At 40.4% G+C, this 115343-nt stretch carries 81 protein-coding genes (1 of these 81 running past the window's edge); 36 read left to right on the top strand and 45 right to left on the bottom strand.

The features are described from left to right. Positions 1–287 precede the first annotated feature (287 nt). A complete protein-coding gene (locus BMY50_RS00005; protein WP_093316231.1) occupies positions 288–1490 on the bottom strand; it encodes a pyridoxal phosphate-dependent aminotransferase in 1203 nt (400 codons plus the stop codon). Positions 1491–1598: 108 nt separating this feature from the next. Further along, entirely contained in the window at positions 1599–1979 is a 381-nt protein-coding gene (locus BMY50_RS00010) for a DUF1573 domain-containing protein (protein ID WP_093316238.1), read from the bottom strand. 571 nt (positions 1980–2550) lie between these two features. Here BMY50_RS00010 and BMY50_RS00015 point away from each other — a divergent pair. Continuing rightward, positions 2551–4968 (top strand): alpha-ketoacid dehydrogenase subunit alpha/beta, encoded by a 2418-nt coding sequence (locus BMY50_RS00015; RefSeq protein WP_093316245.1) that lies wholly within the window; start codon positions 2551–2553, stop codon positions 4966–4968. Positions 4969–5062: 94 nt separating this feature from the next. Here the strand turns inward: BMY50_RS00015 and aroC are convergent, their stop codons facing one another. The 4 genes from aroC to BMY50_RS00035 all read right to left on the bottom strand — a co-directional run bounded on the left by aroC (position 5063) and on the right by BMY50_RS00035 (position 9460). Beyond that, entirely contained in the window at positions 5063–6163 is a 1101-nt protein-coding gene (gene aroC / locus BMY50_RS00020) for a chorismate synthase (RefSeq protein ID WP_093316247.1), read from the bottom strand. A 65-nt stretch (positions 6164–6228) separates the two neighbouring features. Next, positions 6229–7485 (bottom strand): 3-phosphoshikimate 1-carboxyvinyltransferase, encoded by a 1257-nt coding sequence (gene aroA / locus BMY50_RS00025; protein ID WP_093316249.1) that lies wholly within the window; start codon positions 7483–7485, stop codon positions 6229–6231. Next, positions 7485–8591, bottom strand: a complete 1107-nt coding sequence (locus BMY50_RS00030) for a chorismate mutase (protein WP_093316251.1) — start codon at positions 8589–8591, stop codon at positions 7485–7487. The genes aroA and BMY50_RS00030 overlap by 1 nt, the downstream gene beginning before the upstream one ends. A 41-nt stretch (positions 8592–8632) precedes the next feature. Further along, a complete protein-coding gene (locus BMY50_RS00035; protein ID WP_093316254.1) occupies positions 8633–9460 on the bottom strand; it encodes a prephenate dehydratase in 828 nt (275 codons plus the stop codon). 599 nt (positions 9461–10059) lie between these two features. Between BMY50_RS00035 and BMY50_RS00040 the strand changes: the two genes are divergently transcribed. Next, complete coding sequence (locus tag BMY50_RS00040) at positions 10060–11376, top strand: ammonium transporter (protein ID WP_093316256.1); 1317 nt, start codon at positions 10060–10062, stop codon at positions 11374–11376. Positions 11377–11558: 182 nt separating this feature from the next. Beyond that, the gene (locus tag BMY50_RS00045; RefSeq protein WP_093316258.1) at positions 11559–12605 is read left to right on the top strand and encodes a porin; all 1047 of its coding nucleotides are present in this window, start codon (positions 11559–11561) and stop codon (positions 12603–12605) included. A gap of 795 nt (positions 12606–13400) precedes the next feature. On the opposite strand, the gene BMY50_RS00050 is transcribed toward BMY50_RS00045, so the two are convergent. From BMY50_RS00050 to BMY50_RS00060, 3 genes are all read right to left on the bottom strand, one after another. Next, a complete protein-coding gene (locus tag BMY50_RS00050; protein WP_093316261.1) occupies positions 13401–14765 on the bottom strand; it encodes an ammonium transporter in 1365 nt (454 codons plus the stop codon). Between the two features lie 595 nt (positions 14766–15360). Then, positions 15361–16545, bottom strand: coding sequence for a Na+/H+ antiporter NhaA (gene nhaA / locus BMY50_RS00055; RefSeq protein ID WP_093316263.1), 1185 nt, complete (start codon positions 16543–16545; stop codon positions 15361–15363). A gap of 49 nt (positions 16546–16594) precedes the next feature. After that, complete coding sequence (locus BMY50_RS00060; protein ID WP_093323372.1) at positions 16595–18025, bottom strand: alanine/glycine:cation symporter family protein; 1431 nt, start codon at positions 18023–18025, stop codon at positions 16595–16597. 393 nt (positions 18026–18418) lie between these two features. Between BMY50_RS00060 and BMY50_RS00065 the strand changes: the two genes are divergently transcribed. After that, positions 18419–20023, top strand: coding sequence for a BCCT family transporter (locus tag BMY50_RS00065; RefSeq protein WP_093316266.1), 1605 nt, complete (start codon positions 18419–18421; stop codon positions 20021–20023). Next, the gene (locus BMY50_RS00070; RefSeq protein WP_093316269.1) at positions 20020–20901 is read left to right on the top strand and encodes a universal stress protein; all 882 of its coding nucleotides are present in this window, start codon (positions 20020–20022) and stop codon (positions 20899–20901) included. Before BMY50_RS00065 ends, BMY50_RS00070 begins: the two co-directional genes overlap by 4 nt. Before the next feature lie 99 nt (positions 20902–21000). On the opposite strand, the gene BMY50_RS00075 is transcribed toward BMY50_RS00070, so the two are convergent. The 7 genes from BMY50_RS00075 to BMY50_RS00105 form a co-directional block, all read right to left on the bottom strand. Beyond that, positions 21001–21387, bottom strand: coding sequence for a VOC family protein (locus tag BMY50_RS00075; RefSeq protein ID WP_093316271.1), 387 nt, complete (start codon positions 21385–21387; stop codon positions 21001–21003). Between the two features lie 159 nt (positions 21388–21546). Further along, positions 21547–22539 carry an L-histidine N(alpha)-methyltransferase gene (locus BMY50_RS00080; protein ID WP_093316273.1) on the bottom strand — a complete coding sequence of 331 codons (993 nt, stop codon included), beginning with the start codon at positions 22537–22539 and terminating at the stop codon, positions 21547–21549. A 16-nt stretch (positions 22540–22555) separates the two neighbouring features. Continuing rightward, positions 22556–23707, bottom strand: coding sequence for an ergothioneine biosynthesis protein EgtB (egtB, locus tag BMY50_RS00085; RefSeq protein ID WP_093316275.1), 1152 nt, complete (start codon positions 23705–23707; stop codon positions 22556–22558). 6 nt (positions 23708–23713) lie between these two features. Further along, complete coding sequence (locus BMY50_RS00090; protein ID WP_093316277.1) at positions 23714–25285, bottom strand: ABC transporter permease/substrate-binding protein; 1572 nt, start codon at positions 25283–25285, stop codon at positions 23714–23716. After that, positions 25278–26243, bottom strand: a complete 966-nt coding sequence (locus tag BMY50_RS00095; RefSeq protein WP_093316279.1) for an ABC transporter ATP-binding protein — start codon at positions 26241–26243, stop codon at positions 25278–25280. The genes BMY50_RS00090 and BMY50_RS00095 overlap by 8 nt, the downstream gene beginning before the upstream one ends. An 8-nt stretch (positions 26244–26251) precedes the next feature. Further along, the gene (locus tag BMY50_RS00100; protein ID WP_093323374.1) at positions 26252–27643 is read right to left on the bottom strand and encodes a mercuric reductase; all 1392 of its coding nucleotides are present in this window, start codon (positions 27641–27643) and stop codon (positions 26252–26254) included. Positions 27644–27787: 144 nt separating this feature from the next. Further along, positions 27788–28291, bottom strand: a complete 504-nt coding sequence (locus BMY50_RS00105) for a DinB family protein (RefSeq protein WP_093316281.1) — start codon at positions 28289–28291, stop codon at positions 27788–27790. A 619-nt stretch (positions 28292–28910) separates the two neighbouring features. On the opposite strand from BMY50_RS00105, the gene BMY50_RS00115 reads away from it, so the two are divergent. Then, positions 28911–30374: a sialate O-acetylesterase gene (locus tag BMY50_RS00115; protein WP_093323376.1), complete on the top strand. Its 1464-nt coding sequence runs from the start codon at positions 28911–28913 to the stop codon at positions 30372–30374. A gap of 41 nt (positions 30375–30415) precedes the next feature. Here the strand turns inward: BMY50_RS00115 and BMY50_RS00120 are convergent, their stop codons facing one another. Then, positions 30416–31087, bottom strand: coding sequence for a YceI family protein (locus BMY50_RS00120; RefSeq protein ID WP_093316285.1), 672 nt, complete (start codon positions 31085–31087; stop codon positions 30416–30418). A gap of 402 nt (positions 31088–31489) precedes the next feature. Here BMY50_RS00120 and BMY50_RS28375 point away from each other — a divergent pair, with 402 nt between their 5' ends. Then, complete coding sequence (locus BMY50_RS28375; protein WP_238383623.1) at positions 31490–31774, top strand: hypothetical protein; 285 nt, start codon at positions 31490–31492, stop codon at positions 31772–31774. A gap of 23 nt (positions 31775–31797) precedes the next feature. Next, positions 31798–32061, top strand: coding sequence for a hypothetical protein (locus tag BMY50_RS00130; protein WP_202907707.1), 264 nt, complete (start codon positions 31798–31800; stop codon positions 32059–32061). 13 nt (positions 32062–32074) lie between these two features. Here the strand turns inward: BMY50_RS00130 and BMY50_RS00135 are convergent, their stop codons facing one another. The 4 genes from BMY50_RS00135 to BMY50_RS00150 form a co-directional block, all read right to left on the bottom strand. Then, positions 32075–32839: an SDR family NAD(P)-dependent oxidoreductase gene (locus tag BMY50_RS00135; RefSeq protein WP_093316289.1), complete on the bottom strand. Its 765-nt coding sequence runs from the start codon at positions 32837–32839 to the stop codon at positions 32075–32077. 91 nt (positions 32840–32930) lie between these two features. Then, complete coding sequence (locus tag BMY50_RS00140; RefSeq protein ID WP_093316291.1) at positions 32931–33839, bottom strand: helix-turn-helix domain-containing protein; 909 nt, start codon at positions 33837–33839, stop codon at positions 32931–32933. 73 nt (positions 33840–33912) lie between these two features. Further along, on the bottom strand, positions 33913–34392 hold the full coding sequence (locus BMY50_RS00145; RefSeq protein WP_093316293.1) for a nucleoside deaminase: 480 nt from the start codon (positions 34390–34392) through the stop codon (positions 33913–33915). A 46-nt stretch (positions 34393–34438) separates the two neighbouring features. Further along, positions 34439–35068: a hypothetical protein gene (locus BMY50_RS00150; protein ID WP_093316295.1), complete on the bottom strand. Its 630-nt coding sequence runs from the start codon at positions 35066–35068 to the stop codon at positions 34439–34441. Positions 35069–35954: 886 nt separating this feature from the next. Between BMY50_RS00150 and BMY50_RS00155 the strand changes: the two genes are divergently transcribed. From BMY50_RS00155 to BMY50_RS00170, 4 genes are all read left to right on the top strand, one after another. Further along, the gene (locus BMY50_RS00155) at positions 35955–36566 is read left to right on the top strand and encodes a phage tail protein (RefSeq protein ID WP_093316298.1); all 612 of its coding nucleotides are present in this window, start codon (positions 35955–35957) and stop codon (positions 36564–36566) included. 163 nt (positions 36567–36729) lie between these two features. After that, a complete protein-coding gene (locus BMY50_RS00160) occupies positions 36730–37887 on the top strand; it encodes an ABC transporter substrate-binding protein (protein WP_093316301.1) in 1158 nt (385 codons plus the stop codon). Between the two features lie 24 nt (positions 37888–37911). Then, complete coding sequence (locus tag BMY50_RS00165; RefSeq protein WP_093316304.1) at positions 37912–45603, top strand: Ig-like domain-containing protein; 7692 nt, start codon at positions 37912–37914, stop codon at positions 45601–45603. A gap of 36 nt (positions 45604–45639) precedes the next feature. Further along, on the top strand, positions 45640–46548 hold the full coding sequence (locus tag BMY50_RS00170) for a PorP/SprF family type IX secretion system membrane protein (protein WP_093316306.1): 909 nt from the start codon (positions 45640–45642) through the stop codon (positions 46546–46548). A 44-nt stretch (positions 46549–46592) separates the two neighbouring features. Here BMY50_RS00170 and BMY50_RS00175 read toward each other — a convergent pair whose 3' ends face one another. From BMY50_RS00175 to BMY50_RS00190, 4 genes are all read right to left on the bottom strand, one after another. Then, on the bottom strand, positions 46593–47018 hold the full coding sequence (locus BMY50_RS00175) for a DUF6463 family protein (protein ID WP_093316308.1): 426 nt from the start codon (positions 47016–47018) through the stop codon (positions 46593–46595). Between the two features lie 25 nt (positions 47019–47043). After that, positions 47044–47970 (bottom strand): TIGR01777 family oxidoreductase, encoded by a 927-nt coding sequence (locus tag BMY50_RS00180; RefSeq protein WP_093316310.1) that lies wholly within the window; start codon positions 47968–47970, stop codon positions 47044–47046. A 60-nt stretch (positions 47971–48030) separates the two neighbouring features. Then, complete coding sequence (locus tag BMY50_RS00185) at positions 48031–48396, bottom strand: hypothetical protein (RefSeq protein WP_093316313.1); 366 nt, start codon at positions 48394–48396, stop codon at positions 48031–48033. Positions 48397–48468: 72 nt separating this feature from the next. After that, complete coding sequence (locus BMY50_RS00190; protein ID WP_093316316.1) at positions 48469–48975, bottom strand: GbsR/MarR family transcriptional regulator; 507 nt, start codon at positions 48973–48975, stop codon at positions 48469–48471. A gap of 222 nt (positions 48976–49197) precedes the next feature. Between BMY50_RS00190 and BMY50_RS00195 the strand changes: the two genes are divergently transcribed. The 3 genes from BMY50_RS00195 (at position 49198) to BMY50_RS00205 (ending at position 54800) form a co-directional block, all read left to right on the top strand. Next, positions 49198–50070: an AraC family transcriptional regulator gene (locus BMY50_RS00195; protein WP_093316320.1), complete on the top strand. Its 873-nt coding sequence runs from the start codon at positions 49198–49200 to the stop codon at positions 50068–50070. Positions 50071–50199: 129 nt separating this feature from the next. Then, positions 50200–53271 carry a SusC/RagA family TonB-linked outer membrane protein gene (locus BMY50_RS00200; RefSeq protein ID WP_093316323.1) on the top strand — a complete coding sequence of 1024 codons (3072 nt, stop codon included), beginning with the start codon at positions 50200–50202 and terminating at the stop codon, positions 53269–53271. A gap of 26 nt (positions 53272–53297) precedes the next feature. Beyond that, on the top strand, positions 53298–54800 hold the full coding sequence (locus tag BMY50_RS00205; RefSeq protein WP_093316326.1) for a RagB/SusD family nutrient uptake outer membrane protein: 1503 nt from the start codon (positions 53298–53300) through the stop codon (positions 54798–54800). A 65-nt stretch (positions 54801–54865) separates the two neighbouring features. Here BMY50_RS00205 and BMY50_RS00210 read toward each other — a convergent pair whose 3' ends face one another. Beyond that, the gene (locus BMY50_RS00210; protein WP_093316329.1) at positions 54866–55435 is read right to left on the bottom strand and encodes an NUDIX hydrolase; all 570 of its coding nucleotides are present in this window, start codon (positions 55433–55435) and stop codon (positions 54866–54868) included. A gap of 96 nt (positions 55436–55531) precedes the next feature. Beyond that, entirely contained in the window at positions 55532–56200 is a 669-nt protein-coding gene (locus tag BMY50_RS00215; protein ID WP_093316331.1) for a Rossmann-fold NAD(P)-binding domain-containing protein, read from the bottom strand. A gap of 308 nt (positions 56201–56508) precedes the next feature. Here BMY50_RS00215 and tssD point away from each other — a divergent pair, with 308 nt between their 5' ends. Continuing rightward, positions 56509–57033, top strand: a complete 525-nt coding sequence (tssD, locus tag BMY50_RS00220) for a type VI secretion system tube protein TssD (protein WP_093316334.1) — start codon at positions 56509–56511, stop codon at positions 57031–57033. Between the two features lie 119 nt (positions 57034–57152). Here the strand turns inward: tssD and BMY50_RS00225 are convergent, their stop codons facing one another. Beyond that, on the bottom strand, positions 57153–58088 hold the full coding sequence (locus BMY50_RS00225; RefSeq protein ID WP_093316337.1) for an SRPBCC family protein: 936 nt from the start codon (positions 58086–58088) through the stop codon (positions 57153–57155). A 207-nt stretch (positions 58089–58295) separates the two neighbouring features. On the opposite strand from BMY50_RS00225, the gene BMY50_RS00230 reads away from it, so the two are divergent. Beyond that, entirely contained in the window at positions 58296–59297 is a 1002-nt protein-coding gene (locus tag BMY50_RS00230) for a GlxA family transcriptional regulator (protein ID WP_093316340.1), read from the top strand. A gap of 129 nt (positions 59298–59426) precedes the next feature. Here the strand turns inward: BMY50_RS00230 and BMY50_RS00235 are convergent, their stop codons facing one another. After that, the gene (locus tag BMY50_RS00235) at positions 59427–60473 is read right to left on the bottom strand and encodes a bifunctional transcriptional activator/DNA repair enzyme AdaA (protein WP_093316343.1); all 1047 of its coding nucleotides are present in this window, start codon (positions 60471–60473) and stop codon (positions 59427–59429) included. Positions 60474–60652: 179 nt separating this feature from the next. Next, positions 60653–61312, bottom strand: coding sequence for a hypothetical protein (locus tag BMY50_RS00240; protein ID WP_093316346.1), 660 nt, complete (start codon positions 61310–61312; stop codon positions 60653–60655). A gap of 128 nt (positions 61313–61440) precedes the next feature. On the opposite strand from BMY50_RS00240, the gene BMY50_RS00245 reads away from it, so the two are divergent. Beyond that, a complete protein-coding gene (locus BMY50_RS00245) occupies positions 61441–62223 on the top strand; it encodes a hypothetical protein (protein ID WP_093316349.1) in 783 nt (260 codons plus the stop codon). A 39-nt stretch (positions 62224–62262) separates the two neighbouring features. Here BMY50_RS00245 and BMY50_RS00250 read toward each other — a convergent pair whose 3' ends face one another. From BMY50_RS00250 to BMY50_RS00270, 5 genes are all read right to left on the bottom strand, one after another. Next, the gene (locus tag BMY50_RS00250) at positions 62263–63627 is read right to left on the bottom strand and encodes a sulfatase-like hydrolase/transferase (protein ID WP_238383624.1); all 1365 of its coding nucleotides are present in this window, start codon (positions 63625–63627) and stop codon (positions 62263–62265) included. 91 nt (positions 63628–63718) lie between these two features. Continuing rightward, on the bottom strand, positions 63719–65203 hold the full coding sequence (locus tag BMY50_RS00255; protein WP_162276491.1) for a RagB/SusD family nutrient uptake outer membrane protein: 1485 nt from the start codon (positions 65201–65203) through the stop codon (positions 63719–63721). Positions 65204–65222: 19 nt separating this feature from the next. Continuing rightward, complete coding sequence (locus BMY50_RS00260) at positions 65223–68636, bottom strand: TonB-dependent receptor (RefSeq protein WP_093316358.1); 3414 nt, start codon at positions 68634–68636, stop codon at positions 65223–65225. A gap of 184 nt (positions 68637–68820) precedes the next feature. Continuing rightward, positions 68821–70026 carry a FecR family protein gene (locus BMY50_RS00265; protein WP_238383625.1) on the bottom strand — a complete coding sequence of 402 codons (1206 nt, stop codon included), beginning with the start codon at positions 70024–70026 and terminating at the stop codon, positions 68821–68823. 77 nt (positions 70027–70103) lie between these two features. Next, positions 70104–70691, bottom strand: coding sequence for an RNA polymerase sigma factor (locus tag BMY50_RS00270; RefSeq protein ID WP_093316364.1), 588 nt, complete (start codon positions 70689–70691; stop codon positions 70104–70106). Positions 70692–71125: 434 nt separating this feature from the next. Between BMY50_RS00270 and BMY50_RS00275 the strand changes: the two genes are divergently transcribed. Together BMY50_RS00275 and BMY50_RS00280 are read left to right on the top strand one after the other, a co-directional pair. Then, positions 71126–72844 carry a DUF4979 domain-containing protein gene (locus BMY50_RS00275; protein WP_093316368.1) on the top strand — a complete coding sequence of 573 codons (1719 nt, stop codon included), beginning with the start codon at positions 71126–71128 and terminating at the stop codon, positions 72842–72844. Between the two features lie 157 nt (positions 72845–73001). Further along, on the top strand, positions 73002–74240 hold the full coding sequence (locus tag BMY50_RS00280; RefSeq protein ID WP_093316373.1) for an alginate lyase family protein: 1239 nt from the start codon (positions 73002–73004) through the stop codon (positions 74238–74240). A 150-nt stretch (positions 74241–74390) separates the two neighbouring features. Here the strand turns inward: BMY50_RS00280 and BMY50_RS00285 are convergent, their stop codons facing one another. Continuing rightward, positions 74391–78530, bottom strand: coding sequence for a two-component regulator propeller domain-containing protein (locus BMY50_RS00285; RefSeq protein WP_093316378.1), 4140 nt, complete (start codon positions 78528–78530; stop codon positions 74391–74393). Positions 78531–78967: 437 nt separating this feature from the next. Between BMY50_RS00285 and BMY50_RS00290 the strand changes: the two genes are divergently transcribed. The 9 genes from BMY50_RS00290 to BMY50_RS00330 all read left to right on the top strand — a co-directional run bounded on the left by BMY50_RS00290 (position 78968) and on the right by BMY50_RS00330 (position 96273). Then, the gene (locus BMY50_RS00290) at positions 78968–79840 is read left to right on the top strand and encodes an AraC family transcriptional regulator (protein WP_093316382.1); all 873 of its coding nucleotides are present in this window, start codon (positions 78968–78970) and stop codon (positions 79838–79840) included. A 234-nt stretch (positions 79841–80074) separates the two neighbouring features. Then, the gene (locus BMY50_RS00295; protein ID WP_093316387.1) at positions 80075–83332 is read left to right on the top strand and encodes a SusC/RagA family TonB-linked outer membrane protein; all 3258 of its coding nucleotides are present in this window, start codon (positions 80075–80077) and stop codon (positions 83330–83332) included. Between the two features lie 20 nt (positions 83333–83352). After that, positions 83353–85086, top strand: coding sequence for a RagB/SusD family nutrient uptake outer membrane protein (locus tag BMY50_RS00300; RefSeq protein ID WP_093316390.1), 1734 nt, complete (start codon positions 83353–83355; stop codon positions 85084–85086). A 167-nt stretch (positions 85087–85253) separates the two neighbouring features. After that, positions 85254–86399 carry a glycoside hydrolase family 88 protein gene (locus BMY50_RS00305; protein ID WP_238383626.1) on the top strand — a complete coding sequence of 382 codons (1146 nt, stop codon included), beginning with the start codon at positions 85254–85256 and terminating at the stop codon, positions 86397–86399. A gap of 72 nt (positions 86400–86471) precedes the next feature. Next, entirely contained in the window at positions 86472–88475 is a 2004-nt protein-coding gene (locus BMY50_RS00310; protein WP_093316395.1) for a glycoside hydrolase family 97 protein, read from the top strand. Then, complete coding sequence (locus BMY50_RS00315) at positions 88472–89920, top strand: glycosyl hydrolase family 28 protein (RefSeq protein WP_139202154.1); 1449 nt, start codon at positions 88472–88474, stop codon at positions 89918–89920. The genes BMY50_RS00310 and BMY50_RS00315 overlap by 4 nt, the downstream gene beginning before the upstream one ends. Before the next feature lie 39 nt (positions 89921–89959). Beyond that, a complete protein-coding gene (locus tag BMY50_RS00320; RefSeq protein ID WP_093316399.1) occupies positions 89960–91894 on the top strand; it encodes a glycoside hydrolase family 127 protein in 1935 nt (644 codons plus the stop codon). A 48-nt stretch (positions 91895–91942) separates the two neighbouring features. Then, complete coding sequence (locus tag BMY50_RS00325; RefSeq protein WP_093316402.1) at positions 91943–94684, top strand: hypothetical protein; 2742 nt, start codon at positions 91943–91945, stop codon at positions 94682–94684. Continuing rightward, complete coding sequence (locus BMY50_RS00330) at positions 94684–96273, top strand: hypothetical protein (RefSeq protein WP_093316407.1); 1590 nt, start codon at positions 94684–94686, stop codon at positions 96271–96273. The genes BMY50_RS00325 and BMY50_RS00330 overlap by 1 nt, the downstream gene beginning before the upstream one ends. Positions 96274–96373: 100 nt before the next feature. Here the strand turns inward: BMY50_RS00330 and BMY50_RS00335 are convergent, their stop codons facing one another. The 3 genes from BMY50_RS00335 to BMY50_RS00345 are packed head-to-tail and all read right to left on the bottom strand — an operon-like array spanning position 96374 to position 99506. Further along, positions 96374–97507 (bottom strand): glycoside hydrolase family 43 protein, encoded by a 1134-nt coding sequence (locus BMY50_RS00335; RefSeq protein ID WP_093316412.1) that lies wholly within the window; start codon positions 97505–97507, stop codon positions 96374–96376. Positions 97508–97561: 54 nt separating this feature from the next. Beyond that, the gene (locus BMY50_RS00340; RefSeq protein ID WP_093316417.1) at positions 97562–98722 is read right to left on the bottom strand and encodes an FAD-dependent oxidoreductase; all 1161 of its coding nucleotides are present in this window, start codon (positions 98720–98722) and stop codon (positions 97562–97564) included. 28 nt (positions 98723–98750) lie between these two features. Next, positions 98751–99506 carry a helix-turn-helix domain-containing protein gene (locus BMY50_RS00345; RefSeq protein ID WP_093316422.1) on the bottom strand — a complete coding sequence of 252 codons (756 nt, stop codon included), beginning with the start codon at positions 99504–99506 and terminating at the stop codon, positions 98751–98753. A gap of 218 nt (positions 99507–99724) precedes the next feature. Here BMY50_RS00345 and BMY50_RS00350 point away from each other — a divergent pair, with 218 nt between their 5' ends. Next, positions 99725–102514, top strand: coding sequence for a glycoside hydrolase family 2 protein (locus BMY50_RS00350; RefSeq protein WP_238383627.1), 2790 nt, complete (start codon positions 99725–99727; stop codon positions 102512–102514). 110 nt (positions 102515–102624) lie between these two features. On the opposite strand, the gene gap is transcribed toward BMY50_RS00350, so the two are convergent. Together gap and BMY50_RS00360 are read right to left on the bottom strand one after the other, a co-directional pair. After that, positions 102625–103602, bottom strand: a complete 978-nt coding sequence (gap, locus tag BMY50_RS00355; protein WP_093316431.1) for a type I glyceraldehyde-3-phosphate dehydrogenase — start codon at positions 103600–103602, stop codon at positions 102625–102627. Positions 103603–103619: 17 nt separating this feature from the next. Beyond that, positions 103620–104645 carry a GlxA family transcriptional regulator gene (locus BMY50_RS00360; protein WP_093316435.1) on the bottom strand — a complete coding sequence of 342 codons (1026 nt, stop codon included), beginning with the start codon at positions 104643–104645 and terminating at the stop codon, positions 103620–103622. 144 nt (positions 104646–104789) lie between these two features. Here BMY50_RS00360 and BMY50_RS00365 point away from each other — a divergent pair, with 144 nt between their 5' ends. Then, a complete protein-coding gene (locus tag BMY50_RS00365; RefSeq protein WP_093316440.1) occupies positions 104790–105092 on the top strand; it encodes a c-type cytochrome in 303 nt (100 codons plus the stop codon). 578 nt (positions 105093–105670) lie between these two features. On the opposite strand, the gene BMY50_RS00370 is transcribed toward BMY50_RS00365, so the two are convergent. Beyond that, entirely contained in the window at positions 105671–107203 is a 1533-nt protein-coding gene (locus BMY50_RS00370; RefSeq protein ID WP_093316444.1) for a M61 family metallopeptidase, read from the bottom strand. A gap of 166 nt (positions 107204–107369) precedes the next feature. On the opposite strand from BMY50_RS00370, the gene BMY50_RS00375 reads away from it, so the two are divergent. Next, a complete protein-coding gene (locus tag BMY50_RS00375) occupies positions 107370–109031 on the top strand; it encodes a S41 family peptidase (protein ID WP_162276492.1) in 1662 nt (553 codons plus the stop codon). Positions 109032–109445: 414 nt separating this feature from the next. Here BMY50_RS00375 and BMY50_RS00380 read toward each other — a convergent pair whose 3' ends face one another. From BMY50_RS00380 to BMY50_RS00390, 3 genes are all read right to left on the bottom strand, one after another. After that, positions 109446–110228 (bottom strand): NIPSNAP family protein, encoded by a 783-nt coding sequence (locus BMY50_RS00380; protein ID WP_093316455.1) that lies wholly within the window; start codon positions 110226–110228, stop codon positions 109446–109448. Between the two features lie 131 nt (positions 110229–110359). After that, positions 110360–111142: a DUF1223 domain-containing protein gene (locus BMY50_RS00385; RefSeq protein WP_093316458.1), complete on the bottom strand. Its 783-nt coding sequence runs from the start codon at positions 111140–111142 to the stop codon at positions 110360–110362. Between the two features lie 91 nt (positions 111143–111233). Continuing rightward, positions 111234–111698, bottom strand: coding sequence for a hypothetical protein (locus BMY50_RS00390; protein WP_093316462.1), 465 nt, complete (start codon positions 111696–111698; stop codon positions 111234–111236). Between the two features lie 406 nt (positions 111699–112104). Between BMY50_RS00390 and BMY50_RS00395 the strand changes: the two genes are divergently transcribed. The 4 genes from BMY50_RS00395 to BMY50_RS00410 all read left to right on the top strand — a co-directional run. Beyond that, positions 112105–113127, top strand: a complete 1023-nt coding sequence (locus tag BMY50_RS00395; protein WP_093316465.1) for a sensor histidine kinase — start codon at positions 112105–112107, stop codon at positions 113125–113127. Next, positions 113108–113869 carry a LytR/AlgR family response regulator transcription factor gene (locus BMY50_RS00400; RefSeq protein ID WP_093316470.1) on the top strand — a complete coding sequence of 254 codons (762 nt, stop codon included), beginning with the start codon at positions 113108–113110 and terminating at the stop codon, positions 113867–113869. Before BMY50_RS00395 ends, BMY50_RS00400 begins: the two co-directional genes overlap by 20 nt. 120 nt (positions 113870–113989) lie before the next feature. Beyond that, a complete protein-coding gene (locus BMY50_RS00405; RefSeq protein ID WP_093316475.1) occupies positions 113990–114964 on the top strand; it encodes a heme-binding domain-containing protein in 975 nt (324 codons plus the stop codon). 2 nt (positions 114965–114966) lie between these two features. After that, on the top strand, positions 114967–115343 hold the 5' portion of the coding sequence (locus tag BMY50_RS00410; protein ID WP_093316480.1) for a hypothetical protein. 61 nt of this gene lie beyond the right edge of the window; the window shows 377 of its 438 coding nt (coding positions 1–377); it begins with the start codon at positions 114967–114969; the stop codon falls past the right edge of the window.

Consider the following 115343-nt stretch of genomic DNA (forward strand, 5'->3'; position numbering starts at 1 on the left):
AAAAGTTTACGTTCGGCGTCTTGCAAGGTATATATTCTTTAATAACGCTAAACTAAGAATTATTTAAATTTCCCCCCAAGAATTCCACTTGATCCGGAAACAACAAAATAAATGAGCGTCGCGAATGGCTTCTTTTGATTTGACTCCCCACAATAGGGATCACCGAGCGAAGCGAAGGTAATCCCTCCGGCTCCACAAAAAAGACTCTTTCAGGAGTCTTTTTTTTATTTAAGTGGGATGAGAACCCGACAGGAGGGTTTGAGTATGTCAAAATACAGAGATGAAGTCTAAGCTTCCGTTCTTCCCGGATATATTTCCAGCCCCTTTTCGATACATTCCAAGGCTTGTTCTAAATCCTCTTGATGTAGCACATATGCCATGCGCACCTCTTGTTCTCCCTGCCCTACTGTACCGTAAAAGCCTGTCGCAGGAGCCATCATCACCGTATTGTTTTTATATGAAAATTCTTCCAGCATCCATTGGCAGAACTTATCTGCATTATCTATTGGAAGTTTGGCAACTACATAAAAGGCGCCGCCAGGCGTAGGACAATAGACCCCTGGGATCTTATTTAATCCTTCAACCAGGATGTTGCGTCGTTTTGTATATTCAGCTATCACATTGTCAAAATAGCTTTTTGGCGTGTCAACAGCTGCTTCAGCTGCAATTTGTGCTACGGCAGGCGGGCTGAGTCGTGCTTGAGCAAATTTTAATCCTGCTTCTAAAATTTCCTTATTCTTAGTTATTAAACATCCTAAACGAGCACCACAAGCACTATATCTCTTAGAAACAGTATCAAAAACTATTGCATGCTCTTCCAATCCATCTAAATGCATTGGAGAAATGAATTCATTGCCATCATAACAAAAGTCCCTATACGCCTCATCCGAAAATAAGAAAAGGTCATGCTGGAGACAAAGCTCCTTTAAATCTTCTATCTCCTTGCGAGAATATAGGTATCCAGTAGGGTTATTTGGACTGCAAATAGCTATAGCTTTTGTTCTAGGGCCTATCACCTTTTCAAATTCACTTATCGCAGGCAAGGCGAATCCATTTTCAATGGAAGATAATATAGGTTTTACCTGAATATCTGCCATACATGCAAATCCATTATAATTTGCGTAAAAAGGCTCTGGAATGATGATTTCATCACCTGGATTAAGGCAGGTTTGCATTGCAATGGTAATGGCCTCAGATCCACCAGTTGTTATCAGTATATTATCTGGACTAAGGTTGTAATTTAAATTATTATAATATGAGGTCAGTTTCTCACGATAGCTAGCATTACCCTGCGATGGCGTATATGCCCACACCTTAAAGTCAATATTCTTTATAGCGTTTAGCATTACCTCAGGGGTTTCGATATCCGGTTGTCCTATATTAAGATGAAGAACCTTTTTGCCATTTTTTTTAGCTGAGTCGGCAAATGGAGCTAGTTTTCTAATAGGTGAGGCAGGCATCTGCCTACCCTTTGTTGATATTGTTGGCATAATGTAATTGTTGGCAATTTGAATACAAACTTACTAAAAGTAACGGCATAAAAAAGGCTGCTTACCAAATAAATAAGCAGCCATAATGCATTTAAGAAGTATTTAATTTTATTTTACAACTTCTCCCTTAATATATAGCGACTTTAATGGAGTTTTCGCATTTGAACGAATAGTGATAGACTTGCTAAAAGGAGCGGCTTGTGCAGCGTTGAAAGTCACGCTGATTGATCCTGCTTCTCCTGGTTTAACAGGTGCATTCGTATATTTAGGAACAGTACAGCCGCAAGAAGACTCCACCTTAGTGATGATTAAAGGCTCCGTACCAACATTGGTGAAATTGAATTCATAAGTTACTGGTTTACCTTGTGGTATTTTACCAAAATCATACGTTTCTTTTTCAAATTTAAATTCGGCGTTACCATCTGCTTTAAGCGCAGTAAAAGTTGCAAAAGCAACCACAACAGCTAAAATAGTTAATAGTTTTTTCATTTGATTAATTATGCTTTAACGTTTGTATTAACAGCGTTTCTAATGTTACGCTCTCTGTTATTTGTCAATGAAGTTTTGTAAATTGAAGGTTGGCTCACTTCGGCACATGATTTCGCAATGATTTCCCTTCTACAAACGCTATCGTTTTATCCAATTTGATTATGCACGATACTTCATCTGATATAAATTTACAACAAAGTTATTATAAATGTCAATTTTAATGCCAATAACCGAGTAATTAATTTGTTGCTATCATAAAGGGAGAAAGACATAATAATTTTTAACTATTAAGAATGAAGGTATTATGTTAATAGAAATATATAAAACTAATTTAATTCTCTTGCAATTATTCCAGTAAATTTTTACACTTTCAGATAAAGGTGATTCTTTTTTTGACGAAAAATCATTGATAGAAGCTTATTTTATAGAAAACTAAGACTGTATAAGCCGTTAAAGGAGAAATTTTGTTTGTCATTTAAGTGCTATTTTGAAATAGCCTTGCGGTGGGATATATGAATGCAGAATTTTATATAATTTTTATTACTTTTGAGTTTTTAGCACAATTCGTCGTATGTCTGATACCAACTTAAAATATACCAATCCAATAGATACTTCAAAGTTAAGTTTTGATGATTTCAAAAAGATGGTCTTAAACGACTATCGTATTGTTCGTGAAAGCCGAGAAGCAAGTCTGCTGGGGCGAAGGGAAGTGTTAACAGGAAAAGCGAAATTCGGAATTTTTGGCGATGGAAAAGAGGTGGCTCAGGTCGCTATGGCAAAGGTTTTCAGGGAAGGCGATTGGCGATCAGGGTACTATAGAGATCAAACTTTTGCATTTGCAACGGGCATATCCAATATTTATGAGTTTTTTTCGCAGATGTATGCAAATCCAAATATTGAAGCAGAGCCAGCTTCTGGTGGAAGGATGATGAATGGGCACTTTGCTACTAGGGAGTTGAACCAGGATGGGACTTGGGTTGATCAAACAACATTAAAGAACTCTTCGGCCGATATTTCTACCACTGGAGGTCAGATCCCTAGATTGTTGGGGCTCGCACAAGCCTCTAAAATATACCGACGCAATAAAGAACTAGGTTACCTAACACATTTTTCTAATGGTGGTAACGAGGTTGCCTTTGGTACCATAGGTAATGCATCAACTTCAGAAGGTGTTTTTTTTGAAGCCTTTAACGCAGCTGGAGTATTGCAGATACCATTGGCAATTTCAGTATGGGATGATGGCTATGGAATATCCGTACCAGCTAAATACCAAACAACTAAAGAAGATATTTCAGAAGTACTCAAAGGTTTTCAGCGAGATGAGAAAGGTGAAGGGTATGAAATCTTTAAAGTAAAAGGGTGGGACTATCCGGGCTTATGTGAAACTTATGAAAGGGCGATAAGAATTTGCAGGGAAGAGCATACACCCGTATTCATTCATGTAACCGAGATGACGCAACCACAAGGTCATTCAACTTCCGGCTCCCATGAGCGATATAAATCTAAAGAAAGATTAGATTGGGAGGCAGAATATGATTGCGTTGTTCAGATGCGCAAATGGATGCTGGAGTCGGCTGTTGCCAATGAAGAGGAATTGGAGAAAATAGAAGAATATGCTAAAAAAGTAGTTAAAGAAGAACAACAAAGAGCTTGGAAAGATTATACAGCTGCTTTTAAGAATGAAAAAACAGAAGCTATTGATTTACTTAATGCGATTAATGACCAAATCGTCAAACATTTAGCTGTCGAGCTCAAAGCCGTTCACGAAGCAAGTCTTAAACAGATCTACGGCATTGTCAGAAAAGCAATAAGGAGCCTTCGCCACCACCAAAGCGAGCAAAAAGATCAATTACTGAAGTGGTATAGGGCACAACAAGATATTAATTATGAACGCTATAATTCTAAGTTATTCACCAACACTGCTGAATCGCCACAAAATATAGCAGTGGTTCCCGCACAATATGAAAAGAATACAAAACTTGTTGATGGGAGAGAGGTTTTAAATGAATGTTTTGCAGCTAATTTCCATAGAGAACCACGCTTACTTGCTTTCGGAGAAGATGTAGGCGCAATAGGGGATGTTAATCAAGGCTTTGCAGGACTACAGGCAAGGTTTGGAGAACATCGTATTTTTGATACAGGTATACGAGAATCAGCTATTATTGGACAAGGGTTAGGGATGGCCCTCCGGGGATTAAAACCAATAGCTGAAATACAATACCTCGACTACCTGCTTTATGGTCTCACGGTATTAAGTGACGATTTAGCTTGCTTAAGTTACCGTACAATGGGAGGACAGAAAGCGCCGTTAATTGTACGGACTAGGGGGCATCGTTTAGAAGGCATTTGGCATTCCGGTTCACCCATGGCGATGATTTTAGGATCGCTGCGTGGTATGCATATTTGTGTTCCGCGTAATATGACGCAGGCTGCCGGCATGTATAACACGTTATTACGTTCCGATGAACCTGCCTTAATCATAGAATGTCTAAACGGTTACCGTCTAAAAGAACGAATGCCTTCTAATGTAGGCGAATTTACGATACCATTAGGCGTAGCTGAGATTATTAGAGAAGGATCCGATATTACCGTTGTGTCTTATGGCTCTACCTTACGGTTGGTGCAAGAAGCTGCTGTTCAGCTTCAAGAATTAGGCATTTCAATTGAAATTATCGACCCGCAAACATTACAACCCTTTGATAAAGAACATTTGTGTGCAAAATCATTAGTTAAGACAAATAAGTTGCTAGTGGTTGACGAAGATGTACCTGGGGGGGCATCGGCCTTTATACTTCAGCAAGTTTTAGAAGAGCAGAAAGGATATTTCAGTCTTGATAGCCAGCCACGTACCTTGTCGGCTAAGGCACATAGACCTCCTTATGGATCTGATGGTGACTATTTTACAAAACCATCCATTGATGATATTATTGAGATGGCTTATCAGATAATGCACGAATCGAATCCAGAGAAGTTTCCCATATTATTTTAAAGGAATAGATCCCGACTATCCGACTGATTGAAAAACCCCTAATAACGCTATAATCAGCATTAATTAGGGGTGAATAAATATTCAAAAGCCTCGATCAACTGCCGCTAACGCTTAAATTTCGAAGAAAATGGTCAACAATAACAAGTGCAGCCATTGCTTCCACTATTGCTACAGCTCTCGGTACGACACAGGGGTCATGCCTTCCTTTTCCTACTATTTGAGTTTCTTCGCCTGAAGTGTCTACGGTGTTTTGCGCTTTCATAATAGTAGCAACAGGCTTAAATGCAACACGGAAATTTATGTCCATCCCGTTCGATATACCACCTTGAATGCCGCCCGAAAAATTAGTCAGCGTTTTTATTGCTTTTATGTTCCGATCAGGATTTACAAAAATATCGTTGTGTTCAGATCCTCTCATACTTGCTCCCGAAAAACCAGAACCATACTCAAAACCATGAACTGCATTTATACTCAACATCGCCTTTCCCAAATCAGCATGTAGTCTGTCAAACACGGGCTCCCCTAAGCCGGCGGGTACGCCTTTCACTACCGTGCTGATGATACCTCCTACTGTATCGCCATCTTTTCTAACAGCGTCAATAAAAGTAATCATCTGGTTAGCCGTTGCAGGGTCTGCACATCTCACAATATTCTGTTCCCTTATGGTGACTAATTCTTTTATAGAGAGATCTCCTAAATTTGGTGCTTCTATTGTACCGACGGATGAAACATGCGCGAAAATTTCAATACCGTGTTTGCTTAAGTAAGCTTTTGCTATTGCGCCAGCAGCAACTCGCGTTGCTGTTTCACGAGCGGAAGATCGACCACCACCTCTATAATCTCTGATGCCATACTTTGTCTGATACGTATAGTCGGCGTGCGACGGGCGGTATTTATCTTGAATATGTGAATAATCTTTGGAGCGTTGGTCTTCATTAGGAATCAACATAGCGAGGGGTGTACCCGTAGTTTTTCCTTCAAAAACTCCAGAAAGTATTTTAACCGTATCGCTTTCCTTTCGTTGAGTGGTTATTTTAGACTGACCAGGCTTACGTTTATCCAACTCAGATTGTATATATTCAAGATCAATTTCGATATTGGGCGGACAACCGTCGATTATTACGCCAATGGCTTCGCCATGCGATTCACCGAAGGTAGTTATACGAAATACTTGTCCAAAAGAATTACCTGCCATGTTAATTTGTTGTTTTATTAAAGATGTTCATTGTTTAGTTCGCTCTAAACACAAATCCCTTTCTCTTATTGATTAGATATAGTAAAACCTATTTGCTCCAAATGTGTCCAAAACGCCGGATACGACTTGCCTACAACCTCAGGATCTTCTATAACAAGTTCATTGAAATGAATAGCTAAGGGCGCAAAAGCCATCGCCATTCGATGATCTTCGTACGTTTTTATTCGTATACTATCAGGAGTCGTTTTGTTATCAGTGTTTAAATGATAACTTTCATTCTCTTCCATTAAAGTAACGTTAAATTTAGCTAATTCATTCTGTAAGGCCCTAATACGGTCTGTTTCTTTAATCTTTAATGTCTCTAATCCAGTAAAAGTAGCATTGTATCCTAAAACAGCGCAACATGCTATGACGGTTTGTGCTAAATCTGGACATTCTTTAAAGTTAAAAAGCGTTTGTTGTTTACCTTGGTTATTAGATTTCTCAATCTTTACGCCATTGTTTTCAAACGTGGAAACCACGCCGAAATTGGCCAAAATGTCTACGATTGCACTATCTCCTTGCAAGCTATTCGTTTTTAAGCCAGGTAAAAATAAAGAACTTCCAATAGGAGATAAGGCAATAATAGCGTACCAATAAGAAGCAGCGCTCCAGTCGGGCTCAACATGCAATTCCGTTTTTTTAACCTCTTGGTGCGAAATACTGATGCTATTTCCATCCCATGTATGCTGAATACCTGCCTCTGCAAGCATTTGAAGCGTCATGGTGACATAAGGCTTCGATGTTAAGTCGCCCGTAATATTTAAGGTTAAACCAAGTGGTAAAAAAGGTGCTATAAGAAGAAGTGCAGATAGGTATTGGCTACTAACATCTCCTCTGATATCTAATTGATCATGTGTTTGTTGAGCGCCCCCGTCTATGTTAAGTGGAGGGTAACCATCGTTTTCTGTGTATTTTATCGAAGCACCAATGCTTCTTAAAGCATTTACCAAAATTCCTATCGGGCGTTGTTTCATACGTTCAGAGCCCGTAAGTAGAAAATTTCCTGGAACAAATGATAAATAAGCTGTTAAAAACCTCATGGCGGTGCCGGCAGGACCGATATCAACTGTTAAATTAGCCTTGCTTTCTTGAATCGATTTCAGGACATCACACAAAGTAACAGTATCATCCGCATTCGATAAATTTTTTATTTGGATAATGCCTTTGCTAAGTGCGCTTAAAATAAGCGCACGATTACTTTCGCTCTTAGAACCAGTCAATTCAACGGTGTCGTTTATTTTGCCACCTTGGTATGATAATTTTAAAGTCCTTGTATTCATTAGGCCTCCATAGCAGGTTTGGCGTTCATGATCTGATTTTGTTTACGAATTGATTCACCGTGAATTAATTCAAGTAATTTTACAGTAAAATCTTCTTCAAGGTTTAGCGCCTTGGCAAACTTGCTTCGTTTCTCAATTATTTCTTCCCATCTACTAACTTGCAAAATAGTTACTTTGTTATCTCGCTTGTATTCTCCAATTTTTTCGACAATTTTCATGCGGTCGGCCACTTTTTTGATAATTTGATCATCAAGCGCATCAATTTCTTTACGTAATACTGCTAATTTATCTTCAAAGACAGGGTCGTTAGATTCTGCTTTTCTTAACGAAAGATTATTGATAATATCGGTTAACGCCGCAGGTGTAACCTGTTGTTTTGCATCAGTCCAAGCTACCGACGGATCAATGTGTGACTCAATTATGAAACCCTGCATGTCTAAATCTACCGCTTTTTGAGCTACGTAAGGAATTAACTCGCGCGTACCGCAGATATGACTGGGATCGTTGATAATTGGAAGCTCAGGGGCTACTGTTTTTAGCTGAATAGCTAAATCCCACATCGGTTCATTACGGAATGCCGTTTTTTCATAAGATGAGAAGCCTCGATGTATAGCGCCTAATTTTTTAATACCCGCACGATTTATACGCTCTAGGGCACCTATCCATAATGACAGATCTGGGTTTACCGGATTTTTAACAAACACAGGCACATCCACTCCTTTAAGAGCATCAGCAATTTCTTGTACCGTAAATGGATTAGCTGTGGAACGGGCGCCTACCCAAAGAACATCAACACCTGCAGCCAAGGCTTCTTCTACGTGTTTCGCTGTCGCCACTTCTGTGGCTGTAGGTAAGCCTGTTTCCTCTTTGGCACGTTTTAACCATTCTAAACCAATGCTTCCGATGCCTTCAAATTCGCCGGGACGCGTACGGGGCTTCCATATACCTGCTCTCAAGATAGAAACCTTTCCTGTAGCAGCCAATAAATGGGCTGTTGCCACTAACTGTTCCTCGGTTTCGGCGCTGCATGGGCCGGCAATTACAAATGGTTCTTTGCCGGTAGCTAACCATGAGCTTAATGGCACGATGTCTAAATTTAGTTTCATTGTATTATTATTAATTTTTCTATTTAGTTGCTATTTTGAGTTTATATCTTGTCGTTTTTAATGTATTCTCCAAGAATATTGAAATTTATAGTATGTTTTAGTGTTTTTCTGATAGCCGCGTCGTAATTATTTTGCTTTTTCCATTCAATGTCGACATAAAAATCGTACTCGTTTCTTTTTCCCACCACAGGCATAGATTGAATTTTACTCATGTTGATCTGTTCCTCGGAAAAAAATGTAAGTACGCGGGCTAATGAGCCAATACTATTGTCGGTTTGAAACAAGAGAGTTGCTTTATTAGCTTTAGGATTCTCCGTTTTCTCTTTAGATAAGATCAAAAAACGAGTATAATTTTTTTTATTTGTTTCTATCCTTCTTTCTATAATATCTAAACCGTAAAGCTTTGCTGCTAGTTGATTGGCAACGGCAGCTGTATCAGTTAGTTTGTTGTCAGCTATTTTCTTTGCACATGATGCGGTGTCCATTCCTTCTGTGACTTTAAAAAGCGGATGCTCTTCTAGGTAATCTGCACACTGTCTAAGGGCTATGGGATGCGATTCTACACTTCTGATCTGGTCGAGTTTTATACCCGGTAGGGCAAGGAGATGCAGTTGGATACTTAAATATACTTCTCCAACAATCGGGAAATGATAGTCATGTAATAATGTGTAATTCGGTAATAAACTCCCCGCTATTGAATTTTCTATTGCCATAACCACATAATCTGCCTCATTTTTTTTCAAAGCCTCACATGTGTGTTTAAAAGTCTCACATTCTACTGTTTCGATTTCTTGACCGAAATATTTGAAGGCAGCCTCTTCATGAAAAGAGGCACGTGTTCCTTGGATCGCTACTTTTATTTTGCTCATTTTATTGTTCAAAAAAAAAGTCCCGGTTGCTCACCGGGACTTTTCTATACATTCTTATATATGCATGTTAATCCCGGCCCTTACTGCTAAAGTAAAAGTAACCAAAGAACCAATATGCTGCTGTGTATTTCATTATTTCTTTTTGATATGGCAAATATATGCAAGAATTATTATGAAACAAGAAAAAAAATAAAAAAAATGTAAAGAAAATTCTTGGCACTATTTAGTATAGAGGGTAATTATTCTTGGGTAATGAAAGTGTGTTTTTACAATATGTTTATCGTTAAACAGATGTGATTGACTTTTTTTTGTTGTCGTATTGCTGATTTTTTCGGTTAATTATCTTAAAAAATAAGTTATTGAGTGAATATTGTGTGTTTTAAAAGATTTTGTTTTTGTTATTTCTATATTTTTCACGTTTTTATTTTATTATTTTCTTTAATGATGTATTTATTTTGTATGTTTTTTAAATAAATAGCGTAAATTTTATTATTTTTTTTATTTAAAAGTTGTTAATATGAAATATATGTACTTTATTTGTATTATTATTATTAAAAAATCAATTTAAAACACTTTTTTAACGCCTAAATTCAAATTAAATGGAAAAAATTTGCGACATTCTTACTTTTTTGCCAACTGCTTTGCCTTCTATTGTGGTGTTGCAAGATGCTAGTGAAGCAGTTACTTCAGGAGCAGAAGCTCTTCTGACTGCTAATAACATTTGGATGATGCTTTCGGCGGCATTAGTCTTTATTATGCATCTGGGATTTGCCAGTGTTGAAGCGGGATTTACACAAGCTAAAAATACCGTTAATATCCTGTTTAAAAACACGCTTACACCGGTAATAGGCCTTGTTACTTACGGTCTAATAGGGTTTTCCCTTATGTATCCGGGAGATTTTGGGGGAGTCTTAGGCTTTAGTAAAGAGTCTTGGGATGTTATTTGGTTAGCTCCTGCAAGTGCGGATGTGAGTGCTGGTTATGCGGATGGTGGTTATACTTTTTGGACAGATTTTTTATTTCAAGGAATGTTTGCTGCTACCTGCGCAACGATCGTGTCGGGTGCTGTGGCTGAAAGAACAAAGTTAGGAGCTTACCTGACTTTCACGCTGATCTTTGTAAGCGTTGTTTATCCAATCATAGGAAGTTGGAAGTGGGGTGGCGGATTCTTGGATAAATTAGGTTTCTACGATTTTGCTGGTTCTACGTTGGTGCATTCAGTTGGAGGATGGGGAGCACTGATTGGAATTTGGTTAGTGGGCCCAAGAATAGGTAAATATGAAAATGGTAAAGTGAAAGATTTTCCGGGATCTTCCGTGCCTTTAGCTACAATAGGTGTCTTCTTGCTTTGGCTCGGTTGGTTTGGCTTTAACGGAGGGTCTGTTCTTTCAGCAAATCCAGGGGCGGTATCATTGGTGTTGGTTACTACTACCCTAGGAGCATGCGGTGGCGCTATTGGTGGACATTTAGGTGGGAAAATATTTATGAAGAGAATGGACTTTGGTATGGTGCTCAATGGAATTTTAGCGGGCTTGGTTGGGATTACTGCTGGGGCCGATGTTATTACACCATTGGAAGCGCTCATAATTGGTCTTGTTGCGGGTGTTCTCGTAGTGGTGTCTGTATTGACCTTAGATAAACTAAAATTGGATGATCCAGTCGGTGCGGTATCCGTTCATTTGGTTTGCGGTATATGGGGAACACTGGCAACGGGTATTTTTGGTGAAGGAAAATCATTTATGTCACAGCTTTACGGTGTGTTGGCATGTGGGGCCGCTGCTGCGATAGGTGCCTTTATTATTTTTTATGTACTAAAATTGACAATGGGGTTAAGGGTGTCTAAAGAGCATGAGGTGGAGGGTTTAGATAGTCATGAGCACGGTATACGTGGTTACACGATCCTGGTAGAAGATTAATTCTTGAGCACCCGGTCCTAGTATTTTTTGGACAGGGTGCTATCTAATCAAGCCTAATAATAATTTGTATAGCCATTCCTGTTTTTTTAATGATAAAAAATTTCTTAAAGGCAGATGTCTGGAGTATAATGACAAAAAAAATACCTAATTATCACAAACATTAATAAAAAAGTAATTAAATTATGAAAAAATGCATGACCATGTTAGCTCTTTCTTTAGCTACTTCCTATGCTGTTGCGCAAGAGAGTGAGCCGTTAAGTATTTCGGGATCAGTAGATACTTATTTTAAGTATGATTTTTCAAAATACAGAGATGAGGACGGTATGTCTAACATCCCAACCTATTTTGGTAGTGAGCAAAATTCAGTTTCTTTAGGAATGATCAATTTGGTGCTCGGTAAAAAGGTTGGGAAGGCGTCCTTTGTAGGGGATCTTTCCTTTGGTCCGCGTGGTCAGAATGCGGCTTCTATAAGCGGTTCAATACCCAATGGCCCGGATAATAACACTTTTAATATTCAAAATTTATATGTTTCTTATGAATTTACCGATAAGTTTTCGATGACAGCAGGTTATATGGGAACATTTGTGGGTTACGAGATTATTTCCCCGACCGGCAATTTTAATTATTCAACATCATATCTTTTTTCTAACGGCCCTTTCCAAAATGCAGGGATAAAAGCGAATTATAAATTTTCAGATAAAGTAGGGTTAATGGTCGGATTGTTTAACGACTGGAATGTTTATCAGGATTTTAATGGTGTTTCAGATTTTGGTGCTCAATTGTCGCTGTCGCCGGTTGAAGGATGGGATGCTTATATTAATTTTTTAACAGGTTATCCTTCAGGAACTATAATAGATTTAACCACTTCTTATCAAATATCCGAAGCGTTTAAGCTAGGTTTGAACGCTGCCGATCGCACTAATTCGGGAGATGATACCGGTGGCTATTTCGGTGCAGCTTTATATCCTCAATACGCTTTTTCTGATGCATTTTCCTTGGGGTTGAGAGGAGAATATTACAAAACAAAAGATTTTATGGAGGAAGAGGTGAATGTAGAGGGGGCTTCTGTATTGGGTTTAACGCTGTCTGCAAATGTGAAAGCAGGTCCACTGACAGTAATACCGGAATTTCGATTAGATAATAACTCTGAAAAAGTGTTTATGAACTCTTCGGGAGGGCCCACTAAAAATGCTGCTCAATTTTTAATAGCGGCAGTTTATGCCTTCTAAGTCAGGATATGACCTAGATAGATTTAGATTTTATGAAGAAGGAGAGGGGATTGTATCATAATTCAGTCTAACCCCAAAGTCGCCAAATAATATTTTATGGCGGTATTCATCCTAATCATCCTAACAAAAAACGGCAATTCTCAATTTGAGAATTGCCGTTTTTTGTTGCTGTTTTACTATTTCAAGAGGCTGTTCGAAATTAAATTTTGTTTACGAATTATGATTTTGATTATTGATACAGCTCCTTTTTGTTGAGTAATCCGTTATTTATGGTTGTTTAAATTTCTTCATTTTCCTAATTGATTTATTGATTTAACGGCTGATGGTCTGTATGCGATGTGCATGTAAGCTGTTAAATATAAATGTTTATCTGCAAGACGAAAATGGATAATCATAAGTCAATGCATGTGGCTCAATTGCTGCCGCTTTGTTGAATTAAGTGTGTCGTTGAGATTAACCAATTGTTTATAAGGAATGCTGTGGTGCTGTTTACGTAAAGGAAACGTGTGGGTTTGTGTCTTAAACTTAAGCTGCTAATAAAGCTTTATATATGTTCAATTCGTTTTTATTTAGGTGGTATCAGTCATCAGGGAATATAATTGAAAACAAATCTTCTATCATGCTTTTAAGGAAGATGTTCTGGTCATCCAGGTAGTAATACGAGTGATGAACCAACTGATTTTAGTCGGTAGGTCGTTGGTTTAACAAGGTCTTATTCTATGGGAGCGGCGAAGAAAGAAAAAAAGCGCGCATTCTACAATGCACGCCTTTTTTATCGATTAAATAATTTAAATGTTAGAAGGTCTGTTGGTGGGTCGTAAGCGGACTTGGTGTATTGTAGTTTTCGTTGTGCTGACTCATGTCTAAGCCTAACTCTTCCTCTTCAGAGCTCACTCTTAATGGCTGTATGAGGTTAACTAATTTGAAAATGATAAATGAGACAGCAAAACTAAAAAGAACTACGATTACCATTGCCTTCAGCTGCGTAAAAAAGAATTCAGGGTTTCCATAGAACAGTCCATCGTTTCCTATAGGATTTACTTTTTTGCTGGCAAAAACGCCAGTTAACACCATGCCTACCATGCCACCAACTCCATGGCAAGGGAATACATCTAATGTGTCGTCTAATACTGTTTTAGATTTCCATTGAACAACTAAATTAGATATAATGGCTGCAATTACGCCGATGAAGATACTTTGTGGGATACCTACGAATCCGGCTGCCGGTGTGATGGCTACGAGGCCCACAACAGCTCCAATACAGAACCCAAGAACAGAGGGTTTTTTACCTTTAATCACATCAAAAAACATCCATGAAAGGCCTGCGGCTCCAGCGGCTGTATTGGTGGTGCCAAAAGCAGAAACTGCTAAGTCGCTTGCCGACAATGCGGAACCGGCGTTAAATCCGAACCATCCGAACCACAATAGTCCTGTGCCGATTAATACGTAAGGAATGTTTGCTGGAGGGATTTCCTCATGATCTAAGTGCGATCTTCTTCTCTTTAAAACAAGTGCTCCAGCAAGTGCTGCGCAACCAGCAGAGATGTGTACAACTGTACCACCGGCAAAATCAAGTACGCCCATTTTGGCTAAGAATCCTTCTGGATGCCAGCTCCAATGAGCGAGTGGTGCATACACAAATAAACAGAATAATACAATAAATAAAATATAGGAAGTAAAACGAATTCTTTCCGCCACGGCTCCAACTACTAGTCCTGGGGTAATAATGGCAAACATAAGCTGGAACAATGCGAATAAAGATAAAGGGATTGTCGGCCCCCCCGGCCATGGTTCTCCGGCTATAACATTATTGAAAAATAAGAAGGTCTTTGGGTTGCCAATTAAGCCACCAATTGAATCGCCAAAGCAAAGGCTGAAACCAACGATTACCCATAAGACGCTCACAATGCCAGCAGCAACTACACTCTTCATCATCGTTGAAAGTACGTTTTTACGGTGTACCATCCCGCCATAGAAAAAAGCTAAACCTGGCGTCATTAAAAATACCAGTGCGGCGGAGGTGAGTACCCATGCAATGTCTGCGCCATTGTAAATGCCTTCACCGTTAAATGGGGTAGCAGGTTGAATAAAGATTGCGGCAATCGCTGCAAATAGCAATACCATAAATGGTGTTGTTTTTTTGATAGTGTTTGTTTCCATAATTTTTTTAAAATAATTCAGCTTTTAGGTTTGTTACATTTTGGTTATATATAGTGAAATCTCATTTCTGCAAGGAATCTGTCAATCTAATTTGCTTAAAATGCATGTATATAGGTTATGACTATAAGTTCTGCTTTAAAATGCAGGTTTGGTTATAGTATTTTTTTTATTTTTATAATATATTTAGAGTATTTTTGTTTTTATTTGATATAAATCGAACAATTTTTATCAAATGTAGAATAGAAATTCGTTTTTTCAAAATATTTATGATTTTTTTAAATAAAAAAATCAAAATTTACACATGATGCAGGTTTGTCAACAGAATTATTGTTGATGTTTGTTTTTTATTTTATATATTATTTTAGTTTAGTGTGTGTTATTTTGTGATTTTTATTGTTTTTTTATTATATTAATAAGATGATGTTGTTGTTTTGATAGTCTTTAGGTGATGTTTTAAGGGGTTTTTAAGGATTTTTTTACGATATTGGTGTTGAAGATGTTCTAGGTCATTCTTTTAAATTAATTTCCTTTACAAAATTCAAAGAAGAAAGGCAGATCAGTTACAGGTGTAGATAGATGCCTGGGGTTGTTTTTTCTATTGAGCTACTTTCTTTTTTGCGCTGACAAAGCTTAAATAAGCTGTACCACAAATACCGGCTAGCAAAGAAGCGCACAATATGGCAAATTTGGCCTCAGCAAGAAGACTGTGATTTTCCACAAAAGATAAAATAGCAACGAAAATTGACATAGTAAAACCTATCCCACCTAGTATACCAGCACCAAAAATATGATTCCACTTAGTGCCGGCAGGTAATTTTGCAATGCCAGCTTTTGTTGAGAGCCATGAGAAAATTGTTATACCGAGGGGTTTCCCTATAAAAAGTCCGAAAATGATACCGAAGCCAAGCGGAGTTGCCAATCCGCTCATCATACCTTTCTCAAAACGAATGTTCGTATTTGAAAGTGCAAATAAAGGCATGATAAGAAAGTTTACCGGTCTAAATAGATAATGTTCTAGTTTTTCTAAAGGTGATTCTTTAGCGTCGGGTGTTGTAGGTAAAGTAAATGCTGTAAGTACGCCGGCTATTGTCGCGTGAATGCCTGAGTGATGTATAAAATACCAAATGAATACGCCGGGTATTAAGTAGAATACAAGTTTTTTTACACCCAATTTATTAAATAGAATAAGAACAAGCCAGATAGCTCCTGCGTAGGCAAGGTTTGCAAAATGTATTTCAGAAGTATAAAATACAGCAATTACTAAAATAGCCATTAAGTCATCTACTATGGCAAGGGCCGCCAAAAAAATGCGTAATGACAGAGGAACACGTTTACCCAAAAGACTAATGATTCCAATGGCAAAGGCGATATCCGTTGCCATTGGAATTCCCCAGCCAGTTGCTGTAATACGTCCGTTATTGAATATAAAATAAATAAATGCAGGTGTGAGTACTCCACCTAATGCGGCAAGTATGGGAAGCGCCGCTTTTTTTGGGGAGGAAAGTTCCCCTTCAACCAATTCGCGCTTTATTTCTAATCCGACCATCAAAAAAAATATGGCCATTAATCCATCGTTTATCCATGCAGACACCGTATAATCGAGGTGCAGATAAGGCGTATCAAATCCAATAGTTGTTGTAAGTAAATCTTCAAAAGATGCTGATAAAGGAGAATTAGCGATTAACAGCGAGAACACCACGCAACATAGTAAAATAATACCTCCTGATGTTTCCGATTGTAAAAATTCCTTAAAGGGCTTTAAGTTGATAATCTTTCTCATTGATCAAATTATTTAGTTCAAAAGCAAGCTTTTGCTCAGGAAAATTCGATTATTCGCCATTCCAAAGATCAGCGTTCTTGATACCTACTTTCTTTGCATTGAAAACCGGATTTTTACCCGCTTTCTTTTGTTCCTGGTAATCTTTTAATAAGAGAAGGGCTGGTTTTCGCAGTAGGAGGATAGCAATGACATTTAGCCAAGCCATTACACCAACACCAATATCTCCGAGTGTCCAAGCAGTTTGAGCCGTTTTGATGGTTCCGTAAAAAGTAACGAAGAGTATCAGCACTCGCAATACCCACACCATCCAAGGGTGTCGAGCCTTTTTATCCAGATAACTTAAGTTTGTTTCCGCAATATAGTAGTAAGCCATGATGGTAGTGAAGGCAAAGAATAACAAAGATATCGCCACAAAGCCACCGCCCCATAGCTCAGAAAAATGATGTGCGACTGCCTTTTGCGTAAACACAGGTCCATCTTCAATGCCCGGAATATTTTCCACAATGAATCCACCTTTGGGCGCTTTTACGTTATATTGACCGGTAAAGAGAATCATAAAAGCGGTGGCGGTACATACAAACAAAGTATCTACATATACTGAGAAGGCTTGCACAAGCCCTTGTTTTGCCGGATGGTCTACTTCAGCGGCAGCAGCAGCGTGGGGTGCAGTTCCTTGTCCTGCTTCGTTGGAGTAGATACCCCGTTTAACTCCCCAAGAAATAGCCATACCGAGAATACCTCCAAAAGCAGGTTCCATACCAAAAGCGGAACGAATAATTAGACTGAAAATAGCCGGAACCTCCTTTATATTAAGTGCAATAATAATAATAGCCATCAGGATATAAGAAACAGCCATAAATGGAACTACTATCTCTGCAACCTTACCAATGCGTTTAACACCGCCGCAAATAATTAATCCTAATATAATCACGAGACCAATTCCCGTATATTCAACAGGAACATTAAAGGTGTTATTGACGCTTACAGCGATGCTATTGCTTTGTACGCCGGGTAAGAAAATTGCGGTACTTAAAACGGTGGCTATCGCAAACACAACGGCATACCATTTAATTCCCAAACCCTTCTCAATATAAAAGGCAGGCCCACCTCGATATTGCCCATCCTTTATTTCTTTATATAATTGCCCCAGGGTGGCCTCTACATAAGCAGATGCACTACCTAAAAAGGCAATAATCCACATCCAGAAAATAGATCCGGGACCACCCATGGCAATCGCTGTTGCTACACCGGCAATATTACCGGTTCCGATTCTTCCAGATAACGCAATCACAAAAGCTTGAAAGGAAGACACTCCTTTAGATGATGAGCCCCCACCAATTAATAGTTTGACCATGTCTTTAAAAAATCTAACCTGTACAAAACGAGTCGCTATGGTAAAATAAATGCCTGCGCCCATACAAAGTATAACAAGGGCATCGCTCCAAACGATATTATTGATTGCGTTGATGGTTTTTTCCATGTTTTTTTTTCTGAATTCTTGCCTTTTCGTTGTTTTGATGTATTTATGGCGTAATAATAGGGTAAAGAAAACGATTTTCAATATAATATGAGGTATAAATAATTCTTTTTTTAAGTTTCAGAGCTATTTTGATGGTTTTTTTAAAATTTTTAGTGTTTTTTTTGAAATGCCTATTTACTTATTGAAACATCACTATATTAATTTTTTGCTCGTTCATTCTTGATATATAAAAAAGAGACTCTTAAAAACTTTTTCCGTTTAGAACCGTAATATTACTATAAATGATGAGAGGTGCTGCCTTACAACGATTTATAAGTCTTAGAAGATAATTGGTATTTAGCTTTAATTTTCGAAACCTCTTATGTATGCTATCTGGCCCAAAGAATTACCAATATGTTAAACAGCATAACATCAAAATTGAAATTTAAGATAAATCCACCGGTCTTCTATACTACCATTGGATTTGTTTTCTTAAGCATCTTACTTTGTCTTTTATTTAAAGGGTCTATAGATGAATGGTTTAATAAAGCGCAATACTTAATAACAAATAATCTCGGATGGTTTTTCATTATTGCCGTCAATAGTATTTTAGGGTTTTGCCTATACCTGGCCTTCAGTAAATTTGGTAATATTCGACTGGGAGGGGATGCGGCTGAACCTGAGTTTAGTATGATTTCCTGGTTTGCCATGCTTTTTAGTGCCGGTATGGGTATCGGCATTATGTTCTTTAGTGTAGCAGAGCCCGTGTCTCATTTCGCAAATCCTCCTAGAGAAGTATTGGATAACTCACAAAAGGCCATTCAAGCGATGGAATTTACCGGTTTACATTGGGGGCTTCACGCTTGGGCTATTTATTCTATTGTGGGTTTGGCATTGGCATTTTTTTCTTTCAATAAAGGGTTGCCATTAACATTTCGCTCATTATTTTATCCTTTTCTCGGAGAAAAGATACACGGGTGGTGGGGGCATACAATAGATATATTTTCAGCAATCGCAACCCTTTTTGGCCTTTCAACCTCATTAGGATTAGGGGTTCAGCAAATGAACGCCGGGTTACATTATCTGTTAGGATGGGAGATAGCGGTTTCGACCCAAGGAATACTGATATTAGTTGTAACTTCCATAGCTACTTTATCTGTTGTTTCCGGTCTGGATAAAGGAGTGAAGCTCCTAAGTAATGGCAACATGATTTTGGCATTTTTATTAATGTTGTTAATATTCTGCTTGGGTCCTAGCTTGTCCATCCTCAAAAGTTTTGTTCAAAATATAGGGGCCTATTTGGCTAATTTAATCGAAATAAGTACATGGAATGATGCTTATCAAGAAAGTGGCTGGCAAAATAAGTGGACTGTGTTTTACTGGGCCTGGTGGATTGCTTGGTCGCCATTTGTAGGAAGTTTTATTGCTCGTATTTCTAAAGGACGTACCATTAAGGAGTTCATTTTAGGTGTGCTATTAATTCCTGCCTTGTTGACATTGTTATGGATGACTATCTTTGGGGGTACTGCCATTCATATGATTTTGCATGGCGATCTAAGTATGATCGCTGCAGTACAGGAAGATATTTCCACTGCTTTGTTTGTTTTTCTGCAAAAAATACCTTTCACCGGTATTTTATCGACCATTGCCATTTGCTTAGTTGCCTTTTTCTTTATCACCTCGTCTGATTCCGGCTCCCTGGTGATTGATAATATTACCTCTGGAGGAGAGCAGCAAACACCCGCATTACAAAGAGTATTTTGGGCCTTTTTACAAGGTGGTATTGCTATTGTACTTTTATGGGGCGGTGGATTGAATGCTTTACAAACGGCAGTTATCATTGCAGGTTTACCTTTTGCCGTTGTCATTTTATTAATGTGCTATAGTTTAGTTAAAGGATTGGATGAAGAACACCGGAAAAAAATGAAAAAATATAGAATACATCAAGAAAAGAGCTACAGAGATATTGTTCAAGAGTTATTAGAAGAAGATCAACAAAATTCAGAGGAGCAGCCATGATATCGAAAACAAAAAACACTATTCTAGTGGCATTAGATATGTCTGAGATGGACCATATGTTAATAAGTTATCTTAAAGTAATCACAGAACTATTCAATGTAGAAAAGATTATATTTCTCCATAATGTTAGGTTGCGTGAATTACCCAGCGAAATGAGAGGGATAGAGATGCTCGGTAGAATAAAGGAACGCGTTAGGAAAAAAATAGAAAATCAGTTTAAGACATCTCAACTACTATTTAATAACTATGAAATCAGTGTGGAAACGGAAGAGTTTAGCGAAAATGCATTCGATCGACTAACAAAACAGCGTAAAGTAGATTTGGTTGTTTTAGGAAACAAGCAACACTTGGAGGGGGATGGCGGTTTGGCACAAAAACTTATAAGGTTACTTCCATGTGATATGTTGTTAGTTCCAGAAACGATACGTTCAACGTCAAAAAAATATTTGTGCACCCTTGACTTTTCTAAATATAGTAAAAGCGTATATAATGTAGGGAGATTTCTAGCAGAGAAAAGCCCGGACAATTATTTACTGTCTATACATGTAGCAAAAACACCTGTTCATTTCTTCTTAGGATTGAGCGAAATAGAAATTAGAAAACTGTTAAAAGAAGAAACGGAGAGTAAAAAAATGAAATGGATAAAGCAGTATCAAATTTCGTCAGAAATAGAAATTATTCAAGCAGATGGAAAGCATATCGCCTCAACCATCTTACAATATGCAGAGCTCAATAAAGTAACTATTGTGATTATGGGGGTAAAGGGTATTTCAACAATCACAAACTTGTTTATCGGCGGTGTTACAAATGAAATATTTCACCATGAAACCAATTCTGCTATTCTGATCCTTAAAAATTATCAAGAAGAACCAAAATAGCGTTATAGTTTGCTTCAATGACTGCCAATTGTCTTTTTTACTTTTTCGAAACAGAACCGTAGAAGGAGTTTTTGTTGGTTTTATCCGACCTTCTATCTTCTATTCTTCAAGCACTGACAAGATATTTCCTGCAGGATCTTCAAACCAGGCAATTTTTGGTCCTGGTTGTTTTCCATCAGCGTTGCATATTCCTTTTTCATCCGTTTGCAATTCACCCGAATAAGAAAGAAATGTAACCCCCTTCGTTGTAAGCGCATCAACGGTTTCCACAATATTTTCCACTGGAAAATTTAAAACAGTGTAGGTGGCAGGCACATGGTTGGGTTTTGGATATATAATTAGTGGATTGTTTCCTTCTAAATGCAATTCCAGTATTCCCATTGAACCATCTCGAACATCTAGTCCAAGTGTACTGCCATAAAATTCTTTAGCTTTTTCTAAATTATCAGCAGAAAACCCACTGAATGCTTTGCTATTCCTTAACATGACCATATGATTTTAATGTTTCCATAAAAGATTATTTCTCACATAGAGAACTTGATTTCTTATATACTTATTAACAACATAAAGTTAAGCTTGTTCGATATAATTTAGGTATGTTAAATCTGACAATAAAGAGGCCATATGCGACTGTAGATGGACGTCTCAACTGGCTTGCCAGATGGTGTCAACAAACCATTCCTTGCTGTCAAAAAAATGACGAAGAGGTTTAAAGCCGGTATCTCGGGCTATTTGCTCAATTTGACTTAAGGTGAATTTTTGCGATATCTCCATATAAATATGTTCGTCTTTTAAAAAGTTTATATACGCTCTCTCATTTATATGCACCACCTGATCTACAAGACTTATCAGATAGCTTTTGCAGGAACCGGTTTCCGGGTCATACATTGCATAATGATCAAATTGGTTAATATCAAAATCAGCATGAAGCTCACGATTTATCCGTTCCAACAAATTGAGATTAAATTTCTTTGTTATGCCACCCTTATCATTATAGGCCGCTAAAATAGTCTTAGGATTTTTTTTTAAGTCCATTCCCATTAACACCTTATCGCCAGCGGAAAGATGCTTACGCAATTCTTTACAAAATTCAAGCACAGCACTAATGGGCATATTGCCTATGTTTGAACCTAGAAAGAGTACTGCTTTTCTTCTAGAGGATGAGGCTGTTGCTTTATTGAGCATTTCAAAATATTCACCATTTAATCCCATTATCTGGAGGTTAGGCAATGTTTCTGGAAGATTACTCGTAAGGTTGGAGATTACATTGCTGGATATATCGATTGGCAGATAATTAAAATCTACTTTCTGTTCCAGCAGGTAGTTAAGCAGATAAGTAGATTTCAGTGCATCACCGGCTCCTAATTCGATTAGGTCAAAACTGTTATCATCATCCGTAACTGCAGCAGACAATTCAGCTGTTTTTTTCGAAAATATTTCAAGCTCGCAATCGGTCAGGTAATATTCGGTACAATTCATCAATTCTTTAAACAGCTGATCGCCGGTGGTATCATAGAAATATTTTGATTCCAAATACTTCGGATTTGATTGTAACCCAGTTAACACATCTTTGTGAAATGCACCCGTTTGGTGTCTTGATATATCTGTTAATGTTGTTTTTGAACTAGAAGAATTCATATTTTTCGTTAAGATTTTATTTAGCTAGTCTTATTCCTGTAAATTGCCATCGTAGATTGGTTTGGAAAAAATTCCGATACGTTATACGGCTATGACCAGGCGAAGTAACTTCAGACGCCCCTCTTAATACGGTTTGATTCACCATAAATTTGCCATTGTATTCACCAATTGCCCCCGAGGCTTTCGTAAATCCCGGGTAGGGTAAATAAGCACTTTCCGTCCATTCCCAGTTCTCACCCCAGGTAAAGTATGGAGCTGCTGCTTCCCACTCAAATTCCGTCGGTAAACGCAAACCCCTCCAAGTAGCATAAGCATAAGCTTCAAAATAACTTATATGACAAACAGAATTATTTAAATGAAGTGGTTCGAGTCCGCTAAAAGTATATTGATGCCATTTCCCATCAATGAGATGCCAGTAAAGTGGAGCTGCTATTTTATTGCTTTTTACCCAGTCCCATCCCTCTGCATGCCAATGACGAAAATCGCGATACCCCCCGTCCTGTATAAACGCTAAGTATTCGGCGTTGTTTACCAAATTAGCGCTTATTTCGAAGCTGTTTAGATAAACCTTATGCCTGTTAAGCTCATTGTCAAAACAAAAACCATCCCCTTTAAATCCTATTTCATAAATTCCTTCTTTTATGCGAATAAATGCATCATCATTTTTTATTTCGAATGAAGGGGATGTATAATTAACGTCGTAAGGTGGAAATAAAGGGTTATGTCCGAGTATGTATTTAATATCCGTATATAACAATTCTTGATGTTGCTCTTCATGATTGAAGCCTAACAGTACTAATTTTTTCACTTCTTCTTTAAGCTCATTACTTAGAAATTTAACCATGGCATCATCTACATAGGCACGGTAAAGATAGATGTCTTGAACAGTGGGGCGACTTAGATTACCCCTATCAGTACGAATAACTCGGTTACCGACCGTTTCATAATAACTGTTAAATACGTAATTGTATTCACTGTTATATGCTTGGTAATTTAAAGCATAAGGTGTTAAAATAAAAGTCTCGAAAAACCAAGTTGTATGTCCAAGATGCCACTTTGGCGGGCTTACATCTACAATAGGTTGCACTACATAATCCTCCGTTTGTAAAGGGTTACAGATCATTTCCGTACGTTGGCGAACATTTTTATAACAATCGACAATATTCATATTTTATTAATTGCTTTCTAAATAATGTTTAAGATTTGAAATCGTTTCAATGCCTAAATCTTGTGCTTGTTTTTGTCGCATCATTAAAGCATAGGTATTATTAAATCCTATGGGTTTTAACCATTTAACAGCATATCTTCTCTGAAATTCTTTCTTGACATACTGATAAGTTTTGTCTTTATCGCCGGCTAATGAGTCAATCGTTCTTTGAGTCGGTTGTAAAATAGTTAGCAAACCCGTACCGGTATATTCAGGATAAAGGTCTATCTGATCGTTCGTTAACGCATCAAAACATATTTTGGTACCACCTAATCCTGTTTTTGTTGCTACACCGTAATTGGTATAACCTTTTATTAACATGCTATATATATTGGCTAAGATATATTGTTCCCCAAATATTTTTGAGCCAAGTCGTATAATACCTGTATTACTATTGGCTTCTTGTCTCCATAAATTATTTGCCATTAAAAAATCTTTTGCTACTTTTTCTGGAGATTGATGAAGATAGTCAACACGGTAATTTAAATCTGTCATAATGCTATCATTTATTTTATCCGATAGTAAATTGAGCGTTTTTTCGAGTTGCGGAAATTTCCTCAGCGCCTTATTGCTAACAATCGGGGCTGCGTAGTAAGGTGGGAATATTCCTTTATCATCTTGCAGTGTGAACAGATCATAAGCTTTTAGACGACCGTCAGTTGAATAGCCACTTATAATATCCAATTGATTTTCATAGGCAGCCTTATACATAACTGCATCGCTTATGACAATAGTATGTATCGTTAGACCATACTTGCTTTGAAGACCAAGATTACCATCCTGTCTGCCCATAAATTCGGGCGTGAAGCCAGCAGTAAGCTTACCTCCATAGGCAGATGGTATAAAATACAAAGAAGCCAATAATATAAGCAATGCAGGTGCTATTTTCATGGCAGTGCCTACTGTCTTAAAACTTAATCGCTGTGCCCGTGATAGCAAAAAATCAAATAAGAGCGCTAACAGTGCAGCAGGAATAGCCCCTGTCAAAATCATATTGGTATTATTTAAGGAAATACCGCCAAATATAAATTCACCCAAGCCACCGGCAGCAATATAAGACGCCAAAGTCGCTACGCCCACATTAATAACGGTAGCGGTACGAATTCCTGCTAATATAACGGAGGTGGCTAACGGTAGCTCTACACTAAATAATGTTTGCCATTCGCTCATACCCATCGCTACAGCAGCTTCCTTTACAGCAGGGTTTACTCCCGTAATACCTGTATAAGTATTGCGAATAATTGGTAGTAGAGCATATAAGAATAGAGCTACAATAGCTGGTTTAGCGCCAATTCCGAGGACTGGGATCATAAATCCCAATAAAGCAATACTTGGTATTGTTTGTAAAATACCTGCAACACTTAAAACGGTTCCAGATAATTCTTTTTTACGTGCAATGAGGATTCCTAGTGGCACACCAATCAATACAGCCGCAAATAGCGAGATAAAAGTAAGCCCAATATGTTGGAGCATTTGGATCAATAGTTTATCAGACTGCTCCCACATAAAATTCAAAAGAGTTTGTTGTTGTTCATCCATTGGATAGGGTTCTTTTATATTGATAAAAAGCAGCCATCAGTTGTTCGAATTCAACAGTTCTAAATTCATTTTTTTGGTGATGTAAGATGCATATAACTTCTACTTCATTGAATTTGAAACTTTCTAAACCTGTCCACAGATCCGTTTCGGCAGATAATGTATTCATTTGCTGCTGATTATTACCTGCTGGTAGCCAATTCCATAGATCGAGCAGTTGAATTGTTTTAAACTCCAACGATAAACGTTGCTCTTTTAAAAAGTCGCTTACAAAAGTGTTGATAGGTTTAAACAGTAATTCGGTAGGTGTGCCGGCTTGAACAATAGCCCCTTTATCCATAAGACAAATACGGTCGCCAAGTTCAAATGCCTCTTGAACATCATGCGTCACCATGATAATAGTCTTTCTCTTCAATTCGTCTAATGCCTTAAATTCATCATGAATTTTTGAACGAGTGACATTATCGAGTGCACCGAAGGGCTCATCCATTAATAAGAGGGGTGGATCCGCTACTAAAGCCCTCGCTAGTCCTACACGCTGCTGTTGCCCTCCGCTTAACTCATGTGGATAGGCTTGTAAGTAGTTAGGTGAGAGGTGAAGTTTCTCCAATAGCTCTCTTATTCTTTTCTCTGTTCGTCTTTTCTCCCACTTTAATAATTGTGGTACGACGGCGATATTTTGCGCTACCGTAAAATGTGGAAATAAGCCGTTATTTTGCAAGACATAACCGATACTTCTTCTTAAAATGGTCGGCGACTGATGCATGACGTCTCTACCGTCAATATAGATTGTACCGGCGCTTGGTTTTATGAGCGTATTAATCATCTTAAGCGTCGTAGTTTTTCCACATCCGCTGGGGCCAAGTAATATAAGGTTTTCTTCGGCCTTTACTTCGAAAGAAATATCCTTCACAGCATCGGTGTTACCGAACGATTTGCTGACATTTTGTACTTTTATCATATAATGGTTTAGTCTTCTAGCATCATAAAAAGATTATTCAAAGACTCCGAATAAAGCGGATGGGCAAATACGCAATAACGTATACGGTCGTACGTTATATTGCCTTCCATAGCCATTTGTAACACCGACATGATCTCGCCGCCCTCGGCACCAAGTATGGCTACTCCTAATATCTTTTTTGTTTTAGTATCCACTATAGCTTTCATAAATCCACGTGTGTCACCAGTTTCAACCGCTCGCGCCACACTGGTCATTGGTAGCTTGGCAATTTTTATTGCTAATTTCCGTTTCTTAGCTTCGTTTTCACTTATTCCAACACGCCCTAAAGGAGGATCTGTAAACATGCAATAGGGGATTGGTCTGTTGTTGGCTTTATAGTTTTTATTTTCTAGAAGATTTCGATAAACAATCGTATAATCATTGTAAGAAATGTGCGTAAATGCCGGGCCACCTTTCACGTCTCCCAGTGCATAAACTCCCTTTACATTTGTTTCCAATTTACTATTTACTTTTATATAACCCTTATCATCAAGCTTTACACCAGTTGCCACTAAATTCAATGTTTCGGTTTGTGGTGTACGTCCTGTGGCAACTAATATGTGACTGCAGGTGATCTCTTTTTCCTGCTGACGTTTTTTGACAGTGGCTACTATTTTTTTCTTATTGTTTTGTTTAAATTCAATTGCTTGTGAGTCCGTCAGTATATCTATACCTTCATGCATTAATATTTTTTGCATTTCTTCAGAAACGTCCTCATCTTCATGTGGAATAAGTCGCTCTGATTTTTCAAGTATTGTTACTTTACTTCCAAATCGGCGGAACATTTGGCCGAATTCCAAACCGACATAATTGCCACCGATAACTAGCAAATGCTCAGGTGCCTTGTCTAAATCTAAAATGGTAGTAGAGGTGAGGTAATCTGTTGTTGCAAGTCCTTTTATCTTAGGTATAAGCGTTTTAAGACCTGTATTTAAAAATATAAGATCAGCTTTAACTATTTTTTCTTTACCGTTATTTAGTTTTATAGTGATTGTTTTGACATCTGTAAATGTTGCTTCACCGAAGATGAGATCTAGGTTTTTCGTTTCTTCCAGGGCCTTTTGATTTCCTTTTCGTGCATTTTCAACGATATTATCTTTGCGCTTTTTTATCTGCTTCATATCTACCCGGTAGGCTCTTATAGGAACACCTAGATCTGCGCTCTTCCCGGCAGCGTAAGCCGCTTTTGCTGATGCTGCCCAAGTTTTCGTTGGTGTGCATCCGTCATTTATGCAAGTACCACCAATCAATCTTTTTTCAATAAGTATCACCTTTTTTCCTGCATTGGCCAGTTTTTTAGCTAATGGGACACCAGCTTGACCGGAACCAACAACAATTGCATCATACTGCGTGATTTTCATACGTTGGTTTTTTTGTTTAATAAATATCTTTGGAAAAACCATTAACCTTACGGTCAATATTAAAATAGCTCACTTGAAAACACTTTATTTTCTAACAAGATAGCCTTGAAATGGTTTTTAAATAATTGGTTGCTTGCATGTAGTTTAAGAAGTAGGCCAAAGATTTTTTAGTTTGCGTATAAGGATAATTTGACCTGTATGGTAGGCTGTGTGATCGATAATCAATAATGCCTCGAGAAATAGGCTTTGACCAGTACCATAATCAAATGGTTCTAGTAATTGTACTTCATGCCGAATAATGAACTTTGAGAATTCTTCTTGATCTCTCTTTATTTGGGTAATTGTTTGTGTCCACTTTTCCTCATTTAATGGTTGTTTGTCCTCAGGCCAGTATCCGGCCGGCCATGGTGGAGACTGATACTTCTCATTTCTTGAAAATTCAAGTATATCATATTGTGTGATGCGAATATGTTCTGCCAATTGCCATATGGTATAAGGAAATTCATTTTCCATTGAACCTGCTTGTTGCCATGTAAGGCCGTCCAATGCTTCAAATACACTTACGTGAGCACCGCTTTGGTTAAAACGATCCAATAATTGATCACGTAATACTCTCGAATAGTTGATTTTCTTTTTAGCGTTTTCCATATCTCTTATTGTCAATAAACTGTTTCATCTTTAACAGTGTGGATATTGGATTGTTCTTGCAATATAGTAGCAATATACAAGATTTAGTTTGGCATTATCCTTGTTCTTTTTTATAGAACTAAGTTATGAGTTACTGTTATTTAATACTTGTCTTTAAAAAAAAGATAAAATCACTTTTAACAGTCGAACTAATCAAAAAGCATTTAACTGATATGAAAAAGTTTCTTTATAATTCGTCCGCAGATCTAGATAAGTTTCACTTGAAGTTAATCATTAGTTTAATTCTTTCGACAGCATCTTTTTTCTTGTTTCATCAAGTTTTTTTAAAGTTTCGTATCGATTACATCGTTATATTATCAATTTGTGTTGTTTTAGGAACCTTTGTTTATTTGCTTATGTTAAAGTATTTATGGAAAGTAAAGTCTTAGCTACGTTTGCTTACTTTCTTCTTCTCGTTCCAAGAAATAAATATTTGTTCGCACTCTTTGCATGGAAAAATCTATAGCTTATTTACATGTTAAATTCTACCACAGAAGGGTTAAAAGCGAGTACTCGGTGTCTCAAATTTATAACAAGACATAGTAAATACATTGTGAATATCTTTAAAAAGCCTTATTTCATGAATTCAATTATTAGCCTTCTTTTAAAAAAGCATATCGTTTTTCCCGATCAATTTAACTATTTAAAAAAACAATGGCTTTTCACTGCGTTCCTAGTTTTTGCATTTGGATCCTCTTTTGCTCAAACCACGGTAAATAGCTTGTTTAGTGATCACATGGTTTTGCAACAAAATACCAAAATACCAGTTTGGGGAACTTCAAGTTCGAGCAATAGCGTAAAGGTAAAGTTTAATGGGCAAGAGATGACCGCAAAAGTTACTAACGGTAAATGGATGGCTACATTGCAGCCAATGCCTGTTGCAAAGAACGGGTTAACCATGGAGATTTTAGCTGATGATACGATTCGGATTCATGATATATTGATAGGCGAAGTATGGCTTTGCAGTGGGCAATCTAATATGGAACGTCAACTAGGGCCTCGTCCGCCACAGCGACCGATCGAGAATTGGGAGAATGAGAGAGATAAAGCTAATTATCCGTTGATCAGAGAATTTTATGTTCCTCGCCTTTATGCTAAATCGCCACAAAAAGATGCGTTTGGAAAATGGCGTGTATGTAGCCCCACTACTGTCGTTGATTTTTCGGGTGTAGGATATTTTTTTGCAGAAAAATTATATAAACAACTTAATGTACCCATTGGTATTTTGTTTTCTGCTTTCGGTGGTACCCCGGCTGAAGATTGGACGAGCAGGGCTGCATTAGAGAACAACCCAGAATTAAATAAAATCGTAAAAAATTATGTTGAAACGATGAAAGCAGATTATAAGCCTCGAGGCCAATGTCTTTCAGGCCTGTACAATGGTATGATTTATCCACTGCTTCCGTTTGCGATAAAAGGAGTAGCTTGGTACCAAGGTGAATCTAATAATAGTAGAGCGGCGCAGTATCAAAGTGTACTCAGTAATATGATAAAAAATTGGCGCCAAGATTTTAAACAAGGTGATTTTCCCTTCCTTATTGTACAGATTGCACCTAATAAGAACATGAAGCCTGAATTGCGAGAAGCTCAACGTTTAGTGGTAGAAGAGGTGCCTAATACAGCTCTTATTGTAACGACAGATTGCGGCGATGCCGACGATATACATCCAACAAATAAACGTCCGGTGGGAGAGCGTTTGGCGTTGGCAGCAAACGCCTTAGGCTATCATGGAAAGAATGAGTATCGGGGACCCGTGTGTAAGTCCCATGAGGTAAAAGGAAATAAATTGTATTTATATTTTGAACATATTGGCGCCGGTTTAGTTGCAGGCAGGAATAAGGGGCAGTTACAAGGATTCGAGATTGCAGGTGCCGACGGAAACTATCGGTTAGCTGAAGCAGTTGTACAAGGATCTGCAATTGTATTAAGTAGTCCGCATGTACAAGAACCCAAATCCGCAAGGTACGGTTGGGATAATGTTCCTGATGTTAATCTTTATAATAGCGAAGGCTTACCTGCGTCACCCTTTATAATAAGGAATTGAATGCTATTACAAAAGGCCCGGCTAATGTCGGGCCTTTTGTGTTAATTTTTGATCGCCTTAAGGTCAAATCCTATTACTACATCTTTGCTAATCGCCCAATTTTCAGGGCTTCCCTCCGTTTTATAGTTAATGCCCCAAGCGCTCCGGTCAATGGTAAACTTGGCCTTTGCTGTTAACTCATTGTCTGTTACTGCTACTTGCGCTGGGAAGGTGATGTTCAAAGTACTATCCTTTAAGGTAAGATTGCCACTAATAACATTAGTAGCACCAGGGAGCAAACTCTTTTGCTGTGTGCTATCGTACGGTGCAACCGATGTGATCACAAATTTAGCGGTTGGATATTTTGTCGCGTCAAAAAAATCGGCACTTTTTAAATGCCCTTCCAAATCTGTGTGTTTTTTGTCTGCTTCCGTTACAGACTTAGGGTCTACTTGTAAGCCGGTCAAACTGAACTCTAGATCACCAGCAGTTATTGCTCCATTTTCTGCAGACAGAGAGCCGTTGGTGACTTTGATAATTCCAAATCTTGGCGCTAATCCACCTTTATGGGTGGCATTCCAATCAACGCGCGTTGTTAAGGTGTCAATCTGATAACTGTTGCCGCTCGATACTGCGGCTTCTTTCTTTTCCTCGGTTTTAGCTTGATCGCTTGAGGTACCGCCACATGCTGCGAGAAGTAGGAGCAGGGCAAATGCTGGAATCATTTTCTTCATAGAATGCTTTATTTTAAAAGTCTATAAAAGTAGTAGAATTACACGATATTTAAAAGTACTTTGAAAAATCCTAATTCAGTGTTAACCGAAGCAATTATTCAAGCTTGTTGGCTGCAGTTGTTTAAACATTGATAATGTGCTGTTGCAAAGCATTGCTAATGTACTTGAAAGGAGCCAAATAATAGCTATTCACAACTAATATTGTCACAATGGCTTCTAATTTATTATATTTATCACATGAAAATTTCCTTTTTGCCTATCACATTGCTTCTTATTTCGCTAATGTCATGTAATCCATCAAAGAAGTCATCCATACCGATAGAAGGAACATGGCGATTGGTGTCCGCTACCACAATCAAACAGGGGGTTAGTTCCACAACTGATTATACAAAGAAATCTAGTATGATAAAGATAATCAACCATTCTCATTTTGCCTTCTTAAGACACGACGTAAACAGTCCGAAAGACTCTTCGAATCGTTTTGATGCAGGTGGTGGCAGTTATACGCTGAAAGGTGATATATATACGGAACATTTGGATTATTACAGCAATCGAAATTGGGAAGGGAACACCTTCAATTTTACCGTAAGTATTAGTAATGATACACTTATGCAAAAAGGAGTGGAAAAAGTTGAGCAGGAAGGTGTCGATCATGAAATCATCGAACGATATGTTCGGGTTAGATAGGCTGCTAATTAAACCTATATGAAATGATTAAACCAATTGTGCAGCTTTCATTTAAACCTTTCTTATTTAATATTAAGGCAACCAAAGATGGCATGTTCAGGGCGTACAACAAAAGAACAGGAGAACTGCTGCTGGAAAAAACACTTCCAGCAGCAGGTTTCGCTACTCCGAGCACTTATGAAGTTGGTCGTAAGCAATATGTAGTAATAGCCTGTGGAGGAACCAAGTTAGGAATGTCAAAAGGCGATAGTTACGTTGCTTTTGCTTACCTTAGTAATAGCGCTTGAATAATGTTCTTTTTTAAAGATTCATGCCGCCTGACGCTTCAATCCGTTGTCCATTAATCCATCGTGCGTCATCCGTACATAAAAAGGCGACCACCCCCCCAATATCATCAGGAAGCCCTACGCGTCCAAGTGCTGTAACGTTCGCTATCTGCACATTGACTTCTTTATTATCTCGTACGAGCCCCCCACCAAAATCGGTTTCGATGGCTCCTGGAGCAACTACATTTGCTGCAATCCCACGTGCACCCAACTCTTTTGCTAAATAGCGTGTAAGGGTCTCAATTGCACTTTTCATGGAACCATAAGCCGAGGAACCCGGAAAAGAGAAGCGTGCAAGACCGGAAGAGATATTGATGATACGTCCACTATCATTCATAAACTGTAGTGCCTTCTGTGTTAAAAAAAACACACCTTTATAATGAATATTCAACGCAGTATCAAATTGTTCTTCTGTCGTTTCGGAGAAAGATGCGTGAAGACCAGTCCCTGCGTTATTGATTAGAAAGTCAAAGTGTTCGGTCTTGAAAGTATCTTTTAAGACCGTTTTTACTTCATTAAAAAAAGCATCAAACCCCTTAATCTCACCTGCATTTAATTGTATTGCTTTCGCTTTTTGTCCAAATTGTTCAATTTCCGAAACAACAGAAAGTGCTTCCTCTTTTTTGCTATTGTATGTAAGGATTACGTCAAACCCCTTTTCGGCAATTCGGAGAGCCATATTTTTTCCCAAGCCACGGCTACCACCTGTGACTAATGCGATTTTATTCTTTGTCATCATTTTTTATTTATTTGATAAGACAAAGGTCATATAAATAATGCTCAAGCTGTTTGCAAAAAGCAAAACAATCGTTGCAAAAATCAAATTATATTTATTGTATTCTGAAACTGTTGGGAGAAAAGGTTGTTTGTTTTCTGAAAAAATTGGAAAAATGAGCTACTTCTTCAAACCCTAAAGAATAAGCAATTTCTGAGATATTCCAATCGGTTTGTTTTAGTAATATTTTGGCTTCCTGTGTAATTCGGTTACTAATAATACTAGTGGTGGTTTTGCCTGTGTTTTCTTTGAGAACTTTGTTCAAATAATTGACATGAATAGCCAAACGATCGGCATAATCTTTAGCTGCCCGCAAATGCAAGCGTTGCTGCGGTGATTCTATTGGAAACTGCCGTTCCAATAATTCGATGAATAAAGAAGTAACCCTTGAAGCTGCATTATGTGTAGGATGCAATGCACCGGCAGGTTGTAATTTTTGTCCGTAATGAATGATTTCCAATACATAATTACGTAACAGATCATACTTATATACATAATCTGAAGACAATTCTTTATTCATCTTCATGAAAATACTTGTAAGCTCTTCTACCTGTTCATTTGTAACCTGAAATATAGGAAAGCCACCGGGTTGAAAAATAGGTAAGTCTTCCAGCACCACACCGCTTTTATTGCGAATAAGAAATTCATCGGTAAAAACACAAAAGTAGCCAGTCTGATTTTCGTCTTCTGGTACCCAATGATAAGGTACCCTTGGCGTGGCGAAGAGCAATGCGCTTTTTTGAATATCAATTACCTTGTCGGCATATTCAGCCCTGTTTTTTCCTTGTATTAAGCTGATTTTATAATAAGCTCTTTTGTTGTAGGGCATCACTGATCTTACCTTAAGCTGTGCAAACACTTCTTTGTAGCTGAATACGTTGAAATGCCCGATTTCCTTTGCTATCTCTTGGGGGATATTAGTAGCTATCTGTTTGTAAAATTGCTCAAGTGTTGTGTTTTCCATATCGAAGAGATTTGTAAAAATCAAATATAAAGAACGGATTTGAATTGAAAAATTAAATCACAACGCTGTTCAATTAATAAAGCCCTTTTTTCTCCTTTTGTTCCCATGAATGAAAAGGTTTAAGAAACTTTTCATCGTGATAAAGTTCAAAAGAAATCTTTCTCTCAGCTATCGATAACGCTATTTCCTCGTAGATAAAGGCGTCATCGAAGCCAGCAGCGGCAGCGGTAAATCGCGTGCACGCATATATTACGCGTGTTGGTCTCGCCCAATAAATAGCACCAAGGCACATAGGGCAGGGCTCACAGGAGGCGTAAAGTGTACAACCTGTTAACTGATATGTCCCGAGCTGCTCGCATGCATTTCTTATAGCAACGATTTCAGCGTGCGCGGTAGGGTCATTACAGGACGTAACTAAATTGGAGCCGCTCCCTATAACTTTTTCATTTTTTACGATGACACATCCGAAAGGTCCTCCTTTGTTATTGATCACACCTTCGGTAGCAAGATCAACAGCTTGTTGGAGAAATGAGATGTCTTTTTGAGTAATCATAATGCCCTATTATTTAACTAATTTATGATTTTCTTATAAATGTTTCTTACTGTGCAAAAGCGTGCGCTATTGTGGAACGGTACTTTGCATCTTTCTCTTGAAATTCAATGCTTCGCTTATAGGTATCGAAAGTGAAAAATATCTCCCCAGGATTTGATGATTTTTGATCGAAGAACAATTTGAAACTATTCGTAGAAGATTTATCGAGATTAACGGGTTTTTTATTTGAAAAAAATGCCAGAGGTTGGATAGGTTCTGTTTTCATTTTGTCAATACCGTTTACATGCCATAGTTGACCTAAGGCTGAAACAAATAAGTCGCTTTCCATTCCCGATTTCTTAAACGTTACTGACCCTGTCTTGAATCCATCTTTTTCATTTACAGACCCGTCACTGTTAATTCCAGCAGGGATAGTTTTGTTAACTTCTACTATGAACCCAACTGTATCGTTTAGATATAATCCTTTCGCCACATAGGAAATGGACGTATCTCCTTCCACTTTATCCACTATACCAAGGAAAATAGAGGAGGGATTTTCAGAATTTCTGACAATAGGCACCAGTTTCGTGGTTCCCCTATTAGACTCACCTGATGTCGAAGCATTGTTGCAAGATGATAGGAGGGCAATTGACAATAATATCGTCATTGACGGATTTATTTTTCTTCTTTTAATCATTATATGCTTATTAATAAGAGTTAAATATTTTGTTGCTCATAATACTATAGCAACAACAACGAAACTTAGACTTTGTTGTTGCTATTCTACTACTGGCATTTCTTGGTTATTTCTACCTTATCTTGTTGTCTTTACAGCCGGTATTAGCGTTAAGTTCGAGAGTGGATGCAAACGTACGTCAAGAATTCTACAATGAATGATTGTATTCAAATCTTGATAAAAAGATAAGAAATTTTGATAAGTGTTTATTTGACATTATATTTGTGCAGGTTTATAATTGGTTAGCAAGTCTTCGTTCTCCCCGTTCAAAGGCTTGCTCTTTTTTATTCTACTATTGAAAACATTGGTTTTTAAAATCCTTTTGATTGATTTGCTCAATCGTTTTTTGCAAACAGCAAAATATTATTTTTATTCATTCGACAGCTTTGAGTTGGCCGTTGGCTCTTATGCTAAATGTAACTTTCCAATTGCTTTCTTGTAGAAATGTCAGAGAATTATTGATGGGTTTGTATCCTATTTTAGGATTAAAAATTAGGCGATTTAAAAGAGAGGGTGGTTGATCATAAGATCTTTTATGGGTTTTCTTGTAAATTATGAACAAAATGAACAAGGAAAAATGTAAGATGTTTCGCGTTATTTATAATGAATTTTTAAGCTCATGTAACCATGTGAAGAACATTGTCATTTGAAATAAAGAAAATGTTTGACCTAAATGTAAAATAGAATTTTAATTGCTATTGGACAATTTTTCTAACCTTAAAACCTATAGCCATTGTGTTTACAAAAGATGCTATAGCTGTGTTAAAACGGTATATGATATTCAATGAATATATAATATAAATAATCTAATAACTATCTATAACGAGTTTTTAATTATAAAATAATTATGGCAACCGAACCTTTCTTAGGAGAAATCATGATTTGGGCTCCTAATTTTGCCCCTAGAGGATGGGCTTTTTGTCAAGGACAACTATTAGCAATTAGTACAAATACAGCACTTTTCTCCTTACTTGGAACTACTTACGGGGGAAACGGTACTACGACTTTTGCTTTGCCAAACTTGCAGGGGCGTACGATAATAGGCCAAGGGCAGAGTCTAGGTGGTTCCAATTATACAATTGGACAAACAGCCGGAACGGAGAATGTCACCTTAACAATAGCTCAAATGCCTATGCATACCCATGTAGCAAATTTTACACCTACATCTGGCAGTGCATCTGTTGGCGTTTCGGCAAATCAAGCGGAAACACATACACCTTCTGCTTCAAATAATATTTTAGGAGCGCCTTATGATCCAAACAATGCAGCGGCTTTGTACGGTTTTATCAATCAAGCAAATGCCGGCACGTTGGTCAACTTAGGCGGTGTATCGGTAACAGGAGGGGGCACTGTAACAGTTGGACCGGCGGGTAATAGCTTACCGGTGAGCGTAATGCAACCCTATCAAGTGTTGAATTTTGCAATTGCATTGCAAGGTGTATTTCCTTCAAGGGATTAACATTCTTGCAAGAAACATGTCAAATCTATCATGCGATTCACTGATAGTTGAATAAAAATCCGAAGAATCCAAAGTGACGTTGATTTTTTAATAGATTTCTGATTCCTCGGAATGATCGATAGATGGTCATTCAATTCTTTTGACATCCTCGTTTTATATTGATATGCAAAAGTTAAAGATCGGTTTTCTGTTTCCTTATTCAGGTATATTCAGGAATCTCCGTAATGATTTCAAACAAGGTGTTTTACTGGCATTTGAGCAAATGATACCAGCTTGTCAGGTGGAAACTGTTGATGAGTTTATCCAAACAGGAGGGCAAACATTTGTTGAAAATGCTTTAAACAAGCTTACCTTATTTGATGCTGTCGACATTGTAATTGGCATTGTTGGTACGAAGGTTACCCAAAATTGCTTAGAGATTATTAATAAACGTCAAGTACCCGTTATCATTGTTAATTTAGGTGGTTTTGTACCCACTTATCAATTTCGCTCTGATTACCTGTTTTATACCAGCCTAGATCTTTGGAAAAGTGAGTGGGTGATGGGTAAATGGGCGCAAAAACAATATGGAGCTAATCCCTGTGTGAGTTTATCCTACTATGAAGCAGGATATAATATGCACGAATGTTATCGCTACGGCTTGCACGCAGCTGGTGCTAAGTCTGTGAAACTCAACTTTATTAAAGGCATGACTGCTTCTCCAGATACCTTACCACTCATCGATCAATTGCAACAGTTAATGCCCAATCATACACATGGGATGTTATCTGGGAAAGAAGGTGAGCAATTTTTGTATCATTATCAGGAAAAGAAAATCATATCTCGTACGGCTTTAAGTGTTAACCCGTTTATGGTCGATGAGAGCTTGGAAACGACTAATCTGTTCGCAGAAAATTTAACCAGTGCTGTCACATGGACCTATCACTTGGAAACTGCTGCTAATCGACTTTTTATAAGCGCTTATGAAAGCAAATTTAACCGACGTCCTATTGCCTACAGCATGCTGGCCTATGAATCTGGTTTATGCGTAGCGATGGCCATAAACGCGCATGAGGGCAGAAGGATATCACAGCATTCGCTTGCCACGGTATTGAAAAATGCAACTTGTTTGGGGCCTCGCGGTGAAATTAACTTAAAAACAACTTCTTTTTGTTCTGATCACCCCGTGTACATCCGTATATCGCAGATCAGTCGTGATACAGGGTTAATAGAAAATAAAATAATTGACCAAGATCCTGGTATTAGCTGGGAGCATCCTGAAATGCTGGAAGCAGCTTATCAAAATGGTTCAGGTTGGCAGAACCCTTATTTATGCGTTTAGACGATAATTTTTAACAAAGTATATATGAAATACTTTTACAACAGAGATTTTTACAACTATTTCATTATTCTCTTTTGGCTTTCTTTATTCAGCCTTACCGTGAAAGCGCAAGCATTAATGCCAGGTGTCTATGATTGGGAGAGTTTTCCGGTAACAGTTCATGCAACAAGTACAAATACAGTGCCAGCCACTTGGGAAATCGGTAATGGTTTTACGGCTGTGACTACTGGGAATGGTAATGGCAGTCAGATTAGGGTGTTGATAGGAAATAGTTTAAGTACAAAGGTACTGCGATATGATGCGCTGGCAGGAGCTCAAGCCATATCCGCTATTTTAAAAAGCACTTCTGGTGCCGATTTTGGTATAAAACAATTTAACATTTGGCCTAGTCAAAACGAAGCGCAGTTACTCGCGATTTATGTGAAAAGAGATGGCGTTACTATCGACACGATACAACCTTATTATCAGCCCACCACACCTATTCATAAAATCACAATAAGCGCAAACGACTATCCATTCTTAGCAAATATAGATGAGCTCGAAATATTTAATTTCAGCGCGGGCATCATGTTAGATGATATAGAAGTTGTGATCAACCAAGCACCCATTGCCATTGATGATGCTGTAACGGTGACAGAAGATATACCTGCCACGGGTAATGTATTAACTAATGATAGTGATCCAGAAGGAAATGCGCTCACGGCTTCATTGGTGACAGCGCCTGTAAACGGCACGGTGGTGTTGAACGCCGATGGCAGTTTCACCTATACACCAAATACGAATTACAATGGCTTAGATAGCCTTATCTATCAGGTATGTGATAATGGCACACCATCTTTATGCGATACGGCTGTGTTGAGATTTACTGTTACAGCAATAAATGAGGCACCCATTGCCGTTGATGATGCTGTAACGGTGACGGAAGATGTGCCAGCAACGGGTAATGTATTAACTAATGATAGTGATCCGGAAGGAAATGCGCTGACAGCTTCGCTGGTGACAGCCCCTGTAAACGGCACGGTGGTGTTGAACGCCGATGGTAGTTTCACTTATACACCGAATGCGAATTACGATGGCTTAGACAGCCTGATCTATCAGGTATGTGACAATGGCATGCCCTCACTTTGTGATACGGCATGGGTACATTTTTCAGTTGAAGCAATAAATGATGATCCTACGTTCGCCGGTTTACCGGTATCCATTACCATTGATGAAGATGAAAGTCCAGCTTATTTGAGGAATGCACTTTCCGACGGAATATTTGCTGATGTTGATGCAAGAAACAATGAGGTTAGTTTAACTTTGCATGTTGATATGGGCGTTATAGTATTCGCAGCCAACGGAGGAATACCGATTACCATCTCTGGAAACGGTTCCTCTACAGCGGTGATCACAGGAACGGCTACAGCTATTGAATCTTATATAAATATTAATTCAAACATAGCTTATCTACCAGAAAAAAATGCAACAGATCCTGTTACAGTTTCTTTATCGGCCAATGACAATGGACATATGGGCACTGGTGGGGGCGGAGATGTGGCTTTAGGGAGTTTTATAATTAACATTAATGCCATAAACGACGCGCCAGAGGGGGTTGATGACGAGGCAGAAGTAGAAGGAGGCACACCGTTAAGCGGCAATGTCCTAACAAACGATAGCGACCCTGAAGGAGATGCCCTCACGGCTTCCCTAGTGACAGCGCCAGTTAATGGTACAGTGGTACTAAATGCCAACGGCAGCTTTACCTATACCCCGAACGCAAATTTTAGTGGCTTAGACAGCTTGATCTATCAGGTATGTGACAATGGTACCCCTTCTTTATGCGACACGGCGACTGTTAGATTTACGGTTACAGCAAATACACCATTACCCTGTGGTTGGGCGATGACGCAAAATTCTGGTACTTCTGGTCCATGTGTTTTATGCAGTGTTACTAATCCTGGGCAAGCTGTTGATGCAGATAAAGATACCTACTCTAGGATACAAATACCAGTGGGACTAAATGCGGGCGAAGTATTCCAGATATTGACGTTCACGACAGTTTCCACTACGAATGAAGTATTCCGGGTTGGATTGAGTGCAGATATGCCTTTGACGGATGCTAACTTACTAAAAGGACTTACATTGACATTCTATAATGGTGACACGCAAGTAGCGCAATACGGTGATGTCACAGCGTTGGATTTGGACGCTGCGAACGGCGAAAATCCTGCTGAGTTGTATGTCGCTCCCGGTGCAGCTTTTGATCGCGTAAGGATCGCACTCGTCGCGGCGAATGCGGACCTTAGGTCCATTCGTATTCACTATGCGCGGATAGCGCCACCAATTGCAGTGTTGGATCAAACGCAGATCGATATTTATGAAGGCGGAACGGCAACTTTTACCGTTCCTGATCCAGTACCAGGACTAACCTATCGGTGGTATTCGGAAAGCAACGATTTGCTCTATACCGGATCGAGTTTTACCACGCCAGTTCTTGCGGATACTACCACGTATTATGTCGAGACAGTGAATGCCGCAGGCTGTGCGTCACGTATTCCCGTAGAAGTACGGATATTGCCTCCGGCTCCGCCAGCGCTGACAACTAGTGCCGGAACAAGCACTTTTACCGAATCGGTTGATGGCAACCCGGTATCGATTGCGATCGACGATGTTTTAACGATAGTCGATCCAGACAATAATACCTTAGTATCCGCCACTGTTATGATAACGGATAATTTTCAGTCCGAAGACATACTGGCTTTTGTGAACGACGGGACCACAATGGGCAATATAACAGGTCTTTATGATGCAACTACGGGCACATTAACACTTACAAGCGCTGGTGGCACAGCTACATTGGCACAATGGCAAGTTGCGCTGCGGTCGGTCACCTACAGCAATGATTCAAGGAATCCCAATACGACCGATCGAACCGTCAGTTTCCAGGCAAATGATGGAACAAATAATAGCAATTTGGCGACAAAGACGGTCGCGGTGGTGGCAGTAAACACGCAACCTAGCGCGGTGGACGATGAGGTGGAGGTACAGGAAGATATGCCAGCGACAGGCAATGTCCTGACCAATGATAGTGACCCAGAGAGTAATGCGCTGACAGCCTCGCTGGTGACGGCCCCGGTGAATGGAACGGTGGTGCTGAATGCCGATGGCAGTTTTACCTATACACCGAATGCGAATTATAATGGATTAGATAGCTTGATCTATCAGGTATGTGATAATGGCATACCTTCTCGATGTGATACGGCTAGGGTAAGATTTACAATCAACGCGATCAACGATGCTCCAGTGGCAGTAGATGACGAGATTATTTTAACTGAAAACACCCCGGCCAGAGGCAATGTCCTGACCAATGATAATGATCCGGAAGGAAATGCGCTGACAGCTTCGCTGGTGACGGCTCCGGTGAATGGAACGGTGGTGCTGAATGCCGATGGTAGCTTTACCTATACACCAACTGCGAATCTTATTGGATTAGACAGCCTACTTTATCAGGTCTGCGATAATGGTACACCTTCCAAGTGCGATACGGCAATAGTACGGTTTGTCATTAATGCCGGAAACCCTCGGATAAATACTGTAAATACAACTACGTCAAATGGTTTGTATAAATTAGGAGATGAAATAAATATAGCACTTGTCTTTAACCAAGTGGTGACTGTTCAGCCATCAGGAGCCACCCCATTGCTCGCATTAAATACAGGCTCATTGAGTAGGGATGCAGACTATGTTTCTGGATCAGGTAGCGACGTGCTAATGTTTAAGTATACGGTGCAAGAGGGAGATACTAGTGCCGACTTGGATTACCTGTCAACCACCGCATTAAAACCAAATGGTGCAAGAATAAGGAACGATGCCTTGCTTGATGCAGAGCTCGCTTTACCTACAGTAGGGGGAGCAAATTCTTTAGCTGGCAAATATGATATCGCTGTTGATGGAATTGCACCGCTCTCCACTTCGGTTGTTGTGCCAAGTAATGGATATTACAGAACAGACGATTCATTGACTTTCACCGTGAATTTTAATGAGCCCGTTGTAGTGGGTAGTACAGGTGCCGGCCCTTATTTGAGTGTGACTATTGGAGAAACTGTCGTGCAGGCACCTTATGTCACAGGATCTGGAACGAATGCGCTTACCTTTACTTATATGGTTCAAAATGGGGATTTAGATTTAGACGGGATTGCTTTGAACGGTTCTACTGGTAATAACGAGACTATCCATGATGCCGCTGGCAACCAAGCCTTTGCTACGTTAAATGGCGTCCCTAGCACAGCAGGAATCTTCGTTAACACCAGACAACCAAGCGTTACGCTTTCTACCACGGCTAACTCACCTGTAAATGGTCCATTTACTGTAACGGCAACCTTCAGCGAGGCTGTCACCGGATTTACACTTGGAGATATAGTAGCGAACAACGCAACGCTTAGTAACTTACAGACTGCCAATAATATCTCCTATTCATTTTTGGTAACACCTTCCGTTGGGGGAACTATACAGGCCGCTATACCGGCTGGTGTAGCCGTTAATATTGGCAATAATGGGAATATTGCTTCCAATATCCTTAGTATCCAATACACGACAACCATCACCGGTGTTACTTTGGAAGACAGCAGTTTTGTCTATGACGGTACGGTGAAGTCGCTGGCCGTAACAGGTACATTGCCCGAGGGTACTACGGTAAGTTATGTAAATAACGAACGTACCAATGTAGGCACACAGGAAGTCACGGCAACCATCAGTGGTGCCAACTATGAAGATCTGGTGCTGAGAGCAAACCTGAGCATTACCAAGGCGGTCATCACTGGTGTTACTTTGGAAGACAGTAGTTACGTGTATGACGGCACGGTGAAGTCTCTGGCAATTAGTGGTACCTTGCCCGAGGGTACCACGGTAAGCTATGTAAATAACGAACGTACAAATGTAGGCAGGCAGGAATTAACGGCCACCGTTAGCGGCGGTAACTATACCGATCTGGTGCTGACAGCAAACCTAAGTATCACTGAAGCTACCATCACAGGTGTTACTTTTGAAGACAGCAGTTTTGTGTATGATGGTTCGGTGAAATCGCTGGCCGTAACAGGTACCTTGCCCGATGGCACAAGTGTAAGCTATGCAAATAACGAACGTACCAATGTAGGCGGGCAGGAAGTCACCGCCACCGTTAGCGGCGGTAACTATACCGATCTGGTGCTGACAGCAAACCTAAGTATCACTGAAGCTACCATCACCGGTGTTACTTTGGAAGACAGCAGTTTTGTGTATGATGGTTCGGTGAAATCGCTGGCCGTAACAGGTACCTTGCCCGATGGCACAAGTGTAAGCTATGCAAATAACGAACGTACCAATGTAGGCACGCAGGAGGTTACAGCCACCATCAGCGGTGCCAATTATACCGATCTGGTACTGAGAGCAAACTTGAGCATTACCAAAGCGACCATCACCGGTGTTACTTTGGAAGACAGCAGTTTTGTATATGACGGCACAGCGAAATCATTGGGAATAGCCGGTACGCTGCCAGCAGGTACCACGGTAAGCTATGTAAATAACGAACGTACCAATGTAGGCGGGCAGGAAGTCACAGCCACCGTTAGCGGTGCTAATTATGAAGACCTGGTGTTAACAGCAGACCTGAGCATTACCAAGGCGATCATCACTGGTGTTACTTTGGAAGACAGTAGTTTCGTTTACGACGGTACAGCAAAGTCATTGACAATAGCCGGTACGCTACTAGCAGGTACCGCGGTAAGCTATGCGAACAACAGCCGCACGGATGTGGGTACGCAGGAAGTCACAGCCACCGTTAGCGGTGCCAACTATACCGATCTGGTGCTGACAGCAAACTTGAGCATTACCAAAGCGACCATCACCGGTGTTACTTTGGAAGATAGTAGTTTTGTATATGATGGAACGGCGAAATCGCTGGCAATTAGTGGTACCTTGCCCGATGGCACAAGTGTAAGCTATGCAAATAACGAACGTACCAATATAGGCACGCAGGAAGTCACAGCCACCGTTAGCGGTGCTAATTATAAAGACCTGGTGCTGACAGCAAACTTGAGCATTACCAAAGCGACCATCACCGGTGTTACTTTGGAAGACAGTAGTTTTGTGTATGACGGTACGGTGAAGTCTCTGGCAATTAGTGGTACCTTGCCCGAGGGTACCACGGTAAGCTATGCAAATAACGAACGTACCAATGTAGGCGGGCAGGAAGTCACAGCCACCATCAGTGGTGGCAACTATGCCGATCTGGTGCTGACAGCAAACTTGAGCATTACCAAAGCTACCATCACCGGTGTTACTTTGGAAGATAGTAGTTTTGTATATGATGGAACGGCGAAATCGCTGGCCGTAACAGGAACTTTGCCCGATGGCACAAGTGTAAGCTATGCAAATAACGAACGTACCAATATAGGCACGCAGGAAGTCACAGCCACCGTTAGCGGTGCTAATTATAAAGACCTGGTGCTGAGAGCAAACCTGAGCATTACCAAGGCGGTCATCACTGGTGTTACTTTGGAAGACAGCAGTTTTGTGTATGACGGCACGGTGAAGTCGCTGGCCGTAACAGGTACCTTGCCCGAGGGTACCACGGTAAGTTATGTAAATAACGAACGTACCAATGTAGGCGGGCAGGAAGTCACAGCCACCGTTAGCGGTGCTAATTATAAAGACCTGGTGCTGACAGCAAACTTGAGCATTGCCAAAGCGACCATCACCGGTGTTACTTTGGAAGATAGTAGTTTTGTATATGACGGTACGGCAAAGTCATTATCGATTGACGGCACCTTGCCCGAGGGTACCACGGTCAATTACGATAACAATAGCCGCACGGATGTCGGTACGCAGGAAGTAACAGCTACTGTTAGCGGAGAAAATTATACTCAATTAATTCTAAAGGCTAACTTAAACGTAAGGCCTGTTGAGCGTAGTATCGATTTTGCAGCATTGCCTGAGAAGACCTATGGTGATAGTGATTTTGACGCCCATGCCACGACAAATAGTGGGGAGTTAATCAGTTACAGCAGCAGCAACACGGGTGTAGCGACAATTAGTGCCGGTGGCCGCATTCATATCATAGGGGCCGGTGAAACAATCATTACAGCTACTGTTCCAGAAAACGTTAACTATAATAATAAACCAACCGTAAGCAGGAAACTAATTGTGAAAAAGGCTGCTCAAGAAATCAGCTTCGCTGAGCTAGGTGAAGTAGCCCGTGATGCTGGAAGTGTACCGTTAGTGGTAAGTGCTAGTAGCTCATTGGCTGTAAAGTTAGAAGTGAATGATCCACAGGTAGCGACCATTTCTGGCACTAACCTTACGATACTTCGTTTGGGTACGGTAACTGTAACGGCTTACCAAGATGGAGATGCCAATTACGAGGCCGCAAGTCCGGTGAGCATCACAGTACGTGTTAAGGATGACGTAGAAGAGCTTCCTATAAGAGTGCATAAAGCACTTTCTCCAAATGGTGATGGTATTAATGAGTTCTTGATGATTGAAGGTATCAAAGATTATCCAGATAATAAGCTTACGATTGTAGATCGGAATGGGATGACCATCATAGAGATGGAAGGATACAACAACGAAGATAAGGTATTCCGTGGTTTTGGCCCTGGAAATAATCCGATTCCAACGGGCACCTATTATTACTTGCTAGAAGTGAAGATTGATGGGAGCTGGAAATATAAGAAGGGTTATTTCGTAGTGCGTTACTAGATGTCTGCAAAAAAGACAGTAAAGAATTGAATAAAAATGAGATATATAAAATCTATATCAGTTATTGCAGGTCTGCTGTTGGTTGTTTTCATAGCAAACGCCCAACAAGCATTGACCTATAACCAATATGCAAATCAACCAACTGCACTGAATCCAACAGCAAGTTTGCTGCGGCCAGATGGTGAGGTAGCATTGCTCGGTCGTAAACAATGGGTGGGACTGGAGGGAGCTCCAACTACTTATTGGATGACAGCCCATCTACCTTGGCGACAATTCGGCGCTACAGTTGGTATCAATGTACGGCATGAGAGCTTAGCGATTGAAGATGCTACAGAATTGAGCGCCTTCTTAGCCAAGTCGATTCGGATTTCAGAGAGTGAGTATCTAGCAATGTCCATGAGCTTGGGGATTAGCCTTTACAATGGTAATTTTAGTCAGGTCGATCCGCAAGATCCTGCATTTCGTTCAGATATTCGAGAGAGCACCGCACTGATGGGTTTTGGCGTGTTGCTTTACCGCCCGGATGTTTATTATGCCGGCTTTTCAATGCCGCGTTTGGCTCTTTCCGATTTGGGATCTGGTGGCCAGGTGAATCGACAATATAACTTCAGCAATCAATATCATGCGATGGGTGGAGTTGTGCTCCGTTTGGACGAAAGCTTTGATGTAAAGCCAGCCTTCCTTGCAAGCTATGTTCCGGGAGTTCCACTGCAAGCCGATTTGTCAGCCGTGGTATACGCAGAGAAAACTTTCGGTTTGGGAATCAATGCGCGGACTAACAATGACTTATCAGCTATGGCTGAAATCATGATCGGACCATTAAAGGCCGGTTATAGTTATCAGTTTAACTCGAACGATAATCCTTTAAAGCGGAGGATTGACAATGCCACTCATGAAATTGGCATAAGTTACCGGCTTGGAAATAGAAAAGCAGGACTGTTATAGGCGTTCAAAACAGTAAGATATTTAAAACACAAGCGTAAGGCCAGCTACTTTTTGTGCGCCATAATTAGCATTACCGCCGGTATTAATCCCAGTGGGAAACCGCTTGGTTCCAATATGATACTGCATATAAGTACCCACAGTAGCAAACTCCATCCCAAATAGCGAGGGAGTCGATCCCTCATTTGAGCTGCACGTGTAATCAGTAATCCCAACAGTAACAGGGGAATCATAAAACTACCTGGTAACGCCCAAAATTCAAAATTTAATTCGAAAGCAGCGAGCGTTTCAGGATCCACATGATCCCAAAGAGCGCCGGATATCCATGCACCCCAGCTATGGTAACTAACTACACTCCAGAAAACAAAGTGTAATAAACAGATACTCACAAGCATCCACCCAGCCCATTTGTACAAGCGAGCAGCTTTAGCCGTTAAGGGCTCTTGCTGTGAAAATAATGCCTGGTTATTCATATGTTAATTTTTATTATAGTTTAAACTAAACCCTCATGCTCAAAATATCTTTAACCGCATATTCAACTTTAGGAAAAGAGAAGGTAAAACCACTGGCAAGCAAATGTCGAGGTAGTACCCATCGGCTTTTTAAAATAAGCTCTGTTTCCGTAGCTATTAGCCAGGCACCAAGTTCGAGCAACCAAGTGGGAGAGGGGAGGCCAAAAGGAATACCATATGCTTTTCTCAATGTGCTCATCAGTACTTTATTTCTAACGGGTTCTGGCGCAGTGCAGTTAATGACCCCTTCAAGTTCTTGATGTTGCATAATCCATTCAGTAGATCTGGCAGCGTCTTGCTCATGTATCCAAGAGACGTATTGCTGGCCGTCTCCCTGTTTTCCACCTAAACCACATTTAACAAGGTTTAACAATCGAGGAAAAACTGATTCCTGTTTGCCTAGCACAATTCCCATTCGCAAAGCCACCTTTCTGGTATTAGGGGTATTTATTTCAAAAAAGGAACTTTCCCATTTCTGACAAACATTTATAGAAAAACCATAACCGATCTCCCCAGTGTCTTCATCCTGGGGTCGATCTTCCGCATGTCGGTAAATTGTTGCAGATGTAATATTTATCCAAATCTTTGGAGGATTTTCCATTGCGGCAATGGCCTTACCAAGCAATTCGGTCGGAACCGTTCTAGAGCTGATAATCTCTTCCTGATTTTTCTTCGTGTACCGACAATTAACATTTTTGCCGCACAGATTTATCAGCATATCTGCTGTATCAAGACAATTCTTCCAGGCTCCTTCTGTTTTTCCATCCCAATTCACTGTTTTTACATTCCCCTCATCTGCTCTATTCTGTCTACTTAGTATGATTATTTCTTCAGTAATTGGCCTATAATATGCTGCTAAAACGCTGCCAAGGTAACCGTTACCTCCAGCAAGAACTATTTTTTTGTATTTCATTTTTATTATATAGAAAAGACGTCAAAAAGAATCAAATGATTTATAGTACATTATAAATTATTAATGGGCTTGTTTAGTATGCTGCTGTGCTCTATTACGCAGTTTGAAAAAAATCGTAAGATTTAAGAAATGCATTCCGCCAAGGATGAGAATGATCCAACCGATTTTATGACTCAGTACTTCTACTACAACCTGGATATTGGGAATAGTTCCGGCTTCTTTCAAGGCTAAAGTCATGTATCCAATATTTATTAAGTAGAATCCTACTACCAATAGCTTATTTACACTATCTGCTAATTCCGTATTACCGCGGAAAATGTCTACCAAGAAAATTCGGCCATTTTTAAATAAAACGTTTGCAACCCAAATCGTTAATGCTACGCTAACTAGAAAATATACAATGTAAGTTAAAATAAAGTAGTTCATGATTTTAATGTTTTATTATTTATGTTTATTGAATTTTCAGTAAAAAATGAAAGTTTATGTTAAAAAAATATTCTACTTGAATATTTTAAAGATCGTGCCCCAAAACCAATTCTCTTCTGCTTTTAGCATCGTATCTAATGTTTTATCTACATTTTTGGCTAACTTATTTATATCAGTTACCGATTTATTAAATGTTTTGTATTCAGCATTATTTTTATTTCCCTCAACCTTTGATAGTTCATCCAGTATTTTCAAAACTGGGTCTAATTCTCTTTTCCTCCGTTCTTTAGCAACTTGGCGCGCAATATTCCAAGTGTCTTTATCTGCGTAAAAATATTCTTTCCGCTCGCCTGCCTTATGCTGTTTTTCTACAAGACCCCAACTAATTAGGTCTCTCAAAGTCATATTGGCATTTCCTCTGGAAATGCTTAGGGATTCCATGATTTCTTCGGTTGTCAGCGGTTCTGGGGATATGAGTAGTAAAGCATGTACTTGGGCCATGGTGCGATTTATACCCCATTCTGATCCCAACTTACCCCATGCTTCGATGAATTTTCGTTTTGCTTCTGCTAGTTCCATGGCTCAAAAGTATTAATATTTATTAAACTTTCAAAATATTTTGAAAGTTTAATAAATATAATGGTAAAAAATAATGCTATTGCTTACAGTCGATTGGTACTGGAAAAATAAAAAATGCCCCTGCTCGTAGTAGATTTTTGAAGAGAGGATATATCTTTGGCAAAGAGTTATCGCTAACTTTTTTAAGAAGTTCCCAATTAAAAACCAAATTGTAAATAAGTTATGAGAGCGCAGTTACTTAGCATGCAATTAAAATCTATTCAATCTTTCAGTGTACGTAGAGATCAGGAACCTACTGTTAACAATTGGTGGCACTTTCATCCTGAGTTTGAACTTATCTGTATCATACAGGGTACAGGCACCTTATTGATCGAAGACCGAGCAGTACCTTTTTACGATGGCGATGTTTTTATTATTGGTCCAAATCAGGCTCACTATTGTCGTTTCGATGATGTATTCTTTATTGGAGATAATTGTCAACAAGTTGATGTAAAGGTAGTCCATTTCAAAGAAGAACTATTTGGCGCCAAATTCATGAATTTGCCCGAAAATGCGAAGCTAAAGTCTCTTTTGAAGCAATCGGAAAAGGGAATCAAGTTGACAGGTGCCAAAGGGCAGTTAGTGGGGAGGATGATGGCTACGGTTCTAAAATCCGAAGGGGGCCTTCAGTTGCTTAGATTAATTCGGATCCTGCTGGAAATTGCCGGTGAAAAGATAGAGTTTCTTACCAATATGGAGCCAAGCGGCAGTTTGGCTTTTTATCAAGCAGAGCGTTGGAAACATATACATGAATATGTTCAGCAACACTTTAAAGAAGATATAAAAGTTTGCGACGTGGCATCGATCGCAAATTTAGGTGTAAGTTCCTTTTGCCGTTTTTTTAAATCACTTACAGGTCAGACATTCACCCATTTTGTCATTAATATGCGAATCCAGGAAGCTTGTAAGCTATTGAAAGAAAACTCAATGAATATTAAGCAAGTCTGTTTTGAATCTGGATTCAGAAATTTTACAAGCTTCCATAAATATTTTAAAGCAATAGCCGGTATGAGCCCGCTTGCCTTTCGACAAGAGGCTGTTAAGGCGACCAACTAGTAAGGTATTTTGCTATTTATGCAAAATACGCTTAATAAGATATCAATCTGAGGTAACTACTGTGATGCTCGTTCCTCTAATTTTGGGTGTATAAACTTAATATAACCAATAAAACTAAATCACAGTAGGATGAATAGAATTCTTAAATTCATGATCCTTGGATGTATCATGGTATACGCCTTGGCGTCTCAGGCCCAACAAGGGACCGAAATCCGGGGAATTGTGAAGGATGAAAGCGGAGCACCCATTTCAGGTGTGACCGTGACGATCCGCAAAACAGCTCGAACAGTTGCTACAGATGCCCAGGGCCGGTTTACAATTGAAGCTTCCCCTTCAGACATATTGCTATTCTCTTCCATTGGATATGTAAAACTCGAAGAGACGATCGGTAACCGTAAGGTTGTGGAAGTGCGTTTAGTGACAGAAAATGCGGCTTTAGATGAAGTAGTCGTGGTTGGCTATGGTACACAGCGGAAATCCGACCTCACTGGTTCTGTCGGCACCGTGAAGGCCGATGCCTTGCAGGAACGGCCGACATCTTCATTGAGTCAAGGTTTGTCAGGTCGTATAACTGGCGTAAACGTATCATCTAATTCCGGCAGACCAGGGGGGAGAGCAAATATCCGAATACGCGGTGCAAGCTCAATCAGCGTAAGTAACGATCCACTATATGTGATTGATGGGGTAATTCTTAATACAGCTGGTCTTCAAAATGGGAGTACACCGATCGATTATCTCAACCCCAACGACATCGCTTCCATCGAAGTATTGAAAGATGCTTCGTCAACAGCTATTTATGGTGCTCGCGGTGCCAATGGAGTCATTATGGTGACAACAAAAAGAGGAACGTCTGATGGCGGTAAAGTGAACTACGATCCGGATTTCAGCATAGGTGTGGCACCTAAACTGTTACCGGTGCTCAATGCAAAAGAATTCTTGGCAGTAGAAGAAATCGCCTATGCAAATGCTGCTAAATATGATCCTGTAGGGTGGGCTACAGGAACCAAATATGTGGATCCCCGTACAAAAAGAACAAACCCGCTACTTTTCGATGAACAGGGAAACCCCTTGTATGATACCGATTGGCAAAAAGAAGCCTTTCGAAAAGCCTTTACACAAAATCATCAGTTGAGTTTTACCAACGGAAATGAAAAGGGAAGTTACGGTGCCTTTCTGAATTACCGTAATGAAAATGGCATCGTATATGGATCACAGCAAAAGAGATATGCAGGTCGATTTGTTTTTGATAGTGATATTAAATCTTGGTTAAAAGTAGGAGGGTCGCTGGGCTACACCGATCAGGATGACAAACAAATAGACCAGTTAGGTGGCGGTGGCATCACCATGATTCGCCAGGTGCTGGAAGCCCTACCGATCATACCAGTAAGATACGCTGATGGTTCCTGGGCTAGCAATAGAGATTATCCGGGAATGGAAGGAGGAGACAACCCCATCCGTGTTGCAGATGAGCGTTTGTATTTTTTGCGTACACAGACCATGCTCGGTAATATGTATGCAAATATCCGACTGAGCGACGATTTAGAATTTAGATCTACAATAGGGACCAACATCATCAATCAGCGGACGGATTATTTTGCGGCAGCAGGCTTGCAGTATATTTCCAATAATGGTGACGCATCTGTTACCAATAACAAGTTTACTTCATGGCAGTTTGAAAATTACCTGACTTATAAAAAGACATTTGCCGATATACACTCCTTCAATGCTATGGCAGGGATATCATGGCAGCATGTTAATCGCTTCGAGAATATCGCAAGGTCGCAAGGCTTTACTGATACCTATTTTGAGTTCAATAACTTAGGAGCGGGGGCCACGGCACTTACTCCGAGCTCATTTGCGAATGCTTACGGACTCAATTCGTACTTTTCCCGTTTAAATTATGCATTTCGTGACAAGTACTTACTTACCTTCACTGGGCGTATCGATGGTTCATCTAAATTCGGAGAGGCTAATCGATATGCTTTTTTTCCTTCGGCGGCCTTCGCTTGGAAAGTTTCCGATGAGAACTTCATGCGGAACCAATCTCTTATTTCAAACCTGAAATTTCGTGCAAGCTATGGTGCTACTGGAAATTCCGAGATTCCGGAATACCGTGCCTTGGCAGGAATGAGTAGTTATGATGTCATCTTTGATGGATCCCGTCAGGTGGGAATAGGTGTTGGCCGTATGTCTAATGAAGCACTGAAATGGGAGAAAACACATCAGGTAGACATGGGCTTGGAAGTGGGATTATTCGCTAACCGAATAAGTATGGAGCTCGATCTTTATCGCCGAAAAGTCAACGATATGTTGTTAGATTCACCGCTGCCGAACAGTAGCGGATATACCAGTATATACTCCAATATCGGCAGTATGGAAAATAAAGGAGTCGAGTTTGCGCTTAATACTACTAACCTGGAGCTAAATAATTTCTCATGGAATACCACCTTTAGCATTTCCATAAACAAAAATGAGGTATTGGCACTTTCAGGTGGAAGCGATATCTATTCCGGAGCAACCGTGATCCGGGTAGGAGAGCCGGTTGGATCGTTCTTTGGAAGGAAACACCTAGGCACTTGGTCTACCGCTGAAACAGAAGAAGCCAAAAAATATAATATGCTGCCGGGTGATGTTAAGTATTTAGATTTGAATAGTGACGGTGTTATCAATGACCTCGATCGCACAATCATTGGCCAGTCTATCCCAGACGGTTTTGGTACCTTTCTTAATACCTTTAAATATAAAGCATGGTCGTTAACGGTCGATCTCCAATTTATGTATGGAAATAGTGTGTTGGATCGGAGTATCCATTCGGCAGAAGACCGACAGGGTATTGCAAACAGCTATAAAACGGTATTGAATGCGTGGACTGAAACCAATCAAAATACACCCATAGCACAGATACGGCCTATCAATGCTTATTACACCACCAATAACGATAGCCACAAAGTAACAAATGCCTCCTTTATTAGGGGTAGAAACCTGCTTTTGGCCTATATATTTCCAGCAAGTATTTCCTCCAAGCTGAAACTGGAACGCTTAAGGATATATGGATCGGTACAGAATTTTTTTGTGGCAACCAAATACAAAGGATATGATCCAGAGGTTTCCAATTCCGGTGCACCATTTGATCAAGGACTTGGGCTGTACGATTATCCACGGCCACGGGTATTTATGATCGGTGTAAATATCGGATTATAATTAATGGCAATTCAAAATTACGCAAGATGAAAATATTATCGATAAAGTACGTGCTGATGGCACTATGGACAACAACAATTGTGTTGACTGGTTGTTCGGATTTTTTGGACGAAGCCGATCCGAGCAATTTTACGGAAGAGAATTATTTTACTAAACCAGAACATGCCACCAGTTCCATAAATGCAATTTATGCGTCTATGCGAGATCCTTTAGAAAGCGGCTTCAATGGTGGAGCGTGGATGATGACCGAATTTGCAACCGGTTTGGCCGCCACAGATCTGGGGCAAGCGGTGAATAGTTACTTTGTAAAAGATCTCAACAATACGTCCGATAACACATATGGCCAAACGTATTGGCGCGCATACTACCAAGGTATTGCTAATGCCAATCTTTCCATTGCCAAAATACCTCAAATTGCGATGGATGGTGATGAGGCTAAGAGATTACTGGGAGAAGCCCATTTTCTAAGGGCTTGGTATTATTTCCATTTAGTTAGGATGTTTGGACATATACCTTTAATTACAGAGCCAGTTGCGCTACAATCCGAGCAGTTAAGACCAGCTCCTGCCGAACCAGAGGCAGTATATAATTTCATTGTGGAAGATCTTAAAGCAGCCGAAGCAGCTGGACTCCCGTGGAGGGATGCTTCGGGACGAGTGAACCTAGGTGCTGTAAAGTCCTTATTGGCTAAGGTGTATCTTACAATGGCGGGCTATCCGCTGCAAAAAGGGGAGGCTTATTTTGATCTGGCAGCCAAAACAGCGCAAGAGGTAATCAGTTCCGGAGAGTTTAGCCTCTTTGCCAATTATGCCGCTCTACATGATCCTGCTAAGAAAAATATAGAAGAAAATATTTTTATGATTCAGTTTAAAACGCAGATTCTCCCTTCAAACTGGCAAGTATCCATTATTCCCTATAATAAAAATATTTCTCAATACGCTGATGAAACAGGAGGCATTTACGCAACGGCAGATTTTGTTAAATCCTATGGCAGCGATGATCTACGTGCCAAGGAAAAACAGTTCTTTTTTACGAAGTTCACCCATGAGGCAGACCGGAAGAAGGAGGTCGATTTAGGTGGATATTTTATCTATAAACACTTCGATATGGTAGCGCAAACCTCTACAGCAAATAGTGATCTTAACTGGCCGCTTATCCGTTATGCCGATGTACTGCTCCTATATGCAGAAGCCTCCAACGAGGTCAATGGCCCTACTGCTGCTGCGTATGATGCGGTCAATGCCATACGAATGCGAGCAGGGCTACCCATCCTGAGCGGTTTGTCGAAAGATCAACTTAGAGAGGCGGTGTGGAAGGAGCGTTGGCACGAGCTATGTTTTGAAAACAATACCTGGTTTGATATGGTTCGCCTCCGAAAAGCCTTCAATGTAAATACTGGAAATTTTGATGATTATATAGGACATCAGTTTTCTTACGGACCTACATTAAAGGAGCGCGAGTTGCTGTTTCCTATTCCCACGTCTGAGATACTCAATAACCCGAACCTTGTTCAGAACAAGGGCTATTAATCTTGATGCTTAAAAGACTGCTGTGGGTTAGACCTGGCAGTCTTTTTTTATTTTTATTTGTCTTTTTACCCAACAAATATCTCAGGGTATTGTCTCGCTGCCATCAGTATTAAATTCATAGAATCTGTTACCCAGATTTTTCCGTCTTCAACCATGCGGAGGACTTCTGGCGCGGGTAATGTAATCACTTCTATGTTTTCAGTAACATCAGGTTTTTGTACTGAATTAAATTGAGCATCAAACAGTATGTAGCCATAGGTTACTTGTTTAAGTTTGGTAGGATTAATAGCAAATTTACAAATGAACTTCAAATTTGCCTCAGCTGTCTTAATTCCACATTCTTCTTCAAGTTCCGCTACGGCCGATTGTAGCAGTGTTTTCCCCCTCTGCTGCATTCCTCCGGGGAGTTCCAATAGAACCTCACCCAAACCATGTTTGTATTGACGGGTAAGCACCACATGATTATCAGATGTGATTGCCAGGATCTGCACTACGTCTCCTAAGGGCGATAAGAAGTAATCGTCAACCACTAACCCATTTGGCAGCTGTACTCTTTGTTTACGTAACGGATACCATACGCTTGGCGAGATATCCTCCTCTTCTAAAAGAATCCAAGGTTTAATTAAATCAGACATGTTGTAAAAATAAGTATTTCAGAAATTTATTTACCATTTCTTTTCATGGCTGCTTAAGTTATTATAAAAGCCCTTAAGAATTGCTATCATAAGTCCTTACTCAATTATAGCAAGCTTATTAATGTCACGAACCTCAATAATAGATTTCTCGACGTTGCTTGTGATACATACAATCATTGCACTAGCAACCTGGTTCAATGTACTGGCCGTGTTGGGAAAAAGCAGTTTCAGGAGAGGGAACAACCACCCAATGTATTTGTACAGCGGAAGGGCGTGTTTTTGCCCTTTTACTGGTTTCATGAATCCGGGTCTGAAATTATAGCTTTTTTTGAAGGGAAGTTTCATCAAGGTGTTTTCCGTTTTTCCTTTAACGCGTGCCCACATTGATCTACCATTTTCGGTACTATCTGTGCCGGCGCCGCTCACATAGATAAAAGTCATTTGTGGATTTTGGTTAGCAAGTATACTGGCAAAATGGATTGTTGTTTCGTATGTTATAAGCGTATAGTTTCTTTCGGACATTCCAACGCTACTGACACCAGCACAAAAGAAACAAGCGTCATATCCTTGAAGCATAGCATCACCTTCTTTCAATTCCAAGAAATTCGGGACAATGTATTCCTTTAACTTTGGATGAGATAAACCAGTTGGTTTTCGACTTACACTTAATATTTCGGCAATCTCAGAATGGTTAAGACATTCTAATAAAACGCCTTCACCCACCATACCTGTGGTTCCTGTTATGATAATCTTTTGTTGTTCCATTAGTGATATTCTTATGATGGCCTGTATAATGGGTGTGTGCATTAACGTTTATATTTCAACGAAAGCCATCAGTCTTCCATTAGCGAATATACGTATTTCCATTCGATGTCCTGTTTTGGCTGAAAGTGTAGTAATACGCTTGTAGACCTTTTGTAGTTGTGTCGATTTTACGTTGTAGTTATACAGTAGATTCCTAATGCTAGCTTCGTGCGCAAGACCCAATTATCTTTGCAACGTACATTATTAATGATCAAAAATTACGAATAGATTATTATTCAAGTAAAATTAAATATTAATTATCAGGAAGTATGAAAACAAAATATTTGTGTTTATTATTTGTGCTACTATGCACCATCCATTTACCAGCTTTTAGTCAACAGCCTGAAAACGTAATAACCTTAACGATAACAGATGGCACGACGAAATCACCGCATACCTATCCGCTAAATAGTATGACATATTCTTGTTCAAACACCGCTTCGGATAGTACGGGTAATAGCGCTTATGACACACAAGCTGTTGTTATAGAATTTAAAAACAACTTAGATCAGTTTTTACTGAAGTGGATGGCTGGAAAATTGAAGCGAACTAAAAGCAGCATCAGCATAAAGGATAAAGGTACTGGGAAAATAGTCAGGAACATTTCCTTTGAAAATACATTAAGAAGCGCTAGTTCTGAAAGTTTTTCTGCAGGTGATCGCAATTATTATACATCTGCTCAAGTAACCATTTATACAAATAAATTGATTATCGATGAGGTTACAATGGAAATTTTAGAACCCGTAAAAGATAAAACGGATAAAAAAGCAAGCAGTTTAACCCATGCCTTATGAGAAATAATAGATAGTTCGACATACAAATTAAGATCTGAAAAATGTATTATTATAGCCATGCATTTTTTTGTGCATGGCTATAATATTTTATTTCATATTAGCATTCGCCCTTTACAAGACTACTTATTGAAATCAGGATAGGGGAAGCCCTTACCCGTTTCACAAAGAAATTTCAGGCTCCGGAAAAAAAGTGCCCAGTCATAGCTGCATGAGGCAAACTCCGGAGTATAGCTCTTCCAGCCATCATGATGAAAGAACAATGTACACCCTTTGCGATGAGGCTCGAGTTCGAAAGTAAGCGTCGTACCTATCCACTCTTCAAAGGCTTTAACACAAAGCCATTTTACTTTGCTATATGGTTTAAGCTCTTCGATTTTCATCTCTTTAAAGTAATCAGGGCCAAAGGCAAACCGTAGACTACTACCAACCTCTGGTTTTGCGATGGTATCCGGTGTCCACCAGCCTGCTAAACCTTCTTGGGTCGTAAGCACTTCATACACTTTTTCAACCGGTGATTCAATAAGTAATCTGTGACAGATACTTTTACTGTTTTGTTGATCCATTGCAACATGCTCTTCGGGCACTTTTGCTTCCAATCCTTTCCCTTCAACATCCTTCGGCGTGGCCCTGCCTTTACCGGTCATAATAAGATCCTTTAAACTGTCCTGAATATAATGTGTCCATGCGTCATGGCAAATCTGAAAACATTCATAGGCCGGAACGAGACCCTGATGGGTAAACTTCAATATTGTTTTGCCGCCTTTTTCAGATAATTCAAAGATCACATTTGTATCTTTCCATTCTGTTTCATCTTTAGTGAATTTGAAATAATTATCCAGCACATGCCAAACTACTTTTTCGTTGGGTATCATTTCGGTGATCTTCATTTTCGTCCGATGTACATCTTCGTAGTGATATCGAAATTCACTATTGAGCTTATCTGTATCTCCATCAATATTTTCCGACCACCAACCGCGTACATTATTAATGGCATCAAAAACTTTTCTAGGTGTTGCGTTGACCGATAGGGTCGTACTGAAATCTTTGCTTTTCATAATCTTAGCATTTTTGTTAAAGAAAACTTTCTTGCACCTCTTCGAGATGCTTTTACAATTCAAAGTTAACGACATAAATACACCGAATAGGGGTGTTAAATAGACTTTGTAGTGGGTTGATTTGGACAAGGCAATTGTTTAAATTTGTATGACAGATAGTAGTGAACGCAGGCTCCATGGGGCCAATTAAACATAAACTATTTACAAATGAAACATCTTACCATATTAGTACCCGATGTACAAACCGCGAACAGCACGATCGCTTGCATTGTTGGCGCTTATCAAATTTTTACTGGTGCTAACAACTACTGGGAAAAAAAGGGTAACAATCCCTTGTTTAAAATTGAAACGGCAGGGGTAGCAGAAGAGTCATCATTTATTAATGGGTTGCTGACCATAAAACCACAGGTAAACATTTCTTCCTTAAAAAAGACAGACCTCATTTTGATCCCTTCACTAAACCCAGAATTTAAGACGGCTTTGAAGGGGAATGTATTGTTGATCGATTGGTTTAGAGAGCAATACAAAAGCGGGGCAGAGGTAGCCAGCATGTGTACTGGCGCCTTTATGTTGGCGTCGTCTGGCTTGCTTGAAAAGAGAAGCTGCTCCATCCATTGGAATTCCGCAGATAATTTTAGATCGTTATTTCCGGGCGTACACTTAAAAACAGAAAAATTAATCACCGATGAACATGGTATTTACACCAATGGGGGTGGCTATTCGTTTTTAAACCTGCTGCTATACCTGATTGAAAAGTATTACGATAGGGAAACAGCCATTTATTGTTCCAAAATTTTTCAGGTTGAGATAGACCGGCAAACGCAATCTGCTTTTACCATATTCACAGGGCAAAAGTCTCATGGGGATGATGTCGTAATACAAGCACAAAAATACATGGAAGACAATTTTTATGAGAAAATATCTGTTGAAGATCTCTCAAAAAGATTCGCTGTAGGTAGGAGAAACTTTGACCGGCGATTTATAAAAGCAACCGGCAATACGCCTATTGAATATTTGCAGCGAGTAAAGATTGAATCCGCAAAAAAAGCATTTGAAACCACACGTAAAACCATTAATGAAGTTATGTATGAAGTTGGTTATTCAGATGTGAAAGCCTTTAGGGAGATCTTTAGAAAACTAACCGGCATTTCACCATTAGATTATAAAAATAAGTATAACAAAGATATCGGTAACGGAATATATAGTTAGCTAGTTGTTTTTCGTGTGACTCGCTCAATTATCGGCATTCGCCTATCTGTTGATAATAGTTTTTATAAACTACTTATTAATAGTATTTTGTGAATACTTTATAAATTTAAAATTAGCGTGTCTCCGGATTTATAGGTTTGCTGTTTCGAAATCTAATAGCCATTGTTTTCTCCATATACCTCCACCATATCCCGTCAATGAACCATCCGAACCAATAACACGATGACAGGGAATAATAATGGAAATTTTATTCATACCGTTGGCATTCGCAACCGCTCTAACACTTTCTGGTTTTCCTATTGTAATTGCTTGCTGTTTATAGGAAGCACTTTTTCCGTAAGGAATAGTTTGTAAAGCCTTCCAAACGCTGTTTTGAAAATCCGAGCCCGGAGTATATAGAGGAACGGTAAAGTCCTTTAAATTACCAGCAAAATACCGGTTGAGTTGATCTTCCAAAGTATTAAAATGTTTATTTTCACCTTGAACAATGGTTGCATTTAATACTTTAGATAAATATTTAAATTCTGTTTCAAGCATTTTTCTGTCTGTGAATTCCAACAAACAAACTCCTTCTTCAACTGCACAAGCATACATCGTTCCCAAAGGTGTTTCCAGTCTTTTAAGGTCAATAATTCTTTGAGACTTACTTTTTCTAGGTGAAACGCCAAATACATTTTTAAATGAATCACCAAAACCGCTTAATGATTCAAAACCAGTTTCAAACGCTGCATCGGTTATTTTTTCGCCATTTTGTATTCGTTTAAAGGCAGTATTCAACTTAAACATTCTTTGATAAGCTTGAAAGGTGATACCATGATTCTTCAAAAACCACCTTCTAATAGCATTTGGTTCTATTCCTTTTTTAACTAAGTCGTAATCTTTGAATTTTAGATTCGGATTTTCTTGTAATTCAGCTATTAGTCGCACAATGTAGTCAGGTGTTCCATTCAGTTTTTCTAAAGGGCGACATACTTTACAAGGACGATATCCCTTAAGAATCGCTTCCTTAGCATTATGAAAAAATTCAACATTCCCTCGTTGAGGCTTTCTTGCTGTGCAGGAAGGCCTACAAAAAATGCCGGTCGTTTTCACTGCTGTGAAGAATAATCCCTCAAAAGATTCATCTTTATCTAAGCAGGCTTTATACATTGTGTCAAATGAGAGTGAGAGTTCCATCTTGTTCTATTTAATTAAGGTCAAAATTATAGAAGTCAAATTTGTTCTACAACCGAAAAATTGACAGGTATTTTTTCTGTGAAGATGTAATAAGAGCCATTGATAGATAAGACGTTCATATTGCGGAATGATTAAAGTTTAACGAAAATGTACGAGTGCCGATGTATACTTAATCATAACTATTTTTCAAAGCACTCATGATCGGGGTTGTGCTTGAAAGTCAACAATTTATCGAAGTCGTTTAGCAGAGGTTGAATAGTTTTGCAATCGGTCTGCCTATTTTGTATAGCTTCCGGCTGTGGATTATTTGAGGCGTGCGACCGTGTTGTATACTTCTTTTCAAGACATAGAACAGGCTTTTCTTTTACAATATAAAAACGTTCTTCCGTTATACTATCTTTCGTGGCACCTTCTGCCGCCTGCCCAGCTTCAAAACTCCAAGAGACCTTGTTGAGATAAGCAAAAAATACTGCGTCATTGCTTATAAAGTATTGTTCGGTGGCAGAATGATGGTCGTGTTCATTATAACTGTGTTTGATCAGAGATAGTTTTCCCTTCTCCGAAAAATAAGTGATCGTTCCTGACCTTTCATTGTAGCAGTTGTATTTAAACGATACAGAATCCAATAGCTTGTTTTGCAGTTTATCGACGGTGAAGGCATAAGCTTGCTTAATTTCTGATATAGATGATGGATTGATAATAACATTGTCTGAATTTATGCTGGACGCAGATTTGCTATCACTAGTACGCTCTTTTAAAGAGGCCTTGTTTGACGACGTCTTCTGTTGCTGACATGATATAAAAAAAAGACAAACAAGCAGATAAATCAATTTTTTCATGCCGTGTTATAAATTGGTTTATTTATTGAACAAATTGAGCAAGCTTTTGGTTTGTTGAAAATCTGGTTTATGCCTTAAGGATCGGCGTTTTATGTATATTTGAGTGTTATCTGCAAGTGAACTAAATAATGATGCATAAAGAATTTATAAATAGAGCTAGCAAAACTTTTGAACTTGATGAAAATGTAATCGGTCTGGCAGTGGGTGGGTCTTGGCTAACGAATGAAATAGACGAATTCTCAGACCTTGACCTGCTTTTGGTGACTAAAACCAAGGTTTCCGGAAATAAGGAACTAATGATTGAATATGCAGAACGAATGGGTGATTTTCTTTCTGGCTTTACCGGAGAACACGTTGGCGAACCAAGACTATTAATTTGCTTATTCGACAATCCACTTCTTCATGTCGATATAAAATTTTTAACGCTAGACGAGTTTAACTCCCGAGTTGAAGACCCCGTAATATATTTAGATAAAGAAGGAGTTCTCCAAAAAGCCATTAACCATTCAACTTTTAAGTTTCCATATCCTGAATATCAATGGATTGAAGATCGGTTTTGGACGTGGATTCATTATGCTCTTTTAAAAATAGGTCGTGGAGAATATATGGAGGCTTTTGATTTTTTAAGCTTTTTAAGAATGACGGTTTTCGGACCATTGTTGCATATTAAAAATGGAAACCTTCCGCGTGGGGTACGAAAAATCGAAACGCAGCTACAAAAAGAAGACTTCGATCGTATAAAATTGACTATTTCAACATATAACAGAATAGATTTATTGAAAAGCTTAAGAAACGCAGTGTCCCTGTATAGAGAACTTAGGGCTACATTATTTGATAAGAATGTAGCCCTAAGAACAGAAACTGAAAATAAAGTTATGTTGTACTTTGACAAAATTGAAAAAAGACGATAATGTATACATTACTTCACCCTAGTTTAGAGCTGTTTTATCTTAATTCATAGCAGGATTTGTCCGGTCAGCTGTCAATTCCGGTAGGTATGTTCGCCAAGTGATGAGTTTGGTTTTCAATTCCTTAACCACATCCGGATGCGATGCAGCCACATTGTTGGTCTCATACTTATCTTCCACCATATCGTATAGCTGCACGTTATCTTTCTGATAGTCGACAAGCAATTTCCATTTACCCGACCGGATAGCAAGATTCGGACTTTTGTCCCGCCCCTTAGGATAATTAAAGGCATAATCGTTCCTGCCATATTCCCAATACATGTCCTTGGATCTCGGCGTGGATGCCCCTGTTAACACCCCTGTTCTATCTTCGCCATCCCCTTTATAATTAGTAGGCAGTTGAGCTGAAGCAATGCTCGCCAATGTAGGGAACAGATCGGTGGAATTCAACACCGAAACGCTATCTGTAGTGCCAGCAGCTACATGACCGGGCCATCGAACAATGAAAGGCATGCAAATACCACCTTCGTACAGTGAGAGCTTGGTGCCGCGCAGTCCGCCAGCCCGACTACCTTTGAAGCTGGGTAGTGGGCCATTGTCACTCGTAAAGATCACCAGTGTGTTTTCGGCGATTCCCAATTTTTCCAATCCGTCTAACAATCTTCCTATCTGTTTGTCGTATTCAGTCAGCACCAGTTTGAAGGCGGCCTCTTCGTCGGGGTTCATGGGAAATTTTCCAGATTGCCGCCGGTTTTCTTCGGGCACCCACGGGGTGTGCATGTCATCAGGCCAAAGGTTGACGAAACAAGGTGTACCTTTATGGCGGCGAAGGAAGTCAAGCGTCTTATCCACAAAATAGCCTGTGCGATCCCAGCGTTTAACACTATCATCGTCCGACCAGATCCAGTCCGTGGCAGTCAGCGCCGGGTCAGGATCTGGACTTTCGTAGGTGCTGGCATGTTCATCAAAACCATATTTTTTGAATCCTGGTGCGTTTTTAATATCACGTCCACCTCCCATGTGCCATTTTCCGAAATGTCCGGTAGCATACCCTGCTGCTTTCAGGACCTTGGCCATGGATGGGGCATTTATATTCAAATAGTTTGCCTGCTCCGCCCGGGCATTGCTGCGTCGGTCATTCAGAAAGGTAGTAAAATTCCATTCTGCAGGAAACATGCCCGTGAGAATACTTGTACGGGAGGGGCTGCAGATGGGGGCGGCGCTATAATATTGTGTGTATTTCGTGCCTTCCTCGGCGAGACGATCCAAATTTGGTGTAGGAACAAACTTACCGCCGAAGGTTCCAATATCGCTAAAACCCATGTCATCCGTAAGGATAACTAAGATGTTTGGCTTTTCCTGTCCGTAGGAATCGATGGCATGCGCTATCAGGCATAATAAGCACACAAGCTTGGCAATATATTTCATAATTTTTATTTAGCTTTTAAATAGATTAACATATGCTGGATGTCATCATTTAAGACAAATTTAACAAAATTTAATAACCGGGATTTTGTTCGAACAGCGGGTTGGCATCGATCTCTGACTGGGGCACGGGAAATAATTTATGCTTTTCCTGTGCGTCTATACCTCGGCTCCGTGCATTTTCAATATATTTATCCATTCGAAGCAAATCTCGCCTGCGCTTCCCTTCGTACCAAAACTCCCAACGCCGTTCTTTCAAAATTTGTTCGCGCAAAGCATCTTTATCGGCAAATGACTCCATTTTGAGATTCTCTGTTAAATTGGCCCGGTTGCGGATTTGATTAATCAGATCCAATGAAACTTGATTAGGGCCATCCATTTCGTTTAGTGCCTCCGCCTTGGCTAACAGGATATCTGCATACCGTATAAACGGAAAATCATTGCCGTGAAAAGTACCTTGAGTACCTGGATCAGGTGGAAATTTGATGCCACGTGTATTGTCTTTGCTCTTCAACAAGTCTACCTCCAGCCCATTTCCTTGGACATATTTTGTTAGTATCCGATCCCTTCGGGCATCGCCCGTTTCGAAAGAATGATAGAATTCGTCATACAGTCGGTATTGAGATGCAAAGTTCGACCAGCTGGTGTTAATTATGCCGTCAAGTCCACCATCAATGCCACGGTAAAAATCTGGTGGCAAAGAAGTAGCCAACATATTGTTACCGTTTTCAGCATTGGCGAGGGCTGGAATGACGAGCATAAACTCAGTATTACGTTCGTTTTGCAAAGCAAAGAGATCGACAACAGAAGGGTATAGGGCGAAGTGATTGCGATCGATGATCTCTTGTGCTATCTGATTACAGGCATCCCATTGTTTGTTGTTTAAATACCATTTACACAACAGCGCACGCGCACCATCGCTGTGGACGCGTCCGTAATTAGGTTCTTTTCCGGGATCAGGTAGCGCGGGAATGACCTCTTTTAGCTCCGTTTCGATAAAGGCGGCAAACGCTTCTTCGCTTGCGCGAGCAAGTTCGCGGGGTGAGTCTAGACTGGTTCGTATAGGCATCGCCCCATATTGGTTCCATAAAGAGTAGTAGGCCCAGGCACGCAAAAAGCGGGCCTCGGCTATGAGCATACTCCGTTTATCATCGCTTACATCTATCAAGTTATTCACGTTGTCCAATATGGTGTTAACATCCCGGATGGCGTTCCAATATGTAGCCCAATCGAATGCTTCCAGCCAGTTATTCGAATCCCAGAAAAAATTAATCAAACTTACTGCGGTACCGTTTTCACCACCACCAGTTTGCCATAGGATATCTGTTGTCATTTCCTCGCGTTTGATAAGGTCGCGCACATTGGGGGCTCTGCCTAATTGTGAGTAAGCATCTGCCATTACCGTTTCAAGTCCTTGTACACTGCTTAGCAAATTATCGGAAGAAAGCTGTGATTTATTTTCCTCATCCAAGAGTTTTTCGCACCCCTGAAAAGCTATGGAAACCATTGCAAACATGGTTAAAGTAGCAAAGTTTCGTATTGTCGTTTTTATTTTCATCTTTAAAGGCCGTTTATTGTTAGAAATCAAATCTAAAGCCCAATAAAAAGGTACGGGCAGTGGGGTAGGAGTTAAAGTCCAATCGTAAGCTGGGATTATTATTTGGGTTAATCGATGGATCGAGGCCATCATAATCAGTTATGACGAACAGATTTTCTGCCGATAAGTAGACCTGTCCGGAAGGCAACCAGCTAACCCGATCCGGAATATTATAACTAATCCTTACGTTTTTCAGACGGATATAGGAAGCATCCTGTACCGTTAGGGAGTTGATGGTTTTTCTGCCCTGTGATAAAGGGCTTACGAAAGATGGGTACACATTGCTGGGATTTTCGGGAGTCCAACGGTTGAGGTATGGCTCAGCGAACTTATTGCGACGGAAATTGATCGGGAAATAACTGTCAATCAGATTGCCATTTAGCATTTGAGCCCCCTCAACACCTTCTAGATATAGATAGAGTTCGAAGCCATGTAAACTTATGGTATTGCCGAGAGACCATTGGAAATCAGGAAAAGAATTGCCTAAATTTACACGATCATCCCCGTTAACATAACCATCACCGTTTTGGTCCACATACTTCAGGTCGCCCGCCTGTACTTTTTCTTTAGTGAAAGAATAGTCATCGTCCTGTTGCCATACACCGGCAACCTCCCATCCAAAGAACGAATTAAGCGGTTCGCCGGGCCTAATGATACCAATTTGTTCTACATGTAAAAATCCTCCACCAGAGAAAATCTGTGGAAGACCACCCAAATCAATGACCTTGTTTTTCAGCGTGGTCATGCTTAAGTCGGTTGTCCACCTAAAGTTTTCTCTAGATATATTGGTAGAACTCAAGGTGATATCAACTCCTTTGTTTTGAATTTTTCCAATATTGGTGAGGATATTTGCAAAACCGGTAGATTGCGGTATAGGGAGATTGAGCAACATGTCGGTCGTGGTTTTCTGATAAAAATCGATGCTACCATTAATTCGGTTGTCAAATAATCCGAAATCAAGTCCAACATCAATTTGTTCAGTTTGTTCCCACTTCAAGTCGGGATTTGGTAGTCGGGCAGGTGCTGCTGTTGTAACCAGCTGTCCATCCCAGATGGCCGGTATACCACCATTATACGTGCTTTGATAGGCAAAATCTCCAATTTCCTGATTGCCGGTCAGCCCCCAACTTGTCCTAACTTTGAGCTGGTTCAATAGGCGATTTCCTTTTAGGAATTCTTCCTCCGAAATCTTCCAGGCCAATGCAGCCGAAGGGAAGGTGCCATACCTATTGTTTTCGCCAAATCGAGAAGAACCATCGCGCCTTACCGTTACGGTTGCTGAATAGGTATTGTCGAACATATAGTTTATTCTACCTATCAATGAGGCCAGTTTATTGCCAGTCGATGGGTTGTCTATAACATAAGTCTCCTGAATACCCAATGATAGATTGTCTGCATTCGTCGCATCACTGGGAAAGCCATTGGCACTAATGTGTGTCCGGCTGGAAGCAAACCGCTGGAAGGAGCCACCTAACACACCATTTATGGCGTGCAATCCGAATTTTTTGTCATAATTAAAGGTACCTTCTGCAAGGTAGCTACTGCGCTCCCCTTGGTAGTTTGATCCGATCCCTCCTGTATTCCGGCCATTTTTGGTTAACCTGCCAATATAGTTTTTTCGCTTTTCGTTAACGATATCACCCCCTACATTAATTTTAAAGTTCAACTCGGGCAAGATCGTATATTCACCAGTTATGGTGGTCAATATACGGTTGCTTGACGATTTAGACGAGGTACCATAAAGCAGTGCCATGGGATTATCTATACTCAGTGAAGGAGATAAGGCGTAGTTGCCGTCAGCACCTTTAATACCTAAAGTAGGGTCGAAATTCATAGCTGCGTACAAAGCTCCCGCAGTTTCATTTGTCGAAAACCCATTGGGTGCAAAGGTGTTTCTTACATAAGAAGTCGATGCATTTAAGCCGATTTTAAATCGATCTGAAACCTTCGAATCCAGATTAAGGCGTAAGCCATACCTGTTGAAATCTGTTGTTTTGACGATCCCATCCTGGTCCACATAGTTTAAAGAAAGGAAGTATTTAGATCGGTCTGTACCTCCGGTAAACGATAATTGATGGTTCTGCATAATAGCCGCTTGATTGGTTACTTCCTCTTGCCAGTCGGTACCCAAGCCTCCATTAGCAATGTCGCCAATACTTTCCTCTTCGCTCGCGCCACCGGCGTCAATAAGCTGGTTTAACACTTCCTTATATTCCGTTGCAGATAGTAGATTCAGGCGACTGAAGGGTGTTTGGATCGCTCCGGAAGCATGCAAGGATACTTTGACGTCACCGGCTTGACCACTTTTTGTTGTGATGAGAATAACACCATTTGCCCCGCGCGACCCATAAATGGCAGTTGCTGATGCGTCTTTCAATATTTCGATCGACTCGATATCCCTTGGATTGATGGAAGCCAAAGGATTTCTCGGACTACGGTTTTCGGAAAAACCCGGGTCGCTACCACTACCAAGCGCAGGAGAATTGTCGACCGGGAAACCATCAATAACATACAAGGGGTTATTGCTTGCGCTTATAGAGCTGGCACCTCTAATATTGATTGAAAAGCCGGCGCCCGGCTCGCCGCTGTTTTGTATAACATTAACACCCGGAACACCGTTTAGCAATCCATCAACAGAAGTTGTCGTCACGCTATTCAATTCGTTTACTTTCACGGAGGAAATAGAGCCAGTGAGATCGGATTTACGTTGTGTCCCATAGCCTATCACCACCACCTCGTCTAAATCACTTATGGAAGTTTTTAGCGATGCGTCAATAGTATGTTGGTTGTTTATAGGCTTTTCAAGGGCCTCAAATCCCACAAGGGTAAACAGCAATGCTTTTCCGTTTGCGGGAACGTTAATTCGATAGCGGCCTTCTGCGTTGGTAGTTACCGCTATTGTTGTCCCCCTTACACTAACTGTTGTACCTTCTAACGGTTTTCCTTGATCGTCTGTTACTTGGCCGCTTACAGTCTCTTGCTGCACTCCAATAGCCGGTGCTGAGATCCGCTTGTTTTCTTTTGTAGGGGTTTCGGTAATCACAATCGCATTCTTTGTAATGTGGTAGGTCAGCGAGACAGGCTTTAACATCGATTCGAGCGCCTCGGTCAACGGTTTATTCTTAACCTGAATTGAAATAGGAAGGAAGGGGTTTAGAAACCGATCGTTGTAAACGACGGTGAGATTGGTTTGCTTTTCGATGGCTTCGAATACCTTTCCGATGGGCTGGCTCTTTATATTCAGCGATATTGTCTGCGAGCGCGATGCGGCGCTAAGGTGCAGGAAGCCGATGAAGAGCAATAAGGAGGTTAGTTTCATAATTCGAAATAACTGGTGGATACCGCAAAGAAGTATCTTTTCTTTCCCTGATAGGGAAAAATCATAATTTATCATTACGTTTGTGCGTTTAGATGGGGTTAATTAAAGGTTTTAATTCGCTTTTGGTTATGCTGCTGTCTGAACGATAGGGAGGTGTTAGTGGCACTTCCCTTTTTCGTTTTAGATAATCAAATTTTTCGTTCCATATTGATAAGTTTTTAATTGGTTATTGTTTGTTATTTATCTCTCAAATTTTTATTCACTTGACGATCAGTTGATTGTTTTCTAATGTGACATCGATAGCAGATAGCCGCAGAATATCGAGCAATTCCGCGAGTGAGGCGCTACGGCTAACTTTACCCGTGAAAGTTTCGTTCGGAATACCGTTGCTATAAATTACGTCGACGTCATACCAACGCGAAACCTGCCGCATCACCTCTTCTAATGGTGTTCGTTTGAAATGGAACCGACCATCTTTCCATGCCGTATATTGTTTGGTATCCACCGTCGAGATATCGATCGCTGCTCCATGAGTAGTGGCCTGCTCGCTTGGTTTTATAGTAGTCGGTGTCCAATGATCGATTGTCGGCGCTACCAGCACTTTTCCTTCAACAAGGGTAGTTTTGACTGCAGACTCGTCAGGATAGGCTGATATGTTAAATTGGGTGCCCAATACTTGGACGGTTTGTGAGTTTGTTCTTACAAAAAATGGTATCATTTTAGAACGATCACGGATCGACCATTCTTTACTAACCTCAAAATAGGCTTCCCCTTCGAGTTCCACTATACGTTCTTTGCCATTAAATCGACTGGGATATTTTAACGTGGAAGCCGCATTGAGCCACACCTTGGTACCATCGGGAAGCGTCAATTGATATGTACCTCCTTTTGGTGTGTTTAACATAAGTTGGTCAATCGTCTCATTTTTCAGCTCGTTTGCTGGCTCATTAAGTACAGCGCTACCATCGAGGTACGAAATCCCATCACCAACAATAATTCCCGCTTGTGCTTCGCTCAAATTAACAGTCTGGCCGTTCGCTAGCGTAAGTGTGGCCCGGTTGCTGCCGGGATGAATACCGTCAGTAAATCGTTGACCTTGCTGTCTAGGCTTTAATGTGAGTTGATGTTGGTAATAGTAAGCTCCTAGGGCTAAGATAATCAGCGCGACAGCTGCGGCAGCATAAGGTCGCCAGGTGAACCTACTCATACGGTACGTACTGCGATTTGCCGTGTTTATCTTTTGTTGTATATGTGATTTCATACGGTAGATGCGAGCTTCGCCGGCAGTCGTATCCACCAATTGGAATAATGTTGTGAGGTCTTCTCGTAGCGTGCTTTCGGATTCAAGTCGATCGAGCACTGCCTGGTTCTCGGGAGCCTGCTTAGCCCAATCTGTAATAAGGCAATTTTCCACATCAGTAGCAACGCCCTCTAAGCGGCGTGATAGTAAGCGTTCGATGTCCATTGAAGTACTCATTAAATGCTATTACGATAATGTGCCAGAAATCTTTCCGCTTTTTGATTTATTTTTAATACGATTTTTTAGCGCCTTTGTAAAAGGCCGATAAGGTGGAGAAAAGCAATATAAATTAATAGATCCTTACCCTTGAAAAAGCGCTGCAAAGCGGTCAGTGCCTTGGAACGCGCAATGAAAACGGCATTGGCAGTCATACCCAGCTCCGTGCAGATCTCCTCGGTTGTGAACCCTTCTATGAACGTAAGACGGAAAACATGCTGTTGGGTAGGCGAAAGCTTCTTGACTTCGCGATAAACTAATTGCAGCGTTTCTGCATGAATCATGCGTGCCAGTAGGTCAGCATCCGGTTGTTTGATGTTTTCGTCGAGTTCAACTGCAAATCTCTGTGTGCGATTGCCCGTGTTACGGAGGTGATCTATGCAAGCATTGCGTGTGGTTTGATAAAGGAAATACTTTAAATGGGCCTCATTCTCAATGCGATCACGAGCCATCCAGAGCTTCACATACGCATCCTGTACAAGTTCTTCGGCTACATGTTCTTCGCCTATTATACGTTGGGCAAATAGCAACAGAGCACGTACATGGCGGTCAAAATAGGCCGCAAGTGCATGGTCATCATTCGCTTTGAATTGTTCGAAATATTCAGGCTCCATTTACCGAGGCAATATTACTGTTTTTTTTATGGCAATAAAAAAATTAAGTATTCCCACTAAATCGCGTTATCCATTACAACAAAGAGAAGTATCAAATCTAATATAGAGGTTGATACCCATCTAAACACCTTACCTTAAAAGCAATTACCTAAATCATTCTACCATATTTCTTAACTATTTTATCATTTATATCTTCGTTTGTTTGTTTTTATTTGATTGATTATTAGTTTGTTATATTATTTTAAAGGTATTGTGCTTATTAGAATACACTTTCTTTTGGTTTTCCTAAATCGGTTTAGATTTTTAGGTTTGTTGATACCATTTATAAAATGATGCCGATTTAGCAAAAGGGAATTGCAGCAACGATTTAGGGATAAAAATTAATATCAACGCTTGCAAATAAATTTTGTTGGAAAAGCCTAAAAAATTAAACTATGAGAAATTCTCCTGTGCTAGCGATGGCATTACTGATGAGTGCCATTCTTTTTTTATCATGCAAAAAAAATTTTCATCCAGTCGATCCCGCTGATGAGGAGGAGCAGCTGGAAGGTTATTTCTTTGACGATTTTAGTCAGATGGATACATTAACTTGGCTTACTCCCACATCAGGCGCTAGCGTGGCGCTCGAAAATGGTGCTTTAAAAATAACGATGTCAGGCTCAACCAAGTACCGAGGAGATTTTCAGCGGATAGGTGGGGTACCCATCAATGTGACCAATTATCCGGTTATTGCAGTAAAAATGGCCAAGCCACCCAAAAGTAATTGCTTTTTTGACACTAATTTAGGTGCTTTCGATAATCGAAACAATAACCATACGGTTATTAAAATGGCTTCAGGCAATATTTATTACTGGGATCTAAGCAGAGGGAGCTTAGGCTCGACACCGCTACCAGCGGATAGCACGATCAATCTGTCACTTTTTCAGTTTAAAGTGGCCGATGTGGAGTTGACGGCGGCACAATTGGCCAATCAAGAATTCGATTATCCAGTGTACTGGGTAGGAGCCTTCCGATCAATAGAAGAACTGCGTCAGAAGGCCGGAGTACCTACTCCAACACCTTTCCAATTTACCGGTGCTTTTACCCATCCAGGCCTGTTGCATACAAGTAGTGATCTTGATAGGATAAAATTTTTGGTGGATAATCAAAAGCCAAATGCTTATGGATCGTACCAGCTTTTACAAGCTAATGGTAGAGCCTCGGCATCATTTAATATGGCCGGACCTTTTACAAAACTTACCAGAGATCCCAACCAGACCGTTGATGGCGTAGCAGGGGGAGCGGTAAAGTCGCGGGTAGAGAACGATTTTCTAGCTGCTTATTATAATGCTTTAATGTGGAAAATCACAGGTAACGTGGCACATGCACAAAAGTCGACCGAAATTATCGATGCCTATGCAAATATAACTACTGGTATTGTAGGAGCGGATGCTGAGCTGAATGGGCTCTACGGCTTTATATTGGCTAATGCAGCAGAAATAATGCGCGCTACCTATCCCGCTTGGCCAGCATCATCGGTAGCGCAGTGTGGCAATATGCTGAAACAGGTATTTTATCCAACGCTCCAGAATTTCAGACCTTACGCCCATGGTAATTGGGATATTATCTGCATGAAAGCCTTAATGTCGATTGCCATCTTTACAGAAGACCGTGATATGATGGGACGAGTGCTCACGTACTTTTATCATGGGGAAGGGAATGGAAGTATTGATAATTATGTCATCTCCTCTTCAGGTCAGTTACAGGAGAGCAACCGCGATCAGCCTCACACCATGCTGGCATTGGGGTCATTGGCCGAGCTGGCCGAAATGGCTTATCATCAGGGGATAGACTTGTATGAGGCCTCTACCAATGCGATAATGAGAGGCTATGAATACACATCTAACTATAACCTAGGGTACAATGTACCTTATGTACTGTGGTATGATTATGGAGAAAGAAACTATCAGGATTATACACCAGAAGCGATATCCGCAAAGAACAGAGGAAACTTTCGGTCTGTATTTGAAATAGCCTATAACCACTACGTACACAGAAAAGGTTTAGCAATGCCATTCACCTTGCAGGTGCTACAAAGTCTGCGCCCTGAAGGAGCGCCATTTGGGGCTGATCATCCGGGCTATGGAACACTTCTATTCAATCAATGGGAATAATGCTATTATTCTCCAATGGCTATTATAACATTGCGGAGATCAAGTTCTGTTGAAATTATTAGCAAATAGTAGGCGTTTTAACGCGTAATCTAAATAAAACCCTTGTTTTTTTGATCAGCGTAACCTAATAAAGAATGATCAATTAAAAACAATTAAAATGAGAAAAAAACCATTAAACATCTTGTTGGGCTTATCGATGATGCTGGCCGTATCTGCTTGCTCAAAGCCAGCAGGTCAAGAATTGGAAGCGAATTTATCAAAAAAAGCAAATTCGCCTAATCAGGTATTAGCTTTTACACATCCGGGGCTATTACATACCGAAGCAGATTTTACAAGGATGAGGGACAAAGTAAATGCGAATGCCGAACCTTGGCTTTCCGGATGGAACAAGTTAACAGCAAATGGCCGTTCACAACTTTCTTGGGTTGCACGCCCCACTGATACTGTTATACGAGGTGGCACAGGGCAAAATTATGCTGCGTTTATGTATGATGTAGCGGCAGCCTATCAAACGGCCTTACGCTGGAAAGTTAGTGGAGATGTGGCTTATGCCAATAAATCTATTGAAATCATGAACGCTTGGTCGGCTCGGCTGAAAGCGGTAACGGGTAATGCCGACCGATATTTGGCAGCGGGAATTTACGGCTATCAGTTTGCTAATGCGGCCGAAATCATGCGCACCTACAGCGGTTGGGACACCGCGGATTTTAATCGTTTTAAGAACATGATGCTCACCGTTTTTTATCCCTTGAACGATCGTTTTCTACGGGAACATAACGATGCTTGTATCACTAATTATTGGGCTAATTGGGATTTATGTAATATGGCCTCTATTCTCGCCATTGGCGTGTTGTGCGATGATCAGGCAAAGTACGACCAAGCAATCAATTACTTTAAAAATGGGGCAGGAAATGGTTCGATTAACAAAGCAGTGTGGACACTTCATTCGCCTACAAGAGGGCAATGGCAAGAAGCGGGTAGAGATCAAGGGCACAGTATCATGGGGGTAGGTTTAATGGCTTCTTTTTGTGAAATGGCTTGGAATCAAGGAGATGACATGTACGGATGGAACAACAATCGATTTATGGCTGGAGCCGAATACGTGGCCGAATACAACCGAGGAAATACCGTTCCTTACAGCACCTATAATTGGGGAACGGGCCAAAACTGTGCACCTATGTCGCAAACGGTGATATCGGCAGCTGGAAGGGGAGAAGCACGTCCCGTTTGGGAGATGATCTACAATCATTACGTTAAACGTAAAGGTATGAACCTGCCTGCTTGTGCGGGAATTGCTACACAAGTACGACCAGAGGGAGGTGGTGGAGATTATGGGCCAAATAGTGGTGGTTATGACCAGTTGGGCTTTGGAACCTTAACTTTTACACGTGACTAAAAAAAACAGAAATTCCAATTAAAATGAAGATACCCTTTTGTTTGTTTAAAGATAAGGGTATCTCTCTGTTTCTTCAGCTCGTCGTTCGTAAGATCTACTAGGGTTCTGTGAGCTTCCAATGCCTATCTGCCTTCTCAATGCCAACGGATTTTACTTATTTCCATGCCCTTCCTCTTTTTGAACTTTAAAATACTTGCCGAATGCGTTGCGATGCTTTTTAATAAAATCGGACGGACTGCTGTGAAATAACTTGGTAAATTGTTTACTGAAATACTTCGGGTCGTTAAAACCAGCTTGGAAGGCAGCTTCCGTCACATTGCAGTCCGTATCAATAAGTAACTGGGCTGCTTTTCGTAAACGAATATAGCGAATGAAGGCACTGACCGATTGCCCGGATACAGCTTTAACCCGTTTATAAAGATTTGAATGGCTCATTCCTATCTCAGCGGCTAAAACCTGTATGCCGAAGTCGGTATCGCTTAAATGCTGTTCGACAATTTCAATGCATCTACCTAAAAATTTCTTGTATTCATGCGATACAATAACTGTATTGGATTGCAGGGTGATCTCATTATAAAAGTAGTTTTGTAAATAATTTCGGTTTTGCAAGAGATTAGCTACACGAGCCACCAAATAATCCCTCTCAAAAGGTTTCGTTAAAAAATCGTCGGCTCCACTGTCGAGGCTTTTTAATTGAACCTCCTTGCTAGTACTGGCCGTTAACAATATAATGGGAATATTGGAAAAAGTTGCATCGTTTTTTAACTGTTGGCAAAAGCTAATGCCATCCAATCCCCCCATTTTATAATCTGTAATAATAAGGTCAGGTGATTTTTTGCGAACCATTTCTAAACCTTCTTCTCCATCCTCGGCCTCGTAAATATTATAGGTTGCCTTGAATATGTTTTTAATATAGGTACGGATATCAATATCATCATCCACAATTAGCAAGCTTCTTTTATCACTGATCAATTCTTCTTTTAAATCTGCTCCCGGATCTACTAAAGTTTCCGGTATAAGGGAGTTATCTTCTAGCGGTGGGCTTGAATGAGCGTCTTTATCAAGGAACGATGCCATAAGTTGGTCTTCCTGTTTTAAAAGTACGACCTTGAAGGTGGTACCTTCACCGAGAATACTCGTATAACTCAATTGGCCCCCATGTAACCCGACAAATTGCTTTGCCAGGTAAAGTCCAATCCCAAAGCCTAATTTACCCGGGCTGTTTTCGGAGTCGACCTGATAAAAGCGCTCAAATAATTTATCTCCTTCTCGGGCTGATATACCACACCCTGTGTCGGATACTTCAATTATTAATTCCTGTGAACATTCGACTACACGTAGTGCAACGCTTCCTCGGGAGGGGGTATATTTCAATGCATTTGAAATCAGATTAAACAATACCATTTCCAGTTTTTCCCGATCGCCAATTATATGTAATTCTTTATTCGAACAAATAAAATCATAAGTGATCTGTTTCGCCTGTGCTTGATGAATAAAATAAAGATATACCTCTTCGCACAAATTATAAAAATTGAAATAGCCGCTATGCAATTGATCATAACCTGCTTCTAATTTTCTGAACAAGAGCAACTGGTCAACTAAATTTAACATTCTTCGCGCACTTCTATGCATGATGTGCAGTTCATTGCGTGCTTCATTTTCCCTGATCCGGCTTAGCAATTCCTTAACTGGATTGATGATAAGGGTTAAAGGTGTGCGGAACTCATGGGATATATTGGTGAAGAAGGAGATCCGCTTTTCATTCAACTCCTTTTCTTTTTCATTGATGAGGCGTTCTTGTTCGAAAGCAATCAGGTCTTTCTCATGTCGTACCACTTCTGCATCGTATTCTGCTTTCTTTCGCAGCGCATCAAATTTAGATACTTTTACCTCATATTGCAGACGTGTCTGTTTCGTTCGATATCGAACATAACTATACAATAACACAAGAAGCAATAGTCCATATAATAGATATGCCCACCAGGTGCGGTACCAAGGAGGTAGAATGGTTATACGGAGCTGTGTGTCGCCCTGCATCCAAATGCCTTCGCTATTTGTGTTTCGTATGCGTAGAATATAGGAGCCCTCGGCCATGCGGTTATAATTGATGGTGCGGTTGTTACCCGCTTCATTCCAATGTTTATCCCAGCCTTCCATGAAATAGGCATATTGTATCTTATCAGGAGCAGAGTATTCCAATGCAGCAAACTGAAAGGTGAGAGCGGTTTTGCTATAGGGGAGCACGAGTTCGTTTTCTCGGAAGGGGTGGGCTTGACCGTCAACACTTACGTTGGTGAAATAGAGTGGGGGACTGGTCTTGGAAAGGTTTATCTCCGAAGGAAAAAATAAATTGAAACCTTTTATACCGCCAAAAACAAAAGCTCCCGATGATAACTCAGTGGCGGCACATAATTGAAACTGATTGCCCTGTAAACCATCACTCTGGTAGTAGTACAGAAATTTTTCATTTTTGGGGTTGAATTTCATGAGGCCATTGTAAGTACTCATCCACAAGAAGCCATCGCGATCTTCCAATATGGATAATACAGCATTATTGCAGAGCCCATTTTCGGTTGTATAATGTTTTGTAAGGATAAATTTTTCTCGGTCAAATTGAAATAAACCGCCCCCCTCGGTACCAATCCAGAAATGCCCCAACCGGTCTTCATAAATGCTGGTAACAGTGTAGTTAATTGGGAAAAAACGATGTTTTTTTTCTATTGTATCAATCGCTACCAGCTGAGTTAGGCTACCGCCCCAAAGCTTGCCCGCACGATCTTCGGTAATAGCAAAAAAATCACTTAATCGATCGTCGAACAAAATGAATTTATCAAGTTGATAATCAAAACGATAAAGTCCTCCCATGAGTGTGCCCTGCCGCAGGGCAGTAGCCCAGAGCTGGTGGTTTTTATCCTGATATAAATGCCGGATAACCTTGTTTTCTGTACCGCTCAGTGGATTAATGCAGCGGTAGCGTTCAAAGCTTCCGGATGTAGAATTGTATTTGTTGATGCCGGCGTTGAAGGTAGCTATCCAGGTACTTTGACGGTGATCTTGCAGGATCGCTGTAATGGAATTGCTGGATAAGGAACCGGGTTTATTTTCCTGGTGCTGAAAATGGCGATAGAAACCCTTATCCGCTCGCCAAACGTAAAGACCGGCATTTTCGGTACCTACATAGAGATGATGTTGTTTATCCTCTCTGAAAGCGGAAATGGCAAAGCGCCCCGACTTATCGTTTGCTGTTTGTGTGGTGGGAGCGATTGTTTGAAAGTTTTTCTTATTCGGGTCCACGATCAATAGGCCACTTATGGAAGTACCTATCCAAATCCTGTTATCCCGATCCTTAAAGAGGGCATATATATAGCCGTAGTCGGCCAAATTCTTTTTGTTCGGTAATAAAAAGGCTGTGGCCTGCGCTTCCTTTGTGTGATAAGTAAATAGACCGTCCTCTGCTGTTCCTATCCAAAGCTCAGTGGGTGCGCGCCAGGTAAGTGCATTTATGGTCAGTACACCGTGATGGGCTGGGCTGAGTAGAACATTTTCCATCTTTTGATCGGCTAGACCAAATTTTGATAAGCCCTGATAACCTCCGATATAAATATGCTGACTATCAGCTTCCATACTAACTGCCAATTTAGTATCATTGTTAATCAGTTCGAGCGTCATGGATTCGTATCGTAATCTACATAAGCCTATCTTTTGCACAAACACCCAAACCTCACCCCTTGGGGTAATGGTAAGGCAAGGGACCCCGTAAGTAAGATTTACTTTTTTATCGATCTTCAGCGGGATTTGCACTGCGGTAGTATTTCCTTTACTGGTATACAATAAACCTAACCCTTCAGAAGCGATGAGCATATTTCCCCGGCGATCAGCCCTAACACTGCGGATAACCTCCTGGAGGGGCAGCGACTGGTTACTGTTATAAGGACGGTATTTTATAGTGCGAAAGCTACCAGCAGTATCGTTGTAAACGCTCACACCCTGCCTGGTAGCAGCCCAGACCTGGTGCTTGTCACCAGGAGTAATGGCGGTTAAGATATCGTGCACAAGCGAGCATGAATCACCCACTTTCTTTCTGAAAACATCGAATGTGTAGCCATCATATCGGTTTAGGCCATCCTTAGTAGCAAACCACATAAAACCATTGTGATCTTGAACGATACTCCTTACCTGATTGTTTGATAACCCACGTTCGATATCCAGATAGCTAATATTGGTCGTCTCCTGGGCTTGGAGCAACAGGGAATAACATAAATAACTTAACGCGATAAATAGTTCTTTCATCAGAATAATTGTCTTTTAATAGCGATGAAACTCGCATGAGCTGTTTTTATTTTTCACATTCTGTTTTTCTCAGCGGCGTTCAAGAGATCGCTGTGCCGAGTTCATGTCCTTTTTAAAGAAGTAGCCCATATAGTTTTCATTAGGTTGGTTATGCATGTTTATATTTATTCGTGATGTCACTTGGCGCCATAAATGTAATTTTTTTTATTTACTTATAGGTTTTAAATGAGAAAGACTACTCTCCGTACATACAAGTACTGGAGCTAAATATTTTCCTTAAGCCGGTATAGAAAGGTAATAAAAAGCCTTTTTGAGTCGAAAAAGCACTCCTTCTTTACGGATTTGTACTCCACGATACCTTGCTAATTGGGCATTTTTGTGTCGGTAACAATTAATTGTTTCTGCTAACCAATAATTGTAAAACTAAATCTTAGATCATGACAGCACAGCAGATTATGATTCCAACAATCGCGTCTAGTTCTTTTAATATACGGAAAGACACGACGACCAACATCCATAATAAATGGCATTGCCACGAAGAAATGGAGATTATATGTATTCATAAAGGCACAGGGAAACAGTACATCGGTGACTCCGTCTCTACTTTCTTACCTGGAGATGTGGTTTTCATCGGACCTAATTTACCGCATTATTGGCGTTATGATAATGGCGACGAAATGCTGTGCGGTGAGGCCGTCTATTCCACGGTTCTACATTTTAAACAGGATTTTATAGGCCAATCCTGGTTAGAGTTACCCGAAGCGAAGGCTGTGAAAGCACTTTTTGTAAAAGCTGAACGGGGTGTTTTATTACGGGGAGAAGGCGCGATTGCGGTTTCAGACACACTAGAAAAAATTTATCAGGAAGAAGGCTTTAAGCGGATCGTATTGCTGTTAAATTGCTTACAAACGATGGTTAGTAATAATAGATTAAAGACACTCACCTCTATGGGGTTTCAACCGATAACTGCAGAGATAGAAGCTAATAGAATCAATGCCGTTTATAACTATATCTTACAAAACTTTAAGCATACGCTCAGTTTGGATGAGGTGGCGAACGTAGCCGACCTGTCAGCCAGTTCATTTTGTAGGTACTTTAAATTAACCACCGGAAAAACCTTTAGCCAGTTTTTGCAGGATGTAAGGATTGGTTATGCCTGTCGTTTGATGCTCGAAAACCAGTTATCGGTTAAGCAAGTATGTTATAGCTGTGGTTTTAAAAACTACACTTCTTTTCATGAAGCGTTTAAAGCCAATACCGGGAAAACACCCAAAGCCTATCTGGCGCAGCACCAAGAAAACCATGTGTGAAAATTTACTAAATAAAATGTCAAGAAAACAACTAAGTGTAATTAGCCAATCACTAAAGATAATTGCCATGAATTTAGCGTGTTTTTAAATGCAAGGTTTTGCTAATTAGCATATTATACGTGTTTCTTGTACAGAATATAAGCATAGCCAAACTTGATACCGAGCTTCCTGAACCGATTTAGGATGCCTATTTTTGTGAGGTTCTGTCAAACAATCTAACCAATAAATGAACAAATGAACTATTTAACTGAATCTTGGAAAAAGAGCATAACCATAACCGTGCTCTTATTAACAATGACCTATCTGGTCTCGTATGCGCAAGGCACCCTAACAGGAAAGGTAGTAGACGCTACTACGCAAGAGCCTCTTCCAGGTGTATCTGTCAAAATTAAAGGTACCTCGCGTGGCACCGTTACAGATGCAATGGGGGTCTTTGGTTTAAAGGCAGAACCTGGGGCGGTACTGCAGATTTCTTACACAGGTTACGTTTCTACGGAGGTGACTGCCAAGGCAGGGGAACCTTTAACGATTAGGCTTCAAGTAGATCAACAGGCTTTAGACGAAGTGGTAGTGGTAGGATATGGTACCCAAAAGCGCACCACACTAACAGGAGCGGTAGGAACGGTAAATAAAGAAACCTTTCAAGACCGCGGCCCAATTGCAAATCCCTTGGCCGCATTGCAGGGGCAGGTTGCAGGGGTAACCGTTACACGCAGTTCTGCACAGCCCGGCCGTGAGAGTTGGAATTTCCAAATGCGTGGAGCTTCCTCGGTAAACGGTACAGAGGCGCTTGTCATTATTGATGGTGTACCAGTTCCGGGTGTAAGCGCACTAAATTCGCTCAATCCAAATGATATTGAAAATATTTCCTTTCTGAAAGACGCAGCAGCGGCCTCTATTTATGGTGCGCGGGCAGCAGGTGGCGTCGTATTGATCACTACCAAACGAGCAATCGATGGGAAACCTACCATCAATTACAATGGATCCTTATCGCTGAAACGTGTTGGTTTATTGCCACACCTAGTAGATGTAAATGGCTGGGGGCCCATGATTGAAGAGGCACGTTTGTCTGATGGCTTCGGTGCTGAAGATTTGTGGATCAATTTAGCGCGAGCATCAATTTATGCAAAGCAAAATAATTTGAATTATTTAACGAGACAACAGTATTTAGATCAAGGATTTACAGGTTTTACGGATGTGCGCGATTTTATGTTTTTTGACGGAACCATGCAGGATATCCTATGGGGTGATGCTACCAGTCACGAACACCAATTGAGTATAAGCGGTAAAGGAGAGAAGACAGGATACCGCATATCTTTGGGATACTTAAATGATGGAAGTTTACTGCAATATGGAGATAATAGTAATAAACGTTATAATCTACGTTTATCACATGATTATCAGATCACAGATAAATTTAAGCTGCAAAGTAACGTATCACTGGAACGAAATGACATTGTGCAGCCGAGCGGTTTAGGAGGTTTATTGAACAATGGAATCCAGCCGGGTATGCCCACCGCTACCATTAACGGGAAACCATATATTTGGGGCTCTGGCATAGGTAATGTGGCGGTTAATAATATTGCGCAGTTTGGCGGTGAAAATAAGGAATTTCATACGCGGATCAATACCAATTTCAATCTATCCTATCAATTTAATGAACACTTCAGTGCAAACGCTGCTGTAGGCTACTATTTGTACAATCGAGATAACCGTGTGCAAGAAAATTTAGTAGGGTACTACGATTACCTGGAAACGGCACCCCCCATCTATCTTACCTCTACCGGTGCGAATCAAAACTTTTATCAAAGAGGCGCACGCCGCGAAAATTATTACACAGGAAATGTTTATTTGCAATACCAAAGGGTATTCGATGCCCATCATGATTTTAAAGTGATGGCGGGAGCGCAATATGAAAGGAATGATTTCAATCGCTTTTTAGGAAGAACATTGGATCTGCTCGACGGTGTTCCTCCTTCTTTAAGTAACAGCTTTGGTGATCCTACTACAAAGTCGGTAGGAGAAACACAAGGGCATAATGCATTGGCTGGATATTTCGGCAGACTGAATTACAGTTATAAAGGACGTTATTTGCTGGAAGTCAATGGCCGATACGATGGTTCTTCCCGTTTTAGGGCACAAGATCGATGGAAATTATTCGGGGGCATATCGGGCGGATGGCGTTTGAAAGAAGAGGCTTTTTTGAAAGATGTTGGCTTTTTGAGCGATCTGAAACTTCGTGCATCCTGGGGTACAGTAGGTAACCAAAGTGGTATTGGCTTGTATGATTATTATGAGTATTTGCGATTAGATTATTCCACTGGCCCTGCTTCGGGTGGTTTCCCCATCCTAGGAAACAGTCCCGTAGTACGCGTATCGCCGCAAAATTTGGTAGCCTTTGACCGAACATGGGAAGAGTTGCAAACAACGAATGTGGGGCTCGACTTTGCTTTTGCCGATAATCGATTGGTGGGTAGTGCTGACTATTTTGTAAAGCGGAATAAAAACATGCTCTTGGCACGTACCTTTCCAGCTGTTCTTGGTGCAACAGCCCCACAGGGGAACAATGGCGAGCTGAAAACGACAGGTTGGGAGCTGAGCCTTAACTGGCGAGACAAAATAGGAGAAGTGAACTATCATATCGGTGGCAATGTTTCCGATGCAAAGAATGAGCTTGTCAATTTTGGTGGACAAACACTTATTCAATCAAGCAATCAGGGTTTTAACAGTGCCGTAGAAGGTTACCCGATCAATTCTTATTTTGGTTTAGTGTACGATGGCCGTATTCAAACGCAAGAACAACTGGACACTTATATTGCGGCATACAAAAGTGGTTCGAATGTCCTTCCTCAGGGTACGGGCAGAAATAACGGCTTGCAGCTGGGCGATAATATGTTTAAGGATGTGAATGGTGATGGTAAAATCACCTTTCCCGACGATGCGGTATTCCTAGGTACCGATGATCCCCGTTATTCTTTCGCTGTCAACGGTGGGTTCGACTGGAGAGGCTTTGATTTGAGTTTTATTTTTCAGGGGGTGGGTAAAAGAACCATTCTCAGAACAGGTAACTGGCGTATTCCAGGAGCTGTGGTGTATCAGGCACAGAATGAGGCTTTTTATAATAAATGGTGGACACCAGAGCGCACAGACGCCGAATATCCCCGTATATCGACAACCGGAAATATTAATAACTACAACTATTTTCCGTCCGATTTTGTGCGTGAGAATGGAGCGTATCTTCGATTGAAAAATCTTGTGGTTGGTTATACGATCCCACAAATGATAACGAGAAAGATAGGTGTTGAACGCCTACGCGTGTATTTTTCAGGAAACGATCTTTGGGAAATCAGCAAAATACGTGACGGATGGGATCCAGAGGCACCGCGAACGGTTAATACAGAAGGTGATAGCGATAACAACAATGTACATACGGTTAGTCAACGTTTCCCTTTCTACCGTTTCTATACTTTCGGAGTTAACTTAACGCTTTAATCTATCATAAGAAATCTATTATGAACACGCTATATAAAAATATTATATGCTACTCCTGGCTTCTAGCAGGACTGGCATTCACAGGATGTAATAAAATGCTCGATCTGAAACCCATCAATGAAATATCAGATGCGGACTATTGGAAGACGGCCGATCAGTTTGAATTGGCCGCGAACGAATTTTATACGTATTTAAGAACGTTTAACCAGATCGGTGTGGTGGACGCGCCGCATGCAGAAATCAGGGGCGACTTGGTCGCGGCGAATGATAGAAACCCTTATAGCAACGGTACAAATACGAACACAAACAGCGATAATAACTATTCGGATGCATTTAAACGTATCCGGGCGATCAATTATTTTTTGGATAAAGCAACTAATTATATAACGCCGGATGAAATTGCTGTGTATGTTGCAGAGGCTAAGTTTTTTAGGGCCTACGTGTATTTCGATCTGTTACAAATGTATGGCGAAGTACAATTGTTTGATAAGCCGCTAACGATTGATTCGCCCGAACTTCAGGGAGCGCAGAATAGCCGGGCTGAGGTAGTTGATTTCATTATCCGCGATCTCGAGGAAGCTATTCCAGCGCTTCCTTTTGAAAACGCAATAAGTACCAGCAGTAAAGGTCGTGTAAGTAAAGCTGCCGCGCAGGCTTTCTTAGGTAGAGTGGCGTTATATGAGGGCTCCTGGCAGAAATTCAGGAACGGTGATGCTACTCGATATTATAGCCTGTTTGATAAGGCTATTGAAAACAGTAATGCCGTGATCGAATCAGGGCATTATCAATTATTTGCACCAGCAGCACTGGGTGATTCTGCGCAAAAATATTTATTTATATTAGAAAACGAACAGTCGAATCCAGCTAGCCTCGGCAAGTCGGCTAATCAGGAGTATATTTTAGCTAACCGGTACGATTCGGAGCTTCGGCAAATTCGATACAATGTGACACATACCTACCTAGGATTACAGGTTACCAAGAAATTTGCCGACATGTTTTTAACGGCAGGTGGATTACCAATAGATCAACCTGGATCTAATTTTGGCGGCTACAATACCACCCGATCTGAATATGCAAATCGCGACACACGTATGCGTTATATGATGATGATTGATGGGAATTATTATTGGGACAATGAGGCTCCATCAAGCAGGGCTAACTGGTTAAGTGACGCGGTTGACTTAGCTAATTCCAGAGGCCGGCATAACGGAGCAATGGGGACGGGTTATGCCAGTCAGAAATGGGCAACGGAACGAAGAGTGGATGACAATGCGGAAGGTTACGATTATCCGGTAATCCGCTACGCCGAAGTCTTGTTGAATTATGCCGAGGCAGTTTATGAAAGAAACGAAGCCATCTCCGATGCTGATCTAGACAAAAGTTTGAATTTAGTAAGACAAAGAGTAAATATGGGTATGCCCAAATTAAGCAATGCTTTCGTTTCCGCTAATGGCTTGGATTTACGTAGCGAACTTAGGAGAGAGCGTACGATCGAATTGTTTATGGAAGGCTTTCGAGTAGACGACCTAAAGCGTTGGAAAACAGCGGAAGTGGAGTTGCCGAAACCATTGCAGGGAATTACATGGACGGGAACGGAATGGGAAACAAAATATCCTGCCATTTCTGATAGAATCCAAAATGGTGTGTTTATGCTGGAAACGGCAAGGCAATGGAATGAAAAGAACTACCTGCTTCCCATTCCGAACCAGGAGATTCAGTTGAACCCCAACTTGAAACAGAATCCGGGATGGTAAGAATCTATAAGACGACGTTTTGGATAAAAAGTCGATAAAAATTTGATTAATAATTGGTTTTAATTTTAGTGATATTGTACCCCTCCTGCGCAGGAAGGGGCAATGTTTTAAATTTTATGGAAATGCGAATTTTATGCTGTTACTTAGTTTTTTTTAGTCTGAACCTTATGGCCTGCCATCAAAAGGAAGCAGTTTATGATCCGCAGAAAGATATTGAATATTGTATCGCGCAGGCGAAAAAGACACTGATGAGTCTACCGATCGATACGCCTAATATTCCTCGAAATATTACGGATGCAAGTGGTAAATGGAAACTGGTAAATTATAAAGACTGGACAAGCGGTTTTTGGCCCGGTATCCTTTGGTATGCCTATCAGGCAAGTGGAGATGACTCTCTTAAGTATGCAGCAGATCGCTGTTCACGTGAGCTGATCCCTTTGTCGCAAGAGCCCGCTATCGATCATGACCTGGGGTTCCAGGTATTTAGTAGCTTTGGTAATGGTTATCGTTTAACAAAGGATACCAGTTATAAACAGATTATATTGGCTAGCGCAGATACTTTGGCGACTTTATTTAACCCACATGTAGGTACCATCTTATCTTGGCCGCGAGCGGTACCGAACATGGAATGGCCGCAGCATAATACCATTATCGATAATATGATCAATTTGGAGCTCTTATTTTGGGCGTCCAAGAACGGAGGAGACAGCAGGTTATATGATATAGCGGTAAGCCATGCTGAGAAAACGATGAAAAATCATTTTCGTCCAGATTATACAGCTTATCATGCAGTGGTTTACGACCGGGAAACGGGCGAAAAGATAAAGGGTATCACCCATCAGGGCTATTCGGATGGTTCGATGTGGGCGCGTGGGCAAGCTTGGGCGATATATGGTTATACCATGTGTTACCGGGAAACAGGCAAGCAGGAGTTTCTAGATTTCGCCGAAAAGGTTGCGAAGGTCTATCTGGACCGCCTGCCGGATGATTTAGTTCCCTATTGGGATTTTGATGACCCGGCTGTGCCAAATGCGCCACGAGATGCTTCGGCTGCTGCAGTTACAGCATCGGCATTGTTGGAGCTTTCCGGTTTGGTAAATAATCAGGGAAAAGCAGCTTTTTATTACAGAAAAGCTGCCGACATGCTGGCCTCTCTGTCGACGAGCTATCAAAGTGGTGAAGCAAATACAGCATTTCTCAAGCATGTAACAGGGCATAAGCCGAATAATAGCGAAGTAGATGCCTCGATTAATTATGCGGATTATTATTATTTAGAAGCCTTATTGCGATTGAAAAACAGTACGGTAGAATAGCCTTAATCGCAGTGATTTTGAAATGGATAAAAGAATCATTTAGAAAATAACATATTAAATATCGGATTATATATGTCAAGTAAAGGGCAAATTTTTCTCTTTTTAGCGATTTGGCTCCATACCGTATGTGCTTTTGCCGGTCAAAATACGATTATCAAAGAATGGACAGTGCAATCGCCCGACCAGCGTTATGAGATGAAGATCTATCAAAAACAACTAACGAATGGTAAAAAACAGTTGTACTATTCACTTAACTATCGGAATAAGCCCGTAGTGGAAGAGTCTGAATTAGGGATCTTGATAGAAAACCAACTGTTTGAGTCGGCCTTAGGTATTGAAAATGACACGAGCACCTTATGGTGTGAAAATCTCGATTTCAAAGAGGAACAAGTTAATCAGATACAGGCAGAATGGAAACCGCTTTATGGTGAACGTAGCAATATTAGAGATCACTATAATGAACTGATCTTGCGTTTTGTCAAATTTGGTGCCGGGGAGGAGCATACAGAAGGACAGCATGGTACCGCTTACGATAAACGTAGGAGTTATGAGATGGATTTGGTTGTTAGGGCATACGATGAAGGGGTAGCGTTCAAGTATTTCTTTCCTGAAAGCGCGAACGGACTGTTTTTGCATATTACGGGAGAACAGACTTCTTTTTCTTTTGCAGAAGGTACGAAGGCCTACTATGAACGCTGGGCACAGGGGCCATATGCCCTGAAACCATTGGCAGCATGGGAAGATGAAAGTGAACGACCGCTGACGCTGGAATTGAAGAATGGTCTTTATGTCGCGCTGCTGGAAGCTCAAATGGTAGACTATGCCCGCACGAGATTTAAGTTGACTAATGTAAATACATTGCGTGCGTCTTTATATGGCAATGTAGACGCCGTCAGTCCTTTTTCAAGTTCTTGGCGGGTCATTATGGCGGCGGAAGAACCAGGTGAATTGATTGAGAATAATGATATAGTATTGAATTTAAACAACCCAAATGCGATTAAGAATACAGCTTGGATCAAGCCTGGTAAAGTCATTCGTTCAGGCTTGTCGACAGCAGAAGCAAAGGCCTGCATTGACTTTGCAGCTACCCACCATCTACAATATGTACACCTGGATGCGGGCTGGTACGGACCGGAGATGAAGGTGTCTTCCAAAGCCAATCGAGTGGCAGAAAATAGGGATATCGATATGCAGCAATTGATCAGCTACGCAGCACAGAACAGTATTGGCATTTTTGTATATGTCAACCAACGGGCATTGCTTGAAAACCTGGATGAACTGTTTGGATTGTACCAGAAATGGGGAATAAAGGGAGTCAAATTTGGCTTTGTGCAAATTGGGTCCAATCGTTGGTCAGATTGGTTACATAAAGCAGTGAAGAAGGCCGCAGAGTATCAATTGCTCGTGGATATTCACGATGAATACCGGCCTACAGGATTTAGTCGGACTTACCCCAACCTACTAACACAGGAAGGTATTCGGGGCAACGAGGAAATGCCAGATGCGACACACAATACCATCCTGCCCTATACGCGTTTCTTGGCAGGAGCAGGAGATTATACGATCTGTTATTACAATAACCGTATCAAAACCACCCATGCACATCAACTGGCTTTATCGGTGGTGTATTACAGTCCGCTTCAATTCTTGTATTGGTATGATAATCCGTCGCATTATAATGGGGAACCAGAGATTGAATTTTTTGATAAAGTGAAGACAGTATGGGATGATACGCGGGTGTTACAAGGCCAGATCGGGCAGTATATAGTGACGGCCCGTCGTAGTGGGGAGGAATGGTTTGTTGGCGCTATTACTAATAATGATAGTCGCAAAATAGATTTGGGTTTGAACTTTTTGGAAAAAGACAAGCAATATGTCTTGAGCAGTTATACAGACGATGATGAGGTGAATACGAAAACCAAGGTAGCGGTGAATCGCTTTTTGGTAGACTCCACTACACCTGTACAGCTCTTGTTGAAAGCCAGTGGTGGTGCCGCATTTCATATCAGGCTTGCTCAAAATGCCGATAAGAAAAATTATAAATCGTTAATAAAAAAGGCAATTAAATTAAGATGAAATTTAAATATAGGGTTCGGCAATTATTCTTTGCACTGTTTTGCTTGCTAACAACTATTGCAGTAGAAGCAAGTGATCATGCAAAGAAACTAGTTGTATATAAAGCTCCATCAGGCGCATTGCTGAACAACGATTATACCGTCTCCGTTCGTCAGGTGAACGATAAAAAATGGAAAGCAGTGCCTACGCATTTGATCAAAGTAGATGAAGTACGTGAAGCCGAGCATAAGGTCGAAAATTCTTCCATGGCTTATTTTGATTTCGCTGGGGAAGTAGAAGTATCGGTTACCTTTAACAAAGAATCAATTGATAAAGCACGGGTAAGACCTTTGTCGTATGGAATTGAATCAACTGTAGAGGGTAACACCTTGACTTTTCGACTGGATAGACCACGGAATCTCTCGATTGAAGTGAATGGTGATATTTTCCACAACCTCTTGCTGTTTGCGAATCCACTTGTGGAAAACATACCCGATCGAAAGGATCCTAATGTTATTTTCTTTGATGCGGGCATCCATGAATTTCCTGGTAAAGTATTTAAAGTACCCAGCAATAAAACGGTATACATTGCTGGCGACGCGATTCTGAGAGGGCAACTACTGATCGATAATGTGGAGAATGTAAGCGTCATCGGGCGCGGAATGGTGGAACACACGGTGAAGATGGGCGTCCATATTTCGAATGCAAAGAATATTCTAGTGGAAGGAATATTTACAACGCAATGTGCCACAGGAGGATCTGATAACGTGATCATTCGCAATGTGAAAAGCGTGAGCTATTATGGCTGGGGAGATGGTATGAATGTCTTTGCTAGCAGCAATGTGCTGTTTGATGGAGTGTTTTGCCGAAATTCTGACGATTGTACAACAGTATACGCAACACGGAAGGGATTTGAAGGAGGATGCAAAAATATTCGTATGGAAAATTCCACGCTCTGGGCCGATGTGGCGCATCCTATCTTTATCGGGATACACGGAAATGCGGAAAAGCCAGATATTATTGAAGATGTTTTTTATAAAAATATCGATATTCTCGATCATAAGGAAGCTCAATTGGACTACCAAGGTTGCTTGGCTATTAATGCGGGCGACAATAACCTGATCCGTAACGTGCACTTCGAGAATATCCGTATAGAAGATTTTAGGCAGGGTCAATTGGTGAATTTACGCATATTTTTTAATGAAAAATATTGCAAAGCGCCGGGCATGGGTATTGAAAATATTATCTTTAAAGATGTCAGCTATAATGGAAGCGGTGAGGAGCTTTCCATGATCTCAGGTTATGATAGTGAGCGGAAAATAAAGAATGTGGTTTTCCAAAACCTACGTATAAATGGTGAGCTAATAAGCGATGATATGCCTGATAAACCGAAATGGTATAAAACGGGCGATATGGCGCGAATCTTTGTCGGTGAACATGTAGAAGGTGTAACCTTCATCCGCTGATATAAATAAGAAGAATGACAGCATGATGGAATATAACGGATGAAAAAAAGAATTTTAATAGGATGTTCCTTGTTTTGGAGCATAGGTCTCTGGGCGCAGTCGCTCTATCCCGGCCAACATCAAGGGAAAACGATTTTGCCTATCCAAGCGGATATAAAAGCCTATAGTTTCGACGTCAAAGATGTACGATTGAAAAAATCGGTATTCCGGGATAATATGGAAAGATCATCACAATGGATATTGAACCTAGAGGCGGCACGGCTATTACAGAGTTTCCGTAATACAGCAGGCGTTTTTTCCAGTAGAGAAGGCGGTTATATGACGGTGATGAAACTCGGTGGATGGGAGTCGTTGGATTGTGATTTACGTGGGCACACAACAGGACACATATTATCGGCACTCTCATATTTGTATGCAGCGACGGGCGACCAACGCTATAAGCTGAAAGGTGATAGTTTGGTTGCCGGATTGGCCGAGGTACAGCAAGGGCTTGCGGAGATCGGACAAAAAGGATATATCAGTGCGTTTTCGGAAAATTTGATTAATAGAAACATCGCGGGACAACCTGTTTGGGCACCCTGGTACACCCTGCATAAGATTTATGCTGGTTTGATCGATCAATACCTCTATGCGGGAAATGAACAGGCTTTGGGGGTAATGAAATATGCCGCGTCATGGGCTTACCAAAAAATCATGCCTTTAAGCGAAGAGCAACGTACGTTGATGCTGCGAAATGAGTTTGGCGGAGTGAACGAAGCTTTCTATAATTTGTACGCCATTACCGGAAATGAAGAACATAAGAAACTGGCAACATTCTTTTACCATAACGATGTGATCGATCCGCTGGTCGATCAAAAAGCCGACTTATATGCGAAGCATGCAAATACGTTTATTCCCAAAGTAATCGGGGAAGCGCGTAACTATGAGCTTAATAATATCCCGCGGGCGCGAAATATCGCGCAGTTCTTCTGGCAAACGGTAATAGATCATCAAAGCTATTGCACCGGCGGAAATAGCCATAAGGAAAAATTTATCCATGATGATAAATTATCGGAAAACTTAACGGGTTATACACAGGAAACCTGTAATACCAACAACATGCTGAAATTAACGCGGCACTTGTTTACCTGGGATGCGGATCCGAAATACGCGGATTTTTATGAACGCGCCTTATATAATCATATTTTAGGACAACAAGATCCAGCATCAGGTATGGTGGCTTATTTCTTGCCTTTGTTGCCTGGCGCACATAAAGTCTATAGCACGCCAGAGCACTCTTTTTGGTGTTGTGTAGGAACGGGCTTTGAGAACCATGCGAAATATGGTGAAGGAATTTACTACCATAAAGATGCAAATCTATTTGTGAATCTATTTATTCCCTCAACACTGAACTGGCAAGAAAAAGGGGTTACACTGAGCCAAGAAACCGCTTTTCCAGAAGAAGATAAAGTTCGTTTTGTGATTGATCACAGTAACGGTGAGCGTTGGGCTTTGCAGTTACGCTATCCGGCATGGTCGTCTAACGTGAAGGTCAGGGTCAATGGCAGGGCCGTTAAAGTAAAACAGGTTCCATCTTCCTATATCATGATTGATCGCATTTGGAAGACAGGTGATAAAATAGAAGTGGAATACCCGATGTCATTGCATCTCGCGGCGACAAATGATAATCCCGATCTAGCCGCTGTTATGTACGGACCGCTTGTATTAGCGGGAGCGATGGGAACGGAAGGTATGAAAGCTCCGGCTCCCTTTTCTGATCCGACGCAATACAATGATTACTATACCTATGATTACCATGTACCCCAAGGTCTGAAGACTTCTCTGCAAGTCGATCGCAAAAATCTAGCCGCCTCATTAAAGCAAGTGGAAGGAAAGTCGTTGACATTTAAGACTATAAAAGAACAAAATATAATACTGAAACCTATTCACCAAATTCATCATGAACGCTATGTGGTGTATTGGAATTTGAAATAAGCAGGATAGAAATGAGTTCAATAATTCGAGTGACTGATTAAATAGAAGATGAAGATAAAATTATTTATAAGCCTTTTGACGTTAATCATTAGTAATTCGCTGTACGGTCAGCAAATACCACTTCCTGCGAACCTGTCAAAGGAGCATCCGCGTTTGCTCACGACGTCGAAAGAGAAAGCTACATTGCAGCAGAAAATTGAGAACGAAAATTGGGCGAAAGAGGTGAAGGAAGGTCTGATCTTGCGAGTCGAACCTTACCTGAAAAAAGTAAAAGAGCAACCTGATTGGTTGCTTTCTCGATTGATGATGTACTGGAAAAGCCACGCAGATCAGGTCTATATTAATGGGGGTTTATATGCGCGTGCCACAGGAGAAGCACCTGTACCAACGATTCGGTTTGGCAGTACGCGCGGTATCAGTTCGCCGATTAAGCGACCTAAATTAGAAAATATCATTCCTTATATGGACGATACGAAAGGGGTGTTTTTTCTCAATACAGCAAAACCGGATTCCCCTTTGGAATGGGTAGATCAGGTAGCGGTTTCGGGCTCGAGCATTGAAAGTGTGAATAATGAGATTATCGGACTGGGAAGAGATGCAGCCTTTCTTTTTTGGTTGACCGGAGAAGAAAAATATGCCAAATTGGCCTTTGGGGTTTTTGATACCTATATGACCGGTATGTATTATATGAAGGAGCCTATTGACCAAGGTAATGGTCATGCCCAGACCTTGGTTGGGATGAGTACCTTTGAGGTGATCCAAGAGAAAATACTTCCCGAATTGGCCATCTATTATGATTTTTTATATGCATACATTAAATCAACGCATGAAGATAAGCTAGCAATTTATGAACAGGCCTTTAAAAAATGGATTGATGTCACGATTAAACATGGTGTTCCACATAATAACTGGAATTTACACCAAGCAAGCTTAATGCTTCCCGCCATTATGGTACTGGCAGATGATAACGAGTATACCGATGGGAGGGGACGTAGCTATTACCTCAATTGTATTTTGAACAAGACATCAGCAAGACAATGGGCGTTGACAAAGTTAATGAATTACGGCTATGACAAGGAAACAGGCGTTTGGAACGAAAGTCCGGGTTATGCGCAAAGCGTGACCAGCCTGTTTATGGAATTTATCCACCGTTACGATAATACCTTTAATCAGAACTTGTTGCCCTACGCACCGGTAATGAAAAAGGCAGTTGCGGTCCTTCCACAGTACTTGTTTCCCAACCAATTAACAACAGCCTTTGGCGACTCTTATTACGGTGACATCGCTTCTTCTCCCATTGCCGACATGATTAAACTGAGTCAGAAGTATGCCGACGCCAAGAATGAGGAGCTTTTTACAGGATTGTATAAGAAATTTGTGGGAGCGGAGCCGATAGGAGATGGAAAGGGAAATTTGCCCATAGCTATCCAATCTTTTTTTACAAATAAACCATTAGTACTCAAGAAAGATATTGTGCCGGCCAATTTGAAAGACTTTGTGACCCCCACATTCTACGCACCCAATGTTAGCTGGTTCGTACAACGATCCAAGTATGATAGTAAAGAAAATGGTTTAATGATTTCGCAGTATGCATCGTATGGCAATCACGCGCATTCGAATGGTGTAGCCATGGAGTTGTATGGAAAAGGCTATGTGCTGGGTGCTGAATCAGGGATCGGGTCTAGCTATTTCGAGAAACCTTATTTGGAATACTATTCACAATTTCCCGCCCATAATACGGTGATGGTGGATGGGATTTCAACCTATCCTGAGATGTTGAGTAATCATCCGTTCGACTTATTGGCAAACTATCCGGCATCCGGAAAAAAAGAAGGATATTTTCCAGGAGTTACTTATTCCGATGTGTATTTCTTAGAGCCGGAGAGCCGAAGTGATCAAAACCGCTTGCTTAGTATTGTGAATACAGGCGATTCTACTGGATATTATGTAGATATTTTCCGATCCAAGAAGCAAGGTACCGGTGATAAATTTCATGATTATTTCTATCATAATCTCGGTCAAGATCTATTTATAAAGGATGCGTCCGATCGTGATTTACGGTTAGAACCGAGCGAAGAGATGGCCTTTGCAGGTGGACATCTTTTTGCGTTAGATTACATGTGGGACAAGCGTTCGGCCAAAACGAACAAAGATTATCAGGCGGTGTGGAAAATGACACAACCTAATGGAAATCATGTATACATGAACCTTTGGATGAAAGGATACGAAGGACGCGAAGTATTCGCGATCAAAGCCCCACAAGTGAAATCCTTCCGCTCTAACGATGGATTTCCTTATGATTTAAAAAGCTCTCCATTTCTAACAATAGCAGCGAGACAGCATGGTGAAGCTTGGAATCATCCTTTCGTTTCGATATTTGAACCATCAACCGAAAAAAATGGGAAGTCCATAGTTTCTATCACCTCATTCGAAGTGAATAACGCTTCTCCTGACTTTGTTGGACTGATTGTGAAAAGTAAATCAGGAAGGAACGACTATATTTTCTCCTCGGTAAAAGAGGAGGATGTAGTTTATCGAGATATGCGGGCGAATGGAACTTATGTGGTGCTTAGTGAAGAAGGAAATGATTTCACCCTGTTTTTAGGGCATGGAAAACTATTGGCGGCTAAAGGATTTACAATTTCTGCAGATCAGCCTAGCAATGCTACCTTGCGCTATGAGCATGGTATGTACTATTTCACTTGCGATCGGCCAGTCGTACTCACCATGCCAAATGGGAAGAGGATAAAAATCGAAGCGCAGGATTATGATACTTTATCTCTAAAATAATGCAAAGCTATTTAAAGAAGGTATTAGCGCTATTTGTCGTGCTACAAATGCTATTTAGTGGGTATATTACGGCTGCGCAATCCGTTTGGCAGTGGTCTGTACCCGTCAAAAATGTCGATGGCAGCTCCATACCCCATACCGAAGCCTTTTTATGGATTCCAGAAAACTGTAAAAAGGTAAATGCATTTATATTGGTGCAGCATAACATGACGGAGGAAGGTATATTGGAAAATAGAACTTTCCGTGAGAAGCTCAGTAAGTTGGGTATTGCCGAAATCTGGCTAACAAATCAGATATCTATTAATTACGAAGACCCGATACTTGCCAATAAGATCTTGCAGCAGATACTGTTAGATTTAGGCAACAAATCGGGATATAACGAGTTAGCAACGGTACCCATTATTCCAATGGGACATTCTGCGATGGCCACTTTTCCCTGGAATTTTGCGCTGGCAAATCCAGAAAGAACCTTCGCTATTATCTCGTTGAAAGGTGACGCACCCACCACTAATTTAACAGGTTCCGGTCGGCCAAATATCGATTGGGGCGATCGCAATATAGCAGGGATTCCGGGTGTCATGATCATGGGTGAATATGAGTTTTGGGAAGATAGAAGGACACCAGGGTTTAACTATTTGAAGAAAAACCCGAATACAACACCCTTAACCTTCTACGCTGACGCTGGAAGAGGGCATTTTGATGCAACAGCATCGTTGATCACATTTTTGGGTGATTATATCGAACAGGCTTACAAACAAAGGGTAGGTCGATCGTCGCTTATTTTGAAGCCCATCATCTTAGAAAGCGGTGTACTGATGGATGTATGGCGAAAAGATTCCTTGCCACAATACCCTGCTACCGCGTATGAGCTGTATAAAGGTGATCGCTTTAAAGCTTCGTGGGTATTCAACAAACAAATGGCCGGGAAAATCGAAAATAACTACCAGCGCTCTAGATTTAAAAAAGTGAGGGAGCTGGGATTTCAGTTGCAAGGTAAGCCGGTAGAAAAACAACAAACGCATGCCAATTATCATTTGGATTTTATACCCGAATCGGATGGTCTAACCTTCCATGTAAAGGCGATTGATGTAAGTGGCGACCGTGAAGAGGTCACCTTGGATAGGATATGTGGACCTTTTATGAAACTGAATGATACAACCTTTCGCATTCAATTTGATAAAATAGGCATGAATAATCCTAAACGTTCTAACGATCTGTGGTTTTTGGCGCATGTGGATACCGATAATATTTATAAATACGCTGTCCAACAGGCCAATATGCGTATTCCAATGAAAAATGAAGAAGGGAATGTTCAAGAGATAGATTTTACAACGATAACGGATGTAACGCTCGGAGCAAAAACTGTCTCATTGCATGCTACCAGTAGCCAGCAGTTGCCAGTCTCCTTTTATGTGAAAAGTGGGCCTGCCTATATCGAGAATGGTAAATTGCATTTCACAAAAGTTCCACCGAGAACGAAATTTCCAATAGCAGTAGAGGTCGTAGCCTGGCAATATGGGATAGCTACCGAAAGCCTGAAAGTTAAAACCGCCGAACCTGTTTTCCAAACTTTTTACATACAACGCTAGCTCCCCAACCTCCTGTTACCATGGGAAATATTTAACATTGATGATCCGAAATGATGAAAAAAATATACTCATCGGCGATATAGCAAAGACCGTAGCTCCTCTATTTTGTAGGAGCCGCCTGCGATGTAGTGGTAGGTCCTTCTACCACGAGCTTTCCGTCTTTTAATATCCTCATCCTGTCTATAAAAACAACCCGTTCTTCACCTGTCGACAAGGTCCGCGCGTGATATACACAGAACATCTCCTGCCCGTCTGGAGAGTAAGTAACGCTATTATGCCCTGTTCCGGTCACCACGCCACCACGCTCACTATTTTTTTGCAATACAGGATTATTAGCTGCTTTGGTAAACGGGCCGAGCGGGCTTTTTGAAGTGGCATATCCCACGGCGTAATTCTTACCACCGAAATAATTGGCAGAATACATCATATAGTAGGTGTTTCCTTTCTTAAAAATGGCAGAGCCTTCCGTCCATCGGCGGTTAACCTCCTTTGAGGTAACGGAGCGGCTTTCCCATTCAGCCTGCTTATCATCCATTTTTACAGGAGGTCTTAACAGCAGTACCGGTTCGCCTATTACCCCACTGAAATCAGGCTTTAGCTCAACACCATACACCCAGCTCTCTTCTATACTTTCAAACCATCCCTTTTGCTTAGCCCAGGTAGCCACTTCGCTCTCCACCGGATGCTTATAGCAACACCGAGAATAATAAAGGTAAATTTTTCCGCTTTTATCAAAAAGTACATTCGCATCGATGATAGGATAACCGGGATCAAAAATCGGCTTATTGCTTAGGTCAATAAATGGGCCTGTAGGCTTGTTAGCCACCGCTACACCGATGCGGAAATTCTCAAGTTCCTTACCGGGATTCTCTTTCCATTGGGCACAGTAGAACATATAAAATTTGCCATTATGTGCATATACTTCAGGTGCCCAGTAGGCGCCATCCCAGGCGGCAGTAGAATCACTCCAGCCGTTCTGATTACTTGCATAAAATACTTGACCCTCATCTTTCCAGTTAACGAGGTCTAATGAAGAATAAGCGGCAAACCCATTTTTCGCACCACCGCCAGTTCCGTACATGTAATATTTGTCGCCCTTTACATGCAGTACGTAGGGGTCGCCAAATTTAACAGGCAACGGATTCTGATAAGTGTTTGCAGATTGAGCAAACGATCCATTATTGAAGGATAATATAAGCAGGAAGGACCCAAAAAACTTTATTATTTGTTTCATAATTTAATATTCGATGCCGACAAATATAAACGCAGGAAACTACAAATGGAAATGCTAGTGCCTTCCAAACATATCCAACATCGTATTCAACGCATCCTCCGCGTGCATCCGCTCGCCATTTTCAAGTGACTCTTGTGCTGCTATTGCTGCTCTTCTACGCATAGTTGTTTCATAAAAAGAAATGGCTTCCTGTAAAGTGCTGTATTTGTCAGATGTTAAAGATTCACTCAATTCCAATGCATCAAGCATAGCCATGTTTGCGCCTTCTCCAGCAAAGGGTGGCATTACATGTGCCGCATCGCCGAGCATAGTTACGTTGGGTAAGGATTTCCATGTTTGATTTAGTGGTATACAATATATCGGACGTGGAATAAAGGGTGTTGTTGCATTTTCAAACAGTTCATACCAAATGCTGCTCCATTCGGAATATTCTTTTTTAAACCAAGTCAATAATTGAGTTTTATCGGCATAATTTAAGCCACTATTTGCTGCCCAGTTTTCATCTGCTTTGAAGCTTGTATAAAAACCCAGATCGCCATTGCCTTTCTGGCCGAGCAATACATTCTTCTTATTTCCGAAAGCCATTATTTTTCCACCATTGTTCAATGCATCGATATGCGGGGTCGCTTTTTTTGAATGATAAACGTTACCTTCGAGCATGGTTACACCCGAATAAAATGCTTTGATGTCAGTGATGTAGGGCCGGATCTTAGAATTGGCACCATCAGCAGCAATAACCATATCGGCGAAAGCAGATGGTCCTTTTTTGAAATGTAACAACCAACCTCCGTTTTGCGCTTCCATTGAAATAAAATGGCTATCCCACACAACCGTTTCTGGCTGTAAAGATTCCAACAATATTTTTCTTAATGAACCGCGGTCTATTTCAGGACGAAAATGTTCATGACCGAAGTTCTCATCCACTTTGGTTTCGTGATCGCTAAAAAAAACTTCTGCACGTTCATTTACTATCAATTTTTTATCTGCACCGGGAAGAAAATTCTCTTTAAATGCGACTAATAAATTTGCTTTGCGGATAGCCGCCAATCCCGATTCGTCATGTAAATCAAGTGTAGATCCTTGCACGCGGGCATCCTTATCCAAATCTCGTTCATACACCCTTACATTTGCGCCTTTAAGCTGTAAAAGCCTTGCTAAGGTTAAGCCACCAGGGCCTCCGCCAACGATAGCGATCAATTTATTTGCTAATAACATACCGTATAAGTTTTAATACGGTGCAAAACTATTTTTGTTTCAAGACAGATAATAGTACAAATCGGTCGTTTTTGTTCTTAGATAATTCTTTTGGCACAACGCCCGAAAATTTTTTTATCTCTTTTATAAAATGGTTTTGGTCTGCAAAGTTTAATTCAGGAAAAAGTTTTCCCTGTGCGATATGTTCTAATGAGGCTCTGAAACGCAAAATTTTACAGTACGCTTTTAATGACAGCCCGAATTGCTGATTGAAATAACGGTTGATTTGCCTGCTGTTCCAAAATACGCTTTCCGAAAGCTCTTTTACGTTCATTTCACCGTTTGATGAATAAATGAGCTCGAAAAGTTTGCGTTTTCTTTCATCTGGATCTTTATATAAAAGTTCTTTTATTTTTTGTGATGCTTTCTGATAAAACGCATCAAAGTCTTCCAAATCATCTACATTAAAATCCCAAAAGTTATTCGGAAAATCCTTCGCACTATTTAATATGTCATCGATCGGAGTGCGTAAAATATATTCAACGGCAAGTGGTTTGAAACTAATTACAAAGGTGCATGTATGAGGTGGAATACTTCTTTGTTCGGGCTCCGTTTCTAATCCAACAAGTATAACCTGAAAGGGCTGCGATGCAGTTTGCCAGAAAAACAAATCAATCCTTCCGTCGGGCAATACAACCACTTCCTTTGCCTCATTTGATTGATTCTGGAACATACCAATACTTTCTACAAAGTCAGCAAGTGACTTGTCTGGTTGGATGAATTTGTAGTTGAAGCTATTGTCCATTTTGTCTGGCCATTAGTAATATACGCTAACGCTATATAACCTTGACGTTATTTACCTGCATTTGATTTCAAAGGTATTCATAATAATTAGTACGCACATGTTTGAAAAAACATGTAAATCTTGATGGTTACTTGGTAAGGTTAAAAAAATCACCTTTTAATCCTTTTTTAAATGAGCTATATCCGTATATTTAGCACCTCCTACACAAAATTATGAAGATGAAAATAAATTTGTTTTTTCTAGCTTTTCTCGTTTTTTCGGCGCTCTCGTCAAAAGGTCAACAAACAACTTCTTATCAAAGAGTTTACTTATCGGGTAAAGACGCCGCTTCAGCGGTAGAATGGGACTTTAAAGTTTCGGATGGCAGAAAAGCAGGAACATGGAGCAAGCTCGCCGTACCGGCTAACTGGGAGCTACATGGTTTTGGTATCTATAACTATGGGCATGACCACGAAAAACCTGAACGAAAGCTAGGGAAGGAGATCGGCGAGTATAAGCACAGTTTCGATATTCCCAAAGATTGGAAAGGGAAAACAATTAAAATAGTCTTTGCAGGCGCTATGACCGATACAAAAGTAAAAATCAACGGCCAAAGTGCGGGTGATTTGCACCAAGGAGGATTCTATGAATTCAAGTACGATATTACATCCTTGCTTAAATACGGGACAAAAAATCTCTTAGAAGTTACGGTGGCCAAGCACTCAGCAAATACCTCTGTAAATAACGCAGAAAGAGAGAGCGATTTTTGGATCTTTGGCGGTATTTATAGGCCTGTTTACCTAGAAGTATTACCAAGTAACCATTTCTCCCGCATTGCTGTTGATGCACAAGCTTCCGGTAAATTCAGTGCACTTCTTCAATTAAATAAACCCATTAAATCAGCATCAGTAGAAGTGAAAATTACCGATTTAAAGACGGGACAAGACGTTAAAGAATTCACTGCGCCACTGCCCGAGACTGCGTCTTCAATAACAGCAGATGTAGCGAATGTGAAAAGCTGGAATCCGGAAGATCCCAATCTTTATGAAGCTGCATTTACCCTCCTTGTAAAAGGTCAAAGAATATACACAAAAAAGGAGCGCATAGGTTTTCGAACAGTCGAACTGAGAAAAAATGACGGAATTTACGTCAACGGAACCAAAGTGGTTTTTAAAGGAGTGAACCGACATTCCTTTTATCCAAACACGGGTAGAGCGCTCTCCGAAGCCAACCATTTAGAAGACATTAGCTTAATGAAAGATATGAACATGAATGCCGTTAGGATGAGCCATTATCCTCCCGATGAGCGATTCCTGACACTTTGCGATTCTTTAGGCCTTTTTGTATTGGATGAGGTAACAGGCTGGCAAGCAAGCTATGATACCATTGTAGGGCCTAAACTGATCAAGGAAACCGTTCTGAGAGATGAAAACCATCCTTCGGTAGTTATATGGGATCATGGAAATGAAGGGGGATGGAACTTCGCCAATGAAAAATGGTTTCATCATTGGGATATTCAAAAGCGCCCCGTTATTTACCCATGGCTCAACAAGAACGGTGTCGATGCTTTTCACTATCCTACCTACAAAGCGGGTATAAATAGGCTCTCCAATGGAAATAATATCTTTATGCCCACTGAAATGATACACGGTTTGTATGATGGTGGCCATGGAGCAAACCTAGACGATTTCTGGACGGATTATATGCATAATCCTCGAGCAGCAGGCGGGTTCTTATGGGCATTGGTAGATGAAGCAGTTGTCCGCACAGATCGCGCAGATAGTTTAGACGCTGATGGAACCAATGCGCCCGACGGTATTGTTGGCCCATATAGAGAAAAAGAAGGTAGTTACTTCACCATAAAAGATATCTGGTCTCCGGTTCAAATCAAACCAATGGTAGTGAACGAAAAATACAATGGACAACTCATCATTGAAAACCACTACTTATATACCAATCTTGAAAACTGTAAAATTGAATGGGAATTAAAAGGAATCAGTAATTGGAAGGCAGTTACGCTGTCCTCCGGAAAGCAATCTTTGGCCAATACCTTACCTGGAGAGAGTAGCCGCATAACCCTTGCCTTACCGCAAGATTTTGCCAAGGCAGATTGGTTAGCGCTGTCGGTAACAGATCCTTCTGGCCATAAGATAAATAACTGGACCTGGCCAATTCACTCAGCGAACAACTTTAGTAACAAAAAATTAACAGCGCCCACCGAAGAAGATCCAGCCTCCATCGCAAAAGACAGCTTGGGAGAATATTTGGTTTACAAAGCAAACGAGACAGCGGTATATTTTCGTAAAAATTCTTTCATGCTCGATAAGGTAGTTAAAGGAAACCATGAATATGCACTTGGAGGACCACTAATAACGGACGGAAATAAACTTAAGGAGGTTAAGCAAGAAGTAGATCAACAGGGCAATCAAGTCATCCGGTTGGCATATGAAACCTATCCCAACGCGGTTACCTGGACATTGTTCCGCAATGGGCAACTTAAATTAGAAACTTCCGCACCAGGTTCCAAAACGGACACTGCAGATTATTTAGGTATTAATTTCTCTTTTCCTGAAGAAAATGTGAAATCCATTAGATGGGTAGGAGACGGCCCCTACCGCGTATGGCAAAACCGTCTTAGAGGGCCTAAGTTTGGGGTGTGGGAAAAGAATTATAACAACACAATTACGGGATACAACAGCGTTGGTAAGTTAGCGTACCCTGAGTTTAAGGGATATCATGCTAACCTATACGCCTATGAGTTGGTTGTTTCGCAGGGCAGTTTTAAAGTCTATACCGAGACACCCAATCTGTTTTTTAGACTTTTCACACCAGAAAATGCTCCCGACGCAAATAATAATCTTAAAGTAGCATTTCCTGCTGGAGATTTATCGTTTCTATATAAAATACCGGCAATAGGAACAAAATTTCATTCTGCTGAGTCCATGGGGCCTTCGTCTGCCAATATCAAAAATGTTGGGCACAATGGGGATGAAAATGATCCAATTGTATTGTGGTTTGATTTTGATTGATGTTTTTTGTGTCATCTACCGGAAGAGAGGGTGTATCATCAGCCATGATCACCCTCATTTGAAAAGCTGGAAGCTAAAACTGATGTACCAAAAGAGCTTGCCCGATAAAATCAGATCAGCGAAATTAATTCAGCGATTCGATTGGAAATGCCCACTTCGTTGTCATACCAGGCAACAATCTTCACTAGTTTACCAATAGTTTTCGTCATCCCACCATCTACGATCGAAGAATGTGTGTTACCCAGAATATCCGAAGATACGAACTGTTCTTCCGTATATTCCAGCACACCTTTTAGTGACGTTTCAGCATAGCGTTTCAATATAGCATTGACCTCTGCCACGGTCACCTCCTTTCGAAGGTTAATAGACAGATCAACGATTGATCCATCGATCACGGGCACGCGGTATGAATATCCATCCATCTTGCCTAGAAGGTTAGGCAACACGTTACCAATGGCTTTTGCGGCGCCAGTTGTTGTCGGTATGATCGAATAGGCCGCAGCACGGGCACGACGTAGATCTTTATGCGGTGCGTCTTGCAGGTTCTGATCTGCTGTAAAGGCATGAACAGTAACCATGTACCCTGATTCAACACCGTATTCTTTATCGAGAACATACAGAATAGGCGCAATACTACCGGTGGTGCAGGATGCAGTCGAATAAATCTGATCATCTCCAATAAGTTCATTGTTGACACCATGAACAATCGTTTTTACGCCACCGGTGGCGGGTGCTGTAATCAATACCTTTTTCGCACCGGCATTGATATGTGCAAATGCGGTACTTTTATCCGTAAAACGCCCTGTCGATTCGATAACGGCATCTATCTGCATGGACGCCCAAGGTAATTTAGCGGGGTCCTTTTCTTGGAGCATCGTGATGCGTTTGCCGTTGGCAATCAGGATATCACCCTCGGTGCTAACCTCGCCGGAGAACCGGCCATGAGCGGTATCATATTTAAACAAATGTGCAAGCGTATCAATATCCGTCAGGTCATTGATAGCTACAACTTCTACTCCAGACTGGTGTTGTAAGGCACGCAGCGTCATCCGACCAATGCGGCCGAACCCATTAATTGCAATTTTCATTCGAATAATTTTTTTATTTAGTTTATCAATAGATCTTCCATACCAGCATCTTTTAAAGCCGTTCGGAAAGTATGGCGGTAATTAGATGGCGTAACAGACAGATGCCTCAGAAAAATACGTCGCATAGAAACCAGATTACCCATACCACATTGTTCCGCAATTCTTTCCAGCGGTATATCTGTATCTTCGAGAAATTTCCGGGCAGCCTCCACTCTCAGTTTTTCAACAAACTTGGCCGGAGGCATCCCTGTTTCCCGATGAAACACCCGTGTAAAGTTGCGCGTGCTCATATTCATCTTACCAGCGATCCGTCCTACTTCCAGCGATTCATGCAAATGATCGCGGAGCCAGCTTTGTGTTTTACCGGCGATATTTTCATCTTCATAAACCGGCAGCAGATTGCCAAATTGAGCCTGGAAGCCAGGACGACTCAAGTAAAAAACCAGTTTTCTGGCTACCCGTATGGCAATATCCTTTCCGAAATCCTCTTCTATCATTGCGAGCGACAAATCGATACCAGAGGAAACGCCTGCTGAAGTGTAAACATTTCCATCATTCGTAAAAAAATGATTAGCATTAACCTGAACGGAAGGGTATTCCTTTTTCAATTTTTCGCTTAAATCCCAGTGGGTAGTAGCCCTTTTCCCTTCAAGTAAACCTGCCTTAGCCAAAGCAAATGCACCTCCGCAAATAGATGCGATGCGCCGTGTATTCACCGCATTGATCTGCCCAAGCCAATGGTAAAAATCTTCCAATGCAACAGTGGCCGCTTCGCGAAAATCATTGCCGGCGATGATGAGCGTATCGATTGGTAAGGCAATTTCCATTGCATGATATGGACAACGGATTTCAACACCTGTCTCAGTCCTGAGCGTTCGGTCGGTTGTCGGTGTTGCAATTAAAACTTCATAACCTTTAGCAGCACTAACAGCCTGCAGGCAATTGTTAGCATTCGTAAATACATCCGAAGGACCGGCAAAATCCAGTAGCATATTGCCTGTCATAACAACGATAACTACTCTCTTTTTTTCGTTCGTATTCATCTGTCAAATATAGCTGCTTTTCGACGCGTCTCAAAGGACATAAATTATACAATTTAGGCCAAAAGAGATTCGCGTCGTCTTGTCGGTTTCATTCTATTTTATTTGTCCAGGTCTACGCACATTTACAAATAAATTAATTAAAAGATGAAGACAATTCTGTTAACAGTTGCGATATGCTACTCGATCGATGCGGCAGCACAAGAGCTGAGCCCATCAATGAGCAATGGAAAAATAATATTTCAAAGTAATTGTGTAAGGTGTCACGGTGATGATGGTAAGCTAGGGAAGTTTGGAGCAAAAGACCTACAAAAAAGCAAGTTGGATGATAAGCGTTTGTATAAAATCATCTCTAACGGTAAATGGCTTATGCCCCGGTGGAAAAAGGTATTAACGCCCGAGCAAATCTTATCAGTCATTATTTATGTTAAAACCCTAAGATATAAATAAAAAGACTCCCGCTAACATCAGCTTGATAATAAAGAAGATATATTAAAACAAAAACACTTATCTTTATGTTGGGCTTTTATATGAAAGGAATCACGTTATGGATATGTTCGGTCAATTTTTAGTCTACCTTCTCCTAGCAATTCTGGGCATACTTGCTTTAAGTATCCTCATGTTTAACGGTTCATGGTTGGCCTGTTTATTAGCTGTTGGAGTGGAGTTATTGTTTATCGGAAGTTTTGTTGCGTGGAGAAGGAAAAGAGCAAGAAGAAGTACGTATTAATAGCCCAACCAAGAAAGTTTATTGACCCATAATTCACCACAGAATATATTGAAGCCAAATCCTATAGTTGATAGCCAAGAATTTGTATCTTAGAGAATTAATTCATCTAAGAAGCTCCCAAAACCCTAAATTATGCTTAATAATCGTCGTAAATCGTTGATATAATTATTCTTTGCATGTTAGCTGTTTATTTAAGCGGGCAGAAATAGCAAATCTAACAGCGGATTACTTTATGTCAAAACATTCATAGTATGAGTTAAAGTAAATATAATGAGCAGAAAAATTTGTGTTCAAAAAACTATTGATTTATCCACGCTTTTCTTAATGCTAATTGTTGGGCATTCGGATTGTTTATCAGGTTAATTTTTTTAGTTGTTTCGTCATATTCAAAACCTACTTTTGCCAGGCATTCTTTCAAAGGTATAGGGTCGCCACCTTCCATATAATCAGTAAAAAATGTACGGATCTTGGGGAAAGTCATAGCTGCAATTTCGTCGAATAAGGCATCATCATTAAAATATTTTCCTTTGCCATATTTCTTCATAAGTCGTTGCACCAGTTCTTGGGTGCCTATTTTTCCATCTGAAAGTTCGCGTAATTTTATGTCAAGGCATAAACCGAGTAAAGCGCCTTTTTGATAAAAATTCATATATTGGTCTTGCCGTTCAACCGCATTTTTACTCAAATTAGTAAAAGATAATTTGTTATCAAATGCTTCCATACCATGTGTTTTCTCTTCAATTTTTCGTGCGAATTCTTTTAAACTGATCATTTTTTGCTTTATCGGCATGTGTATAGTGGCGTATTCTGTCATACCTTCATAGAGCCATAAATGTTTGGACAAAGTAGGGTTCAAAAAATCGTAATTCTCAATTTCCTTTGAATGAATATTAAGCGGTGTAACAATATGGAAGAATTCATGTGATGCAACGCTAATGAGCGCATTGGGCAGATAGTTAATACTGCTAGAGTTGTACAAACAAACGGTCGATTGTGCGTGCTCCAAGCCGTCTCCCATGAGTCCATTCTCCTTTGATGATTCATAATAAATCAAAAAGGCATATTTGTCAACTGGTAGCTTACCTCCCAGATAAGATTGCTGATTTTTTAGAATAGTCTCCAATTCATCAGCTATCTTTTTGGAATAGTGCCGCTCCTCTTTGTTATAGAAAGATATCAGTATTTCGGCATTACCTACTTTTATCCAAGTAGTATCAGGTATGCAATACAGTACGGGTGCATCTACCAATTCTCTGTAATTTTTTACCGAAAAAATATCAGTACTATCATTTTTAAGTATGTAATTCAAGGCCGACGATGCATAAAAGTCTTTATTTTTCTTAATGTTGATTTTATAGGGAAGATTATTCATCTCTTGAAAATAGCCTGCCAATGAATTGTAATTGATGACAAATACAGAGTCTTGGATAAAAGTACTGGCTGCAGATTTTGCGCCCCGGGTATTTTGCTGTAAAGAATCCCACCCATCGGCTACTTGATAAGATATTTTTGCAACATTTTTAAGATCATGCACCATCCAACTATTTTGATCCAATCTTTCAGTAAGAATTTTTTTACCAGTTTTATCAAACGCACTAAAGTCAGAAATATATTGCCCGAAATTCATAGCATCATAATAGCCGGGAACCATTTTTGGAATAACAAACTTACCTTGTTCTAGCTTGTTTTTTGGTGGAGAGAAAGAAACTGTAACTTGGTCGTCCTGAATATTAAGCAAGTCAATCGTGTATTGATAACTATGGTTATGCGATTGGGCTAATGCCGTGGTTGTAAAAAATGCTAATGTGAAAAATAATTTTATTGTTTTCATTAAGGTGAATTTTCGTTAAATATACGGCATCGTCTGCATTGACATAAAGCGGAACTATATGCAACATTTTCTTTTTTGCTATGTCCTTTTTATAGACTTTACTTTAAATATACTGTTTTAAAAATAATGAAAGCATCTCATGGTTTCAATTAAAAATTTATGCATTATGTCATTATTAATGAAACAAAAGCCACGCTTTTTTCTCTTGCTCGTACTTTTTCTATCTGTAATCGTCTGCTATTCGCAGGAAATCGGAATCGATCATCAGAGGTTAGGCCAATTAAGAACGGAATTCGAAAATGGAAAAATGGAGATATCAAATTACAATACAGCATGTTATTTTGCGCTGTCAGGAGATCGTACCTTAGCTTTTGTCTATCTAAAAAAAGCAGTGTACGACGATGGTTTTGCTGATGCAACGGCTATGGAAAAAGATCCAGATCTGAGCACTTTACATCACGATGCGCTTTGGCCTGTAATACTCCAAAAAATCGAAGAAAATGTAATGAAGCAACAGAAAGTTGCCGCCTTATATTTTAATCAAAAAGACTTTTGGGAGTCTAAGACACTAAAGACGCCTTATCGGGAGAATATTTCAGAAGAAGAAAAAATTGCAGGTTTGTCAAAATTTTGGTCAGAAGCTAAATACAATTTTGCCAACTTTGATCTATTACCGGATCTAAATTTTGACTCTCTTTATTTTGCATACCTATCGAAGGTCACGAACACCAAGTCAACTTTAGAATATTATCAATTAATGGCAAAATTCGGTGCTATGTTAAGAGATGGTCATACCAATGTATATGCTCCCCAAGAATTAACAAATGAATTATATGCAAGACCTTTATTGCGCAGCCGATTAGTAGAAGGGAAGACTTTGATTGTTGGCGTTTATGATCCTAAATTGGAAAAGGAGGGTATTAAAGTAGGACAGGAAATTGTTGAGGTGAACGGGTTGCCGGTTAAGGAATATGCTGCGCGTTACGTGATCCCTTATGAGAGTTCATCTACAAGGCAAGACAAAGAAGTGCGGGCATATGACTACGCCTTATTAGCTGGGTCAATTCACCAGCCAATTGCATTGCAATTGAAAGATAAATCGGGCTTCATGCAAAAATACAGTATTTCCCGAGTAAAACCCGAAGAACGTTCCGCGAAATTAGCAGCAGCACCGTTCGAATATAAGATGTTGAAAGGTAATATCGCCTATATTGCACTGAATAGTTTTGGCAGTGATTCTGCAGCAAATGCCTTCGCAGCATGTTACGAAAATATCTCGAAAGCAAATGCCATTATTTTTGACATCAGAAACAATGGTGGCGGTAGTTCCTCCGTGGGATGGAATATTCTTAGCTATTTAATTCAAAAACCTTTTCCTATTCATTCTTGGTATACCCGGGAATACAGACCAAGTTTCCGGGCATGGAACAATATCCAGCAAGTTTACGGAGGAAAAAGTAAGCTCTATCCCAAAGAAAAGTTTTTTTATCACAAGCCTGTCGTTGTCTTAACCAGTGCTAGAACTTTCTCGGCAGCGGAAGATTTTGCAGCAGCCTTTAAATCCTTACATCGTGGGCAAATCATTGGGAGTGCAACGGGAGGTAGCTCGGGCCAGCCCCTTGTTATCAGCCTACCTGGGAATGGAACAGCACGTATTTGTACCAAACGGGATATGCTTGCAAATGGCGAGGATTTTGTGGGAAAGGGTGTTCAGCCCGATAAAAAAGTGGTTCCAACGATCGAAGATGTTAGAAAGGGTGTTGATACCGTATTAGAAGAAGCCATCAAGCAGTTACTATCTCCAAAACATGGAGCAAATAAAATTTGAAAACGACAATAAAGCCTATTCTTAAAATTATACAAACTTTTCCTAGAACTATATACTATTATAAGTTTTAGTAGGGCGTAGCTTAGCTGAGATCTTTTGAAAATGTGTTTGAATAAAAAATATGGAAACATTTTCTTTTACTACTACTGATAACCATGAACTCTATGGTATTTTTCTTCCAGCAAAAGAGGGTTCCGAGACAAATAATTTGTAATAGACACCTAATTCAGGTAATGGTCGAAAAAGCATGCAATAACAAGATAACCAAATGAGTACTAAATTATAGGGAGGCCTAACTTTCCAGCGCAATGGCGAAGTAATGGTCTATCTACATTTTAGCCCACCGTATGGAGCAAGTCTACCCATGAAATGGGATATCCAGAGTGCCGTTGTTTTCGGTAAACTAGCTTTGCATTATACTTGTGAATAGGATGTTGGAACCAAAAAGGTATTGCTGATTTTAGAAATAGTATTTGCATATTGAGGATCCGCTACTAATTTCTTCCATTCGGGGTCAGCCACGAAGGCAGACCATCCTTTGTCTCGTTCTTCCATACTGCTGCATGTGATCATATAAGTGAGACGGGGTAGCTTATCGCCGGCAATCACTTCACCACAGAATACGGGATTCAATTTCGCTCGATTAAAAATGGGAAATTCCCCATCATGGAACATTTTAATTTTTCTTCTTACAGCATCTTCGCTATAGCCTTCATAGGTTCTTAATTCAAATATTCGTGACGCACCTGATGGGACGACCATTGCAGGAAAACCGTCAAAGGCAATCATTAAAGAAGAGGTAAAGCGGTTGTATACAGGTTTGTCAGCCGGTATGCTATTATATGCTGCGCTATTTTTAATATAATCGATATCTGCCTTTACTTTTATATTTACAGATAGGTAGTTGTCAAGAGAAGAGTAAGGTGTTAGTAAATAAATCCTAGTCGGCTCCGATTGTCTCCATTCCTTAAAGACGCCCACTTTTTTTACTCCGTATTTATTCAATGTAGGAATAAGGGCCGTTTTAAAATAATTTTCGAATTGTCCGAGATCGGAGCCGAAACGCACCTCATATTCACGCCATTCGTATACCTCCTTTTGTGTTGGAGACTTATCGGTCGCCATTGCCGGTTTGACGATTGCTGCTGCACCTGCAGCAGCTACAAGCGAAGATTGGAGGAATTTCCTGCGTTTCATATTGATTCTGGTTTAATGTGTAAATAGCTCTAGGTAAATAAAGATAAAGATATTCATACTTGGCTGGCTTCCAAAATCTTTCAATAAATTTTTACAGATAAAAGATAGCTAAAAGTACGTGTTTGAAGAAGCTATTGATCAAAACTAACCCTTGCGGCATCCGTAATCTGGCCATTTTGCTCATTCTGTACAAAACCAATGAGCTCCCAACCGCTCTTATCAAAATCAGTGGGGAGAATAAAGGTAGCTGTCTTTTTGTCCTCCATTCTTAGGTGTGCTAACTGCCTCACGATTTGTACATGTGATAAGGCCCGTCCGGAATTTTCACCGCTTTTCACCCTGCTTGAAGCAGATCGCTGTACCAATGCCAATACCAATTCTGACTTTTTGTCTTTTTTTGCACTATCATATACTATAAGAAGCTTTCCGTCTTTTATCTCATAATGAAGTGTGAGTGATGAGGTAACAGCCTGGTTTAACCCATCTGTAATAGCTTGTAGTACCCGGCCTTGCTCAGACCCCACCATCTCCACCGCTCCATTGACGATAACCTGAGGTGTATAAACCGTTTGGAGGCCCATCCAATTAGCATATTGACCTTGTCTGAGTGAAAAATCATGATCACTGAAACGGTCCTTCCAACCTTGGTGATCCCAATAATCTACATGAAAAGCCAAAATATAGACCTGTTTGTTCTGATTTTCTTTCTGGATCTTTTCCATCAGTTCATCTGCCGGTGGGCAGCTTGAGCAACCTTCAGAGGTGAACAACTCCACTACAGCGAAGCCATTCCGATCTACAGGTTGCTGTATATTCCTTATTTTCTTTTCGTAATGCATATCGATAAATGCAGTTACCATGATGAATACAAGTGCCAAACCTGCAGCAGAAAAAATTACTTTAATAGATCTCATGTTTATTTTTTTTAGTTTATTTAATTTATCTGATCAATCGAAGTGAAATCGATGTGTCCCGATTTTACTTCTGACATGCCATTTAAGATTTTTAATAATTTCGGGCAATCGGTTCAGGAATAAAATAGCCCAGATCATTACAAGGTATGATTTCAATAGTACCTTTAAAAACCAATTTGCCCGATAATTTCAATTGCTGTTTGTAAAGCGCAGCTTTATCATTGTAGTTTTCCTTTTCAACTGCAAAAAGTGCTTTTGGGCTACTTGTTTCGCTAATTGCCGGATACTGGGATGTACCTAAAGACTCACTAAAGGGGAAATACACAAAATCCTCTTGTTTATTTCTGAAATCAACCAATGGTGGAAATACCTGTTTTGTAATAGGCATAAATAATAATCCACCAGACATTAGCTGTTTTGATGACCTTATCCCCTCAACTGGAGATAAGGCTTGTGCGTTGGCCGAAATACCAAAGGATAGCGCCAACATCAAAGCAAATGTTAAGGCAGCTACACTCAAAAAACGTCGGCGGTCGTATTTGATTTTATGTTCCATTATCGTTAAATATTTATTTGTTTCACTTGTTCTTACTTTGTTTGGTGATTTGTAAGTATGACAAAGGTAGCCTGGGGATAGGGTGCAAAAGAGTGTTTATTGTGTGAACAAGGCAGAAGAAGGGTTGAGTTTGGCATTTTTCGGCACGAAGGTTATAGGCCTGTAAAGCGTCCATCTCCGTGTGATTTTAGCCTTGTCTACAACAGCTTACAGATTGCCTGGTTCAGGCGATGTCTGGCCCACTTCAACAATTCCATAGAGGCAATATCAATCTATTTTGGTAAGTTTGGAGCCATATCCATTCATATGAATAGCTATTCTTTCCAACAGGAGATATCGGAGCAGACTGCTTATCCGGTGATCTGGCTGAGGTCAATTAGATCCAAAAGTATTTTTTTAGTTTTTTATGAAAGTAACGAGAACGTTCAGGATATCCCATAAGCTCATTTGGTTTAGCTCTCTTTTTTTAGGAGCACTCACGGCTGTGCCAAAAATTGCTGAACATCATTTCAACCCCTATGAGGCTTTGGTCGACTCATCCGTCACCTTTCTATTTGCTGTTGTGATATGGTACTACAATCTCTATAACTTACCAACCTATATGGCAAATAATCCAAAAGGGGGCTTTTCGACGAAACAATTGCTTAAAGGACTTTTCTTTGGTTTAGCTTTGATGTTTGTGTTAGCTTGCATTCAGCAATATCTCCTGTCTCATTTACCTTTTGGTCCTGTCATGCTCATGTTTGAGGTGCGTAGTATTCTCATTAGCAGTGCCTTTTACATGTTTATCCATCTTTTGTATCAAAGCTTCCTTAATCAACAGGTAAGCGTAGAACTGGAGCGAACAACGACGGCTAATTTATGGGCCCAATTCGAACTGTTGAAGCAGCAGGTAAATCCCCATTTTCTGTTTAATAGCTTAAACACGCTCAAATACATGGTAGAGAGTGGCGATCAGCAAGCAGTCAATTTCATTTTAAAGCTATCCGATTTTTATCGCTTTACTTTGGAAAGCCGGAAACTCGACCTGATTAATCTGTCGGAAGAGCTGGAAATATTAGAGGCCTATATGTATTTACTGAAGGCTCGTTTTGAAGATGGCATTGAACTTTCAACCGATCTACCGGAAAAAGTATATACGTCACTGATTCCGCCCTTTACTTTACAGTTGCTTATAGAAAACTGCATAAAACATAATATCGTTTCCCTGGAAAAACCACTATATATAAATCTTTACACAAACAACAGTCACCTTATTGTGGAAAACAATATTCAGCTGAAGCGGGAGCCGGAGTCATCCACCGGATTAGGACTTGAAAACATTAACCAACGCTACCAACATCTTTTAGAACGGGAAATAATCATCGAAGTTACCGATAAAACATTTACCATTAAATTGCCTATCATTTATGAAAGCGATCATCATTGAAGACGAGATCAAAGCCGCTAAATCTTTGGAGAACATGGTTGTAAAATTGCGTCCTTCCACTTGTATATTGGCTAAGTTACAGAGTGTAGAAGCAGCGATAGACTATCTGTCGAGTCATGAGATGCCCGAACTGATATTGATGGATATCCAATTATCCGATGGGCTTTGTTTTGAAATTTTCAAGTCGGTGAATATTACCTGTCCGGTTATATTTTGCACTGCCTATGGCGAATATGCGCTGGAAGCCATCAAGGCCAATGGCGTCGATTATCTGCTAAAGCCATTCGCTGAAGCAGATCTTAGAACCGCCTTTGAAAGGGTAGACAACTTCAAAAATTTCTTTCAGCAGCATGCAGGAAGCGATCTGCAAGAGCTTATCCGTAAAATCAACGTAGATGAAGGCAAAAAGAGCTTCCTGGTTTTTAAAAACAATAAGTACCAGACCGTGCAGACCGATCAGATTGCTTATATCTATATCAATTACACCTCTCCATCCATTGTCACCTTTAAAGGCGACGAATATTCCATTAACCAATCCTTAGATCAGGTTCAGAATCAATTGTCGACTAGGCAGTTTTACCGGTTAAATAGACAATATCTTATCAATTTTTCCGCTATAAAAGAGGTCGAACATTATTTTACCAGAAAATTATTTGTGCGTTTGCATATTGCTACGCCCGAGAAACTGTTGATTGGCAAAGAAAAAACAGCAGCATTCTTGCACTGGTTAGAAGATCGTTAAACCTATCCACACCTTAAAATTCCGTCTACAACCTCCAATTTGTCTAACCCACCAATTTATTCGTTTTTATTCAGGCCTTCCATCTCTATTTTTGGTATCAAACATAGAAAAATACAGATTATGGAAGTACCAAGAAGAAAAAAGAAACGCCTCTACCTGGTGTTGCTAGTTATAATAACCCTATTTGTAGGGCTTCAATTTTTTAATCAACCCATAATAGGTAAGCCCGTCACCGGTACTATCGAAGCACCGAGAGAAGTAACAGCAATACTTGAACGTTCTTGCTATAGTTGCCATTCCAACGAACAACAGCTGAGCTGGTTCGAGCAAGTTGCTCCAGTCTCTTGGTTAGTAAAAAAGGATGTTGACAGGGCAAGAGAGGTAATGAATTTTTCAGAATGGGGAGCACTTTCACCGGCCGAACATCAAGGAAAGATGTATGCGATACTCAATATGGTACAGGCCGGGAAAATGCCACTTCCAGCATATACCTTATTACATCCCGCAGCAAAAATATCCGAAGATGATATTGCAGTGATCAAGGCATATACCTTATCCTTATCAAAGGATGAAGCAAATAAAACAGCGGTTACACTTGTAGAACAACCTGAAGTTATTCCAGATCGTCTACCAGACACATTGCCTATATCCGCTAATGGTGTAAAATACACAGACGCTTTTAAAGACTGGAAAGTCATTAGTATGAGTACCCTATTTGACCATTCTATACGGGTGATTTATGGCAATGACATCGCTGTTAAGGCAGTAGAAGAAGAGAAGTTCCACCCTTGGCCAGATGGCAGTGTGGTAGTAAAGGCGGTTTGGGAACAAGTTGAAGGGGCCGATGGTGAAATCAGGGCGGGAAAATTCATTAATGCACAGTTCATGGAAAAGAATGCGGAAAAGTACAAGGATACAGAAGGCTGGGGATTTGCCAAATTCAGTGGACAGAAGCTCATTCCCACTGGGAAAACAGCGTTATTTGCGCAACAGTCATGTATCGCCTGTCACCGCCAGCTAGCAGCATCTACCGGTTACCTGTTTGATGTACCCCTAAAAATAAATCGCAAAGGTTTAATCCAAAAAAATAATTAGAAATGAATAGAATAATTTTTATGCTGCTAGGTGGCATGCTGCTTAGCAATTGTGTTGATAAACAGAAAAACGATAGCTATACCCGTGTCGTATTTGATCCAGGTGCACTAAAATTCTTCGCATCATCTGTAAACAAAAAACAAGAAACAATGGCAGCCTTGTACGGTAATGACAAGGCTTATCAAACCTTGTCAAAAGGAGATAGCATTTCCGCTGCGGGCACCATCCTGCGATTAGTCACTTGGCGGTACCATGATAACCCTCAATATACCGGCGGCACCATAAATGGCGAGCTGTTAAGCGTAGAATCTGTTTATGTTAATGAGGCGGGTAAAGCATCTTATGAGCTAGAAGCAAGTGCTTTACAAAGCGAAACTAA

Source organism: Olivibacter domesticus, assembly GCF_900109575.1.
Lineage (GTDB): Bacteria > Bacteroidota > Bacteroidia > Sphingobacteriales > Sphingobacteriaceae > Olivibacter > Olivibacter domesticus.

What these genes read in the sequence shown, in the direction of transcription:
- BMY50_RS00005 (WP_093316231.1), bottom strand. Translation starts at nt 1,490, where the DNA reads ATGCCAACAATATCAACAAAGGGTAGGCAGATGCCTGCCTCACCTATT.
- BMY50_RS00010 (WP_093316238.1), bottom strand. Translation starts at nt 1,979, where the DNA reads ATGAAAAAACTATTAACTATTTTAGCTGTTGTGGTTGCTTTTGCAACT.
- BMY50_RS00015 (WP_093316245.1), top strand. Translation starts at nt 2,551, where the DNA reads ATGTCTGATACCAACTTAAAATATACCAATCCAATAGATACTTCAAAG.
- aroC (WP_093316247.1), bottom strand. Translation starts at nt 6,163, where the DNA reads ATGGCAGGTAATTCTTTTGGACAAGTATTTCGTATAACTACCTTCGGT.
- aroA (WP_093316249.1), bottom strand. Translation starts at nt 7,485, where the DNA reads ATGAATACAAGGACTTTAAAATTATCATACCAAGGTGGCAAAATAAAC.
- BMY50_RS00030 (WP_093316251.1), bottom strand. Translation starts at nt 8,591, where the DNA reads ATGAAACTAAATTTAGACATCGTGCCATTAAGCTCATGGTTAGCTACC.
- BMY50_RS00035 (WP_093316254.1), bottom strand. Translation starts at nt 9,460, where the DNA reads ATGAGCAAAATAAAAGTAGCGATCCAAGGAACACGTGCCTCTTTTCAT.
- BMY50_RS00040 (WP_093316256.1), top strand. Translation starts at nt 10,060, where the DNA reads ATGGAAAAAATTTGCGACATTCTTACTTTTTTGCCAACTGCTTTGCCT.
- BMY50_RS00045 (WP_093316258.1), top strand. Translation starts at nt 11,559, where the DNA reads ATGAAAAAATGCATGACCATGTTAGCTCTTTCTTTAGCTACTTCCTAT.
- BMY50_RS00050 (WP_093316261.1), bottom strand. Translation starts at nt 14,765, where the DNA reads ATGGAAACAAACACTATCAAAAAAACAACACCATTTATGGTATTGCTA.
- nhaA (WP_093316263.1), bottom strand. Translation starts at nt 16,545, where the DNA reads ATGAGAAAGATTATCAACTTAAAGCCCTTTAAGGAATTTTTACAATCG.
- BMY50_RS00060 (WP_093323372.1), bottom strand. Translation starts at nt 18,025, where the DNA reads ATGGAAAAAACCATCAACGCAATCAATAATATCGTTTGGAGCGATGCC.
- BMY50_RS00065 (WP_093316266.1), top strand. Translation starts at nt 18,419, where the DNA reads ATGTTAAACAGCATAACATCAAAATTGAAATTTAAGATAAATCCACCG.
- BMY50_RS00070 (WP_093316269.1), top strand. Translation starts at nt 20,020, where the DNA reads ATGATATCGAAAACAAAAAACACTATTCTAGTGGCATTAGATATGTCT.
- BMY50_RS00075 (WP_093316271.1), bottom strand. Translation starts at nt 21,387, where the DNA reads ATGTTAAGGAATAGCAAAGCATTCAGTGGGTTTTCTGCTGATAATTTA.
- BMY50_RS00080 (WP_093316273.1), bottom strand. Translation starts at nt 22,539, where the DNA reads ATGAATTCTTCTAGTTCAAAAACAACATTAACAGATATATCAAGACAC.
- egtB (WP_093316275.1), bottom strand. Translation starts at nt 23,707, where the DNA reads ATGAATATTGTCGATTGTTATAAAAATGTTCGCCAACGTACGGAAATG.
- BMY50_RS00090 (WP_093316277.1), bottom strand. Translation starts at nt 25,285, where the DNA reads ATGGATGAACAACAACAAACTCTTTTGAATTTTATGTGGGAGCAGTCT.
- BMY50_RS00095 (WP_093316279.1), bottom strand. Translation starts at nt 26,243, where the DNA reads ATGATAAAAGTACAAAATGTCAGCAAATCGTTCGGTAACACCGATGCT.
- BMY50_RS00100 (WP_093323374.1), bottom strand. Translation starts at nt 27,643, where the DNA reads ATGAAAATCACGCAGTATGATGCAATTGTTGTTGGTTCCGGTCAAGCT.
- BMY50_RS00105 (WP_093316281.1), bottom strand. Translation starts at nt 28,291, where the DNA reads ATGGAAAACGCTAAAAAGAAAATCAACTATTCGAGAGTATTACGTGAT.
- BMY50_RS00115 (WP_093323376.1), top strand. Translation starts at nt 28,911, where the DNA reads ATGAATTCAATTATTAGCCTTCTTTTAAAAAAGCATATCGTTTTTCCC.
- BMY50_RS00120 (WP_093316285.1), bottom strand. Translation starts at nt 31,087, where the DNA reads ATGAAGAAAATGATTCCAGCATTTGCCCTGCTCCTACTTCTCGCAGCA.
- BMY50_RS28375 (WP_238383623.1), top strand. Translation starts at nt 31,490, where the DNA reads ATGATAAAGATAATCAACCATTCTCATTTTGCCTTCTTAAGACACGAC.
- BMY50_RS00130 (WP_202907707.1), top strand. Translation starts at nt 31,798, where the DNA reads ATGATTAAACCAATTGTGCAGCTTTCATTTAAACCTTTCTTATTTAAT.
- BMY50_RS00135 (WP_093316289.1), bottom strand. Translation starts at nt 32,839, where the DNA reads ATGATGACAAAGAATAAAATCGCATTAGTCACAGGTGGTAGCCGTGGC.
- BMY50_RS00140 (WP_093316291.1), bottom strand. Translation starts at nt 33,839, where the DNA reads ATGGAAAACACAACACTTGAGCAATTTTACAAACAGATAGCTACTAAT.
- BMY50_RS00145 (WP_093316293.1), bottom strand. Translation starts at nt 34,392, where the DNA reads ATGATTACTCAAAAAGACATCTCATTTCTCCAACAAGCTGTTGATCTT.
- BMY50_RS00150 (WP_093316295.1), bottom strand. Translation starts at nt 35,068, where the DNA reads ATGATTAAAAGAAGAAAAATAAATCCGTCAATGACGATATTATTGTCA.
- BMY50_RS00155 (WP_093316298.1), top strand. Translation starts at nt 35,955, where the DNA reads ATGGCAACCGAACCTTTCTTAGGAGAAATCATGATTTGGGCTCCTAAT.
- BMY50_RS00160 (WP_093316301.1), top strand. Translation starts at nt 36,730, where the DNA reads ATGCAAAAGTTAAAGATCGGTTTTCTGTTTCCTTATTCAGGTATATTC.
- BMY50_RS00165 (WP_093316304.1), top strand. Translation starts at nt 37,912, where the DNA reads ATGAAATACTTTTACAACAGAGATTTTTACAACTATTTCATTATTCTC.
- BMY50_RS00170 (WP_093316306.1), top strand. Translation starts at nt 45,640, where the DNA reads ATGAGATATATAAAATCTATATCAGTTATTGCAGGTCTGCTGTTGGTT.
- BMY50_RS00175 (WP_093316308.1), bottom strand. Translation starts at nt 47,018, where the DNA reads ATGAATAACCAGGCATTATTTTCACAGCAAGAGCCCTTAACGGCTAAA.
- BMY50_RS00180 (WP_093316310.1), bottom strand. Translation starts at nt 47,970, where the DNA reads ATGAAATACAAAAAAATAGTTCTTGCTGGAGGTAACGGTTACCTTGGC.
- BMY50_RS00185 (WP_093316313.1), bottom strand. Translation starts at nt 48,396, where the DNA reads ATGAACTACTTTATTTTAACTTACATTGTATATTTTCTAGTTAGCGTA.
- BMY50_RS00190 (WP_093316316.1), bottom strand. Translation starts at nt 48,975, where the DNA reads ATGGAACTAGCAGAAGCAAAACGAAAATTCATCGAAGCATGGGGTAAG.
- BMY50_RS00195 (WP_093316320.1), top strand. Translation starts at nt 49,198, where the DNA reads ATGAGAGCGCAGTTACTTAGCATGCAATTAAAATCTATTCAATCTTTC.
- BMY50_RS00200 (WP_093316323.1), top strand. Translation starts at nt 50,200, where the DNA reads ATGAATAGAATTCTTAAATTCATGATCCTTGGATGTATCATGGTATAC.
- BMY50_RS00205 (WP_093316326.1), top strand. Translation starts at nt 53,298, where the DNA reads ATGAAAATATTATCGATAAAGTACGTGCTGATGGCACTATGGACAACA.
- BMY50_RS00210 (WP_093316329.1), bottom strand. Translation starts at nt 55,435, where the DNA reads ATGTCTGATTTAATTAAACCTTGGATTCTTTTAGAAGAGGAGGATATC.
- BMY50_RS00215 (WP_093316331.1), bottom strand. Translation starts at nt 56,200, where the DNA reads ATGGAACAACAAAAGATTATCATAACAGGAACCACAGGTATGGTGGGT.
- tssD (WP_093316334.1), top strand. Translation starts at nt 56,509, where the DNA reads ATGAAAACAAAATATTTGTGTTTATTATTTGTGCTACTATGCACCATC.
- BMY50_RS00225 (WP_093316337.1), bottom strand. Translation starts at nt 58,088, where the DNA reads ATGAAAAGCAAAGATTTCAGTACGACCCTATCGGTCAACGCAACACCT.
- BMY50_RS00230 (WP_093316340.1), top strand. Translation starts at nt 58,296, where the DNA reads ATGAAACATCTTACCATATTAGTACCCGATGTACAAACCGCGAACAGC.
- BMY50_RS00235 (WP_093316343.1), bottom strand. Translation starts at nt 60,473, where the DNA reads ATGGAACTCTCACTCTCATTTGACACAATGTATAAAGCCTGCTTAGAT.
- BMY50_RS00240 (WP_093316346.1), bottom strand. Translation starts at nt 61,312, where the DNA reads ATGAAAAAATTGATTTATCTGCTTGTTTGTCTTTTTTTTATATCATGT.
- BMY50_RS00245 (WP_093316349.1), top strand. Translation starts at nt 61,441, where the DNA reads ATGATGCATAAAGAATTTATAAATAGAGCTAGCAAAACTTTTGAACTT.
- BMY50_RS00255 (WP_162276491.1), bottom strand. Translation starts at nt 65,203, where the DNA reads ATGAAAATAAAAACGACAATACGAAACTTTGCTACTTTAACCATGTTT.
- BMY50_RS00260 (WP_093316358.1), bottom strand. Translation starts at nt 68,636, where the DNA reads ATGATAAATTATGATTTTTCCCTATCAGGGAAAGAAAAGATACTTCTT.
- BMY50_RS00265 (WP_238383625.1), bottom strand. Translation starts at nt 70,026, where the DNA reads ATGGACATCGAACGCTTACTATCACGCCGCTTAGAGGGCGTTGCTACT.
- BMY50_RS00270 (WP_093316364.1), bottom strand. Translation starts at nt 70,691, where the DNA reads ATGGAGCCTGAATATTTCGAACAATTCAAAGCGAATGATGACCATGCA.
- BMY50_RS00275 (WP_093316368.1), top strand. Translation starts at nt 71,126, where the DNA reads ATGAGAAATTCTCCTGTGCTAGCGATGGCATTACTGATGAGTGCCATT.
- BMY50_RS00280 (WP_093316373.1), top strand. Translation starts at nt 73,002, where the DNA reads ATGAGAAAAAAACCATTAAACATCTTGTTGGGCTTATCGATGATGCTG.
- BMY50_RS00285 (WP_093316378.1), bottom strand. Translation starts at nt 78,530, where the DNA reads ATGAAAGAACTATTTATCGCGTTAAGTTATTTATGTTATTCCCTGTTG.
- BMY50_RS00290 (WP_093316382.1), top strand. Translation starts at nt 78,968, where the DNA reads ATGACAGCACAGCAGATTATGATTCCAACAATCGCGTCTAGTTCTTTT.
- BMY50_RS00295 (WP_093316387.1), top strand. Translation starts at nt 80,075, where the DNA reads ATGAACTATTTAACTGAATCTTGGAAAAAGAGCATAACCATAACCGTG.
- BMY50_RS00300 (WP_093316390.1), top strand. Translation starts at nt 83,353, where the DNA reads ATGAACACGCTATATAAAAATATTATATGCTACTCCTGGCTTCTAGCA.
- BMY50_RS00305 (WP_238383626.1), top strand. Translation starts at nt 85,254, where the DNA reads ATGGCCTGCCATCAAAAGGAAGCAGTTTATGATCCGCAGAAAGATATT.
- BMY50_RS00310 (WP_093316395.1), top strand. Translation starts at nt 86,472, where the DNA reads ATGTCAAGTAAAGGGCAAATTTTTCTCTTTTTAGCGATTTGGCTCCAT.
- BMY50_RS00315 (WP_139202154.1), top strand. Translation starts at nt 88,472, where the DNA reads ATGAAATTTAAATATAGGGTTCGGCAATTATTCTTTGCACTGTTTTGC.
- BMY50_RS00320 (WP_093316399.1), top strand. Translation starts at nt 89,960, where the DNA reads ATGAAAAAAAGAATTTTAATAGGATGTTCCTTGTTTTGGAGCATAGGT.
- BMY50_RS00325 (WP_093316402.1), top strand. Translation starts at nt 91,943, where the DNA reads ATGAAGATAAAATTATTTATAAGCCTTTTGACGTTAATCATTAGTAAT.
- BMY50_RS00330 (WP_093316407.1), top strand. Translation starts at nt 94,684, where the DNA reads ATGCAAAGCTATTTAAAGAAGGTATTAGCGCTATTTGTCGTGCTACAA.
- BMY50_RS00335 (WP_093316412.1), bottom strand. Translation starts at nt 97,507, where the DNA reads ATGAAACAAATAATAAAGTTTTTTGGGTCCTTCCTGCTTATATTATCC.
- BMY50_RS00340 (WP_093316417.1), bottom strand. Translation starts at nt 98,722, where the DNA reads ATGTTATTAGCAAATAAATTGATCGCTATCGTTGGCGGAGGCCCTGGT.
- BMY50_RS00345 (WP_093316422.1), bottom strand. Translation starts at nt 99,506, where the DNA reads ATGGACAATAGCTTCAACTACAAATTCATCCAACCAGACAAGTCACTT.
- BMY50_RS00350 (WP_238383627.1), top strand. Translation starts at nt 99,725, where the DNA reads ATGAAAATAAATTTGTTTTTTCTAGCTTTTCTCGTTTTTTCGGCGCTC.
- gap (WP_093316431.1), bottom strand. Translation starts at nt 103,602, where the DNA reads ATGAAAATTGCAATTAATGGGTTCGGCCGCATTGGTCGGATGACGCTG.
- BMY50_RS00360 (WP_093316435.1), bottom strand. Translation starts at nt 104,645, where the DNA reads ATGAATACGAACGAAAAAAAGAGAGTAGTTATCGTTGTTATGACAGGC.
- BMY50_RS00365 (WP_093316440.1), top strand. Translation starts at nt 104,790, where the DNA reads ATGAAGACAATTCTGTTAACAGTTGCGATATGCTACTCGATCGATGCG.
- BMY50_RS00370 (WP_093316444.1), bottom strand. Translation starts at nt 107,203, where the DNA reads ATGAAAACAATAAAATTATTTTTCACATTAGCATTTTTTACAACCACG.
- BMY50_RS00375 (WP_162276492.1), top strand. Translation starts at nt 107,370, where the DNA reads ATGTCATTATTAATGAAACAAAAGCCACGCTTTTTTCTCTTGCTCGTA.
- BMY50_RS00380 (WP_093316455.1), bottom strand. Translation starts at nt 110,228, where the DNA reads ATGAAACGCAGGAAATTCCTCCAATCTTCGCTTGTAGCTGCTGCAGGT.
- BMY50_RS00385 (WP_093316458.1), bottom strand. Translation starts at nt 111,142, where the DNA reads ATGAGATCTATTAAAGTAATTTTTTCTGCTGCAGGTTTGGCACTTGTA.
- BMY50_RS00390 (WP_093316462.1), bottom strand. Translation starts at nt 111,698, where the DNA reads ATGGAACATAAAATCAAATACGACCGCCGACGTTTTTTGAGTGTAGCT.
- BMY50_RS00395 (WP_093316465.1), top strand. Translation starts at nt 112,105, where the DNA reads ATGAAAGTAACGAGAACGTTCAGGATATCCCATAAGCTCATTTGGTTT.
- BMY50_RS00400 (WP_093316470.1), top strand. Translation starts at nt 113,108, where the DNA reads ATGAAAGCGATCATCATTGAAGACGAGATCAAAGCCGCTAAATCTTTG.
- BMY50_RS00405 (WP_093316475.1), top strand. Translation starts at nt 113,990, where the DNA reads ATGGAAGTACCAAGAAGAAAAAAGAAACGCCTCTACCTGGTGTTGCTA.